We start from the raw sequence: 115,343 nt of genomic DNA, 5'->3' as shown, positions 1-115,343 counted from the left end.
TGTTCCTTCCGGTATAGTGTGGATATATTTGCTCCGGAATTCAGGGTTGCGCATCATACAGTAATCTGCAGAGCAATTATATGCTTCATGCTTGCCCATTCTTTCCCATATAGCAGCAAGTTTTTCCTCACGAATATTCCCGAATGACAGAGGAGTATAAGCACATGGTAAAACATCCCCACCTGCTGTTGTATGCATCCACCTTCTACCTGCAAAACAACCAAACTCATCAGGACCCATGAAATTAGGGAACGAAGTTACTCTTGGACCATCCTTTCTATTGTTCATTGATTTCTGGAATTTTCCAAGCCTGTCAACATCCCTGGAACTTATTACCTCGTCTTCATGTTCCAGCCAGCGTCCCACAGCGATGATCTCATAGATCGACATTTCCTGCATACCCATATCTGCTGCAAAATTGTAGAAGCCATCGAGATCATCAATATTGTGAGGTGAAACAACTACAAAAAGATCTGCAAGAATACCAGCATTGACAATGTGCCTGATACCATTGACAGTGTTCTGGAAAGCCCCTTCACGATTCCTTACACGATTATGTTCTGCCTCATCAGGACTATCCAGACTTAAGTGTGCTGAAAAAAGACCCGCTGCTTTCAGATCCCTTGCTCTTTGCTCAGTCAGACTGAAACCTGATGTGAAACACGAAACTATTGCACGGGACTTGTCCACCTTAGCAATCATTTGCTCAAGGTCTTTCCTGAGCAGAGTTTCTCCACCATCAAAAGCAATATAATATGAACCAAGATCAAGTGACTGGGCAATAGCACTATTAATTTCATCAGCAGTCAGAATTGGGTCTGCCACAGTACCGGCTGCACCACAGTGAATACAATCATAAGGACAATGAGTGGTAATTCCTATTGAAAACTGATCAGGCACTCTCTTCTTTAATATAGAAGCTACCTGGGCACTGATCATCCTTTTAAAGATGTCACCCGGCATCGGAGGAGCCCACGTAGAGAATATTATATTTTCCTCATCGGAGTATATGGGTTTCTCTTCAAGAAAGATCTTGTTGATGCGTTTTATAATAGGTTTTGCAACAGGAGATAGCGGACCCTCTGTGTCAAGGACCACTCGTCCGTTTTCAGTGCTGGCATTTACTTTAATTACTGATTTATCATAAACCCTCATGAAGTCACCTGGTAATTGAATAAAATTGAATAAAATTAAAGGATATCAATAGGAAGCATATCTACTGTAATAAGGTCAGTTATTAACTCCAGTTTATTCCTTGCATCAGAAGGTGGGAATGTGGCAAGGATATCTTTTGCATTTTTAACACAAATACGGACCTGTTCTAAAGTTTTCTCTACAGCCTTATCGTGATCCATGGATCTTCTATAAATAAGAGGCAATGTAACTGATTCATAAGTAGAACTCTTATCTTCAAGTTCATTTAGATACTCAAGCAGGTCATCAACTATTTGATATGCATTACCTACATTTTCACCAAAAGACCTTAATTTTTTGGCAGTCTCAGAATCCGCTTCTGCAACATAAGCACCTATTGCAGCACTGGCAGCAAAAAGGGAACCGGTCTTTTTACCAATACACTCAAAGTAGTTCTTTTCCCTGAATTCATCATCAACGCTTGAAATATCAATGGTTTCACCTTCAGCCATATACATTCCAGCCCGACCGAATTCATTTACTGCATTGTTTCCGTAACCGGAAATAAGAGATATTGCCTTGGATATAAGAAAATCACCACATAGTATCGCTGCAGGGATTCCATATTTTTTGTGTGCTGATTCAACACCACGACGCACAAGACCTCCATCAAGCACATCATCATGAATAAGAGATGCAGAATGAATAAATTCAATCGCAAGTGCAGCCTTGACACCTTCCGCAGAATTACCCCCGCACATTTCAGTACATAATATGAGCATAACAGGACGGATATTCTTTCCACCGGAACTGCATATGTGCATAAGCATCTTTTTCATCTGGGAACTATCATCCATAGAATGAACTATATCATCCTTGGCAATCTTAATCAGCTGATATTCGTCCAGATCTTCTATTTGCACCATAACCACGCCTGTTTATTCTGAATATTTTGAAGGACAACTCATAACTATCTGGCTTGCTTCAACCATGGTTGGAGAAAGCATTTTTCCGCTTATACTAACACTTTGCCCCTCTGCAAGATTGGCCGGGAGAGAACCGGTATATTCCACATAAATCTCATAAGAAGGTTCTTCAAGATCCTGAAGTGCAAAAAAAGTGCCATCAGTAGAAATATCAAGAGTTCCATTCTTGATCATGCCCATTGTGTTGACATCATGCCCTACAAACTCCGCTGAGTTCTGGGATATATCAGATACCATATGATATCCCTGTGAAAGGTCAACATTCCAGAGACCTACAAAACCAACAACGGCAATGAAAGCAACTGCAACTATCGTTTTTTGTGTTTTATCCATAGGAAGCACCCTACAATGATCGATTATCAGGATAAATTTTCTGTCTTACTACATTGAAGCACCAGCTTTCTGCGGGAACTAATAACATATACTGCATACGCCAGCAATGTAATCCACATAATTGCAAATGCAATCTCTAACGCGCCTATAAAGAATCACCTCTATATCAGCCTATTTGTTCGTCATAGGCATTAAGACGAACCCTTCCATCAATAATCAGGCACGAATAGACCAATTTATAGATTGATGGCTCAGCCTGATAATCAAGTATTAATATGGGTGTGCAGTAGTATAGTCCCATCCTATAAATAGGTAATATAAGTCGACATACGAACAAAAAACATTCATGATCAATTATGGTAAAACCTCCAAGACTCATTGCCTGGGAAACAACAGCAGGATGTAACCTTTCGTGCAAACACTGCAGAGGTTCATCCACTGAGAAAAAACCTGAGGGCGAACTTACAACTGAAGAAGCACTCCATTTAATAGATGAAATAAAGGAAATGGGAAACCCAATACTCATACTAAGTGGTGGGGAACCACTGGTAAGGGATGACATATTCGAGATTGCAAAATATGCCACGGAAAAAGGTCTGCGTGTTGCCATGGCAACAAACGGAACTTTGGTCACACCAGAAATGGCAGACAAAATCAAAAGTGTTGGCATACAAAGAGTAAGTATAAGCCTTGACGGTTCAAGTTCCAAAACGCACGATGACTTCCGTTGCATGCCCGGAGCATTTGATGGTGCACTGAATGGCATAGAGAACCTTAAAGACGCAGGCATAGGCTTCCAGATAAACCCAACCATCACAAAACGCACCATTGATGAAATTCCATCCATACTGGAAATGGCAAAGGAACTTGGTGCAGACGCCCTTCATATCTTCCTGCTTGTACCAACCGGCAGAGGTAAAGAGCTTGAGAATGATGAAATCCCGCCAGTAGAATATGAAAGGATACTCAACTGGTTCTACGACAGACAAAAGGATGCAGGCATTCAACTCAAAGCAACCTGTGCGCCCCATTATTTCAGGATAATGCGTCAGCGTGCAGAGAAGGAAGGAATTGAAATAAGTGTCAAGACCCATGGTTACGAAGCAATGACAAAGGGATGTCTTGGAGGAACTGGCTTTTGTTTTATATCAAGCACAGGAGACGTTTACCCTTGCGGATACCTTCCTGCACTTGCCGGAAACATAAAAGAGCAGAGTTTTAAGGATATCTGGGAGAATTCTAAAGTATTCAACGACCTGCGTGATGTCTCAAAACTCAAGGGAAAGTGTGGAATATGCGAATATAATACAGTATGCGGAGGCTGTCGTGCACGTGCTTATGCTGCCACAGGCGACTATCTGGAAGAAGAGCCATACTGTATATATGTACCTAAAAAACAGTGATTTGAATGATATTTCTTGATGATACCGATAAAAAGATACTCAATACTATCCAGTTTGATTTTCCCCTGGAAACAGAGCCTTATAAAAAACTAGGAGAAGAACTGGGTATTAGTGAAGATGAAGTAATTGAAAGGCTTGACAGGCTGCACAATGAAGGTGCTGTCAGGAAGATCGGACCAATAATCAACCGCAAAGGAGTAGGGGGTACAAGCACGCTTGTAGCTGTAAGTGTTCCTGAGGAAAAGGTTGACGAGGTGGCAGAATACATCAACGCATATCATGAAGTGTCACACAACTACCACAGACCAGAGAAATTCAACGTGTGGTTCACCATTTCTGCAGTTAACAGAGAAAGGATAGATACGATATTAGAAGAGCTGCAGGAAAAGACCGGACTGGATTTTGTTGACCTTCCAACAAAAAAACTGTTCAAGATCGGAGTCAAGTTCAACATTAAATGAGAGGTGACAAAATATGGCAAATAATCTGGATGACATTGATGAGAAAATAATCAAAATGACACAGAACGGCATCCCGCTTAAAAGATCACCTTTTACAGATATTGCCAGTGAGCTTGGAATCAGTGAGCAGGAAATAATAGACCGCCTCAAAAAGATGCAGGAAGAAAATGTTATCCGCAGGTTCGGTGCATCAGTCGGACACAGAGACATTGGAATCGTTGCAAATGCAATGTGCGTCTGGAATGTACCTGATGAAAGGACAGAGGAAGTTGGTACGATAATGGCAGGATTCTCCGAAGTGACACACTGCTATGAAAGACCACGAGCCCCTGGATGGGATTATAACCTGTTTGCAATGGTTCACTCTTATACAAAGGAAGACTGCGAAGAAGTTGCAGCAAGGATATCCGAGGCAACTGGAATCAAAGATTATAAACTTCTTTTCAGTGACAGGGAATTCAAGAAAACTGGAGTTAGGTTGTAATCGCAATCTTTAACTAATTTTACCGGGAAAAGCAGAAGGCAATCATTTCCGGAGATGGAGATATGAAAGACAAGAACCACTTCCTGCCACTGCTGATAGATATGAGCGACAAGAAAGTCGTGATATTCGGAAGTGGATCTGTCGGGGAAAGAAAAGCTAACCTGTTCTCAGAGTATGCAAAAGTTACGGTAGTCAGTCGTAGCTTTAATGATGTTTTTTTTAAGCTTGAAGAAAAATACGGCATCAAGCTAATCAAAGCAGATGCAGGAAAGCTCACCGATGAAGAGATAAACGATATCATCAGAGATGCATTCCTTGTAATTCCTGCCACCAACGACAGAAGCATAAATGAAAGAATTGTTATTCTGTCTAAACCCTTCGGGATACTGACAAACGAAGTAGATGCCATTGGTGATGTCACTGTGCCTGCTGTGATAAAACGTGGAGGACTTACTATAAGTATATCCACCACCGGCTCAAGCCCTGCCTTTTCAAGATTTACACGCCAGCAGGTGGAGAAGATCATTACACCTGAATTTGCTGACATGATCAAAATCCAGGACGAAATGCGGACTTACCTAAAAGGCGAAGTTCCCGACCAGAAAGACAGAAAAGAGATTTTGTGGGACATTCTTGAGAGTGAGGACGTGTGGGAAGGGCTTAAAGAATCATATGAAAAAGGGTTTAATACAGCACAGGGTATAGTAAGGAAGAAAATAAGCGAGAAAGTCAGATGAACATGTACCACAGACACCGCTATTTGAATTATTGTAAAACACGAGGTAACCATGACTGAAATAACCAGTATGGTGATAACCCATTCCAAAGCAACTGTCGAGGAGATCGAGGAAGCATGGGAAGGGGACATAGAAAAAATGCTCAAGGACCTTCATTCTCTTGATCTTGTTTGTGAGTGTGTTGTGCTCAAGACCTGCAACCGCGTGGAAATATATGTTGTTTCACCGAAAGGCAGTACTGTCCTGTTCCAGTTTGCCAAGAAAATGGGACTTTCTTCTAATATAATAGACTTTTTTGAGCACGAAGAATCCATCATGCACCTGCTCAGGCTTGCATGTGGTCTTGAATCTATGATAATCGGTGAAGACCAGATCCTCGGTCAGATTAAAGACCTCTACCTTGTTGCCAAGAAACTCGGAACCTCCGGCAAAATGCTTGATACAGCATTCAGTAAAGCCATTCAGGTAGGTAAACGTGTCAGAACCGAGACCGAGATCAACCGTGGTGCACTTTCAATTGCATCAGCATCAGTAGACCTTGCAGAAGACACCGTTGGCGACCTCAAGAACAAGATGGTACTTGTTATTGGTACAGGAGAAATGGGGACACTTGTCACCCGTGCACTTTCCCACAGGGAGATCGAACTGATGTACATTGCCAACCGTACATACGAAGCTGCAAAGAACCTTGCTGATGAGATGGGAGGACATGCAGTACACTTTGACCAGATCGATGAGAATCTCAGAAGAGCTGATGTCGTTATTAGTGCAACCGGTGCACCCCACTATGTCCTGAAATATGAACAGGTCGAAAAGGCAATGAGTTTCAGGGAAAAAGAACTTCTTCTAATTGATATAGCAAACCCCAGGGATATTGACCCTTCAATCGATGATATCCCACATGTGACTCTCTATAATATAGATAACCTGAGAGTCATAAATGAGAAAAATCTGGAACTGAGAATGGAAGAGGCTAAAAAAGCCCAGTCCATTATCGATGAGGAATTCGATCTTCTGATCAAACAATACAAAAGACAGAGAGCAGACACACTCGTATCTGAACTGTATGCCCAGTCATACAAACTCCGTGTGAATGAAAAAGATAAAGCCATCACAAAACTTGGTGCTTACCATACGATTGGTGACACTGAAAAACAGATCATAGAAGACCTGACACATTCAATTATCAATAAAATGCTGGCAGAGCCTACCAAAATTATCAGGTATGCAGCAGAAATTGGTGACGACGAGCTGCTGGAGTCTGTTGCCAGAGTATTTATCGCTAATAGATCTAACATTAAAGAAGAGAATGAGCTGGTAAAATGTTCCCCGAGCACAGAATGAGAAGGCTGAGAAGCGGCAAGATTAGAGACCTGGTACGTGAGACTTCATTGTCCGTAGATGACCTGATATACCCTGTTTTTGCCAATGAGACAATAGATGCTCCGCAGGAAGTCGCATCAATGCCTGGCATTTATAATCTGCCGGTTGAGAGAATTGCCGATGAAGCAAAGGAAGCTGCCGACCTTGGCATACCTGCCATATTACTTTTCGGCATCCCGGAAAAAAAAGATGAACATGGAAGCTCTGCATGGGGAGATGATGATGTTGTGCAGCGCGCCATACGTGAGATCAAAAATGAGCTCGGCAAGGATATGCTTGTAATAACCGATGTCTGCCTGTGCGAATACACCAGCCATGGCCACTGTGGAATGGTCGATTTCGATACTGAAGAAATAATGAATGACCCCACACTTCCACTACTGGGAAAAACGGCAGTCAGTCACGTAAAGGCCGGTGCTGACATGGTGGCCCCATCAGGAATGATGGATGGTATGATATCTGCGATTCGCAGCGCACTTGACGAAAATAATTACTATAATATCCCAATTATGTCCTATGCTGCAAAATATTCATCATCATTCTACGGACCCTTCAGGGATGCAGCAGGTTCAGGATGCTGCTTTGGAGACAGATCCACACACCAGATGGATCCTGCAAATTCTGATGAGGCACTCATGGAAGCAGCACTTGATATAGAGGAAGGAGCTGACATAATCATGGTCAAACCGGCGCTTCCATATCTTGATATATTATACCGTCTCAAGACCGAATTTGAAATTCCAACGGCAGCCTACAATGTTAGTGGCGAATACTCAATGCTTAAGGCAGCAGCACAAAATGGCTGGCTTGATGAGAAAAAGGTGATGTATGAGTCACTGATGTCTATCAAGCGTGCAGGTGCTGATATGATAATTACCTATTTTGCCAAGGAAATGGCAGAGATGTTAAAATGATTAAGAGCTTTCTAATTATCGACATTCATATAAAGTCAAAACTACTAGATACAAAAAAGAAAAAGAAAGCGTGTTTGCTATGGTAAAGAAAGATATTGTCCAGATTAAAAATCCAAAATCTGGAAGGTATGTAAAAATAGACAGGGCTGCCGGGAAAATATTAGACCATAAGAAATCAGAAGGTCCTTACAAAAATATACCAATTGCAAGAAAGAGGAACTGATGATTCTTTATAGGCCAAATGATGGTGATGTACACACCAATCATATAAATTATCGTCCAAGGACCTGTTTCATAATGACTAAACTTGGTGAGCCAGTTTCAGGTGAAATACTGACTATTAGAGATTCACTGAGGAAAGTATTGGAGAAATATCAGATAGAGGATATTGATGCAGAAAGTGTGGTTACGGGCAAAGATTTCCTTATGAAAATATGGAACCTAATAGTAGCAGTTCCCTTGGGTATTGCAATCATAGATAATAACATGCCACCTCTCACTTTGTCCAACATATTCTATGAAATAGGCCTTATGCAGGCTTATGGTAAAGAAACATTAGTAATTAAAACAAAGGAAGCGAAAGTGCCATCAGATTTTGTCAGGACCGAATATATCGAATATGGGCAAAAATTCGAAGATAAAATGGATAAATTCTTTAATACATTTTTTGAATTGCCAAAATATTATGATTCAATGGCAAATGAACTTGAGAAAAATCCACTTCTTGCCATTGATTATTTGAGAAGAGCGTACCTTATAGCAGGAGATTCAAGCTATAGAGATAAAGCAGAAGAGATATTCAATGAATCAATTGAAGGAAGAGCAAAAAATAGTGTTGAAGCTTTACTGGCAAAATTCTGAGCTCATAAGAGTTAAAACAAAGAAATTAAGGCGTATTTAATTTAAAAATCACATCCTTTTACTCAATAACAAATATGGTGTTTTTATGTCATTAGATAAGTCCAGAGATCTATACAACAAAGCAAGGACACTCCTCCCAGGAGGAGTCAGCAGTCCGGTAAGAGCTATCAAACCATACCCATTCTACACAGAATCAGCAAACGGTTCTAAAATAAAAGATATCGATGGAAATGAATACATCGACTACTGTCTTGCATACGGACCAAACATTCTGGGACATGCAAACCCAACAATCAAGCAGGCAATAATCAACCAGCTTGAAAAAGGATGGCTCTACGGCACACCAACAGACCTGGAAGTTAACCTTGCTGAAAAGATCGTTTCACTTTATCCAAGTATCGACATGCTCAGGTTTGTTTCAACAGGAACTGAAGCAACAATGAGCGCACTTCGTGCAGCAAGGGGATTCACAGGCAAGAACAAGTTCGTAAAGATAGAAGGTGGATTCCACGGTGCACACGATGCAGTACTTGTTAAGGCCGGATCAGGTGCAACAACACTTGGTAAACCAGATTCACTTGGAATCCCGGAAGATTTCACAAAGAACACTCTTCAGGTACCATTCAATGATATTGAAGCTCTAACACAGGTAATTGAAAAGAACCAGGATGATATGGCAGCAGTAATACTGGAACCAGTCATGGGCAACATCGGTCCTGTACTTCCGGAAGGAGATTTCCTGAAAGATGTACGCAAGGTCACAGAGGAAAATGATGTTGTACTCATCTTTGATGAAGTTATCACAGGTTTCAGGCTTGCGATGGGTGGAGCACAGGAATATTTCGGCGTTACACCTGATATGACAACACTTGGTAAGATCGTTGGCGGAGGAATGCCAATTGGTGTTTTCGGAGGAAAGAAAGAGATTATAGAAATGATAGCACCTTCCGGAAGCGTATACCAGGCAGGAACCTTCAGCGGAAGCCCGGCTTCAGTTGCAGCAGGACTTACAGTAATTGATGTACTTGAAAAAGAAGAAGTACACAAGAACCTCAATGCAACCGGTGATATGATGAGAAGCAGGTTGTCCGAGATTGTTGCAGACCTTAATCTCGATTATAACGTAGTTGGAATTGCTTCAATGTTCAAGATATTCTTTGGAGACAAACCACTGAACTATCAGGATGTTCTCAAGTGTGACAAGGAAGGATACCTGAAGTTCTTCTTCAAGATGCTTGACAGTGGTGTTTTCCTGCCACCATCACAGTTTGAGACAAATTTCATTTCAACTGCACACAGCGAAGAGGATATTGAAAAGACACTCTCCGCATACGAAGCAAATCTTAAATGAACGGTGAATTCATATGATAATAGGAACCCGTGGAAGTGCCCTGGCTCTTGCACAGACAGAGACCATTGAAGGCATGCTTGCAGAACTGGGTGTCAGCACAACCCGGAAGATAATCAAAACATCCGGTGACACTTTCACAGACAGACCACTACACGAAGTTGCAGGAGTCGGTGCCTTTGTCAGGGAACTGGATGACAGGATGATCGATGGAGAGATAGATATATCAGTTCACTCCATGAAGGACCTTCCGACTATCAGACCTGAAGAGCTTGCTACATCCGCGGTGCTAAAGCGCGATTCACCATATGATGTACTTCTTACGACTGACGGAACAAGGATAAATGAGCTTCCTGAAGGAGCAGTCCTTGGTACTACATCCATGCGCAGAAGAGCACAGATTCTCAGATACAGACCCGATCTCCATGTACAGGATCTCAGAGGAAATATCAACACAAGAATAAGGAAACTTGAAGAGGGACTTTACGACGGAATTCTGCTTGCAGAAGCAGGTCTTCAGAGAATGGGCTGGGAAATGGATGTGGAACGTCTTGATCCACAGTTCTTCTGTCCTTCCGCAAACCAGGGAACAATAGCTGTTGTCACACCTGCCGGAAGCGAGGCGGAAGAAGTAACTTCTAACCTGGACCACCAGCAGACCCGAATTGAGACAGAGATAGAGCGTATAGTTATCACCGATGTAGAAGGTGGATGTACTGCACCAATAGGTTCCTTTGCTCAATTTATCAACGAAGATGAGATCAGTGTGTGCTGTGAAGTGCTTGCACTCGATGGTTCTGAACATGTCCGTATAGAAGAAGTCATCCTGGCTGAAACTTATCAGGAACATGCCAGAATGATAGCAAAAGAACTTGTACAAATGGGTGGCAAGGAACTTGTGCAAAGAGCAGTCTGCCAGTTGAGTGCAGGAACAGCCGCAGAGGTGCAGGGACAATATGATTAAGATTACCGGAATTGAACTTGAAAATCCAACCATACTGGCAGCCGGCATAATGGGAACCACCGGTGCATCCCTTGCCCGCGTGGCAAAGGAAGGAGCTGGTGCCGTGGTTACAAAGTCCATTGGACCAGAACCAAAGGAAGGGCACAAGAACCCCAGTATGATAGACCTTGGTTATGGATTTTTGAATGCTATGGGATTACCAAATCCATCATATCCTGATTTTAAGAACGAGCTTGCGATTGCAAAGAAAGAAACTGACACCCCGGTTATTGCAAGCATATTCGGTGGAACTGAAGAAGAGTTTGTAGATGTTGCTCAGGGCCTTCTTGAGTCAAATCCTGATGCTTTTGAACTGAATGTAAGCTGCCCTCATGCACTTGGATATGGTGCATCTGTTGGAAGCAACCCGGATGCAGTTGAAAGTATCACAGCCGCAGTAAAAGATGCAGTAGACATTCCAGTATGGGTGAAACTAACACCTAACGTCACAGACATAGTGACAATTGGAGACGCAGCTCAAAGAGGAGGAGCTGACGCAGTTGTTGCTATAAATACTGTAAAAGGAATGGCTATTGACATTGAAAGTGGATATCCCATTCTTGGAAATAGATTCGGCGGACTTTCCGGAAAAGCTGTGAAACCAGTTGCAATCAAATGTGTTTATGACCTTTACACAGCCCTCGATATACCAGTCATAGGTGTTGGAGGCATTTACACCTGGCAGGATGCCATTGAAATGATGATGGCAGGAGCAAATGCGGTCCAGATAGGTTCAGCAGTTCATGAAGGAATTGAGATCTTCAGCTCAATTGCAACCGGAATTGAGACGTTCGTCGCTGAAAGAGGATACAAGGATATAACAGATATCATCGGACTTGCACATGAGAGGATATAATGTACCCCATTAACGTCAAAATTACTAAGATCATCAAGGAAACTCCATCCACAAGGACTTTTGTTTTTGACAAATCCTTTGATGAAGCCGTACCTGGACAATTTGTAATGGTATGGATACATGGAGTTGATGAAATTCCCATGGGATTAGCAAGCAAGAACTCCATCACTGTGCAGAAGGTAGGAGATGCAACCGAGAAGCTATTCAAGCTCAGTGAAGGAGATACTCTTGGAATTAGAGGACCTTTCGGAAAAGGTTTCACACTTCCGGATAAAGATGAGAAAATACTGCTCATTGCAGGCGGAGTCGGTACTGTACCTATTGTAGCTCTGGCAAATCATGCAGCTTCTGAAGGCGTGTGCATAACTACTATCCTTGGAGCCAGAAATTCTGAAGAACTGCTTTTTGTGGATAAATTCTCATCTTGTGGCGAACTTCACATAACAACAGATGATGGTTCTGCCCACAGGTGCGGTTTTGTAACTGACGTGCTTGGAGAAGCAGACATTTCTGCCTATGACAGAATCTACACATGTGGTCCTGAAATGATGATGAAATGCATCTTCAGTATGCTTGAAAAAGAAGATGCACTTGAAAAAACAGAGTTCAGCCTTCACAGGTATTTCAAATGCGGAATAGGAGTATGTGGTGCCTGCTGCATGGATAAGAAAGGCTTAAGAGTCTGCAAGGATGGACCTGTGTTCAATGGTTTAGAACTTGTTGATTCCGAACTTGGAAAATATATGCGCGGACCAAGCGGCAATAAGAAGGATTTTTAAAATCCTTAGTTTATTTCTTGCTTTCATCTTTCATTAAAAGAAAGAGTAAACTCTGATACATTCGATTAAACAAAAACCAATGAAGCTTTCTAGCTTCATTTTTCTTCTTTTAAAAAAAACAATATTATGCAGAATATTCCTGCACCATGATCTTTGTGGCCATACCCATGCCCAGCGCATAGTCACAACCGTTTATGGACACAATAAGAGAACCATTGACACCTTTTTTGACTTTGAGCAGAGTATTCTCAATAAAGCCCATTGACCTGAGACGATTAATGAGACATTTACCTGCATTAATAGAAATGATCTTACTATCTTTACCTTCAGGCATCATAGCAAGTGGTATTATTGGAGCCATTTTTTACCTCATTTGTTTTTTAGAAGTTGTCTGAGGAATATGAGTTTAAGTTTCCTCTTGAAATTAGGCAACCCTAATATTACTTGATATTGCAATATAGTGTATTATAGTATATATAAGTTCCCGGCTTCGAACAAAAATTGCCATTTAAACAACCTAACTTGATTTCCAACACAAATGATTTAAAGCTTAATTTGAATCCATACACCAATGTTCAAGGAATCTAAGAAATCTGAAATACCCGAACTTATAATGGGTGTTAGAAATTTTGCAGCTCTCAAAGCATGCCAGCAACACGCAGATGCAGTTTATTTTTCCCTGGACAGACTCAGTCTCAGGTCACGGGCACAGGAGATAACTACTGAAAACCTTGCTTCTTTTATTGATGAAATTCATGCTCAGGGACTTAAAGGTTATATGGCAGTGAACTCCGTAATATATCCGGATAATCTCACCGAACTTGATGAAGTATTAGAATGTGCAGCCTCTGCAGAAGTAGATGCTGTTATCGCATGGGACCCTGCCACTATAACCAAAGCAGCAGAAAAGGACCTTCGTGTACATATATCGACGCAGGCAAATGTCTCAAACCAGATTACAGCAGAGTTCTACAGGTCACTGGGAGCCAGCCGGGTTGTACTTGCAAGAGAACTTAGCCTTGAGCAGATTGCAGAAATCAAAAAAGACACAAAGATGGAACTTGAAGCATTCGTACATGGTGCAATGTGTCAGGCAATATCAGGCAGATGCTATCTTTCAGCATACCTACTTGGAAAATCAGGAAATTGTGGAGAATGCAGCCAGCCGTGCAGATGGGAATGGTCCCTTCATTCAGATAACGGTGCAATAGTCGATATTGAAGGAAAATACCTTATGAGCGCAAAGGACCTTTGCATGATCGAGTACATACCCGAACTTGTAAAAGCCGGAATTGACTCATTCAAGGTTGAGGGAAGATTACGTAATCCGGGATATACTGCAACCGTATCTGAGTCTTATCGAAAAGCCATTGACCTGTTCAAAGAAGGGAACTTTACCAAAGACAAAGTACTTCCACTCAAAGAGAAAATGGCACTTGAGTACAACAGAGGATTTTCAACTGGATTCTATTTCGGATATCCGGGACCTGATAGCCTGGCATTTGATTTCGACATGAATGCATCCCCTGTTAAACGCGAAGCTGTGGGAATAGTAACAAACTATTATCCAAAGCAGTCTGCTGCAGCAGTTAAACTTCTTGAGCAGGGACTTGAGAATGGCGATAGGATCATTATCGAGGGTAGTACTACATATCTGGAACAGGAAGTCACATCCATTGCCCTGGAAGGCAAAGCAGTAAATTCTGTGGAAAGAGGAAATGAAATAGGACTTGCTGTTGAGGATATTGTACGCAAAAATGACCGTGTTTTCAGAATTAAAAAATGAGAATTTAACTCCTACTTTTTTTAAACCTCATTCATATATTGAGACTATATATTTACATGACAGATATATAATTCTGGTAGACAAGATTCTTATGACAAATGAAATATAGAGAAGGCCGAGCAGGAACACCTGTTTAGAAAGCAAACCTTTCAATTTCAAAGAATAATGTCTGAGGAATGATGAAATCATGAATGATAATGATTCTGCAAAGAGAGAGCTTATCAATAAGGCTAAAAATTCTGTAATTAACTTCAACGATGCTGAAGCAACAAATGTAGCAATGGAGACAATAAGGTCAGGCATTGATCCGGTTGATATCATTGAAGAAGGATTTATTGAAGGTATGAAAACAGTTGGTGATGGATTTGAATCCGGAAAACTGTCACTCATGGATATACTTACAGCATCAAAGACAATGAACAAAGGAATATCACTTCTTAAACCGGCAGCAATCAGCGCCCATGAAGACAGCTGTTTCTTTGGAAACTTAATGTTATCTCTTTAAAAACAAAAAGTATGCGAGAGCATACATTCAAATTTCTGTTTTTCTTCCATTACTTTTCTTCTGTCGATCTTGATCCTATTTTCCCTTATTCCTGAATGATAATTAATATATTAGTCCGAATCATATTACATACTCTGTAAGACTTGAAGAGGAATATTATGGACGAATTCATGCAGGTAGCTATTGATGAAGCTAAAAAGGGACTGGAAGAAGGTGGAATACCTATTGGGTCAGTCCTTGTGAAAGAAGGAAAAATAATTGGCAGAGGTCATAACAGAAGAGTTCAGCAGGGTGACCCTCTGGCACATGCGGAAATAGACTGCATACGCAATGCAGGAAGGATTGGAAAATATCAGGGAACTACAATATACTCCACACTAATGCCATGTTATCTCTGTGCCGGAGCAATTGTACAGTTTGGTATAAAAAAAGTCATTGCTGGTGAATCAAAAACATTTGATGGTGCTGCAGAGTTCATGAAAGAACACGGTGTTGAAGTAATTGACCTCGATATTGATGAATGTAAAGAACTCATGGAAAAATTCATTCATGAAAAACCAGACATCTGGTATGAGGATATTGGAAAATAACCCCCTCATGCTTTTTTTACTGTTGCCCAGAAAGAACTACCTTTTCCTGAGTGATTGTCTTCCACACCTATACCCCCACCGTGTAGTTCAACTATCCTTTTTGCAATAGCAAGGCCGAGTCCTGAGCCTTTAACAGCCTTCTTTTTCTCGGCAAGACGCTGGAAACGATTGAAGATAAGATCTTTATCCATATCAGGAATACCTTCACCCTGATCAGATATCATAATTTTCCATTCATCACCAATATCCATGATATCCACAGTTACAACGCTGCCAGAAGGACCATATTTGATAGCATTGGAGATGAAATTAGTAAAAACACCACTAATAAGAGGATTTATTACTGCAGGATAAGTCCCGGAAGCTCTCATATCAAGAGTAATATTCTTTGCTGAGAGTTGTGGTTTGAGTTCCTTGACAACATTGGAGAGAATCGGACCAATATCCATTGACTTGAACTCCAGCTTATCCATATCTTCAAGTTTGGCAAACTTTGCAGCGGATTCTATCATTTCAATGAGGCGGGTTATATTGTTATCAATAAGTTGAATCTTATATCTTTTGTTCTCATCTTTTTCCTCGTTGAGCAACATGTCAGAAAAACCTTTTACAACGCCTGCCGGATTTAATAAGTCATGACGGAGAATATCAGTAAACAAGTCTTTGAGTTCGTTGGAGCTTTTGAGCCTAGCTGCATAGTCATTCAGCTGAGACTCTACTTCCTTTCTTTTGGATATATCCCTTACAACTGAGATCAGACCTTTATCAAAGGCTGTCAGTGATATTTCCTGGAAAAATGTACTATCATCCTTTCTTCTACCAATCAACTCGCCCTGCCACTTACCTTTCTTTTTGAATTCCGGCAAAATAGTGGATTTGAACAAGCTAACCTGAGATGGATTGTAGAGCAGATCCCATTTTTTACCAATCAGTTCTCTGGGATTATCATAACCGAATATACGGGCATGAGCAGCATTGACATAATTGTAAATTCCTTTTTCATCAAGAATTGCCATGCCATCTACAGAAGCTTCCATGGCATGCGTCTGCTCCCTTAGCTTCTCTTCCGCTTTTTTCCTGATAGTGATGTCCTGGCCTGAAAAAAGAACACCAATAACCTTACCGCCTTCATCAGTGAGTGGCTTGGAATACCAGTTGACCATTCTCTCTTCACTATTTTTAGTTATTACCGGACACTCATAATAAGTGCTCCCGGCACCTGAAGCGTTCAATGAATTTAAGAAATGGATTTCCATCTCAGACCTTGAAGAATCCGGAATGAATTGTTCCATAAGATTCTTTCCGATAACCTCTGATTCCCCATAACCCAGAATCTCAAGTCCTCTTTTATTAATGAGAGTTATATTCTGGCTGCAGTCAAGTGCAAGCATCATTACAGCTGCGACATCCAGGTAATTCTGTGCCTGATCACGCTCCATAATCACGTTGTCATGAAGACTTTTAATACGGAAAAGAGACTTTACTCTCATTTTAAGTTCAAGCCTGTCAACAGGTTTTGTAAGAAAATCGTCAGCCTGTGACTCAATACCTCTTAAACGGTCTTCCCTCCCGGAAAGAGCAGTAACAAGAACCACGGGAATGAACTGAGTGATCTCAGAACTCTTAATCTTTTCACAGACCTGATAACCATTGATATCAGGCATCATTACATCAAGAAGAACAATATCCGGCAACTCTTTGAAAACGATATCCAGTGCTTCATGACCATTATAAGCAGGTAAAACTTCATAATCTTCAGAAAGGTAAGCCTGAAGCAACTCAACATTCATTGGTTCATCGTCCACAACTAGAACCCGGGGTTTATCTGAGAGTGTCATAATTAATTATATGGATGGTTAAAACAGTAACATTTCAACATTCTGAATAGGCATTGCGTCGTTTGTCAGAGTTTACAATATGCAGATTAATTAATAGTTTGATAGGCGTATAAATAACTAGACTTAAACAGTTTAGCAACTGGTCTAAATAATTTTGCAGTCTCTTTTTAAGTGTTTATCTAATACTTAAGCATTACTGAGAACAGTAATAATTCAATAATACTAATGTTTGCAATATTGCAGTAACTAAGACACCATGTATCTAAAAAGAATCAATGAGAACAGGCGAGTAGTCGTGATTTATGAAAGAAAAAAGAAAGAACACTTTTAATCAAGTGTCTGGAACTTTCAGAGAGATATATCCCTAATTGGCCTTAGGCCACATTTTCTTATTTGAGGGTTGTTCTACGAAGAAGAAACACAAGTGAGATTGAAATTACTGCAAGTGGTAATTCAAACCCCGGAACTGAATTTTCAACAGCTTTTGTTTCAATAGCAGAAGATCCGTTGTCATTTTCAGATGCACTATTGGTATTACCAGATATATCGGATCCGTCATTTGAATCTGAAGACATATCAACAACCACTTCATCCGAATCAGAGGAGGATTCATTGACAGCTGTATCTTCAGCTTTGCTTACAGTCATTGAAGATGAGTCTTCTACAGTAAGTACCTTTACAGGATAGAAAACATAACCACCGTTACTACCTTTTCCTTCATCAGATGCCTTAAAGTACAGGTCTCCTGTAATTGGAGTTGCTGTACCTGCATTAACGTTGATAGAGATGGAATTGCTATTTGATAATTTTAATCCGCTTGCAAATGCTTCATCAACTTCAAAGTTCCCAAACTCGTCACCAGATGAAACTTCCATATAACTATCCTTATCAGAAAGCCATGTATACTTGAGAACTGCAAAGTTATCTTCCTTTCCTGCAAAAATAGAATCCACATAAGTCAGGAAATATATATGATCGGAACCGTCTGAACATTCATCTTCAACAAAGTATATTTTATCATCATTACTTCCGTCTGTGGAAACCACACCAGTGTCAAGCACCTCGCCATTCTTGTACAATGTCATATAGCACTTAGAACCGTCTACATCAACAGCATTCATCACCAGTGAGTAACCGTTCTTCATTGACCACTCTTCACCACTTTTCATGGTCTTCTTATCGTTATCACTTTGCTGCATCAAAATTTTTGCAAGCTTTGTAGCATCATTATCAACTGCACAATACATGGTTCCGAATAATGAAAGAGTGTAAAATTTGGTAACCCTGGTAATGTTAGATACTTCAGAATAGACTTTGTATTTAGAAGCTACCTGCTTTGTAGTATAAATCAGCTCCCCTTCATCAATTACATTAGCATTCGGATTTGCAGAACCAAGAGAAAGGCTTCCTCCGTCATCATCATTTTCAAAGTAAAGGTGTTCCCCGGCACCTGCAGAAAGTTGAGTGTATTTGTTAGCAGCAAAATATAATCCAGGGAAATTGGAATAGTCCCAGGATATATTGCCTGCATCAATAGCTCCTGTGTCAATAGCTTCGCCTCTTATATCGACGGTTGTGGCTGAACAGGGTACCACAACTGCCAGAAAGAGCAGAAGTGCCATACCAACAAGGATGTTTTTTTGAGATTTGTATGCCATTTTTAGCCTCCAAGTATTCGTCCATTCCCATTAACTATCATGATTTCTAGCGTTATGTTCTAACAAACATAATGGTATTTATAGATTCCTATTTTAGAAATTGCCATGGAAAACAATTTCGACAAAACTGTATACAAAAAACAATATGAATAGCAGGAATAAATGATAAGATTAGAAAATAAGAATGTTATTTCCACGTTATATCCGCAGGATTCCTACCGGGAATACTGTGAACTTCATACTTTGGATAACCAAACATCAAGGCATGCCTGACAACATGATCTGCTGGCAAATCCAGTTCATCTCAGCTCATCCGGCACAAAAGGAGTGTTTGAAGAAGTTCTATCTCCCTCAAATATAATTCCAAACGGACATGTTACTATACATGTTCTACAATTTGTACATAACTAAGAATCAAAAGATATAATAGCCGTATTATCAACCCATTTAATATATTGGATACTGTTATAAAGATTAGTAAATCAGAAGACCGGTCGAAGAATATGCGAAATATCTATCAAAGATAATATATCCTTTCAGGGAATATGAACATCCATTATTTAATCTGAGATTAACTATACGAATTACTTTTCTGATACCGGGAAATACCATGGCAAGCCAGAAATTATTGGTCAAGGACGTCATAAAGAAAGCTGATGTCCTTCTTGAAATTGTAGATGCACGTTTTCCAGATGAAACAAGGAACAGCGAAATCGAAAAGGATATTGCACGTGCAAAGAAGCGTTTTATCATTGTACTGAACAAGTGTGACCTTGTCCCAAAGGAAAAACTTGAAAAAGCAAAATCCAGAATGGCAAAAATAGCCCCAGCTGTATTCGTTTCTTCGAAAGAGAGATTCGGAACAACCATGCTCAGGCATAAAATACTGGAAGTCGCAGATATACAGGGAAGAGACATACAGGTTGGTTGTATTGGTTATCCGAATACCGGAAAGTCTTCTGTAATAAACGGAGTAGCAGGTAGAGGAAAAGCCTCGACTTCATCAATATCAGGTCATACTAAAGGTGTACAGATAGTGAATGCAGGTTCACGTATTGTATTCCTTGACACTCCTGGTGTATTTCCTCTTGATGAGCATGATGAATATATACAGGGACTTCTGGGAATAAAAGATTCAACTCATATTAAAGACCAAATTGGTGTGGCCTTGAAAATCATCGAAAAGCTTGTTGAAGAGGACAGGGAAATACTGGAATCATTCTACAAGATCACATTCACTGATGAAAACTCTTATGACTTGCTTGAGATGATAGGACTTCAATGTAATTTCCTGAAGAAGAAAGGTGAAATAGATGAAACCAGAGCTGCCATCAGAATCATAAACGACTGGCAGAAAGGACTTCTTCACCGGGAAAAAACGGACTTAGAGTGAAAATCCCAAAATTCTAATAATACCAATATCAATTACTGAGAGATGGTGCTAAAATGGTAGAATGGAAAAAAGACCTTGGGCTTGAAGGAAGAATGTTATTGACAATGTTCCTTCTGGCTGCAGTATATCTGGCATTCCTTGTAGTCCTTTCCCAGTATGCATCTGCAAGCTTCATGCTGCTGTTTGTTATGCTGTTTATGGGAGCACAATATTACTATTCTGATAAACTGGTGCTATGGTCGACCGGCGCACATGTTGTTTCCGAAGCAGAAGAACCAAAGCTCCATGAAACAATTACAAGACTCTGCGTTATAGCCGGTCTTCCAAAACCAACTGTTGCAGTTGTAAATACCTCCGTACCAAATGCTTTTGCAACCGGCAGAAGTCCTAAAAAGGCTGTAGTTGCAGTTACAACAGGACTTATGCATAAACTTGACCAGGGCGAACTGGAAGCTGTGCTTGCACATGAGCTAAGCCATGTCAAAAACAGAGACATGGCAGTTTTGACAATAGCCAGTTTCATTTCAACACTTGCATTTTACATTGTAAGATACAGTTTATATTTCGGAGGCTTTGGCGGAGATCGCAGAAATTCAAATGGAGGACTTATAGTTGTATGGATAATTTCAATAATCGTATGGGTAATAAGTTTCCTGCTTATCCGTGCACTTTCAAGATACAGAGAATTTGCAGCAGACAGAGGTTCCGCACTTATAACAGGCCAGCCTACACAGCTTATTTCAGCACTTAGAAAAATTAGCGGAACTATGGCAAATGTCCCTACAGAAGACCTCAGGAAAGTTGAAGGAATGAATGCATTTTTCATAATACCCGCAGCTGTTTCAGGATCTGTCATGAGCCTGTTATCAACTCATCCTTCCCTGGAAAAAAGAATAGCTGCCCTTGAAAAGATACAGAGGGAGATAGAGTACTGATGGGTTTTCGCGATCTAGTGGGTTCTGTCCTTGGAAGCAGCAGAGTACCTAAAGCGAAGACTGATAAACTCTTTGCCATATCAACAGCAGTGATTACACTGGAACTTAACCTGAACCTTAAACCATCTGCTGTTGCAGCTATTTGTTTTAAGTCCATGGACATGTCAAAGTACGAAAATACCAGACATGAGATCGAAGAGTTATTGCAATTCAGTACTAAAGAAACAGGCACTGATTTCAGTATAGAGAAAGATGAATATAATTTCATGTGGGTGATTCTCAGAGACAAAGATTTCGAGGATCTTGTGACCAACATTCACATGATCTCCGAGACACTTGTTGAACAGGGATTTGGTGAACAGATACTCTGTGCAGTATATCGTTTTGAGAGTGACGGACCTGTATACTGGATATATAATTTCAAGCAGGGAAATTACTATCCTTTTGCCCCAAGAGGAAAGAACAACAGGGACAATAATACGGAATTCAGGCTCAAATCTTTGATGGAAAATGAACTTCCAATAGAAAAAGATGTGGGGAAATGGTATCCCCTTTGGAGTATGCCTATTTAAGGACTAAAATAAATTAGTCCTCAAATATACCTTCACCTTTGAAAACTTCCTTAGCTTCCTCGAATGTCAGATCCTCGGGTGGGACAATAATATCTGATTCAACTATTTCGGTATCATCGATCTGGCTTCCACATGACTTAATACTGTCTATGAGTTTTGTAAGCTCGGATTTGTATCCTTCCTCGTTTCCTTCTGAAACAAGATCTACAATCTTATTGTCAATGACATTCAGTTCATCATAGAAGCTCTCTGGAACTTCATACTGACCTGCACCAACTATTCTTATGATCATTTACCTGCCTCCTTCTTTAGTTGTTCAAGTTCAAGATCAACGGTTGTTGCTGAATTGATCTTTGCAAGTTCTCTGTCGATATCATCACCGCTGCTTGTCAGATCATCAAGTGTGCCTGTATCGATAAGTTCATCGAGTGCAGATGCACGGGCTTTCATCTGTTCGGTCTTATTCTCAGCTCTTTCAATTGCAAGACCTACATCAGCCATTTCTTCACTTATACCTGACACAGATTCATTGATCTTGACCTGTGCCTCGGCTGCGGAATACTGCGCCTTTATAGTTTCTTTCTTGGTCCTGAAAACCTCTACCTTGGTTGAAAGACGCTTTTCAGCAGCTACAAGTTTCTCCTGCTCTTTTTCAAGTTCAGCTATCTGCTGATCCAAACCCTGTATCTGGATATTAAGAGTACTTTTTCTTTCAAGAGCAAGACGCGCAAGGTCTTCACGGTCTGCTTTAATGGCTTCTTTTGCCTGCCCGTCAAGTTTCTCGATATTCTGCTGGAGCTTTGATCTCTGCAGTTGAAGTCTCTTTTTAGATGTGGTAACTTCAGCAACACCTCGCTTTACATCCTGGAGCATTTCAAGCTGTTTTTCATAGGAGTAATCCAGTGTTTCACGTGGGTCTTCCATGCGATCCATAAGTTTGTTCATTTTAGATTTCACTACTGTTTCCATTCTGCCGAATAAGCCCATATTATTCCTCCTTATGACTCACAAATAATCATATAAAGTGCACACTTGCATAAATGCCTATCTTTCAGTAAAAATACCATAAATGCAATTAAAGATGAAGAATAAAAGTAAAGCCATGTCAGGAAGGTACAACTTACCGGATCCCCTTACACTTATTCATCCGCGTTCACTGAAGAACCTGAACTATCATCTTCAGGAGCTTGTGAAAGGAAGACTCTGGTTAAAGATCTTAATAGGAATGGTACTGGGCATTATTACAGGACTAGTACTTGGGCCATCCACTGGAATATTGAGTCAGGAAATGTCTTACACTATTGGTGAATGGCTGGCACTTCCAGGATATCTTTTCCTTGCGCTACTTCAGATGATCGTTGTACCACTTGTTTTTGCATCCATTATTCGCGGAATTGCAGCCGGAGAAGATATGGAGCAATTAAAGAAAATTGGCCTTCGAACCGTAGGCTATTTCCTTGTTACCACAGCCCTTGCAATTCTTATAGGACTGATACTTGCACTTACAATTAACCCTGGAAGTTACATCAGCACTGAACTTGTTCAGGGAACCATGGCAACCAACACGACACAGGCCGAAAGTAGTGGACTTGGTTCTTTCGATGTAGCTGAACTTCCAGGAATGATAACTACAATTGTTCCAACAAATCCCCTTGGATCACTTGCAACCGGACAGATGTTACAGGTAGTGATATTCTCCATAATTATTGGAGTAGCTCTTGTTTCCATGCAGCCCGTACAATCAAAGCCACTGCTTGAGCTGCTGGGCTCCCTTCAGGAAGTCAGCATGACAGTTGTTCGCTGGAGCATGCTTTTGGCACCGATTGCTGTGTTTGGGCTTATCAGTAAATTCACTTTAAATCTGGGAATAGATGCACTTATGGGAATGCTGGTATACGTTGGTACAGTGTTGCTTGGTCTTTTACTGATGTTGATCGTGTACATGCTTATCATTCTTTTAGTTACAAGAAAAAATCCATTGACTTTTCTAAGATCTATTCGTGATGTGATGTTACTTGCGTTTTCCACATCAAGTTCTGCTGCGGTTATGCCGCTTTCAATAAAAACTGCAGAGGAGAATATTGGAGTGAGACCTTCTATATCCCAATTTGTGATTCCACTGGGTGCTACTATCAATATGAATGGTACGGCTCTTTACCAGAGTATAGCGGCAGTATTTCTTGCACAGGCATTTGGCATAGAACTCAGTTTTGGACAACTCCTACTAATCATGATAACTGTAGTAGGAGCTTCTATAGGAACTCCGTCAACACCAGGAGTAGGTATTGTTATCCTTGCAATGATACTGAATAGTGTGGGCATACCTACATCAGGTATCGCACTTATAATCGGAGTTGACAGAATACTTGACATGAGCCGTACCGCAGTTAATGTAACAGGTGACCTTGTGACCTGTGTAATTATGGATAAATGGGTTGCAGGTAAGAAAACAGCTAATGAGGAGTTTATTGAAGTTGCTAAACATGAGGCACAGAGAAGAGTTTATGATGAGGATGTAATTGTGGCTTCTTCTGAAGAATAAGATTTATTTTTTAGTATTATTACTGTGTGCCGCGCTTTGCGCGGTGCAGTGAGTCTTTAGGATAGTACTAAAATCAAAAATAGCCAAAAGCTCAGGACAAGTTGTAATCAAAAATATAGTATTTAGAAAAGTAGAATCAATTGTGAGTGAGTTGGCAGCGATCCAGAGTTCCCGAAGACTCTCATACTTCAGTACAATAAGGAACGCTGGCGGGCTTATCTTCTGTGTTCGGGATGGGTACAGGAATTACCCCGCCGCTATGGCCGCCAAACTCACTCACGATGAACGATAAAGTCAAGCCAAGATCCGGATTCGAACCGGAATGGAATCGCTCTGCAGGCGATTGCGTAGCCGCTCCGCCATCTTGGCAATGAGCGATACATGGATGGAACCATTGTATAAATACTTTATCAAAAAACCGTGTATACTCTCACACACATATCAGATTTCGCCTGGACAAAGCAAGACGGACAGGCACGGATTATTAGTAGCCGCGGACTGAACACCTCGTTGCCTTGGTGCGTACATCCCGACCCTATCAAACCGGTCTTTTACCGGGACCCTTAATGTAGTCTCTTTTCAAGTCAGATTTCGAGCTTAGATGCATTCAGCTCTTATTCCTTAGCGCGTAGCTGCTCAGCAGTGCCCTGTCGGACAACTGATACACCAGTGGCGCCGCTACTCTGTTCCTCTCGTACTAAAAGTAGCTTACCCTCAGACTACAGACACCTCTAGTAGATAGTAACCGACCTGTCTCACGACGGTCTAAACCCAGCTCACGATCTCCTTTAATAGGCGAACAACCTCACCCTTGGCCGCTGCTGCACGGCCAGGATGGAAAGAACCGACATCGAAGTAGCAAGCTGCCGGGTCGATATGTGCTCTTGCCGGCAACAACTCAATTATCCCCGGGGTAACTTTTCTGTCATTTTTGGCTCGCACCAAGCGAGCTCAAAAGTTCGCTAGAACCGACTTTCGTCTCGTCATCCACTACTGTGCTGAATAACGTCAGGCTGACTTATGCTCTTGCACTCTTCAGTGGGTTTCCGACCCACTTGAGTCAACCTTTGTGCGCCCTTGATATCTTTTCAAGGGCGTCCCGCCCCAGGCAAACTGCCCACCTATCGGGGTCCTCCTCTCGGAGTGAGGGTCGTAATCCTGGAAGGGTAGTGTCCCAATGGCGACTCCATCGATGCTGGCGCACCGACTTCGACGTCTCCTACCTACACTGTACATCCAAAATCACAACCCAACGACAGGCTGCAGTAAAGCTCCACGGGGTCTTCACTTCCCCCTAGAGGTCTCTAGACTGTGCACTAGAAAGTAAGCTTCACCGGACTCTGGCTAGGGACAGTAGAGCTCTCATTGATCCATTCATGCAAGTCGCCAATTAAGCGACAAGGTACTACGCTACCTTAAGAGGGTCATAGTTACCCCCGCTGTTTACAGGCCCTTCGTCCCGTTGAACCGGGGTTTCAGGTACCTGCACTGAGCAGGATTCAGAGATTGTACTAGCCCTTACGGGTTTGCAATCTCCTATGTTGATATTAGACAGTTAGAGCTCTCTTGTCACTGCGACCTGCTATCTTCATAGCAGGCACTCCTTCTCCCGAAGTTACGGAGCTAATTTGCCGAATTCCCTTAGCCAAATTATTCCGACACGCCTTAGCCTTTTCAGCTAGGGGCACCTGTGTCAGTTCTCGGTACGGACCCATGACTCCCTTTTCACGGGTTCCCGGGTGCAGCCAACTTTCGCCATTACAGATTCGCCCGCTTCTCGCCATTACGGCTCTCCACGGGATTCGCTGCTTAGACGGCGCGACGGCGCCGCTTGGCCTGCCCAAAAACGTTGGTTTCACTGTCATGAGGTACAGGAATATTAACCTGTTTCCCTTTTGGCGTACTCGAATTACGGTACGTCTTAGGACCGACTAACCCTCGGCTGACGATCATTGCCGAGGAAACCTAGCCCCTTCGGCGGATAGGATTCTCACCTATCTATGCTGTTACTATTACCAGGATTTTCGTTTCCGCACGGTCCACAGGACTTCACAGCCCTGCTTCTGCCCGAACGCAACGCCTTCCTACGAGATCACCTTACGGTGCTCCGTGGTATCGGTGGTCGACTTGAGCCCCGTCCATTTTCGGGGCCCCAAACCTCGACTGGTGGGCTGTTACGCACTCTTTAAAGGATAGCTGCTTCTAAGCTAACCTTCCAGCTGTCTAGGGCTTAGGACGCCCTTTAGTATTAACACTTAGTCGACACTTTGGGACCTTAACCACGGGCTGGGTTGTCTCCCTTACGGACTACAAGCTTACCCCAGTAGTCCGGACTCCAACCTTCTACGACGACGGTGAGTTTGGAGTTTGACAAGCGGCTGAGGAATTTCTTCCCCGGGACCACCAATCAGTGCTCTACTTCACCGACTATCTCCAGTTAGGTCATGCTACGACATGTTTCGGAAGGAACCAGCTGATGCCGGGTTAGATTAGCCTTTCACTCCGAGACGCAGGTCACACGAATGATTTGCAGATCAATACCGCTTGCGGTCCTCCACGTAGCTTTCGCCACGCTTCAACCTGCCCACGCCTAGATCACCCGGCTTCGGGTCGTATCCTAATGACTCCACGCACTTGTATACGTCGCTCCTCGTCTTACGACTGCGAGCATGTTGCTTTCGCTTCGGCTTCCTATTTAGAAGTTAGCCATCGCCATTTGAATACACTCCCTGGCCCGTTCTTCAAAACGTAAGATATGACATTGGCAATATTACCCGTACTGCAGCCTCGCGACTGTTTCCTTCGTAATAAAGATCCTTTAACGCCATATCGCTCTATCGCCTCCAGGTTTCAGGCACTTTTAACCTCCCTTCTTGGGGTACTTTTCAGTTTTCGGTCACCCTACTAGTTCGCTATCGGTCTCAAGGAGTATTTAGTTTTGGAAGTTGGTGCCTCCCAAATTCACGCGGGAATTCCGACCCACGCTACTCAGGTTATAATCCAGATCCTTTGGTTGTTGTTTACGTGACTATCACACTCTATGGTCTAACGTTCCAGAAAAGTTAAACTTCAACCAAGTGGGACCTTTAGAAAAAACCTACAACACCACATCTCCCACATGTTACCAGTGGGATTCAGTTTGAACTTTACCGTGTTCATTCGCCATTACTAACGGCATCTCTTCGATTTCTTTTCCTGCCCCTACTAAGATGCTTCAATTCGGGGCGTTCCCGATCATTGATGATCAACACACAAAATGTGTTAGGAAGACCCATTAGGAGATCCCGAGATCATAGGCTCCATGCACCTACCCCGGGCTTATCGCAGCTTGGCACGTCCCTCATCAGCTCTTGAGCCGAGCCATCCACCTGAAGGCATATTTACCAGAGTCCATCTCACTTTGTCCAGTGAGCGTCTGATATATGCATGCATATACACGATTTCATTGCAGCTGTTGTTGCTTCAGCCGCTTCATCCTTCCCCACAGACGTTACTCTGTAGGTGCACTAATAATGGACTTGCAGGGATTCGAACCCTGGGCCTTCGCCTTGCAAAGGCGACGATCTTCCAACTGATCTACAAGCCCATAGAAGATTCACTTATTGAATCTTGCCTTTTTTTCTTGAATCTGACAGTCTTTCGATTTCTGACCGGTAAGTGGTGATAGACGTTGTGCCTATCTTGCTTAGGAGGTGATCCAGCCGCAGATTCCCCTACGGCTACCTTGTTACGACTTAACCCCCCTTGCGAAATTTAGGTTCGAATACGGCACTAGTCCATACCCTCACCCATACCTCACTCGGGTGGTTTGACGGGCGGTGTGTGCAAGGAGCAGGGACGTATTCACCGCGCTATATTGAAACGCGATTACTACGGATTCCAGCTTCATGAGGGCGAGTTACAGCCCTCAATTCGAACTACGGGCGGGTTTATGAGATTACCAACCCTTTTCAGGGTAGGGACCCATTGTCCCGACCATTGTAGCCCGCGTGTAGCCCTGGAGATTCGGGGCATACTGACCTACCGTAGCCCGCACCTTCCTCCGGTTTAGCACCGGCGGTCCCCACAGAGTACCCATCATCCCGAAGGATATGCTGGCAACAGTGGGCACGGGTCTCGCTCGTTGCCTGACTTAACAGGATGCTTCACAGTACGAACTGACGACGGCCATGCACCTCCTCTCAGCGATTCAGGTAAGACCTTCAGCCTGACCTACATATTGCTGTCGCCCCAGGTGAGTTTTCCGGCGTTGAGTCCAATTAAACCGCAGGCTCCACCCGTTGTAGTGCTCCCCCGCCAATTCCTTTAAGTTTCAGCCTTGCGGCCGTACTTCCCAGGTGGCTCGCTTCACGGCTTCCCTGCGGCACCTGAAACGGTCGCACCGTCCCAGACACCTAGCGAGCATCGTTTACGGCTGGGACTACCCGGGTATCTAATCCGGTTCGTGCCCCCAGCTTTCGTCCCTCACCGTCGGACCCGTTCTGGTAAGACGCCTTCGCCACTGGTGGTCCCACAAGGATTACAAGATTTCACTCCTACCCCTGTAGTACCTCTTACCTCTCCCGGTCCCAAGTCTGACAGTATCCCCCAGAAGCCTAACAGTTGAGCTGTCAGATTTCCCGGAAGACTGATCAAACCGGCTACGGACCCTTTAGACCCAATAATAGTGGCCACCACTCGGGCCGCCGGTGTTACCGCGGCGGCTGGCACCGGTCTTGCCCGGCCCTTGCTAACACATGCTATTTATACATATGGACAGCCAACATAATATGCTGGCACTCAGTATCCCCTTATCGCGGTTTCCCGCATTGTAAAGTTTTCGCGCCTGCTGCGCCCCGTAGGGCCTGGATTCATGTCTCAGAATCCATCTCCGGGCTCTTGCTCTCACAACCCGTATCCGTCGTAGGCTAGTAGGTACACTACACCCACTACAACCTGATAGACCGCAGATTCATCCTAAGGCGCCGGAGCTTTGAATCACAGAACATTCCAGTATCTATGATTTATCAGGGATTATCACCAGTTTCCCGGAGTTATACCTGACCTTAGGGCAGATTATCCACGTGTTACTGAGCAGTACGCCATGTTCACGAAGAACATTTGACTCGCATGGCTTAGTCGAATACTGATAGCAGTGACCTCTGGCAGGATCAACCAGAATTGTTGATCACACACAAAGAATTGTTTATTTTTGGAAGTCATTTAGGAATCAGTCGGAAAGAACTCTCTTTGAGAGAAAATTTCCTATTTGCACATAAGTTTGGTTAATTCCTTAATTTGTTTGTAGTTATACACTACCGGTCAGAATTAACCGAACTGCCAAATCCAACGTCAGACTGAAAAAACTTCAGTCTCCACTTGTAAGGCGGTGATTGTAAGTGTTTTCGCGCGATTTGCGCGGACTCCTTCAAAGGTTACCATCATATATAAGGCTTTCGAACACGGGGTTCGAAGCCAAAGGACGGACCTTTGATCACACCTGCCATGATGAAATGAAATTTATTACTTCATCTTCTACTCTGCGATTAGCTTATTTTCGTGATGTATTGACCGCATCACCGGGCTCCTCGCGAGCACCCTAACATATCAGGGTTACTATATAAGCGTTGCGGAGAACTGGCTAGGAATAACCAACACTTACTAGTTAAATTTGATGTTTTACCAAATTAATGATTGAGTATATTGAATCATTTTTAAAATTAATCATAAATTGAAAGATGACAATAATTCCACCTTTTCAAACAATGTATTTACGTAAATTAGCACAATTACACAATTACAGCCAGTTTCAAAAAATGTATTAAAAACAAAATAACATCGCATATCATCATTATCACGATTAGTAGATTTTCGATACCGGTTACGTATATATACCCATACAGGTTAAAAAAAAACATATCAGGTATGCAAAGATAAACTGTGCATTGTAGCGTGATGTTTAAAGACCGTCGCCTAAACGGATCTTAACATACGCCCTAAAAAACAAGATCAGGAGTCTAATGGAGTATGATAGGATCGGGGGATCCACACAACACCAATAGCGGTGGCTATACATATGCAAGCAAAGCACTAGCGACTTTGCTTTCTATTTTGATATTATGCACATGCAATGTTGCTTCTACTGAAGAAACCGGCACATATTACGGAATTGAAAATTCACCTACATCTGACACAATACTGGATGTCCCTTACTATAATCAGGGAAACACGAACTGGTGCCTTTATTATTGCCTTACAATGATGTTCAATTACAATAATCAGGATATTGAAACATGGGAAATAGCAGATTACTTTAACTCAGGATATTACGGCACATTCTCAGAGCAATACGACCCTTCGGACAGATCCCTTGAAAATTATGCTAAACAGGCATGTTCTCTCCAGATTAAAAGAACTATTTGGGGACTGACCATCACAGACTTCGATAATGAAACATTTGACGACCTGATCAAAAGTAATATCAATAATGGTCAACCAGTCCTCATGGCATTCCAGTACATGAATTCAGATGGAGAAAAGGAAGGCCATGCAATACTCGCAGCAGGATATGATGATCAGTTCATTTACCTGACAGATTCCAGCGGTGCAATAACAAAAGGTGTCTTTGGAAGTGACAACGGCTACATTGCAGTACCTGTAAGCTGGGAAAAATTCAATGAAAAACTTGTTAACAATATTTCTCCCTCAAATATGGCATATACCATAGAGATCATAAGCGAAGCACCCGAAAACCCAACTGAAGGCTCCATCTACCTTACAGACCGTAGCGACAAAGGATTCAGCTGCCTGACCTTCACTAACAGATACGAAGATAATGATACAGGACTGCTGAGATTTGACGGCAACTATGAGAACGGATACTGCATCGTTGACAGTAACGACCTGTCCAGCACCAGAAAGCCACAGGAGTCCGACAGCATGTCTGTGTATTTCACAGTGGCAAACCCCACTTCAGAAGAAGGTAAATATACAGTAACATGCCAGCTTGAAGATGCTGAAACTAATGAGTTAATTGATGGTTTCAATTACAAGACAAGTTTTGACCTGGCAGCATACAATACTATTTCTAAGGGAGTGAATTACTCGAACCAGTTATATTCCGTGGATTCTGATAGTTGCAGGGTCGTAATTAGTCTTTTTAATGAAAAGATGGAAGAGATTGATAGCATTGCAATTGATTTGGATTAATCACTTTTCAAGACAACTGAAATAATCATAAATGAAATCCTAAATATTACTAAAACTGGTGCGGGAGGTTCGATTCGAACGCACGAACTCCTACGAGACAGGGCCTAAGCCCTGCATACAGGGTCACATAATATTTGCAAGTATATAAAGCATATTAAAAAGTATGAAATATGTACCAGAGGTCAAAGGAGAGAACAAAGAAACCCTAGAAGACCATGCCAGGAGCCTTGACCTTAATAACTTCAAGGAAACAATAATCAATACCAAGCTATGGAAAGTTATACCTTCCTGAAATACTGCAATAACAAAAATGTCAATCATATCAATAAAAAAGATATTGAGAAATACATCCTCTACCGAAGGAAGAACAACAAACCAAAAACTGTTCACAGTGATAGCATGGACCTGAGACTTTTCTTCAAGTGGCTAAATCCTGAAAGTGACTTCTTTGAGAACATAAAGGTAATAGAGCCATTGTCATGTCCTTGTGAGATAGTGCCGCAAAAGCTAATGAACTCCCGAACCTAAACCTTGGCCACGTGGAGATGGACAATTACGGAGCTTTGATTGTTGTCGACGGCAAGACAGAAAAGGTAGAAAGAATTCAATGTTTTTCCTCTTAGGTATATATATATATCTATACTTATATCTACATCGATTATATAGAACACACCATTGGTTTCTCATCCGTGACAAAGGCATGGGTTCCTATACAATACTGGAATAATCTGAAAAGTAGCTGAGACAAGGAGAAAGCATATCCATAAAGACAGGTATGAAACACAGGCTCTCAAATACATACAACATACCACTTGAAATAATTGAACAAAAACCTAGGGATTATGAGAGAGGATTATATTGTTCTATTCAATGATGCGTATGAGAGAGAATAATAACGGAATATAATTACAAGGAGTACTAACCATGCCTACAATATCCATAGTTATGCCTTCAATGAATGAAGAGAATACAATTGGAACATGCATAGAAAAAGCTCAAAAGCTTTTTGAAGACTATGGAGCAACAGGAGAAGTAGTCGTTGTTGATAATTCTACAGATCGTACTCCACAGATTGCAAGTTCAATGGGTGCAAAGGTCATTCATTCTGTAAATGGGTATGGAAATGCATACATAACAGGTCTATCGCATTCAAAAGGTGACTACATCATCATAGCTGACGCAGATGACACATACGATTTCAAAGAACTGCCTGCTTTTCTTGACTATCTTATGAATGATGAGGCAGATTTTGTTATCGGAACCCGCCTTAAGGGAAATATCAAAAAAGGAGCAATGCCCTGGTTGCATCAATATATAGGAAACCCGTTTTTGACATGGCTCCTGAATATCCTGTTCAAGGTAAATATATCAGATGCCCACTGTGGCATGAGGGCATTCACAAGGGAAGCTTTCAATAAAATAAACCTCAAGACCCACGGCATGGAGCTTGCATCAGAGATGGTCATTGAGGCTGCTTATAAGGGACTGAGGATCAAGGAAGTCCCGATCACATACCACACAAGGAATGCACCATCCAAACTTCGCTCATTCGAGGACGGATGGAGACATATCCGTTTCATGATGTTATACCACCCGGTCCCTTTCCTGTACATCCCCGGAGCTTTTGTATTTCTGCTGGGTTTCCTTACAACACTCTCCCTTCTTTTGCAGGGAAATGCGGATAACAGAGCACATTCATTTATATTAGGCAGCATGCTACTCGTAATCGGTGGCCAAATCCTTGCCACGGGTACCTATATGAAGACTTATGGCATTATTCATGGAGTATATAAACGAAAAAGTCTAAGCGACTATAAATTTTTGAACTACCATTCCCTTGAAATAGAATTGTTAGCGGGTGCAATCATACTCATTGTAGGAAGCCTCCTTGGAGCAAAGGTTGTCTATACATGGATAAGTGCAGGGTATGGATCCATATTAGAGATAGAATATGCGGTGATGGCGATGGTCTTTGGTGCAATCGGTGTTCAGCTTGTATTCAGCGCCATATTCCTGAGTGTGATTCTCCTTGATGCAGATACGGATTGGTGAGTTTTATTTGAAGATTGCCTTTGTCTATGATGCGGTGTACCCTTGGGTCAAGGGTGGTGCAGAGAAACGCATATATGAGATTGGAAAAAGGCTTGCTGAAAAAGGTCATGATGTGCACCTTTTTGGCGTAAAGTGGTGGGAAGGGAACGACGTTATCGATTATGAGGGAATGGTGTTGCACGGTGTCTGCAAATCCAGAGATCTGTATGTCAATGGGAAACGCTCGATTTCCGAGGCAATGATATTTTCAGTGAAACTTTCTCCACACCTTTTGAAGCAAAGATTTGATGTTATAGATGTGAGCGTGTTCCCTTATTTTTCCTGCTTTACTGTGAAAGCAGTGTCTATTCTTAGAAGTACCCCGGCTTTTTTTACATGGCATGAGGTATGGGATGACTATTGGTATGAGTATATGGGTAGGATAGGATTTTTTGGGAGAATTATTGAAAGGATAGTGTCAAGAATATCATCAAATGTCATTGCAGTATCAGAGATGACAAAAAAGAACCTTGAGTCTTTGGGGCTGGATGGTCAGAAGATTGCCATTGTCTCAAATGGTATAGATCTTGATAGGATCTTGGCAAGTCCTCCTGTCAATGAGACATGTGATATCCTCTTTATAGGGAGACTTATCAAAGAGAAGAATGTAGACATGCTCCTAAAATCAATGACAAAAATTAAAAAAAAATGTCCTGCAGTAAAATTACACGTAATTGGGCAAGGGCCTGAAAAAGAAAAACTTTTGACTCTTGTTGAAAATTATGACATCCCGGACAATACTAAGTTTTTTGACTTTATGGAGTATGAAGAACTGCTTGGAAGAATTAAAGCATCTAAAGTATTAGTCCTACCATCGAGCAGAGAGGGATTTGGAATAGTAGTTGTTGAAGCATTTGCATGTGGAACTCCTGTTGTCACTGTCAAAGCAAAGAGAAATGCTGCCCAATACCTAATCAATAGCTCCTGTGGATGTGTTGTAGAACTTGAACCGGATGCTATTGCAGATTCAATCAAAAAAATACTACAAAATAATTCAATTCATCAGGATATGTCCAGAGCAGCAGTTGAAAAATCAAAAAACTATAATTGGAACAACATTGTTCCAAAACTTCTGTACACATACGGTGAATTAAAATGAAAATCGTCATATTCCATGACTATATCGGAGCCATTGGTGGTGGAGAAAAACTTGTTTTGACCCTTGCAAAAGAACTTGGTGCAGATGTTATTACTACTGATGTGGATAGGAGTTCCGTTAAAAAAATGGGATATGAAGATATAAACATAATAAGTATTGGAAACACTGTCAAAATCTCACCTTTAAAACAGATATCTGCTTCATGGAAATTTGCACACTGTAATTATTCATATGAGTATGATTTTTTTATTTTTTCAGGCAACTGGGCAGTTTTCGCAGCAAAAAAACATAAACCAAATATGTATTACTGCCACACACCAACAAGAGCCTTTTACGACCTGTATGACATCTACAGAGAAAAACATAATATATTTGTGACTACAGTTTTTTCAATATGGGTGCAGTTCCATAGGAAATACACTGAGAAATACATAGATCATGTAAACAAAATTGTTACCAATTCAAAGAACACACAGAAAAGAATCAGTAAATATTGGAACAAAGGGTCAGAAGTTATTTATCCACCTGTTGATACTTCAAGATTCAAATTTAATAAATTTGGTGATTTTTGGCTTTCTGTTAACAGACTATATCCAGAAAAGCGAATTGAACTCCAGATAGAAGCTTTCCGTAAAATGCCGGATGAGAAGCTCGCGATAGTAGGAGGATATTCCCCCGGTGACCATGCATCTGAATATGCGAGTAACTTGCTTGAAAATCTTCCTGACAATGTTGAGATACTTGGAAGCGTTTCTGAAGAAAAATTACTTGAACTCTATGCTGACTGCAAGGGACACATAACAACCGCAATGGACGAGGATTTCGGTATGACACCTATTGAAGCAATGGCTGCAGGTAAGCCGGTTGTTGCGGTGAATGAGGGAGGATATAAAGAGAGCGTACTAAATGGCAAAACAGGGCTTCTTGTTGCAGCAAACACTGAAAGTATAGAACAAGCTGTTGAATTGATATCAAGCGATCCCAAAAATTATAAGTTTAATTGCCAGGAAAGAGCGAAAGTATTTGACGTTAATGAGTTCATTAGAAGAATGAAAGAGGAAATGAAGAATGATTAAAAACATCTGGAATTACAGACACCTCGTAAAAAGACTTGCTATAACTGATTTTAAAGTAAGGTATAAGAATTCCATTTTAGGATTTTTTTGGTCCTTATTAGAACCATTACTTCTATTACTCGTACTCTATGTAGTGTTTGCACATGTGTTCCCAAGTGTCCAGGAAAACTATCATCTGTTCCTTCTAATTGGAATAGTTCTGTGGGATTTCTTCACAAAAGGGACAAGTATGGGTTTATCGAGCATAATCAGTAAACCCGGAATGGTCAGACAGATATACATCCCGAGGGAGGTTCTGATATTCAGTTCTTCTCTGACAGCTTTGATGATGGCAATTCTCGAAGTAGCAGTATTTGGTTTTTTTATGGCAGTCTCAGGGGTGATGCCAACATCAACAATCGTTTATTTCCCTCCGGTCTTCATCGTACTGTTCGTATTAGTGTTTGCTGTTTCCCTTATTCTTGGAACACTCAATACCTATTTTAGAGATGTACAATACATCTGGGCAGTAGTCCTTCAGGCAGGTTTTTTTGCAAGCGGCGTCTTTTTTGATTTTGAGACATTACCAGAAGATGTCAGGACCATATTATTCTTGAATCCTCTTGCAAGGATTCTGCACATGTCCCGACAGTCAATACTTTATGATACACCTATTTCCCTTCAGGACTTTATATTTGTTCTTTTGATATCAATATTAATGCTTCTTGCAGGCTATCTTCTTTTCAGAAAATTAGAGCCGGGATTTGCAGAGGAGGTGTAATTTATGAATGTCATTGAAGCAAAAGATGTATGGAAAAAGTATAAAATTCCACACGAAAAGAAAACAACATTGTTTGAAACGTTATATGGAAACTTGAAAGGTAATACAAGCTATGAATCCTTTACAGCATTAAAAGACATCAATTTTACTGTAAAGAAGGGGGAATGGTTAGGAATTATCGGCCATAATGGAAGTGGAAAGAGCACTCTTTTAAAAATAATTGCCAACACAATCCGACCTACCAAGGGAGAAATGAAAGTTAACGGTAAAATAACATCATTTCTTGAACTGGGTGTAGGATTCTCGCCAGATCTAAGCGCAAAAGAGAACATCATAGTATATGGTGCAGTCATGGGTTTGAACAGTAAAGAAATTGAAAGCCGCATAGACCACATACTTGAGTTCGGTGGACTGACCCGATTCAAGGATACAAAACTCAAGAATTTCTCGAGCGGAATGATTGTCAGACTGGCTTTTTCGACTGCAATCCAAATTGAACCCGAAGTACTTCTCCTTGATGAAGTGCTTGCTGTAGGTGACCTCGATTTCCAGAAAAAGTGCTTTGAAGTCTTCGATAGATATAGGAGTATGGATAAAACAGTAGTATATGTCAGTCATGATTTGGGTACCGTACAGAGATTCTGCGATAAAGTCCTTCTATTGAATCATGGTGAACAGGTCGGAATAGGAGATTCTGAAGAGATGATAAATGTGTACCAATCTTTAATCTAACTAACTACATAAAGGAAATATTTGTAGACACTATACAAATTCAAGTTTTCAAATATAAATTTCATTGAGAAGGATCAATTATGTTTGGCAATACTGATAGTGAATGGGAAAATTCGGAAAATGTGACCCGTATTTTGGTGTTATTTCTGATGAAAGGTATAAGAACTCTAAGCTAACGGCTCAGAAAAAAGAAGATTCTTTGCATCAGGATACAATTACGTAAATATTGTTATTTCAAATGTTAAAAAACATCTTTATCCAAATTTTGCTATAAAGAATGCACTGGATTTCGGTTGTGGCGTATAAAGATTAGTTATTCCACTTGCCGAAATTACAGAAAATGTTATAGGTGTTGATGTTTTGGAAGCGATATTAGAAGAAACTCAAAAAATTGAGATGATCGTTCAATTAAAAATACAGAATTTATCAAGATAGATGATTAACTTTCTTCTTTGAATGACAAGTATGATTTTATACATTCTGTAATAGTTTTTCAGCATATCCCTGTAAAAAGAGATTTAAAAATTTTTGATAACCTATTACAACATCTTGAAGAAGGAGGAGTTGCTGTCATCCATTTCACTTACTCAAAAAATCACACAATAATTATGCAAAGCGGGAGTAAAATTTTAAAATATTTGTCATTTGCACATAATCTTTCAAATTTAATCAGAAATAGACCTTTTTTATACCCTCAAATGTAAATGAAGTAATATCACCTAAGTAAAAGTTTACATATACTTCAAGTAAATAATATTATAGAGATTTATGCTGAGTATACAAATCATGGAGGAGAATTGGGCATCATTATATACTTCAAAAAAACGGGCTCTGTAGGGGATTCTCATTTGAATTATAGTATACAACCTTGACAGACATATCAAGGTTATTTGCCTTGCTCAAATTAGAAGTTCTACAGACTACTGTCAAAAAAATCAATTAATTTAAGTGGTTTGTAGTTTTTGATTTATGATTTCAATCAAAATACCAGCCCTTTGTTCCCATGTGTTTTCTTTTGCCTCCTGACTTAATAGATTTAAATATTTCTTGTCATTTTTAAGGTCAAGAGCTATATCAAGGTTGTTGACAAATTCATCATATGTTTTTGAATTCATGACACTATTATATATTTTACACTCATCCATATTGGTTGTTACAATCGGTTTTTTACCAGCCATATATTCAAACAATTTAACGGGGGATGTAGATCGTGTAATACTATTAACTTTAAAAGGTATAGTGGCTACGTCAAAATAATGCAAGTAATCAGGTAGTTCCTCGTACTTTTTAACTCCCAAATGGATTATATTCTTATGTTTACTTAAGATGGAATTGAATTTTTTATCTGATATTGGGCCTATGAAGACAAAAAGATACTGGGATCTTTTCTCTGCCATGTAATCAATCAAGTCATAGTCCATCCATTCTGCTATAGCTCCATAATATCCGATGACAGGTGAATCAATGGATGGGAAATCAGATGGACGACTAAAAGTTTTTTTGTTGAAGTGTTCATAGTCAACTCCATTGGGGATTAACACAATGTCATCTCTCAACTTTTTATATTTGGCATGTAAATTTGTTGCTGTTGTAATAACAATGTCTGCTTCAGATATCATTTTTTTATGATAATGTAGTGCCGTTTCATTTTCAGGAATATCCATTTCAGTATCTGATTTACTGTGTATATCGATATCATCTAAAATATCATAAATGATATAAGCATTCTTAAACTTTTTAACTTTTGCATAATTATATGGATAATAAATATAGAGTATTGGTGCATCCAAGTATAAATCATCATCCTCAGACATTATTTGGAGATGTTCGGAAGAGAAGTCTCTTTCAGCCTTACCATTTTCAGAAACAAAAAAAGTCTGAATATCTCTTTTTGCCAAGACTTCACACAATTGTTGAGGCCTTTGTTTCATGCAATCCCAACTTATGCCTGGTGTTCCAACGTGAACAAATACTTTATCAGCTTCAAACTTATTTACCATTGTTTTGCTTTTAGTTAAATTCTTAGACAATATCTTCTTCCACTTTTCAATCCATATATCCTTACTGAACTGTTTGGAAACTTTAACAGCATTATTTTGGATTTTTTCCCTCAAATTTTGGTCTTCAATGAGGAGCTCCAATTTTTCCTTTAATTCATTACTTTGAGGTTCGATAAGTAGACCGTTATAACCATCGAGGATCAGGTTAGGCAAGCCACCAACGTTTGTAGCTATTATCGCATTTCCACTTGCCATGGCTTCTAAACATGATAAAGAAGTTCCTTCACTATTTATAGTCGGTACAAGAACAATATCTGCAATATCATAAGCTTCGTGCATTTTTTCAGGCGGTAAGTTATACCATTTTATGTTATTTGGATATTTTGTTGTTAATTCAAGGACTTTGATATTTTCTTTTTCATCTGCTTTACCAACAAAGTGGAATTCCATGTCACCATATTTGCTTATGAAATACTCTATATTCTCTTCAACAAGCCAGAAACCTCTTGGCTGATAAAGACGTCGTGGATAAAGAACAACTAAGTTTCTTTTGTTTGTATATTTTTTTGGAGAAAACTGAGTTAAATCTACGAAATTTGGCACATATGCAAACTTTTCACTTTGGACAAAGTCTATTGCTCGTACCCAATTAATAGTATTAGTATCTACTGAAACCATTGTCTCACAATTTTTAATGGCACTTAATGCTTTACTAATCTCGTTGTCATCTTTGTTAAGTATCGCATTTCGTTGGATGCATTCATGATCCCAATAAATTCCATGACTAATGCCTATAGAATTAGAATAACAACATGGATATGCCAAGAAAAATGCCAAATATATAGTAAGTTCAGCTTGAGGTATTTCATGATGAAACAGTTCGTTCAATAAAGTTGAATTTCCACCAGAATTAAGTCCGAAGACTTTTATATCATTATAAAATCTTACCCAATTGAATGTTCCATTTTGATAAACGTTTACCTCATAACCAAGGCTCCTACACAGTCCAACAAGTTCTATAATATAACGTTCTGCACCTCCAAAAAACATATCATTACCTGAAAAATTAAAAAAAGTTGGAGCAACTATGTTGACCACACCTTTTTGAATTTCATTAGATTGAATGACTTTTACATTCTTGCTGCTTACTTCAGGTATCATTGAACTATTTGTCTTTTCAATTTTGGCAACGTTTTCAATCAACTGCCTTTTAACTTTGTTAGGGACAATTTTTCCCGCACGAGGGAGTAAAAATTTTCTTGACTTCCGAGGAATATCTATCAAAATAGAGTAGGGTTTACTAAAGAATACAATTACCTTCCAAGTTTTTAGAGAGTGTATTCTTTCTAGCTCATCTTCCAAAGACTTTATGTATATGTTGATATCTTTCTTTTCCCTATCCACGCAAAGAATCATATTGTGTTTCTCTTCCAGTTCTGAACTTACCTTTTCAAGGTTAGTTTGCAATTCTAAAACCCTGGAATCTTTATCATCCAGTTCTGAAATTACCTTTTCAAGGTTAGTTTGCAATTCTAAAACCCTGGAATCTTTATCATCCAGTTCTGAAATTACCTTTTCAAGGTTAGTTTGCAATTCTAAAACCCTGGAATCTTTATCATCCAGTTCTGAAATTACCTTTTCAAGGTTAGTTTGCAATTCTAAAACCCTGGAATCTTTATCATCCAGTTCTGAAATTACCTTTTCAAGGTTAGTTTGCAATTCTAAAACCTTGAAATCTTTATCATCCAGTTCTGAAATTAAGCTCTGATTTAAGCCTTGAACTTTCTCAATGCAAGATTTAAAAGCTCTACAATCAAAATTGTATGTATTATTTTCAACGAATGATTCCTTTTTAACTACATTTTCAAGATGATGCGTATAATCAATATCGATATTTTGTTTATTGTGCCGGGCAATCAAAGCTATCAAGTAATTTTGACCGGTTGGGATCAATTTCTGCTGATCTATACTTTCATATTCCTGACCAATCTTCGAATTTACATAATTCATGTGATCATATGAAAAATTTTTACCAATATAGAGTTCATCAACTACATCAAGACCTGCGACTTCTGCTAAATGACTAAGAGAATCACGTAATAATTCTCTACCCCACACCCATTCGTTATTTTCCATTGCATGTTGTCTGAATAACAGATAAGGAATACTTTTTGAATTTGGCACTAAAACTATGACGTATTTCTTAGCAACATAACTCATTTTTTTGAGAATATCAATAACCTGCCAGCCATTAAGATGCTCAAGAACTCCCGAATTCCATACTACGTCATGTTTCTCCAAATTTTCTGGAGACAGGTCAAACATGTCAAGTTGAATGAATTCACCAGTCAGATCATTGGATTCATAGTATTTTTTTGCCTTTTCAAGAGCTACACTACTAAAATCTAAAAGAGTTGTTTTGAAGCCCTTATCAGCAAGATAGCCCGACAAATGACCACTGCCACACCCAACTTCAAGCAAAGATGAACCTGAATCAATTTCTAATTCCAATAAAATCTGCTGGATTTCTTCTGCAAGTTTGATTTCTGAAATACCTGGTGTGTCAGAATAATTTTCTGCTACTTTGTCCCAAAGTAGAGGTGACTGAGAATCTACATTTGATTTTTTGGGGTTTATTTCAACATACATAACATAACCTACACATTATAAATATATCAATTATGATTCAATTCTGCAAGCTTCTTAACAATTAAATCAACCATAGTTTTCGTTTTTCGTTCCCAAGTGCATTCCTCCATTGTTTGGAGGGAAGTTTCTATATTGTTTTCCTTGTCCATTATCAAAGGAATCAGTTTGATAAATTCGCTTGAGTTTTTCGCAATATAGGCGTAATTCTCAAATGCTTTTATTTCAGGCAAGTCTACTGAAATCACTTTTTTTCCAGCTGAAAGATATTCATAAAACTTGATTGGATTTGAACTCAGTGTTAAATTATTGACTTTAAAAGGTATTATGCAAATATCAAAATGCCTAAGATAATTTGGCAAAAGTTCATATGGTTTTTTTCCTAAAAAATAAACATTTGGTAGCTTTTTTAGATAATCAATATCACTTTTTACATTTGGAAGCTGCGGACCCACCATTAAAATAGACATATTTGGATGTTCTTTGGAAATTTTAGCTATTATGTCAAAATCAACCCAATCAGCAATAGCTCCAATATAGCCAATTATTGGCTTCCTTATTTTCTTTATGTCTTCTGGAACAGGAAGTTCTTCAAATGTTTTTTGGAAATGGTCGACATCAACCCCGTTTGTAATCAAAAATACGTCACTGTTTTTATATTCAAATACACTTCTGTACAAACGAGTTGAAGATGCAAAAACTACATCAGACTGATCAATTAATCTATTCAAATAAGAGTTCATCCATTTTGGAACGTTTGAAAATGCAAGTTTATCGTCAATATAATCAAAAGCAACCATTTTCTCATTCAATTTTCCTATCAAAGAAGAGAATCTGGGTTCACAATAAAACAGAACTGAGCATATAAATTTTCTTTTTTTCAAAACCACGCGAAGCCAAGTTAAGATAAAAAAATCATTGATTTGCCTTAATCTTCCTATCCTATCAATTATAGGAATCAGAGGAAGAGACACGATAGTAATATTATTTTCTTGCCTTACAAACAATCTCCTAGGTTCTTTTAGAAGAACCGGAATTGATGTCGGTTCAATGAAGAGTATTCGCCAGTCGGAAGGAAATCTGGTCAGCAGATGGTGGTGTCTCTGCCATAAGGCATCCCAAAAAATATCCGAAAAAAATACAATATCGACTAACTGATTTTGGGATTCTACCATCGTTTTACTCCAAAGCGATAATTATCTTTTCAGCAGCCTTCCCGTCTCCAAAAGGATTATCCCATGTGTTTTCCTTGTCAATCATCATTTTAGCATATTCAAAAATTCTATTAGAATCGACTCCAGCCAGAAGATTGGAACCTACTCTCAGTGTTTCCGGCCTTTCAGTGTTATCTCTTAACGTAACACATGGCACCCCCATAATACAAGCCTCCTCCTGCAATCCGCCGCTATCTGTAAGTATCAACTTCGCACCAGCCTCCAGCTGTAGGAAGTCAAGGTAGCCGAGGGGATGCACTATGCTTATGCCTCCAGGCACACTCAGTCCAAACTCTTTGATCATCTTGACCGTTCTTGGATGGGCTGGAAATAGGATTGGTAGTCCAAGGTCCTGGTAGACCTGCTCAAAGCCGGTAAAGATACTTCTAAGGCGCTTGGAGTCGTCGGTGTTTTCGGCGCGATGTACAGTAGCGAGTAAATAATTCTTCTCTGTCAGGCCATACTTTTTGAGCACGTCGCCGTTATTCCGGGCTATCTCCAGATTCTGGTAGACGGCGTCCACGACGGTATTGCCCGTGACGAAGATCTTCTCTTCAGGGATGCCTTCAGCAAGTAAATACTTCTTCGAGTTCCCGGTAGGCGCCAAAAGATAATCAGAAATATGGTCTGTTACTACCCTATTTATTTCTTCAGGCATCGTTCGATCATAACTTCTTAAGCCGGCTTCAACATGCCCAACCTTTACGTTAATCTTGGAAGCTGCAAGAGCACCTGCAAGAACAGTGTTAGTATCACCCTGAACAAGTACCACATCAGGTACTTCCTCCATTAGGATATTTTCTATTCCTTCCATTATTTTACCTGTTTGCACTGCATGGCTCCCAGAACCGACATCTAAGTTATATTTTGGAGAAGGCAGTTCTAAGTCATCAAAAAAAGCTTTATCCATCTCATATGAATAATGCTGTCCGGTATGCAAAATAAAAAAATCGAGTTTTTTCCTTTGACATTCCCGTATAATAGATGACATTTTTACGATCTCAGGCCTAGTACCTAAAATAATTGCTATTTTCATTTGTAACTCTCTCCATTTAACAAGCTCTCCCCAACCAACGTTCTCACAGTCTCCCTCACACTCCTCTCTGAAGAATGTTCTGGACACCAGCCACGCTTCCCGCCCGTGTAGGTGAACTCAACACCCTCAAGCACCTATCTCCTCGACAATTATCTCGCCTATCCTTGTGGGATTAATCGTATCATCCGAACCTACGTTGAAGATGTTCACGGGATCTCTGGAATTTCTGACTGCAAACAATATGGCATTGACGCATTCGGACACATGAAGATAGGATTTTTCCTGCCTGCCATCTCCGAGTATCTCGAGTTGTCCGGGGTTGTTTTTGAGCTTGTTGATGAAATCGAATATGATCCCATGGGTACTGTGGGTACCGATGATGTTCGCGAACCTGAAGATCCATGAGTTCATGTCGAATGTGTGACAGTAGGAAGTGATCAGCGCCTCACATGCAAGTTTTGATGCACCGTACAGTGATATAGGGATAAGGGGGGCCATATTCCTCTGGTGTCGGTATTGTTGTCGCTTCGCCGTATACTGTGGAGGTGAATGCTATATTTGGAACATCGTTCTTTCGCATGGCCTCGAGCAGGTTGTAGGTAGCAGTTATATTCTGGTCAAAATGGATCTTTGTGTCCACCGCGCCAAGGCGTACATCGGGGTTCGCAGCCACATGGTAAACAATATCAATGCCCTGACATACCTTTTCCAGATCATCGGGTTCCAGCAGGTCACCTTTGATAAACTTGAAATCAGGTTTATCCAGATGATTATCTATAAGATCCATCGCCAGAACTCGAATTTTCAAAAACAAGGACATCACAGCCATTTTCCAACAATTGGTCAACAATGCAGCTTCCTATAAAATCTGCACCGCCTGTGACAAGTACCCGATTGGATGAAGATTTGCCTTGTTATTTTGATTAATATTCCTATATCTCATTGAGGATGTAATAAATTTATATGTTTAAAAATATTTCTATTATGTAATTAGTGCGGTTTGCTATCTGCCTGCATAAATTGATTTAGAAGATTTCATCAAATAAGAATTTGAGAGGAACTTATATTATAAATAAAAACTTGGGTTAAACTATGTTCTCTGTTCTGAAAAGAAAATATGGAGAAGAGACAAGGGTAAAAAGTATAGGAGCCAAACAAAAGAGATTAAATTGAGACTATTAAGTGCATATCCTCGACAGGCGTGCTATGGTTGCGCTTGTTATCAAAATGAAAATTCTACAGAGTCCAGAGTCGGTAATATATATATAGGCAGTAATTAATTATCTTCTTAAATTTAGGGGATACATATGAAAAATAGTCAAAAACTGATCAGTAATAAATTAATACTTTTGTTCCCATTATTATTCGCATTCCTGATAAGAATATTAACATTATTCAGTGCATACTCTAATGGAAAGATCACATTCATTGGTTTTGACTCATTTTATCATATAAGGCGTATTGTCTATACAGTTCATCATTTTCCCAACACTATCACTTTCGACCCTTATCTAAACTATCCTTTTGGATTTGAGATCGGATGGCCACCCCTCTATGACCAGCTAATAGCAGGTCTTGCATTAATTGTTGGCAATGGTAACCCCAGTATAAACACAATCGAAATTGTTAGTGCGATATTTCCTGCATTAATTGGAGCTTTGACAATATTACCCCTATATTATCTGGCTTCAACGGTATTTGAAAAAAGAACCGCATTAATAAGCGCACTCATACTTTCTTTAATTCCTGCTCACCTAGCGATATCCGAAGTAGGTTTTACCGACCATCATGTAGCAGAAGTATTTCTCTCTACTACTGCTTACGCATTATTTGCAGTTTCCCTGAAATATGGACATGAAGTAAATCTTTCGGTCTCAAACATCAAAAACCGGGATATAAAACTGATTCTGAAACCCATCGTACTAGCGGTAGCTGCCGGATGTATACTTACCATTGCAGTTTTCACATGGCTGGGATCCCCTATATTCCTGGGTATAATCGGAATATATGCTTTTGTTCAGTTAACAATTGATGTCAAAAACGAAAGGCTTTCTGAATACGTACTGATAAGTGTGATTGCAACTTATATGACAATATTTCTGCTGGTGTTACCTGTCATAGGAAGACTTCTCAGGCCTGATCTAAATATGAGCGGAATGTTCATTTCCTGGTTCCATGTCCTGTTCATCCTTTCCTTACTAATAATGTCATTACTGGGAGGAATAATCGCAAACATCTTCATTAAAAAGGAAATACACTGGAAATACTATGTTGCATCGGTTCTGGCAATCTCTATGACAGGAGCGGTTTTAATTAACATTGCGCTTCCCAACTTTTACCACAATGTAGTTGCAGGCATACATTACTTAATTGGAAGTAGCGGATTTCTGGAAACCATTACTGAAGCACGTCCTATACTATTCGACGAGACATTTACAACCAGCCATGTCTGGAGCAGCTTTACCATATTCAGTTTAACAGCTGTTATGGGACTTTTTGCATTTGTAACAGATATGCACAAAAAGAACTATTCATCAGAGATGCTCTTTTTCTGCACATGGACTGCTATAATTCTGATACTGACACTTTATCAAAGACGATTTGCATATATGCTTGCAATAAACTTCGCAATCCTATCAGGATACTTTACAAACACTCTCTACAATATATGGAAAAACGAGCAAGAACAAAACAAAAAAAGAAAAACAAAAAAAGAAGCTTCAAAAACGCCTTTATGGGAAACTATCACAAATATAACAATCATCTCAATATTTATGATCATAATCTCATTCTTTTTCTTTGCACCGATTGTTGACACCGTGAGCAATCCGGGAATTCCATCAGCTGACTGGCAGGAATCACTGAACTGGCTAGAATCAAACAGTCTGGAAACCTCATTTTATCTTGAAATGAATAATTCTCCAGAGTATGGAGTTTTGAGCTGGTGGGACTATGGGAACTGGATACTCTATATGGCAAAAAGACCTGTAGTTGCAAACAATTTCCAGACAGGAGTTGAAGATTCGGCTCGCTTCTTCATCACATCAAACAGATCAGAGTCTTTGTCCATACTTGAGAAAAGAAATGTGAAATATGTGATTACTGACAATTTAATGACTACAGGAAAATTCAAATCTATATTTGATATCTCAGGAGAAAGCTCCTACAAAGGAAAGGAAATTGAGGAATTTATTCAAGGAGAAGACTTTCTAAAAACAACCTTATTTAAGTTACATCTGTTCGATGGATCTGGTATAGGTTACCTCCGACTGATCCATGAATCAGAATGGGGAGGCTTAAATGAAGGAGTATACAATTTTTACCAAAACTATACCTATAACAAAAATGTAAAAGTTTTTGAATATGTACCGGGCGCCATAGTTGAAGGTTTTGCCAACCCTGAACAGAAAGTATACGCAAGAACAAATGTAACTCTAAGTAACGGACGTGTTTTTGAGTACCAGAATGAAGCTACTGCAAATGAATCAGGGTGGTACGAGTTAAAACTTCCATATTCAACAATAGACACACCATACAACTCTACCGTAGAAAACTATCGTATCACAGTAGATGTAAATTCAAGCCTTGTTAAAGAAGTACATGTTACTGAAAAAGATGTGATGTCAGGCAATAGACTGAGAACTGATTTAAGTTAACAGTCTAAAGTACCTTTTGAATGTCACATTTGAGTACAAGTAAAAAATGTATTAAAATTGGTGCGGGAGGTGCGATTCGAACGCACGAACTCCTACGAGACAGGGTCCTAAGCCCTGCGCCTTTGGCCAGGCTGGGCAACCCCCGCAAAAGAAGCAACTAACAGATAACACACTAACATATTAATGTTGCGTATAATAACATATTTTTCTGGTTCTTAACCAGATTCTACGTTTATTCTATTGATTTAAAATCCACAAGTGCCACATTCCTCTCCTTAGAGTGCTCCACAATTGGTTGTGGATAATCAACTCCGGGAAGTTGCTGTCCCTTATCCATGGAATGAATGGCTTTTGGAGAAAGACCTTCCAGTTCAGGAATCCACTTTTTGATATACAGACACTCAGGATCGAACTTCTTCTGCTGCAGCCAGGGATTGAATATCCTGAAATATGGCTGTGAATCCGCACCTGTTGATGCAGCCCACTGCCAGTTTCCATTGTTCACACAAGGATCATAATCCACAAGCTTGCTGGCAAAATATCGTTCACCCCACCTCCAGTCAATGTGCAGATCCTTTACAAGGAAAGATGCAACAATCATTCTCACACGGTTATGCATGTATCCTGTAGTGTTAAGTTCCCTCATTCCTGCATCTACAATTGGAAAACCGGTTTGTCCTTTACACCATTCATCAAATAACTTTTCATCATTCGACCATGAAAGTGAGTCGAATTTCTTCTTAAAAGCACGGGTGAAAACATATGGATGGGCAACAGCAATATGAGTGAAGAAATCACGCCAGTAAAGTTCATTTATAAGGGTGTGATCCGGACCTAATTCGTTTTCCACATAATGATAGAATTCGCGTATTGATATAGTCCCAAGTTTATTGTGAGCTGAAAGTCCTGTAGTACCTGATATTGACGGATAATCACGTTCGTTGTCATAATTCCTGAAATCAGCGATTTCCTGAAGGATCGAAAGAGCATGATTTCTGCCTCCTTTTGTGAAAAGAGAAGGATTCCTGTCAATTGAAAAATCAGAAAGAAAAACCTGAGGTATATCCGGATTAACAGAATAGAAGCCTCCTTCCTGCATCGACGGCAACGGAATCTTCCTTTGCGTAGCTTTTTTGAAGAACTGGGAGAACACAGAATAGGTTTTTCCTTCGTTTGTAAGCACAGTACCAGGCTCATGTAATAAAGCATCATGGCAGCTTACAACATCGATACCTGAATCCTTACAGGTTTTCAGAATCACATCATCACGTTTCTTGCTGAAAGGAGTGTAATCCTTGTTGAAAAATACAGCTTCAATTCTATGTTTATCGTTAAAATCCCCAATGACATCCTCAGGCAGACCGGAGAATAAGAAAAGTTTGCCATTTCTGGATTCAAGTTGCTTATCCAGGTCTCCAAGAGATTCCAACAGGAACTGGAATGAATTGTAATTGAAATTTTTTCTGTTCTTATCAGCAAGTCTTGGATCAAAAATAAAACAAGGAATTACCCACTCAGACTTTTCCATCGCAATGTTCAAAGTAGTATTATCATCCACCCTGAGGTCACGTCTGAATATGAACAAAGATAATCCGTATTTTTTTGCCAATTAGTCCACCTCAATAGCAATTTCATCGCGCATCAGGGTAGGAGAAAACCACCGATGATTATAACGCATCTGGAAAAAGTCCCCTTTAGTTATATCATCAATATCATTTGATGTTGTGGAAATAAATGTCATTTTCCCGCATCCTCTTACCCATAAAGATAGATTGCTCTGGAACTTTAAAGAGTATTACGGTTACTTTTCGTTAATATATAGATGCTATAATCTATGATCGAAACTTAGAATAACTAGATATAGGGCCATGCTGATTTTCATTTGTGATAAAAGCGCTGATTTTTGATATGGACGGGGTGCTGATCGACTCTATGCACCTGCATGCACTTGCATGGAAAAACGCATTTATGGAGGCCGGGATCTCCATAGATGAAAGAGACATATTCGCCCTTGAAGGTGAAAATGATACAGGGATAGTGAAAAGAGTCCTTGGGATTAATGGAAATGATTCCACAGACATGGAAACAATACTTGCAACAGTACCTGCAAGAAAACATCAGCTTTTTGACAGGAACAGCATCACCATGTTTGATGGTATCGATGATATGCTCCGGCAAGTCAAAGACAAATTCAGGCTCGCAGTTGTTTCGGGTTCCGACAAAAAAATAGTGGAAATTATAATGGAGAAATATTTCCCCGGAATGATTGATGTGATCGTCAGTGGTGATGATACAAAAAACGGAAAACCAGCACCAGACCCATACAATAAAGCTGTTGAGATGCTTGGCATCAGCAAAGAAAAGTGTATAGTCGTGGAAAACGCAATCCTTGGCGTTGAATCTGCCAAAAATGCAGGAATATTCACTGTAGGCATACCCACCTACCTTACCAGAAAAGAACTCGAACATGCTGACATAGTCCTGCATGATCATGAGGAATTATTCCGATTTATAGAGTTACTGATGAGAATGTTACAAGGAAACTGAGGATAAATACCCCTCCAGCTTTTTCCTTATGAAAGTAGACCCTTGGCTCATCAGTGCCTGCTCTTTTAATACAGACACATTTGACCTGTATTTTTCATCGTCTATAAGAGTGCGGATAGCCTGCAATAGTCCTTCCGATGTCACGGAATAGGATAACCTTCTGCCATATCCATTATCTTCGATGAACTTCGCATTATTTTCCTGTTCATTATGTGATTTATCAGGGAATGAGATAACCGGAAGTCCGTAGCTTAGAGACTCCGTAATTGTTCCATGACCACCTGTACAGATAACGACATCTACCGACCTGTAATAGGGGAAAGGATCAGGAATAAGGCGACGAATATCCACATTTTCAGGGACATCTTCAAGGAGATCATAGTCCAGATCAGGCCCACCTATCAAAGTATAATTGATACTATCATCCATTTTTGCAGCTTCTAACAGGGTTTTGAATATCTGGAGACGATAACCGAAGCCACCTATGCTGCAAAGTACATGCGGATGCTTCAGGTCTTTTATTGGAATGACCTTCTCGTATTTTTTTCTGAGCACAGGTCCACAGAATCTTATCTTGCCCTTTACTTCATCAGGAAATGAAAGATTTGAACCACATATAGTAAAAGGTGGAGCAAAATCAGGAACGAATATAACATTTACATTCATGTAGATCCATGTGTAGAATTTCTTTACTGCAAAGCCCACTACTCCTATTGTAAAACCCTTGCCCCTGAAAAAGTCCTGCATACTTGACTGGTTGACTATCATACATACAGGAACTTTTTTTCGCCTGGCAGCTATAATTCCGGAGTAGTATCCATCTGAGATCACAAAATCCGGCTTTGTTCTTTCTATCAACCTGGTAACTGAATTGATGTTACCTAAGGAAATGCCTTTTACTGTTGAAAATATGGAGCTTTTAAGATCAAATGAGCCCTTTTTGCCACTAAGACTGAGCTCCCGGGGAATATCTTCAACAATGAGTCCTGATTCTTCAATTAATTTTTGTGAATACCCATAGGCACCTATGAAGACTGTGTGACCTGAATTCAACATTTCAGCTGCAAGAGAAATACATCGCCCGGTGTGCCCAAGTCCTTCCCCACATACGAAAATCAGAAAGATCATACGTTTATCAGAATTAGCCCGGTACTCATGCATAATAATAGAAGCAATTTGTATACATATACAAGTATACCATATAGAAAATAGAGATAACTATAGAACACATAGATTAACTATTTATCTACAATTAGAAACATAGGTACATATAAGAAGAAAGAAGAAAAAAACGAGATTAACAAAGCGGGATTCTAAATTCAAAGGGAGTGATTAAGTGTTCCGGAAACAGAATAGCACGATGCAAAGAATAATTGCATCTGACAGGGCGGAAGAGCTTCTTGAAAACGGCTGGCACAAAGCAGACCTGCATGTGCATACCTCCTGTTCCTACGATGTACCGGCAAGCAAATTCACAAAACCGGAGAATCTTTTTCAAAAAGGACTTGCTGAGGGCCTTAATTTTGTGACATTTACAGATCATGATACTGTAAAAGCATATGACAGAATGGGATGGAACAGGGACAAGTTGACTACCGGAGTAGAATTATCCATTACCGACATGGAAAATGTCGGACACACAATCCACATAAATGCTTTTGAATTTGATAAAGGACAATATTTTGAGATGGAGACTATTGTACAGAAAAAGCAGGATGTCCATATGCTTCTTGATTATTTCAGAGATAATGATATCCTGCACATGTACAACCACCCATTCTGGTTCAAACCGGGAGAAAAGCCAAATATCATGGCTGTGCCTGAGCTTGCAAAGCATTTCCCGGTGATTGAATATAACATGCAAGATCTGAAACAGAAGAACTTTTTCTCAATGATTCTGGCACAGCGTTTCAAGAAAGGAATGGCTGTGACCACTGATAGTCACACAGGCAGGATCGGAAGAGTTCATACTCTTGCAAAAGGAGATACATTCAGAGAGTATTTCAAAAACATCGAGAAAGGTAAGTCTTACATGATGATCGATGAACCTATCTGGAAACATATCAGCCATGAAATGAATGCATGGGTAGAGCTTGTTTTCAATATGGAAAAACGTATGCCATACGAGGGTGACTACTCTACCGGAGTGGAGGTATTCGATAGAGTTGTCGGCCTCGTGTGCGGTGACAATCGAGATAAACATCCACACATGTACAGTATGACAATGCACTTTGCACAGCAGTTCTTTGGTTCCGGTCTGCCCTTTCTGTTATACAGGATATCAAAACAACCGCAGGTTACAAGAATCGGACGCGTTGTTAATAGTTAAATGTGTCTTTAAGCACATCTTTTTTTGAAAAACAATAGATGCAGATGTAATGCATTTCTGATGAAAGTTTTTTAAAAGATTAGAACATATGGACACCGGTCAGTTTTTGAGCTGGCTGTTTTTTTGGTGTTAAGATGAAAGTAATGATATTTGTCTGCGGCGAAGGTCTTGGACACACCAGCAGATGTATTTCCATTGGCAGAGAACTTGTTTCTGCAGGACATGACGTACATTTCGGAGCTTACGGATATTCTAAGGAACTTATTGAACGCAAGGGTTTTAAGACACACGAAGTCCCCTCGGAGATTACTCTTGTGGGCAAGGCCGGTTCCCTGAATTTGAAAAAGTCCATTCTTGCAACTTTTAAGAGAGGGCAGTTCCTTGGCCTGATAAAGATACGTAAACTTCTCAAGAGAAACAGACCTGATCTTGTAATCTCAGACAGTTATTTCATGGGCATGTTAAGTGCTAAATCCCGCGGTATTCCATGTTATTTGATTGTGAATCAGTCAAATATGGAAGAATTCTTCAGAGGCAAAGGTGTGTCAAGCAAGATCGTGGCCGAGCTTGTGAAAAAATCATACACCGGCATGTTCAAGATAGTCGATAAGGTGATAATTCCTGATTATCCTATGCCATACACCATATGCAGGAAGAACCTTGAGTTTAAGGAAAATACCTGGAAAAAAGTATTTTTTACCGGACCTCTTATTGGAAAGACCTTTGATGAAACAACTGCTATGGAACTTGAACGCCCGCATGTGCTCTGCACAGTAGGCGGATTTGGCTATCGCGAACCGATTTTCAGAAAGGTCATTGAAGCTGCAGCCCTGGATAACTCCATCAATTACACTTTGCTTTCAGGCCCCAGTGTTGACCCTGCAAGCCTTGGAACTCTACCGGAGAATGTTACCATACTCAAATTCATTGATGACCAGTTCCCATACATGAAAGCGTCGGATCTTGTTATTGCTCCCGGAGGTCACAGTACCATGATGGAAGCACTTAGCTTTGGAGTTCCAATGATAACTGTTCCTGACCTGAAACATAATGAACAGCAGAATAATGCTTTTGTTATTGAGGAAGATGGGCTTGGAAAGAAAATTGATTATTCCACATCTCCTGAAGAGATACTTGAAAACATCAGGCTCCTCATTCATGATGATAAGTATAAAAGCAAGCTTACTGAAATGCGAAAGATGGCAGAGGAATTGAACGGACCAAGGGCTATGAGGTTACTGGTTGAAGAAAGAAAGTCCAGATAAAATAGACTAACAGAGAAATCAATTTCGATTGAATTCAGTGTGAAAAGTTCTTCTTGTAATAGATACTCAGAACTATTGCAAATAATCCTACTACAGCAAAGAAGATGACATGACTCAGGATACTGACATCAGTTATCAGGTTCTGAAGATTACTGTGGAAAATGTATCCTGCTGTAATTAGAATAGGGTAAAAGGTTGCTAAGGCTAACATGTCATAGAATACAAATTTACGCCATGATACGTTTGCAGACCCTGCAACAACAGGACCGAAAAAACGTAGTCCTACGATCAGGCGGAATGTAAAGATGGTTTTACCACCATGATCATTCATTAAACGGTCATATCGGGCAATCTTTTTCTTATCTTTATTGTGATCGAAATGTGATAGTACTTTGTTTCCATTCTTACTGAGCCAGTAGAGCACTATATCCCCGAAAGCACCTGCTATCATACTGACAATAATTACTATCCACAGAGTTCCAAATCCAAGACTGACAATATAGCCTACGATGAGAAGAAGAACTTCTTCCGGCAGTGGAATGAAATGTCCCAGAAAAGCAAGAGTTATAAAAATACCGACATATGAAAGATGTTCAAGATAAGGTACTAAGAACTCCCAATTACTCATTTTGATTAATCAGTAATTAAAGATATAAAAGTTCTTTCTGAATTAAAAAAAGAGAAGGAGTTGCAAAGAGTTTCGTTTTTATGCAACTCCTGAGTGGGTTGGTATGGTTGGTTGGTTTGTCGTTTTTATAATCGCTTTTTGAACGGCTAAGACCTACATTCTAATATTATCCAATGTAGTATGTTACCTGTACGGACATTGAGACAGTAGATTCCCCTGGTTCAATTGGCGTGGAAACTCCTCCTGCATCCATTGCTGCTTCTTCCATGACATCCTTTGCATAGTAGATGGCAGTGTCGCCGTTCTCATACATGGATGCTGTCTGCACGCCTGTGATCTTGAGTCCCAGACTGCCTGCGAGTTCGTTAGCCTTTGATCTTGCGTTGTCTACAGCTTCACCTACAAGCTCTTCGCGGAGCTGTTCCTGCATGTCATCAGAGACTGTGAAGGAAATACTTCCTATCTGGTTTGCTCCTGCAGCTGTTGATTTGTCAATGATATCGCCCAGGTAATCGAGCTTTGTGGTTGTAACCTGTACGCTGTTGGATGCGGAATAACCTGTGATGGTCCTTTCCCCGTCATAATTGTAGATCGGATACACGGAAACATAGGATGTCTGTATTTCTTTGTCTTCAAGACCGAGGTCTTTGAGTTCTGATAGGACAGCACTCATGATGGCAGCATTCTCGTCAGATGCTTCCTGTGCTGTTTCGGCCTGGATGACAACGCCTATGCTTAAAGAGGCGGTGTCGGGAACTACCTTCTGTTCGGCGTATCCGCTCATTGTAATTGTGTCTGCTGTATTCTGTACGGCACCATCCTGTGAGATGGCATATATTGTTAGTGACATCACCACCAGCACAACTGATAGTGCAATGATGGCGAAGTATGATTTATCGTTTTTAGTGTCAGGTGACATGTTATATCCTCCTCTAATTGCCTTTAGACCGGTGATCATAACCGTCTATTGCAATTAATAGAAAGACCTGTACATATTAAAGAATTGCCTAAACTTCAAACTGATTTGTAGTTTAAAGTGGCGCTTGTTAGCGATAAACAATTGTGAACACTGATGAACGGATAGTTCAGAAGGCCATTCACAGACAGTTAGAAAAATAAAGAAATGGTGTTAATAGTTAATTATTTGTTTCGTTTTTGACTAAAATGTGAAAAGGAAGGTGAATACTATAATACTATCTGCACCTGGGAATGCATCTGTGACATCGATTACAAAGTCGTTTAGATGATGACTATCACCTACAGTGATTGAACCATTATATAATTCAGTACCGACTATTTTTCGTTGCTATCAGATTCATTTCCGACTTCGTATTCTTTTTCGTCTTCACTTTCTGAATAATCTTCTTCATGCTCATATTCATACTCTTCTTCATCTTCACTTTCAGAATAATCATCTTCATTTTCACTTTCTAGATGGTCATCTTCGACTTCAGATTCATTTTCTAGATAATCATCTCCATCTTCTACGTCATCGTGTGTTTCTGTCTTGTTAGAATCTTCCACCGAGTTTGAATCCAGATCTGAACTCGTGTTTTCAGTGTAAGAATAGAGAACTGTTTGTGTTTCAGCATCAATCCATGTAATTGATACGATATCGCCTGAACTAACAACTGCTTTATACATTGGTTTAGGTGTAACGGTTTTTCCAAATTCCTGACTTAACTCGTCTTGTATTTCAGCTATCTCTTCTTCAGACCAATAAGTAACAGTAATTGTTGCATCGGGGTGTTCTTCCAGGAATTGTTGAACTTGAGGCAATTGCTCAACAGCACTTGTTATATCGTTGTTCTCCGCACATCCGGAAATAAGAACTGCAACAAGTAAAATCATAAAAAAGCTGTTTCTGTATATCATAAGTATCCTCCATAAGTGTCATTTTGGATTAATGGTCAATGCATATTACAATTTTAGGTTGTTTCTTTATAATTATGAATATTCCTTCATTTAAAAGTAGGGTTTGAGCTCATGGAAGGGAGCCGGCTTTAGCCGGCTCCCCTATGCTCCTATTCCGAAGTAAAGAGCGACACGAAAGAAAAGAGAATCAAATACCAATGCAACAGTTTGAACGATTGATAAATGTTATTGATGATTTGTAATAATGCGCAGATACAAGTCGGAATGTTTATTATTTTAGATATTGTTCTAATTGTTGTATGCTGTCTTTTATTATAGATATGCTTTCGTCGGAAGTGAACAGTGAAATATTATTTTCTTGTTCAGTATTCGGATATGTAATATTCTTTATCTTTTTTTATAATAGCAAATACTGGAAGGATTTTTCAGAAATTGATAAAGTTGCTATTTCATTGGTTTCAGGATTTGCGTGTTTTTACTTTATAATATTTCCAATTTCTACTTTTTTAGTTGCATTTGATAGCATTACTAATTTTACGACCGAAGATAAGATACTGAATACTGTTGTTAATGTAGCTGTTTATAGAATAGGTTTTTTTGCTTTTGGTGCTTATTTATTAGCAAGTAGAAAAAAGCTTAATGTTGCATTGATTGAAAGCACAAAATTTCACTTGGATTTTTACAAAGATCTTTTTAAGTTGTTTTCGCTATTTTTATCAGCTACAGTTTTATCTTTTATAATAAGTCATACTTCCGTGTCTTACTCCGTTTATTTTAAGTATTTGCATACTCAGACTTTGGTTAGTGCTCTTGCAGTTTTATGTTTATTGGCCTTTTTTGAAAATTTTTTTCTTGCGAAGGTTGACAACTCTGAATATGAGTTTAAGCTTAATACGGTTAAAAAAATAAAATTATTGAAAGTAGCTACAGTTGGTGTGTTGTTCGTGGTAGTTACTACGTTTTCTTTAATGCCTAGTGTGAATAATGAAAACTGGAAAACAGATATTGTTTTAGAAAACTTTCCTGTTGAACATAATTTATCATTCATAACAGCTGATAAAATAATTTATCAGTACTATACAGTAAATTCTCCTATTGCATTGGATTGGGTAAGGGTAGATACGGATTATGATATTTCTCGTGTCTATAGTTATGTCGATGGGAAAACTATTGACTACTATGCAAAGGATAATTATTTTATTGTCAATGATTCTGATGGTACTGATTTTGTAGTAGTAATGAAAGATAAGATTTCCTTAGATGATGTGTTATTTTTGGATGCTAAAATTCCTGAATATATCAATGAAACATGTGATGCAAAAATAAATATAGTGAACAATTACCCTGGAGAATTAGATATCCACTATATCTCTTTTTATATAGAGGATAATTATGCTCCAACTGAAGTTATCGCTGTTTATAATAGATCTGGATTTAAGGACTCTTATGTATGGTCGGAGGTTAATACAGGTTCAGATTTAGTTAAAGTAAATGGAAATTCTGTGATAATATATTGCTTTGATTTGTATCAAAATGATAGTGTTGCCATAAATGCGAAGTTTGAACAAAGAACAGAACTTATTCAATAAAATCTGCCAATACAATTTACTTTAAATTTTAAAAGGTTTAATTATGTATGTACCTGATTTTCAAATCAATGGTTCTTGTGATGATACAACTAGAATATGGAGATATTTAGATTTCACAAAATTTGTTTCGTTACTTGACACATCTTCTTTGTTCTTTTGTAGATCCGATAAGTTCAGCGATCCTTTTGAAGGTTCTATGCCAATAGTTAATGTGAAACTCAGGCAAGAACTAGTACCTGCCAATCGTATAGCTGCTGCTGCTCAATATGAGACATTTGGCAAGAGATTTCGAAAGTTTGTTCATTTGAATTGTTGGCACATAAATGAATATGAATCAGAAGCTATGTGGAAAATTTTCTTAAAAAGTGCGGAAGGTGTTGCAATACAAACAACGATTGGGAAACTTAAGAAATGTTTCCATGTATCTGATATTGATGTTCTTATTGGTAATGTACAATATATTGATTATTCTACTCATAAAATTCCTCAAAATGAGCTTTTAGCTCCTTTTTTTTATAAAAGAAAATCTTTTGAGCATGAAAAAGAACTTAGAGCGATGTGTTTTCTTGAAAGAGATACAGTTAGTTCTGAAATGTTAGATGAAGATGTACCAGAAATAGGGTCGTATGTTCCTGTTGATTTGGACATACTCATCGATAAATTATTTGTCTCACCTGCTGCACCAGAATGGTTTTTTGAGTTGACAAAATCAGTTGCCACAAAATATGGCATGAATAAGGAAATATTACAATCCAGTTTATCAGATAATCCCATTTTTTGATAGGTAGAGTTTGATGTAATTGATATGATTCTACATATCTCACCTCACCTTTGAGTTGTAATCTAACTACGAATCAATTCCGGAACACAAGACAAATACTCTTTCCTCACAAGTTCCGGATCGAATTCCAGGTAATTATTAGCCCAGGTCTTTTTCTTTAATGAATCTCCCCTGAGCCATTTTATGTAAACTTCCTGCATCCCTGCTCTCTGCATCTGAGTAGTGAAAAAACCACGCAGACAATGAGAAGTTAAACGAGTGTGCAAAGGTCCGTGATGATCATGCAGGCCTAATGGTTTAGCATAGTGTTGAATGACTGCATTAACGTAATCTTTGTGAATCCTGTAACCTGTTGTTGAGATCCACAAATAATCTGATTTTGGCTTCTGTTCTTCTCTCCAGATCAAGTACTGTTCGAGTAGATCATGTAATTCTGGGTCAATAAAACCTAATCTTATCTTGCGTTTCTTTTTTGATGGCCAATAGATCATATCTTTTCTTAGATCTATATCGTCTTTCTTGAGTGCCAGGAACTCGCCTTTTCTACCTGCAGTTTTAGCCAGGAATGTTACAATAGTTCGTTCCAATATGGATTCTGGCTCTATGCTTCTGATTAGTTGTCTTAGTTCTTGCAGTTCTGGTATTTGCCTGGACTCTGGCATTTCAGGCTGATTAAGATATCTTTTTCTAACCTGATCTACTGGATTTACTCTCACCTTTTCACAGAACATCAGATAATCATACAAGCCGGATATAGCCGCAAAATCACGTTTTATAGTACCTACTGTAATGTCTTTTGTTTGTAGGTGACCTAAATAATCAAGAATTTCGTGTTTTGTGCATACTGTTGGATCAGGATATCGTATTAAGAACCTACGAACACTTCCTCTGTAAGTTTGAACTGTGCGCAACTCTAGTCCTCTTAGCTCACAATCCCTGACAAACTCATTAATTAGGTCAATTTGTGCCATCTAAATTAAACTTAAAAAGAATTAACATATAAAAATTGACTTTCTATAGATTCTATATAGGTTTGTAGCTTACAATTAACTACATAAAATTATAAAAAGAGTAAACTGCTAGAGTTTAACATTCTAATAAAAAATGAGAAGATGCGCCGACCGGGATTAAAACCTTAATTTAGGGTTCCAATCCCGTGGCCTTCATTCACCCGATGATAACAAAGTAATCCGTGGGCATGTGAAAAATCACGGATTTGTATAACCTGTTGGAGCAGGCTGCCACATCAGGACAATTAAGTATTGCTCTTTATGGTATTTTAACATTATCTTAGTTAAATTCGTGTATTTACGAACAACTTTTAAGAAATATTTATATATCCGTTACTTCAATGTTATAGTGTTCAAAGAGTTTGGAGACTCTAGAACAAATTAACTTTAAAGAGGCATGTGAAATGAGTAACTTAAAACCAATCAGCGGAGGCTCTATCTTGGAGGATAGTGCAAGCGTAGATTATGAACAAATTAAAAATTTATATGTTGGAATGGCTTCTGGTATTCTTGCATCTGCAATAGTTCTTTTTATTGATGTTCTGTTACATTCAGAAGTTCAGAACTTTACTATTCTGTATATGGGTATTGTTGCTTTTGGTGCTTTCATGCTTGCAATAAGAGCAGACTCAAAGGCAAAAAAGCAGGAGGTCTTATAAATGTCTCCTGTTTCAAAACCAGACATAAGCAACCTTACAAATGAACAACTTGACGATATGCTTGCAGAGGTCAATAAAAAAGTTGATTCCGTACATGAGCAATTCTCAGATTTGAACTCTCGCATATGTACTATTCTTAATGATGATCCGGCAGGCACAACACTCCAGAGTACCACCACCCACTCCACGCCTGCCTCTATTGATGATGAAGTCCAGTTATTCAAGAAGAGGGAACTTGAAAAGCTCCACCTGGGCTACATCATCCCAATACTCAATAAGGAGGTGAATTATTAAATGGCAGGCTTCGGAAGTTGTCCAATAACAGGCAGTCCGATTGCTAGACGCTCCATTCGTGCAATGTGGAGGCGTAGAGGTCACAGCCTGCGATTTTATCGGGGGGTGCAATAATGTCTTTTCTCCGGGACATGCTCCCCGTTTTCCTCTTTTTTATTGTACTTGACACTCTGACAACTATAGCAAGCTTACCTATTGGCTATGAAGGCAATCCTATTATATCGTGGGGTCTGGCTAATTTTGGCTATGGCTTCCTGATAGCTCTTAAGCTTGTATCAATCCTGCTATTCTATATCTGCTATGTATCAGTGAAGCAGTACCGTTTTGCCTGGAACGTTTCCCGTTATGGTGCTTCTGTAATCGGTCTTATTGCTTCTGTTTCTAATATGTGGGTCTTTTTTTATGGTCAAAATCTCTTTCAGGCTGCCGGGGTGCTCTGATGGCTCCTATTTTTCCTATTCTGTTCTCTTCAAGGTGTCCGGTAATAAAAACCTGTGAGCAAAGCTGTTTTTCCTGTCCTGTTTGTAGTGCTCCTTCTGGTCATGTATCACCATCATGTTGGAAGTGCCAGGAATGTACTAGCGAGGTGGGCGCATGAGTGACGTGCCAAATTGTCCGGTGCATCCTATACAGCACCTTTACTATGATGCATCTGTACGAGGAGGGGTTTTCTGTCCTGTCTGTAAAGTATGGAGGCATGTAGACGAATCCGGGAAGGTGGAAAGATGAGCGTTTTTCCGTTAAATATCATCATTCCGGGTTATCCTGTAATGGGCTGGTCCTGTGGAGTCTGTGAGTGGTCTTTGCCTGATGATATCCCTTGTCCATATTGCGGGGCAGGGGGGGAGTCCGAGGGGGGGATTTGATGGTTTGCGGTTTCTGTATTCATAACTCAGTACGATATACTTGTCAAGCCGGAATCCTCCGTAAATACTCACAACGCAGGGGTAAAGGTGTAGGCATAGTCTATCCTATAGAATGTGATAGTTTTGAGGCTGTGGGGTGTTGAGATGGCCTATAATCCTAATCTCTGTATATGTGGATTCTGTGAGCATGGTCATTATTCAGGGTCAAAATATGAGCGTATATGCTCTGATTCCTGTTTGCCTGTCTCCATCCTGCACACTTGCGAAGGCTTCGAGCTTAGCGAGCAGTAACACCAACCTTTATTATTTTTTTATAATGCAAATTTTAGGGGGTTGGTGTACTAATGGCAATCAACGAAATCAAACTGTTAGACATGGTAAGGTTATGCATAGACCAGCCGTACACAGTCCAGCAGTTAGCGAATTTAACGAATCTTTCTTACATGGAAATATACAATTTCCTGCAAACTGGAAAGGGGAAATTCTATTTTAAATCTGAAAAAGTAGACGGCCTTAAGTTTATACGGGCTGACCCAAGCAACCATTACTTGATAAAGGGAAAGGCAAAACTCAAACTATACCAAAAACCACAACAACAGCCTTATAGTAAAGTGAACGAAACCACAAAGGCCAGTGATCTACCGGGAAAGTGTGGCTTTGAAAGAAAACAGGCTCTTTTCAAGGTCATGAAGATAAACGGATTCGGGCAAACAGTAGAAAAGCAAGACGAAAACGGCAACCCTATCTTATCAGAGAAAGGAAAGCCTCTCAGAGAATTTGCTTTCTTTTCAGATTATCACGAACAACAATACGAAGGATGCCTGGAACTCTTCCAGAATTATATAACCAGAATTGACCAAATGGAATTATGCTTCGAGCCTACAGAAGGTCTTTTCGGGGATACAATGGTAAAGCCTTATGCCACTCGTTTTAATTCTGTTCCTAAACAGATTACCTTAAGAGAAAACTATGAGAAAGCATGGAAAAATGGCGAACTCCTGTTCCAGAATGCAAGCTTTGTGACCCTAACAACTGATCCCAAAGGTTTCAGGCATCTCCTTCATGCAAACAAGCATTTTCAAAAGAACTGGAATAAGCTCATAACTTACCTGCGGAAAAAAACAGGAAAAGAGCTTCCTTATGTATGCGTGAGGGAATTCCAGAAAAACGGAAGGGTACACTTCCATATCTGTATTTTTGGGATCCATTTACCACAGACAAAAGAGAACGCACCCTACAATAACCCTATTTCTAAACTCTGGAAAAGATACGGGCAAGGCCAGATTACAGACGTGAAGAATCTTGTAAACAAAGATGGAGTCATGCAATGGGATAGATCGAGGCCAAAGGACTGCAAAAAAGATGAGCCGCCAATGAAATACCTTAAAAAGTATCTCATCAAGGCGCAGTATGACGAAACAGCACAATTCCAATACTGGATTTATAATGCCAGATATTACACTTATTCCCAGGCACTCCTGAGAACTCCGAAACGCCGGAGAGGTCCGAAGCGATACCAGTATGTTGGTACTATTGACCGTGAAGCTGGTAAATTCTACCGCAGGCATGGAACTCCAGGACTAATCAAGCATGAAACCGCTTTAGGTACTCCATATACTCCACCACCGGAACAGCCAAAGGAAGAACTTCCAACGGGCTTTATGACTGCTCTCTATTATGAACTTAGACAAAATCAAGAAGTGAAACTATGAAAGAAAATAGAAAATTGGCATTTGTTGTCAGACTGAAAGTGAAACGAGAAATGAAGAAAGGAAAGGATTCCAAGAACCCATAATAAAGGAAGGTGTAAAGCGTGGAACTTGAACTAAGCGAGGATGATGTAAAAGGCTTGTACATGGTTCTTTTGAAAGCAGATGTATTAATTCGTTGGGGATTAGGAGAGCAGTATGCACAATTAAGCCCAATCATTGATACAGTGACAGAGGAAATAGAAAAGAAATTAGAAATTAGCGAAATCCCATAGATAAGGAAGTGTGAAAGATGCAGCTAAAAGTTTATGGTGACCGTGTAGGCGTTCCTTATGTCATTTGCCAGGAATGCAAAAGAGCCGTGGGAGCTGGTAATGAATTGATGAAATCAACATATATCAAATGCGAATGCGGTGCAGAGTTGCACCCGGATTTCTCGTTTAGAGGTATCCCATAATAAAGGAAGTATGGACGATGAACAATGGCATATACTGGAAGGTCAGGCGCAATGATTGGGATTCTATGAAATCTCTTTTAGACCTGAGATTCCGCAAGTATCCTAAACATATTTTGGGATTGCGCTACAGGACAGCAAAACCAATCATGAGGATATCTCCTGCAAGAAAAACCAGAATGGCAGCAAGTAGGGTTTTTCGTGTGAGTATTCCTAAAATAAGGTAGGTGTGAGAGATGGAAAATAAAGATATACAATTTAATGACAGCTCATCAGATGCAGAAACCCACATAAACACAAACGGGAACGTCAGTTTAAATGTTAATGGTGTTTGGATTGGTTTAATTGATCTGGATGCTGAGAAAGAAAAAGGAAAATTTGCATATTTTAAGTATGTGACTGAATTTAAAAAGGTATGCGGGGGATATGAATTATTTATAGATATTCCGAAAGAGACTCAAAAAGACAAAGCAGAAGAAGACGAAGAAGAAAAATCTAGTCATTGGACAGATAAGTTAGTTGATGCAGATTATGACGTTCGGTTGACATGTTAAAGGATGTGTAGTCAATGGATAATGAATTAATTCCGGTGCTCGGTGTTAAAGCTCCTTGGTCTACTATGATTAATTTAGGGTGGAAACCCTGGGAAGTACGCACACAAAAGACTAACAAGAGGGGTACTATTGCATTATACTCCACTCGTTCTAAACCAGATAGGGAAGCTGTTCAGGTATATGATAATTTAAGGTCATGTCAAAAACTCGAAGATATGACACCTTATCATGCTGTTGAATATGGGAAGATTATAGCTCTTGCTGATTTTGTAGATTGCAAGCAGTTTGAATCTTTCGACCATTTCAGGAAAACTGATCATAAACACTTGAATCCTCATTCTTATTATAAAGAAGGGTTGTGGTATTGGGTTCTTGAAAATATCAGACACGTAGAACCCTTTGACTTTAAATTCAAGGGTTCTGTTGTGTGGAGTTCAATTGAAATAAGTAAATTAAAGGTGCTTCCTGGGACAATTTGTGTACCTGAGGTACCTTTCTGATTATGCCAATAAAAGGAAGTGAGATTCTTGAATGAATTGATTAAACAAATTATTATATTAATTTTGGGTTGGTGGCCTCTTGTAGCGTTGATAGTAGCTATTGTTTATCTTCGGGAGAGCGGAGGCACAGCGGGAAGACCCCGTCCTTCAGGGCGGGGATGAAAGCGGAGCCTCGCACAGTCTGTAATCTAAAAACATAAGAAGCCGTTGGTTGTATAGAAAAAATAACAACCAACAGAAACTTATAAGTACTAATAGGTTGTATAGTATATTGTACAACCAATTAAAGTTGGAGGATAAGAAAATGAAATCAATGTACAATCTGAACAATGTGTTGGCAACCGCTGAATCAGTCGGTGAATGGGATGGACAAGAAGAGCTCGCTGCTGAAAATGTAAACAAAATCTATCAAGCAATATATGACGCTGCTCCTGAAGAAATCGATGATACGACTCTGCATGAAATCATGCATTCCGTATGGGATGATTGGGGAAGCGAGGAAGAATTGTTAACAATCACTGATGAACAAATACAGGAATACGTACAGAGGGTAATCTAACTCTCTGTTTTGGTGAAACAGGAGGGCGGGCTATGAGATACAATGCAATAATATATGTAAATACGATATCACAACGGATAATATCGTGCATCGATGGTAATTTCATAGAGCATATGACATATCTCAACAAAAATGCAATAGACGAATGTGTTGATGCAGTGGCTTTGGAATGTGGACTAGGTACAGATTACCACCTGCGCTATATAGATTAAAATTGGGTGAATACAATGTCAGGCTACAATCTCGATAAATCACGTCATGCAGTATTCACACTGCACTATCACCTAATTTTTGTAATCAAATACAGACGCAAAGCCCTGTATAACGAGAAAATCAGAGAGAGACTAAAACAAATAATCTATGAACTCTCTGAGCAATGGGCTAATGATAAAAATTCCGAAATGGCAATAGAAATCATTGCACAGGAGCCGGGGGACGACCATCACCACATTCTCTTTAAAGCCACACCTCAGACGAATCTTGTAAAGGTAATTAACACTCTCAAAGGCGTTACAGCACGAAAACTCAGACAAGAGTTTCCTGAAACAAAAAAGTGGCTTTGGGGAGATGCATTTTGGACTCCCAGCTATTTCATAGCAACAACAGGACAGGTATCACTCGATGTACTCATTAAATACGTAGAGAGTCAACCTGACAAAATACCAAAGCAAGAATGATAATTTTAAGGAATCCCCGTCATTCATGGCGGGGAGGATTCAATTGTGGCTTTACAAGAAAAAAACCAAGAACGCCAAATAAAGGAAGTGATCTTTTGCTGCAGCTTGAATACAAAATAGGCGATTGTCTGGATCTCATGAGAGAATTTCCAGATAATCACTTTGATTTACTTCTCACAGATCCACCTTACGGAATCGGTGAGAATACATTTAGGGTTAACAACAGGTCTAAATTAGCCAAGACTACGGATTACGGTTCTTTCGATTGGGACATTAAAGTAAGTCGTGAAGTCATAGAAGAAATGGTCCGTGTATCAAAGAATCAGATCATCTTTGGCGGCAATTATTACGCTGACTGGTTGCCGGCTTCTTCATGCTGGATTGTCTGGAATAAAGATAATACTGGTTGTTTTGCTGACTGTGAGCTTGCATGGACTTCTTTCAATACTGCAGTACGGATGTATCGGTATAGATGGAATGGTATGATTCAAGAAAACATGGCTAAGAAAGAAAAGCGTGTGCATCCAGCACAAAAGCCTATTGAGCTTTTTAAATGGATTCTTGAGAATTACAGTAACCCAGGAGATTTAGTTTTGGATCCCTTCTTAGGTTCAGGAACTACCTTGAGAGCTTGCAGGGAAACAAACAGGAATTGTATAGGATTTGAAAAAAATCCTGAATATGAACAGTTGATAAAAGAAAGAGCTATGCTTAGCACTCCTTACCTTGAAAGCTTTGCATAGTTCGCCAAATAAAGGAAGTTTTAACCATAGATTTTCAAACGCCTTCGTGGGTATGTGAGTTAATGGTCAATGAGATGTCGGGATATCCTGAGAAGATATTGGAACCTACGTCCGGAGAGGGCAATCTGGTACAGGCAATCAAAAATAGATATCCTGCATCTAATGTAATAGCTCCTAGTGACTACTATCAGTTGCCATGGGACGAATACGATTACATTGTGTCAAATCCTCCATTTACTCCAATGACAACCGGATATCGTTTACTGGATGGGTTTTTTAATAGATCATCCAATATCATTATTTTGCTTCCTTGGTTGGCTTTGATTAATTCAGAAAAGAGATATCAGAAGTATTTATCAGAGGGCTTAAAGAAAGTGATCCATTTACCAAGAAGAGCATTTCCACGTTCAAGAGTTCAATGCTGTGTATTAGTTTTTGAGCGTGGATATCGTGGAGATGTAAAGCTTGAATTTGCCTACACACCCTAAAGAGGGAAAATATGATTAGAAGCCAGTACAGATGTGGAAATAGACACCCATTTTGCAAACATCGGAGAATGGGATTCAAGGGATATAACGCCAAGAAAAGAAAGTGGGAAAATTGAAGTATAGTGATCTTTCAGAAGAAGAACATATCAAAAGCATTATAAGAATGTCATGGTATGGGATAGCTGCAATATCTTTGTTTGTGGTTGCTGTGGGTGTTTTGGAGTGGATATTTTGAGTGATGAAATAAAATATTACTCATTAACACTTTTGCAACTTCCAACGACATACTGAAAAAACGCCATTTTGTTTATATGCATAATCTGTTTTTGTCGCATCGGGTACAGGTGCGGAAAAAAATTTCCTATTAGTTTGACTAATCGTAAGTAAGTAATAATCAATAACAACCACAATAATTTATATAGACTAAAAACTTATTCATATATACTATAGGAATAGGTGATAACTTGCAAAATTCTTACAACACTGCCGTAGAACATTCTTTTTTAAAGTATAGGCTTCTGATTCAGGAAGCAGGAATTACAGAAGAACAAAGAAAAGAGCTTCTTAATCTGGTAGATCAAGCAGAAAATAAAAAACCTGCTAAACTATCAAACCTGAAAAAGCTCGATAAATACGAAAAAGCCGTAAATCTTCTTGAATCAAAATTTAAAGAGTATGCAGGGAATGAAGCACATGAGGAACTATGCCAGGCAATTGATGAAATATATAATACGTGTTCCTGTGGTCTGAACCTTGAAAACATGAAGCTTAAGCTTGCATCAGTCATTAACAGGGGTGGATCATGTCAGAATTAACCGAAACATGCCCTTATTGTGGTAATGATTTTGTGAAATTAAGTTCACATCTCATGCATTGCAAGAAGAAACAGGAAAATCAGAAGGAAATAGAGCAACCTGTAGAAGTCCAGGAAGAACCGCCAAAAGAAGAACTTCCACAAGTGGCAATTTCAAGCACTACACCTGAAAAAACAGAAAAGAAGTCTTTCTTCGGATTCATTAAAAGGACTAAGAAGGATGAACAAAAACCGCCTTCAGAGTTCCTCACAATGGCTCAAAAGCTGGAAGAAAAGGAAGCCATCAAGAACTTAAGCCCGGAAGAAAAATTTAAGCGGTTCTTTTCAGAATCCCAAACATGGTCAATAGAACCACCTAAACTATCCATAGTAACAAAAATTAAGCGTTTCTTCTTCCCTTCTGACATCACTTACAAGAAATGCGTTTTTGTCTCTGATGAATCCCCGGCAAAGTTCGGATATTATCCATATGATCCAAAAGACAAGTATCTATTTTTGCCAGATGGTAAATTATACGACATTCCACAAGCAGGAGATACATGGTTTTTTGATGTTAAAAAGTTCTTACCTCTCGTTAATTCAAAAGACCCATCAGACATTTACGACCTGCCTCTGCACTATGTAACAGCTATCCATAATGATGGGGTACAGTATGGGCAAAGTATGGCATTCAACGACCTTGTATACAGCATCACATCTATAAAAATATTAAATATTATAGCTGCTGCTGTTGCAGTTATCGCAATAATTGGAGCTGTCGTAATAGTTAAACAGGTTTCCGGGGATGTTGCAGACATTACAACTGAGATTCAGGCTATAAAATCCATTATTTCAGGGGGTGCAGTATGAACGGAACAAAGAACGCAGAAAAACAAATTGAGCCAAAAACAGAACTTATAGATCCTTTTGGCTCTGTTCAATCTTCCGAAAAGGCCCAGGTACTAAAAGAACTGCTGACCATGAACCCCAGTGATATAAGGGCAATCACGGCAGACCTTAAAAAAGTAGTATCAGAGGATTTTACATCTTCCAAAATAGAGGCTTCCGTAGTTGATGAAATACCCGCAGTTATAACGACACTCACAGACCTTGTAGACATTGACGAAAGCGGAAATTTAAGCGTAAGGAAGGATGAAAGGGGTAACTGGATTGACTTCATAGGGCCTAAGGGAAATATACCTCCGTGGTTCATGAAATACAACCAACGGGCGAACTTTTCTAGTATCTTCCTGCGATTGGAAAATGGCTGTTATGAAAATGATTATGAGATTGACAGCGCAGGCAATGTAATACTAAATAATAATGGTGAGCCGACCATCAAAAAAAAGAAATGTACATCTATTGCAGTTGAATTAAGGAATCTGAATCAAGCCTGTATGCTCGGCCTCGCTGCAAATCGTGCCATCTTGCAGGCAAAAATATTCGGGGGTCTTAAAGGTGGTGTTCCTCTTGGATATGAAGGGAATTTCGACAAAATGGTGGCTGACCTCATAGGCAAGCCCCGCAAGTGAACATGACTATAAAATTAAGCCCCTATTATCATGATATAGGGGTTTTTGTATTCGGTTTTATCATCGGATTAATGTTTTCATAGGTGGAACCATGGCATATTTAACGATCATAACAGGCTCATACGATTTTTACGACCCATACGGCTATTTTGCAAGCGCATGGAACGACCCGAACATATACAAATATGAGATTGACGGCATTATCATAAAAAAAAGGCGTATGGATAGGGTCATTATCACAAAAGAAGGACAGGTTTTTAAACTTCCTCCTGTAGTGGCTCCAGTAGCTCGCAATCACTACATAGTGAATCAAACTATGGGGTCAGGAAAAACTATTCTTGGAGTGGAGCATTTAGCCCGTGTACATGCCACAGGAGGGCGCACAGGTGGAAACGTTTCCCTAAAATGGTTTCCCTGCAATGCTCATAAATCTCCTTCTGAATGGGTTCCTAATGTCAATTCACTTAAGGATATGGAAAACGCCAGGGCAGTCACTATACTTTTTGACGACATAAAAGGAACTATTTCAGACTGGGCAACATCAGAGGCAAGAATAACAGGCGCAATAGTTAACGCTTCCAGAAAACAGGAAGTAAATATAATTTTCACTACTCAAAGGGTTGTAAACTTCGTGCCTCCTGACATTCGAGAGGTAGCGACAAACTACGAAATTCCATATATCACAATCAGGGACCAGAGGCAGGAAAGCCCTGATAAGATGGGTTATCCTGTAGAAATGGAAATATTGAACGTATCCGCAAATCAAATATTCTTAGGATTCGGGGCATATAATGGCCTGTTTGCCGATGGCTGCAAAATAAGACCAACTCCGAGGCTGTTAAGTGCCTTCTCTACTCTGGAGATTGCAGGGAACCTGTCAAACCCTAAAGAAGATATACCCGGAATAAATGAGAACATGGGAGGACAGAACGAGCCATATGTAGGTTATAACAATGAGATTCATGTATTCAAGGAACTTGAGAGCTATTCAGGAACACTTTCTCACCTTTCAGCAAAGAACCCCAGGACACATAAAGCAGATATTCAATACATCGAAAAAGGAAAAGTATATCTTATAGACGTAGTTGCAATAAACCGCTATCAGAAAGGCAATAGATATTATTATAAATTGCTGACTGATAATAAAGACTTTCAGGCTGATTATGATGCAGCCGTAAAGGATCAGGTAATACGCCTTTTAGCATTCACCTTTAAAAAGCATGTGAAGTTCATAAACTATAAGGATTTAGTGGGTAAATCTGGCAGGGTAGATTATGGAAAGGAGCTTAAAACAAAATCGAAATCAGCATACGCCTTATTTTCTCCTGCACTTCCTGCATGATCCTATTATTTTTTTATAACATATGCCCTATTTTACCTCCCTCAACATACCTTTTTTTATCTTCCTGGGGGTTTTGGCTCGTTCGGTCAGTAATTATCTCTCTTCCGCCGTGCCGATGCATCGAAGTTTATATACCTATAGACTATAGGAATATATAGGTGTCATAACATGGCAAGCAACGCATCAGGTAAAATAATCAACATGAGTATTGCAGGGTTCATTTTCGCATCAGTGGGAGCCGCTGCACTTGTACAGATTGCAAACATAAACACAAGTGGCTTTGACGCAAGCACTGTTATCCTTGTAGGAGTCATCACTATAGCATTTGTGCTTGGTATCATCATCCTTTTCCTCAAGGAAGCAGGCATTAAGATCAATTAATGCAAAACATCACCATTCCAGAGAAGGAGATTTAATCTCCTTCACAAAACTTTTTTTAGCTGAATATTCCTATAGTATATAGGAATGATGAAAATGCTATTTAAAAAGAAACTAGTAATTTTTATATTTTTATTTGTTATTTTATCAAATCTTGCTTCTGCTGCTGAGATATCTCTTACTGATCCAGTGGGAATTGGAAAATATGAACAACCTAGTGGATATACTGGCAGTGAAACAGATAATTTATTCATTTATTCAGATGGTAGCTCTTTATATTGGGATTCCTATGCTCTATTAGGTGGTTCTGCTACTGTTTCTAATCTTCCATATGGTGTATCTGATGTTTGCGCAGATTACAATTATATATATGTAGTATTTTATAACGGATTGACTTATAGGATTCCGAACTCGCTTGGTTTGCAATCATGGGATACTATTTCTGCTGAGGATGTAGAAAGTTTAGGCGATTTTAGTACATGGAGTTCAACAGGAGATGCAGTACTAAGAATAGATACGGATGCAGCAGGAAATATATATGTAAGTGATGCAAATTCTAGACAAATTTATTATATAGATGGGGACACATTAGCTTCTACAACGTATCAAAGTGGATTTTCTAGTTATGCTTCTTATCCGATGCCTATTTTTTGTGGTAATCATTTTTACATGATGATGCAAAGTTCAAATTATGGGGATAATGCAGATTGGGAAATATTCACTGTAGATTCGATTGAGTCAGAAGACTATCTTTTTACATATGATGGTGGCACAGCGGCTTTTTTAACTCCGGGTGGTGTATCTGAGCTTACTAATGGTAATCTGGTTGTATGTTATTATCTTTCGAGTAGTGGAGCTACTAGGACAATAAAAGAATTTTATCCCAATGGTACTGTTTACGGTACTATATCAGCTGTATCTCAGAGCGATGATTCTTATATGGTTTCTGATATTGTCGTTTTGTCAAATGGTGTTGTTGTTGCTTGTGATTCTGTACCTAATTATTTACGTACTTACATGACTTCTTCGGCATCAGGTGGTTATTTTGTTCCTACTGCCCCAGAAGAAGAAGCTTCAAGCCCTGATACTTCCTCAAGTTACATTCAATTTGAACATGATTCTTATGTATCCGGTGAAAAAGCAAAGATAACCTACAGTATCACAGATTCAGACTGGACCGATTCATATGCCTATATAGGCTATGATTTTGACATTCAGATTTTAGACCCTTCAGGAAATGAAATCTATACTTATGATCTTCCAGCTCAAAACGGTTCTACATATTTCCAATTTTATATTCAGTATGAAGTATTAGAAAATGGACCTTACACGGTCAATCTTGTAAAATCGTGGTTGGGTAATCTTGATTCTTCCATCATTGCCACAGACCGGACAACATTAGGGGATTATTCTGATAGTACTATTGATGTTGTACCACTCACGGTTAATTATGGGGAGAACTTCTCAATAAAATATACTTATGGTTTCAATCCGAACACCACAGTTATTAAATTGATGAGTAAAGACGATTCAAATACAAATATGTGGACCACTCGCTATACTATTCCAGTAGAAGCGGATGCAAACACAGAATTTACTATTACTGCTCCTGAATTATACATTACTGGCGAATGGCTTGCGGGTCTTTATGGAAATGGGAACCTTTTAGACTCAGATACATTCACAGTTTACAAAGAATATTCTAATGTAATAACTACTGTTTATAATTCTTCTGTGATAATATCTCCTGAATCTTTTATCATGGGTGAGTACGTAAACGGAAGGTCCGCAATAAGTGACGATGCTATGGAAGGCGGGAACGATATTTATTTGCAGTTTGTGAACCTTGACGAAGATCTTATTTGTTTTAGTGTTCCGATGCCTTATCAGATACAAACATTTAATTTTAAGTTGGGTGACTTTGATTATTGGGAATATACCACAGGTGACTCATATTATGTTGGAGATCATAGCACAATTGCCGGAAATAATCAGATACGTTTAGCTGCCTATAGTGGAGGGAGTTTAGTAGAAGTTCTAGCAACTGATAATTTCTCTGTCACGTCAACAAATACGGCAGGCTATGGGCTTACATTATCTTCAAGTGAAGTCGGACAAAATGAACAATTTATCATTAATGTAATTGCTCCTGATGATTGCTCCTTATACCTGTCTAAAATAGGCAGTGTCAGCAATACGCATATAGCATCATGGGATTTCAACGGATCTGTGTCCTTCCCTTACAGCCTTGTAGTTACTGGTAATTATCAATTTACTCTGACTGATGGAAACGATAGGATTCAGGCCACACAATACCTAATAGTGACAGACTCAGGATCGTCATATTCAGGGTATTCAGACGATTATACAAGTTCCGGCAATTGGGGAAACGACATAATCACAAATTTGATCACGTTTTTAACTCTCCCGGCTTTCTGGGGTTTTATATTATGGTCAGGTCTGACTATTGGAATGATCCAGAGAAGAGACAGGAACGGAAATGCAATATTTGATCTTAAACAGGTTGGTATAGTCTCAGTTCTTGCCTGCAATCTCCTTGCAATAGCTGGCCTGTGGCGGCCATATACCTGGTATGTTGTAATAGTGTCATGGCTTCTGTTGGCTATTGGGTTCTATGGAGTAGGGCGCAAATTCTCAGGAGATGATTAATTGGCCTCATCCCTCACAAGGCAGGCCGTACTTTTTGTATTCATAATATCCACTATTAGCGGCCTCTCTTATTACTGGAATATGGGAGCCTCAAATGATTTATCCATTCAAGGTCTGGAAGATTCAGACGGCTCTCTTGTGGTAGATATGGAGGGAGACTCAGCAGTTTCAAGTTTAGTTTTAGGTCTTGTAGATATTGTCCTGGAATTTGTTAGCTGGATGAGTTTATTTTCGGTGGTAAAAGCGATTCTTTATACATTGCTTCCTGAAGTGCTCTATAAGCCTCTTAATCTCTTCCTTTTGCGGCCTGTGGGCTGGATTGCTGCATTAATTACTACAGAATGGGTGCTGAATAAGATCAGGGGAACGAGTGAGAACTAATGACAGCAGACTTAATTCACCCTGTACTTTTTCTCATAGCCTGTCTGATAGTCATTGATTATTTTAATTTCAAAATGCCTCTATTAACTATTTCAATTCTGACAATCCCGGTTTCCCTTTTGTTCACTTTTCAAGTAAATGCAGGTCTGTATCTGTTCCTTTTTGAAACTGACATATCAGGATTTGTAGATACTCCGGGAATGAGCTTAATTATAATTGGTTGCATGTGGGTGGTTCCTTTAACTGCTATTCTGAAAACATATTATTTAGGAAAATTCATTACGCCGGAAGAAGATGAGGAAATGATATGAACAATTCTTCTTTAATTTTTACCGGGATACCGGATGTATCAGCTATAACCTATATTGATATTTTAGATAATTTAGGTGCTGATGTGGTCCGTATATTTGCCCTGTGTGGTGTCTGTGTGCTCCTGTACGCTCTCATAAATATTTTTGTTGATAGAGATAAGGTTCTATTCTCAAAAGGCCCTATAACGCTAAAAATAGAGGATTTTGATTATTTCATGCTGATGATGGGACTTTATTTTAGCATCATAGGTATGATATTCTATTTCAAAATACCAATATCTTAAAAATCAATAATCAATCAGCCGGGGAACACATCTAAAATAATCATTCTTGACAATTTCCATATCAACAGACAAATAAAAGCCACTCCAAACTTCATCTTTAAGCGAGTGGCCTAAAAGTGTCTTGATATGCTCTTTTTTCATTCCTGCACGTCTAAGATGTGTCACTAAAAAACCCCTGAAGCAATGGCTTGTAAGCTGTGTCTCAAGTGGTCCGGTGGGATCATGTAGCCCGATGGGTTCAGCATATGCCTGTAAAAATTGATTGATATAATCTTTGTGAACTCTCCCGCCGGTGTCAGATATCCACAAATAGTTAGTTTTGCACTTTCCTATACGTATTCTTGCTTCACGCCATGCTAAATAATTTTCAAGAACTACGTGCAATTCATCATCTATGAACCTGATTAAGTTCTTTGCTCTTTTCTTCCTGACAATTATAATTATGTCTCTGGAAAAGTCTATGTCCTGCGGCTTTAACTCTAAAAGTTCTGATCTCCTTATTCCAGTTTTTGCCAGTACCATGGTTATGGCAATTTCCCGGATAAAATCAAGTGATGCTATTAATTGCCGTGCCTGATGAACTGTTAATACTTGCCTGCGGTCAGAATCGCAAGAAGTATCAAGAAATCTCTTCCTGAATCCAAGAATAGGATTTTTATCTGTGACTTTCTTGTAAATCAGGAAATCATAAAAAGAAGATATTGCAGAGAAATTGGATTTTAAAGTACTGATCTTTAAGTCTCTCTCCAGCAAATGCCCTAAGTACATTTCTAAGTCCTCATAAGTAACATTTTGAGGATCAGGATTTTCCTGTAAAAACTCTTTTACATTGCATGAATAACTACGTATTGTCCTGTGAGTGCGCCGCCTCAATGCTAAATCATTCTCGAAACTCTCTATAATTTTCACTAATATTACCACCGTTTTTATCTGTTTTTAAGTATTCCGGTGGAATATCAGGATACATATATAAGTTTTTCAGAATGAATGTATTATAAAACGCTATGCATAAAGGCATTGTAATAAAAAAGAGAGGATAAAGGGTGAATGCGCCGACCGGGATTCGAACCCGGGTTTAAGGCTTGGAAGGCCTCAGTCATAGCCGCTAAACCACCAGCGCAGTTTGAACACCCAATACAGTGTTTTTTCCAATATAATCTTTTCGCCTGATGATGAATATAATCAGGAATTGTATTTAAAGGCAGAAGTCATTCACTAATACCGGATGGAACAGGAACACTCAGACGAAGCGATCCGCACTGAAGGGATAAGCAAACATTACGAGCAGGTAAAAGCGGTAAAAGGCATCAACATTGAGGTTAAAAAAGGAGAGCTTTTCGGCTTGCTTGGACCCAACGGAGCGGGGAAATCGACACTCATAGGGATGCTCGCCACAATGCTCAGGCCAACTGAAGGAACAGCCCGAGTCTGGGGATATGACATCAGGAGCGAACCGACAGAAGTGCGCATGTCCATAGGAGTCGTGTTCCAGGGCACCACCCTTGACCAGAAACTCACCGGACGCGAGAATCTCGATATTCACGGAAGGCTCTACGGACTCGGGAAGAAAGAACGCCATGAGCGCATAGATGAAGTGCTCAAACTCGTAGAGCTCACCGACTGGGCTGACGAGGTGGTGCAGAAGTATTCCGGCGGAATGATGCGCAGGCTCGAGATTGCAAGAGGACTCATGCACCATCCTAACGTACTCTTCCTTGACGAACCCACCCTTGGACTTGATCCCCAGACAAGGAACCACATCTGGGAATACATCAAGAAGCTCAACCAGGAAAAGAACATCACCATGATCCTCACCACCCACTACATGGAAGAAGCTGACATGCTCTGCAACCGCATTGCCATCATCGACCACGGCGAGATAATCGCTGAAGGCACTCCCGCCGAGCTAAAAGCAGAACTCGGTGGAGACATCATAACCCTCACCTTCATCAGCGAGGACGAAGCCGCAAAAATGGTGGAACACTACAAGAACCACAAGATTCAAACCAATCACAACGCCGACACAACTGAAATAACCACCACCGGCACATCTATTCGCATAACCGCCACTGACGGAGAACGAACCATACCGGAACTCATGAAGATAAGCACCGAACTGAACCTTCACATAGAATCTGTCAGCCTGAGAAAACCAACCCTTGATGACGTATTCCTTCATCACACCGGCAAAAATATAAGATACTCAGGCCCTGATGACCGTAAAAGAAGACGCGGCATAAGGCGCATGAGCCGCAATGCCAGATAACCAATTCAGATCATCGAAATCATCACAGGGAATACTCTTCCCTGAGTTCCTTTATCCTGTCGCGAAGTTCTGCCGCCCTCTCAAATTCAAGATTCTTGGCTGCAAGGTGCATATCAGCCTCAAGGTCGATGATAATATCTTTGATCTCACGTGCCGATGCATCCTCGGCAATTGCCAGAACACCGGATGCAGGTTTGTATTTCTCGCCCTCCACAAGCTCCTTTTGCAGAGCCTTGCGAATTGTAGTCGGAGTAATACCATGCTCCTCATTGAATTCCATCTGGAGCTTGCGACGTCTCTCAGTCTCATTAATGGCGCGTTCCATGGAACCAGTCATATTGTCAGCATACAGAATGACACGCCCTTCCGAATTCCTCGAAGCACGTCCGATAGTCTGGATAAGTGAACGCTCTGAACGCAGGAAACCCTCCTTATCAGCATCCAGTATCGCAACAAAAGCAACCTCCGGAATATCGAGACCCTCACGAAGCAGGTTGATACCGATAAGCACATCGAACTCACCTTTTCTCAAATCCCTGACGATCTCCGCACGCTCAAGTGTTTCAATATCCGAGTGCATGTAACGCACCCTGATACCAAGCTCCAGCAGATATTCCGTCAAATCCTCGGACATCCTTTTGGTCAAAGTCGTCACAAGAGTTCTGAATCCCTTTGCAGTGACCTTGCGGATCTCACCGATAAGGTCATCCACCTGATTCTCAACGGGCCTTACAGAAATTTCCGGATCAACAAGGCCAGTAGGACGAATGATCTGTTCCACCACAGCCTTGCTCTTCTCAATTTCATACTCCGCAGGTGTGGCAGAAACATAAATAACATTGTCAAGCCGTCTCTCAAACTCATCATAGCGCAGCGGCCTGTTATCAAGAGCAGAAGGCAACCTGAAACCATATTCTACCAGAGATTGTTTCCTTGCCCTGTCACCGTTGTGCATTCCACGTATCTGCGGGATGGTCACATGTGATTCATCGATAACCAGAAGATAATCTTCAGGGAAGAAATTAAGCAGGGACGATGGAGGCTCGCCGGGACGGCGGCCGTCAAAGTGCCGGGAGTAATTCTCAATACCACTGCAATAACCAAGCTCACGTATCATTTCCATGTCAAACTTGGTCCTCTGTTCCAGTCTCTGAGCCTCAAGCAAACGATTCTCCGACCTCAGCACAGCCAACCTGTCATGAAGTTCAGCCTCAATTGTGCCCAACGCCTTGTCAATATACTCCTCAGGCATAACGAAGTGTTTGGCAGGATAAATACCAATAGTCTCCCCCGGAAGCACTTCCTCAAGCACTTTGCCTGTTAGCGTATCAAAATAGGCGATCCTGTCAATCTCATCACCAAAGAGTTCGATCCTTATTCCTTCTTTCTCCTGTGCCGGGAATATCTCTATCGTATCCCCGCGCAAGCGGAAAGTACCCTGCGTGAAAGCAACATCGTTCCTTTCATATTGTATGTTAATCAGTGACTCAAGGAAAGATGGCCTGTCAATCTCCATTCCGGGAGTCAGCATCACAGACATAGCCCTCCATTCATCAGGAGAACCAAGGTTGTAGATACATGACACACTGGAAACCACAATCACATCTTTGCGTTCCAGTAAAGACTTGGTTGCCGAAAGTCTCAACCTGTCTATCTCTTCGTTGATTGACGCATCCTTTTCAATGTAGGTATCGGTTGTAGGCAAATATGCCTCTGGCTGATAGTAATCATAATAACTGACAAAATACTCCACGGCGTTGTCGGGAAAAAACTCCCTGAACTCAGAAAAGAGCTGTGCAGCAAGGGTTTTGTTGTGAGCAATAACCAGAGTTGGTTTCTGCACGTTCTGTATGACATTGGCGACTGTGAAGGTTTTTCCTGAACCTGTCACACCGAGCAATGTCTGGTGTTTCTTTCCTGCCAGCATACCTTCAGTGAGCTGGGAAATTGCCTTGGGTTGATCACCCTTCGGACTGTATTCAGAAACTAGTTTGAAAGGACGCATCAATATCTGTATTGAACCGAAAGCCTATAAACGTATTCACAGTTGAAGTGCATGCGCATTTCACTTAAAAAAACAGCATTTCACCAGTTAACAATATCACTACCTCACCACACGATTCACAAGATAGTCAAAGGATACTCTCCCGGGATCATCGGGAAAATAATAGGAAATACAACACCATCAGCACAATTGCCAGGATCATCAATGTCTGAGCACTCTTGTTGTCTGAACCGATTATGATTGGAATAGGACCTAACATGATAAGACCGCCTCCCCTTACCTCTGTTTTATCAGAATCTGACTTGAAACTACCACCATTACTCGAAGAATTAGAATGATATGAATCTGAATTTAAAGAGTATTCATCTCTTTTTTCACGATTCTGAGAGTTAGATACACCTGAAATGAAGATTAGTACAAAACCTGCAATTATTAATATTATTCCCAATAGGACCAAACTGGTGCCAAGCATCATAATCGCCTCCTTGCCAGCAGATAGATCACAGCAATCAGGACACCTGCCCATAGCATGGACGAAGTGATCTCAGGTGATGAGCCAAATGCGATTGGTATTAGACCGATCATAACAAGGCCGCCAAAATTGCCACTGCTACTGAAAGAAGAAACTATTGCACCGGCAAAAACAAGGAAAAATCCAATGAATATGAGTAGTGATCCCAGTTGCGAAAGATCCTGTGGTGAACGCATGAAAAACTCCAAAACTGAAATGTCCTCTAAAAAGAAAAGTTAGTACTGGAACCTGTAATCCTGAGGCATTGATGCCATCTGGTCAATGCGAAGATCAGATTCCGATTCAAGTTCGTCTGCAATATAGCGATACTCGCGCTGAGTCCTGTTTCCCCTGCGGGCAAGAATGTTCTTGCGGAACATGCGGGACAGATATGTGGACACTGTACTCTGTTTTATTTCACCGTAAATGCGCTCGTACTGCTTCTGTATATCCTGTGATGAGAACCAGATCCTTGGATATTCATACTTCAGGAAGAGTTCCAGACGCTCATTGATTGTCAGTGAACTGTCGCTCATCCTGTCATGAAGTGAAGGAACCTTGCGCTGCGGTGCCACCTGACGCTGAACCTGTACCGGAGCTTCAATAGGAGGTACAGCCGACATCATCTGTTGGTTAGGATTCATTGTTTGGCGGACCGTAGATGACATTGATGGTGTCGGCTGCCCGTACCCAAATTGTTGAACCCCCACAGGAGGTAGGGTGTTGGGTTGCATATATTGCGGCGGTAATTGATAATCATTTATTGTGTTTGGAACAGAACTCATTCCTGGCTGTGGCACATAGCCCTGCCTGAAATGTTGTGTCTGTGGCAACACCGGCTGTGCAGGTATCTGTGTTTGCTGCACCGGCAATTGTGAATACTGCTGCTGGTACTGCGACATATTTGCCTGCTGTGCTGGATGCGAAGAAAGTATAGGAGATTGCGGCTGAACAAGTTGAGGTTGGAATGTATTCTGTTCAGCAATACTTACCTGAGAATTAGTATTATTAGAAGGAGCTGATGCATTTTGCATCATATTAGGTGAATTGGACGAAGGTTCGGAAATTGTTCTAGTCTCGTCTGCATATATGTTCAGAAATGCCAACTGACTGTGTCTGTCAGCAATCTCGAACTCGGCGCTTGCTTTTTTAGTGCCATCGTCGTTGATGATCTCAAGCCGAACCTTCATCCTTTTTGCCTCTTTGCGGATCCATTCATCCCCTCAGATATTGATGGATTCACAAAACCATTTATCCCCTCAGACTCATGGCGTTGCTCATTAATCTTGATCCGTTATCGTGTGAATACATCAGGAACACACTGTTTCTCTGTGCTTCACAATACTTACATGGGTTTAATATTATATAAATATTTGCTCTAATAATATGTCTGAATTTGTTTTAAAGTAAATCAAAGCCATATTAGAGCTTTGTTCGAAAATTAAAACACTCAGCACACCGAAGACAAGTAACATAAATTGCCTACACTAGAACAAGTGTAATAATGATAGATAAATATTTCGTTTTTTGTCGAATTTAGCAGTAATTAGGTGTATTGAAAAAGCAAAAACAGATTTTAAGCCATTTATACAATAATAGAAGCAATATTAATGCTTTTGCAGGAGAATAAAAATATATAATAACACAAAAACACACAAAAATGGTTTTTTGTGAAATGCTGAAAAAGAGCATTTTTATGATTAGCCCATCTAATCAAAAATAAAGATGCTGCGAACAAAAGCGCAATGCTCTAGTGCAGTTGCATTTATATCCAATGATACCCATACTTAGCCCCTATGTCAAATAGCAGTGCTGAATCACCAATTGACAATATTAGTTCAAAGATTAAGACTCAGATAGAGTCCAATACTCTTGACGAAAAAGATGTGGAGTCCCTACTCCATGAAATAGAATTACTTAAAGTCAATAACGAAAACATGCGGGCAAAGTTGCTTGAAGCAAGTATGCTGGCAAACAGTTACCTTGAAGAAACAAGCAAGCTCAAAAGACAGATAGAGCAACTCACCACTCCCCCACTTTTCATCGCCACGGTCATGGAAGTTGACAACGGCCTGGCACTTATCAGACAACACGGGAACAACCAGGAAGTTGTAACGAAGGTACCAGCCAACCTTAATGTTGAGGCAGGCATGAGAGTGTGTGTGAACGCCGCGTTCTCTATAATATCTATAATCTCAAGGGCTGCGGATGTGCGCGCCCAGGTTATGGAGCTTATCAACTCCCCGGGAATCGACTATGATATGATAGGTGGACTGGATGATGTTCTGAAAGAGGTTATCGAATCTGTCGAACTTCCGCTTGTAGAACCTGAACTGTTCGAGAAGATAGGTATTGAGCCCCCTACTGGTGTGCTGATGTACGGTGCGCCAGGAACAGGTAAGACACTTATCGCAAAGGCTGTTGCCTCAAGAGCAAATGCTACATTCATCAGGATGTCAGGTTCTGACCTTGTGCAGAAGTTCGTCGGAGAGGGCGCACGCCTTGTGAAGGATGTGTTCCAGATGGCTCGCGACAAGTCCCCATCCATCCTTTTCATTGATGAGATCGATGCGGTGGGTGGCATGCGTACTCATGACGGTACCACAGGTTCTGCGGAAGTAAACCGTACCATGCTTCAGCTCCTTGCCGAGATGGATGGTTTTGACGCAACAAAGAACGTGAAGGTCATTGCCGCAACCAACAGGATAGATCTTCTTGACCCTGCACTGCTTCGTCCGGGAAGATTTGACCGTGTGATTGAGGTTCCACTCCCTGATGAGAAGGGACGTCTTGAGATATTCAAGATCCACAGCCGCAAGATGAATATGGCTGAAGATGTGGACTTTGATAAACTCGCAAAGATGACAGATGGCCTCAGTGGTGCGGATATTAAGATCATCACAAAGGAAGCTGGCATGTTCGTCCTCAGAAGACGCGGAGAAAGCATCACAATGCAGGATCTCCTTGACGCATATGAGAAAGTCGTTTCCGAGGAAGAAGAACAGAGCTCCCCATACAGTATGTTTGTATAAATCGCAAACATACACCCCTTTTTATCAAACGAAAGATTAATATGCTTTGAGTGACTTTCAAGGGTGCTGACAAGCAAAGCAGATTGCTCCGATAGTGTAGCACGGCCAATCATGCAGGACTCTCACTCCTGCGACTGGGGTTCGAATCCCCATCGGAGCACCAATTTTTTTATGACTTTTCTACATTAACTAACTCAAAATGTTAGCTTTCCAGAAAAACATTTTATGTGATTTCTTTCAAATTCTTTGATTTTGCTGATATAAACTTCAGGATATTCGATTTCATCGAGTGGAATGCAATACATTTTTTCAGGTTAATCTGGTTCTCCACCTAAACCAATGATTACAAAAACAGGCATTTCCTCTTCGTCCTGATATTTTCGATATCTTTCGAGATGGCCATAATTTGATCAGGTAACTTTACATTTGCGAGTATTGCTTCTGAATTTACATTCAAGTGCAAAGAGTTCATTTCTATCTTTGTAATTATATCCCAAGTTTGACAGTTTTCACTCCTTGATGAAGAGAATGTCTTCTTTTTCAACCCAAAAAATTCGTTTTTTGTCAGGAAAACCTATTTGACAGTGCAAATAATTTTAATCCAAATTCTACGATTTTACCCTTTTTTGTCTTAAAATCAGTGTATTTATGACATCAAAGTTGGCATAGACATACCTTTTAGCCTGATTTTTCATGAAATCGACGGTTACTGTCAAACCTAGGTTATACGTTTGTAAATTGTTTAGAATGATTTATTAAAAACAAAGCTAGTACTGTCAATAAATTCTCCTAAAAAAGAAATTGGTAACTAATCAGCTACGTTTGTATTCCCTGCATTTTTCAACAAAACTCTTCACAGGAAATGTTGCTGGGTGAGCATGAGTATAACTTGCAAGTGAATTGTACTCGGTAAGTCCGTCCTTACCATCAAGAATTCCTTTTCCTCTCTTCATCTCATAAGCAAGTTTGGCATCATTGTCACAATATGTTGCAGAATAATGGAACTCATGTCCTCTAATAGTTCCTTTGATAAAGTCTCCGTTTGCGACTCCTTCTGTGTAACCAAGTGCCTGGAGCTTCTTGGTCTGGACAGTTTCTGCAGGTAGTACGTCTGCCATCTTGTATACTGTCCCTTCTATTTCATAGGATGAGGACATATATTGTAATCCGCCACATTCTCCATACATCGGCATACCTTCTGCTGCAAGGTCTTTGAGAGCTTTTGTTGTCCTGGATTTCTCAAGCTCAGAAATGTAAAGCTCAGGATAGCCTCCGCCAAAGTAGAAACCATCCACATCCGGCAGTTCTCCTTTCATTGGACTGAAAAACTCAATTTCCGCACCTGTATTTTTGAAAGCCTCGAACATGTCCTGGTAGTAGAAACAGAATGCACTGTCGTATGCAATACCTATTTTCAGATCCGCCTCTATTTCCTCTTCCTTTTCAGGAGGTTCAAAATCCGGCGCTGTTTTTGAAAGTTCTATTATGGCATCAAGGTCAATGTTCTCTTCAATAAATGCAGCCAGGCTTTCAGTATCGAAATCCAGTTCATCTGCCATGTATAATCCAAGGTGTCGGGAAGGTACAGTAACGTCCTTGTTACGTGGCAGTGTTCCGACAACGGGGATATCAGGTATGGAATCTATTATCATCTGTGCATGTCTTGGGCTTCCAACTTTATTCAGGATAACACCTGCAATCTTTACATCCGGGTCAAACTGGGAAAATCCTTTGACAATAGCTGCGGCACTTCTTGACATTCCATGTACATTTACAATCAATATTACAGGAATGCCAAGTGATTTGGCAACATGTGCGGAACTTGCTATCTCAGTAGCTCCCATTCCGTCAAAGAGCCCCATAACTCCTTCAACGATGTTAATGTCAGCGATTTCTGAATACTTTGAAAAAGTGTTCTTTACACCATCAACCTGCATCATGAAAGTATCAAGGTTTCTTGATGGCTTGCCGCAGATAGCTGTATGGTATGTGGGGTCTATGTAGTCTGGCCCGACTTTGAAAGGCTGAACTTCCATCTCTCTTCTTTTAAGGGCAGCCATAATTCCCATGGAAACAGTCGTTTTTCCAACTCCACTGTTAGTACCTGCAAGCAACACCGCATTTGTCATGGAGTTTATTGTGTATAGTTCGGATATATGTATTATTCCCTCGGGAGAGGATTCAAAACGATTAAATAAAGAGCGTATATCTAAGTACTATGTCTCTCCCGGAAGCGACAGAACTTCTTACTGACTCTTACGGACGCACAGTCAGAAGTCTGAGGATGTCTGTAACCGACCGCTGCAATCTTAATTGCATCTACTGTCATAATGAAGGCCATATAGGCCACAGCAAAGAGATGTCAGTGGACACTATTGTTAATATTGTTGAAGTAGGGTCTCGTTTTGGAATAAACAGGCTGAAGATTTCCGGTGGTGAACCCCTTCTTAGAAAAGACCTTGAAGAAGCACTTGTACGTCTCCCTGAACTGAGGGATGTTTCCATGACAACAAATGCCGTTCTGCTGAAGGACAGGGCCTCATCCCTAAAAGATGCAGGTCTTGACAGGGTCAATATCAGTCTTGATACCCTTGACCGTGACAAGTATCACACTATCACTAATTGCGGGAAGGGAATATTTGATAAGGTGCTTGATGGGATACATGAAGCAGTAGACGTTGGTCTTACTCCTGTCAAACTCAATATGGTCCTTCTCAAAGACCTTAACGATGATGAGATAAAGGACATGTTAGAATTCACGCGCGGATATGGTGGGGACGTAATCTTACAATTGATCGAACTTATGGATTTCAGGGATCTTCCACAGTACAGGATAGATGCAAATGAAGTTGAACGTTCACTAATGTCAGTATCTTCTGATGTGAAGGTACGTGAACTGCATAAGAGGAAAAAATATATTATCAATGGGGCGGAAGTCGAATTTGTCAGACCGGTTGATAATACTGAATTCTGTGCTAACTGTAACCGCTTAAGGGTCACAGCAGACGGAAAACTAAAACCTTGCCTTCTGGTAAGTGATAATATGGTTGATGTCTCCGAAGCCAGCCAGGAAGAACTGCCTGATCTTTTCAGATTGGCTGTCAGCAGGCGTGTGCCGTTCTGTATAAGTTAAAGGAGTAGTAAAAATGGAAGTCGTACTTACTGTAGATGGGAAGGATATTGAGATAAATCACTTCGTGCAGTCCATACTTGGCAGCACTGTTATCGGAGCGGTCACAACACTTCATGGCGTTGAAGATGACTGCAAGGAAGTAATAATTAAAGTAAAACAGTAGTTCCTGAAATACTGTCAGGAACCGTTTTTGTTTTCAATTTTCTGTTAATTTTTATTCCGATTTTAATAGTTTTACAGCAGATGCTCTATTTCCGAGAAATCAATAGGTGATGTCGCATCAAGTGATATCGGCGTCACAGAGACATTTCCATTGTTCATGATTGCATGAACATCGGTTCCCTCTTCTTCGTCAACTATCAGCTCACCTGCAATCCAATAATATGGTCTTCCTCTGGGGTCATGTCTTTCTTCGACATCGGTCTTGAAGAATTTTCTGGCTAAACGAGTGACCTCAATGTCAGGATTGTCTTTTGCATGGTGCGGTATGTTCACGTTAAGCAGATCCACATTTTCAGGCAGGCCATGTTCAAGCACTTTCCTTGCAATCCTGTTGACAACTTTAATAGCAACATCATAGTCATGCTGGTAATTCCTGTTATCGTCAAATTTGTCTCCTTCTTCCATAACCTGAATGGAAGCCGCGATTGCAGGTATTCCGTAGCTTGCACCTTCCAGTGCTGCCCCAATAGTTCCTGATGTTGTGATTGTGTCAGTGCTGATGTTTTCTCCGATATTGAATCCTGATAGGAGGAGGTCGGGCATTTCCTTCATGACTGCAAAAATTCCCAGTATCACTGAATCTGTAGGAGTGCCTGCCACGGCATTGACATTTATTCCGTTAATATTTGTTTGTGTAATCCTTAATGGCTCAAAGATGGATATCGATCTTCCAACACCACTTTGTTGTGTCATGGGTGCGGATACAGTCACATCGCCAAGGTCTGAAACACTTTTCCAGGCCGCATGTATGCCTGTTGAATAAACACCATCATCATTGGTAACAAGTATCTTTTTTGACATGTCTGTATCAATTGCCTGACAATGCCTTAAAACTACTGCCCTGATGCAAACCTGATTACAATTTGAATCCTGATTTTATCTTAAAAATCTTCAATCCTGAATGTCTCCTCAGGATAAATGGTTAAAATATCTAAAAAAGGTGAAATTGGAGGTGATATGAAATTATGTGAATTCACACGTTTGCGTAAATTCTGTCTTTCCGTTGTGATGTAGGGACAAATCCTTCCTGTTCAGTCATATCCGCAAGTGCCTTGACTTCTTCCAGGACTTCTATTTTATTGCTCATTTCATCAAGGGTGTAGATCATTTCTTCAATGGCCTTGTTCTCATCAGTACTCAGGCAGGGGCTGTCTTTTACTATTTCCAGTAATATTGAAGCATCATCGATTACCTGGGCAAGGATCGTCCGGTCCATGTAAGATTTTGCTTTTTCAGAATCACTGCCTGATAGGGTTGAGTTGAATTCATTGAGTTGTTCTTCAAACAATCCAACATCGTAGTGAGCACTTCTGAATATTTTTTTAACATAGTCTTCCCTATAGACCTGTTTTGAGTTTTTCAATACTTTCAGAAGTTTTTTATGATCCATTTATTTCACCCTAAGGCTAAATGCAGGTACCTTTCCCTCATCCCGTGCAAATTTCGCCACGTAAGGTCCTGCTATTTATAATTGCAATTGTTTTACTGGATGGTTGCTTCATTCCCAAGATTGTGTTTGATTGTCTCAACAGGCATTACTCTGTTAAAACTTACATCTGAGAACTGTCCGCCATTCACATCATATTCCCGTTCGAGATCAATTCCATAATCTTCGTCCATTTCTTCGATTATAGGGTCGCACAGGTATACTTGCAGGCTGCCACTTGCATCCATAAATACGGATGGTCTGACGCCTGTATTACTATATTCTTCTACAAGCCCTCTGAATACTAACGACATATAGCGCATTGATTCCATCGGTCATCACCAATATCTCATTTTTATGGTCATGCATTTAAACATAATGTCTTCTTTTTTGTCAACATGTACAGACGATTTTGTATTTATGTTCATAAATCATAGAAATTTGTGTTCGTGATTTGTCGATAAAAAGGGACAATCGAAATTATCCACCATGTATATTTATATAATCATTTGTATATGGTGGTGCGTAGCATACAGATTAGTAATTTTGGATAAGAAACGTTTTTAATCATTGATGCGATAGTTGGAAGAATAAATCTGACTATATTACTTAACTAAAACAATCATCCAGTTGGAATATTTATGCTTGAAGACGAATATCAGCTTGATTATTTTTCAGAGAATGGATTCGTTCGCAAACAGTGCTCTAAATGTGGAAAACATTTCTGGACTCGTGATCTTGACAGGGTCACATGTGGAGATGCACCATGCGATCCATACTCATTTATCGGTAATCCCGTATTTAAGAAAAAGTTCGACCTTGCGGAAATGCGTGAGTATTACCTGAACTTCTTTGAAGAGAGAGGCCACACAAGGCTTGAAAGATATCCTGTAATTGCAAGGTGGAGAGATGACATCTATCTAACCATCGCCTCCATTGCGGATTTCCAGCCATTTGTGACTTCTGGCCAGGTGCCACCACCCGCAAATCCTTTGACTATTTCCCAGCCATGCATCCGTCTTTCTGACCTTGATGCAGTAGGCAGGAGTGGCCGCCATCTGACCACATTTGAAATGATGGCTCATCATGCTTTCAACAAAAAGGGTGAGGAAATATACTGGAAGGACCACACAGTAGAATTATGTGATGAACTTTTCAATTCCCTTGGCGTAGACCCAATGGCCGTTACCTATAAAGAAGAACCATGGGCAGGCGGCGGAAATGCCGGTCCTTGCGTAGAAGCTCTTATCGGCGGTCTTGAAGTTGCAACCCTTGTGTTCATGGACCTCAAGCAGTCTAAAGACGGTGATATTTCCATCAAGGGCGAGAATTATAAGAAGATGGACAATTACATCGTGGACACAGGTTACGGCCTTGAGAGGTTTGTGTGGGCATCCAAAGGTTCTCCTACAATATATGATGCAGTCTTCCCGAACATTGTCAATGAACTCATGGACCTTGCAGGTGTTAACCATGAACTTGACAACTCAGAGTACGCTAACATCCTTTCCCAGAACGCCCGCCTTGCAGGCCTTATGGACGTAAGCGAAAAGGCCAATCTCTTTGAGTTGAGAAAACAGGTTGCTTCCAGCATTGGTACAACGGTGGAGAAACTTTCCAGCATCATGGAGCCAGTAGAAACAGTATATGCCATCACTGATCACACACGCTGTCTTACTTTCATGCTTGCAGATGGTGTTATTCCTTCCAACGTAAAGGCAGGATACCTTGCAAGACTTGTACTTCGCAGGACACTCAGGATGATGAAGGATATGGGCATTACAGTGCCACTGTCTGATATCGTAAGGATGCACATCAACAACCTGCCGGAATATCCCGAGTTTGAGGAGAAGTTCGACGTTATACAGGACATCCTTGAACACGAGGAGCGCAAGTTTGCTGACACTCTTGAACGTGGAAAGCGCATGATCCAGAAGTCAGCCAAGCACTACAAGGAATCCGGGGAGAACATGCCTCTTGAAAGTATCATAGAGATGTATGACAGTCACGGAATTCCACCTGAGATCTCAAAAGAAGCAGCTTCCGAGGTTGGTGTGGCTGTTGATCTGCCTGATAATTTCTATTCACTTGTTGCAGAAGGACATAGCAAGGCCGAGGCAAAAGAGGAAAAAGTTTTCCCATACGCAGAAAGAGTGGCCAAGCTTCCAAAAACCAAAAAGTTGTTCTATGACGAACCTACCCGGATGAACTTTGAGGCAGTTGTCCTTGATGTATTTGACAATCATGTAGTACTTGACAGTACACTTTTCTACCCGGAGGGTGGTGGACAGCCTGCTGACCATGGTACTATGGTCATAGAAGATGTATTGCACAATGTCATTGATGTCCAGGGTATCGATGGTGTTGTTGTACACATAATCGAAGACTCGGAAGATGAGTTCCACATTAAGAAGGGTGACATGGTTCAGGGACGTGTAGACGAAGAACGCCGTATGGCTCATGCATGTCATCACACTGCAACCCACATTGTTAATGATGCCGCACGTAAGGTGCTTGGAGATCATGTATGGCAGGCCGGTGCCCAGAAATTCGTGGACCGTGCACGTCTTGATATTTCACACTACAAACGTATATCCCAGGAAGAGCTCAACCAGATCGAGCTGATAGCCAACCGTACTGTTATGGAGAACCAGCGTGTTTCTGCAGAATGGATGGACAGGATCGAAGCTGAGAAGAAATATGGTTTCGGGCTGTATCAGGGAGGAGTCCCACCTGGAAAGATCATTCGTGTACTCAAGGTTGCCGATGACATAGAGGCATGTGCAGGTACTCACTGTACAAGCACCGGACTTGTTGGTTCCATTAAGATACTTAAGACCGAACGTGTTCAGGACGGTGTTGAACGTATAGAATATGCCGCAGGTCTTGCAGCTGTCAGGGCAACACAGGAGATGGAGTCTTATCTCAATCAGGCAGCAGATGCACTTCGTGTCAGGCCCGAACATCTTCCATCTACCATTGATCGTTTCTTCAATGAATGGAAGGAATTCAAGAAAGAAAACCAGAGACTCAAGGAAGACCTTGCGCATGTCCATGTGCTCCAGATGGCCAACGAGGCTGTTAATATCGCAAGTATGCGCCTTGTTGCAAAATGCATACCTAACGCAGACATCGATGAGCTTGTCAAGATTGCCGGTGAACTGACAACCAGCAAAGACATGATTGTGCTTCTGGCAAGCGATGAGGGAGGCGTCAAGATAGTCGGTGCCGCAGGTGAAGATGCACTTAAAGCCGGAGCAGACGCTGGAAAGATCGTCAGGGTTATGTCCCAGGTAGTTGGCGGTGGCGGTGGCGGAAAGCCTGCCATGGCCCGTGGTGGTGGTGTTGATGTCAGTAAAATTGACGATGCACTTGCCGCAGGACAGAGTCTCCTTGAGGAACAATTAAATAATTAGATATGTATATATATCTGTAAATTGTAACACACCAGTATGATACCTGGTGAGGTCAAAGAGTTCTTTTCATCCCAGTATGGAAAGTCCCTTCTCGTAAAGGGGCAGCCCGGTACTGGGAAAACCACTTTTGTCTTTGGAATACTGGATGAAATATGCCCCCAAGGCAATTGTGTTTATATTTCACCACGCATTGATAAATCCTCAGATTATGGAAATTATCCCTGGATCGAAGGTGATTTCAACAATAATGAAGATTTCTTGCGTATGCTGGCATCCCGCATAAAATTGATATGGGATTCCTGTGACACTAAACCAATTATTGTTGTTGATTCAATAGATTCCCTGAGCATTGCAACGACGCGTTCTTCGGATTGGGAAAGTAACAAGTTTGAGCTGGAGCGTTTGCTCTTTGATTTTTCACGTAAGGTCAATGCTGATCTGATAATGATCACTGAGCAGGCTGATGTCACATCCCTGGACTATCTTGTGGACGGGGTAGTATTCCTTGAGATAGCAGAAATATCCGGGCGCGACATAAGAAAAATAAACCTGCTCAAGATACGCGGTGTTGAATTATCACAGTCAAGATATCCATTTACGCTTGATAGCGGGCATTTCAGGAGTTTTGAGCCTTTCACGGTTTCATATCCTGAACAAACACAGGTCCCACGTCCCCTTTCTGATCCGGAGGAAAACAAGATATCTACCGGAATACCTGATTTTGACGAGATACTGACCGGAGGGTATCAGAAAGGAAGCTTCAATCTTTTTGAGATCACAAGCGGTGTAGGTGACTCATTTTACAGTTTGCTGCTTCCAACATTCATAAACCATCTAAAGCTTGGTCGCGGTCTTCTCAGTATGCCCACGGAAGGTACAAGTGTTGAAACTGAAAAGCGTATGATATCCCCATTTACCGGGGATGATCACTTCCAGGGTCAATTTGTAGGATTTGAAATTCGTGACCTTAAAGGCAGGATTCCTGCATACATAGAACCATTCTCAGGTAATATCTACAAAGACATGGATATTTTCCACAAGGCTAAGAATGAGATTCTGCGCCAATGCGGCTCACCTGTTCTGGATTACATTGGCCTTGACAGTATGGAGTATAATTACGGATGGGAGAACATTGGTTCTATAATAGGTCAGATGGCATCTATTACTAAGACAACTGATAATGTTGTACTTGCCGTTACAAAATATGGCCAGAGAATTAGCGAGTCTGTGGCGCATATGGCCACAACTCACTGGAAGTTTGAAAACGTTGACAGGACCCTTGTTATGTATGGGGTAGTACCAAAAACCGGTATTTTCGTGGTTCAGATGGAATTTGTTTCAGGTTATCCGCAGGTTAGCCTCATTCCTATGAAATAAGTAATTTGGATGCCGTAAGTACATTATCTTCCCAAACATTAATAAGAAAATAAATCTAATAATATTTACTAAACAAAATTAAAAGGTACTTGGCAATGAATGCTCAAACACAGGAAATCCTTTCATCCCTCAGAACAGAGCTGTCCCGGAAAAATACATTGTTCCTTGCTCCTGTGGATAGTTTCATTGAGAGGCTTGTCTATTTTTTTGTATCGGACATACTGAAAGAAGAGTCTGAAAGGACTGTAGTGTGGCTATGCCTCAATTCTTCCAGGGATAAAATATTGTCAAGATTCGAGGATTTTGGATTTGACATCAATTATGAAGGAAAAATGTTTTTCATAGACATTGATGTACCGGGTAAGGAGCACCATGATGACACATTCTATTGCAGTTCTGTTGCGGATTATACAAAGATGGCATCCCACGTCTCGAATATCTTTCAGAATCATCAGAACTCAGTGTTAATTCTAGACAATATGAACGTGCTTGCAAGTGACACAATGCAAGTAGTTGAGAATTTTGTCCAGTTCATAGAAAAGAAAGTAGCAGAGAATGATGGCAGCATCGTTTCCATGCTTTCAAGGAATATTCTGCCTTCTGAGACGGAGGTCCTTATAACTTCATTCTTTGATGTAGTGATCGATATCACCAATGTAGGCGAGATTCATGCTGAGATTGGTATGAAGGACTTTGATTTCAGGTATTCGGTGGAAGAGGGTTCTATTGAATTTGAGCCCATGCAAAAGAAAATCAAGCGTGACAGGCTTAAGATTCTCATTGTTGATGATGAGCCTGACATACCTGAGCTTCTCAAACTGTCTCTCATTAGTGAACCCTACGACTTCATTGTAGCTCACAACGGGGAAGATGCCATAGATATGACACTTAAAGAGCTTCCCGATCTTATACTTCTGGATATCATGATGCCTGATATGGATGGCTACGAAGTGGTGGAGAATCTTAAAAAGAGTAAAGCTGCAAGTGATATTCCTGTAATTATGATCTCAGCTAAGACCGCTATTGAAGATAAGGTCAAAGGTATGGAGCTTGGGATTGATGATTATATTTCCAAACCATTTGACAAGAGAGAGGTCAAAGCAAGGATAAAGATGGTAATGCGTCGTCTAGGATGGGTTGAAGAGGAATGATTATATATCCAATTAAATATTTAGTTAATGTATAATTATGCTTAAAACGTCTTAGGAGATGTCTCATTAATGTGTCCCAAAATCATGGTCGTGGATGATGAACCAGATACCATTGACCTTGTAAAATTGATACTGGAATCCGAGGATATAGAAGTCGTCGGAGCAAAGAGTGGATTTGAATGTCTCGAATCAATTGAAGAGGAACGACCTGATGCTATTCTACTTGATATCATGATGCCTGATATGAATGGCTGGGAAACTTTCCATAAGATCAAAGAAAAAGAACCAGCTCTTCCGGTTGCCATGCTCACAGTAAAGAGCCAAGAATTTGACAAGATGCTTGGTCTGCATGTTCTTAAGGCAGACGACTATATCACAAAGCCTTTCAGCAGAAAAGAGCTAATCCAGAGAACAAAAGAATTACTGGAAATGAAACTTCAGTGATCCAGCACTTCAAACAATATTGTTTTTCCTTCTTTTAGAAATAGATGTGCCTTTCTTTCGCCATTAAGGCCGTTCTCCAGTTCATTACGTACATCCCAGTATCTTTCAGGCTCAATGGCTGCCCGGACAATTACTTTTCCAAATGAGTTCTTCTTAAGGTATGAATTGATCTGTGAAAAGTCAGTATCAGTAACAAGCAGTTTTCTGTATCTATTCTTAAAAAGACTGTTCTCTATTTCAGAGTTTGAACTGAGAAGTGTTCTTTTATCGTCAATATCAAAGATAGCAATATCCTTTGATTCTTTTTTAAGCTCTGCCACAAGCTGTTCAAGCAGACCTGCCTTGGTGACACATTCCTCTGGCTCATATGCGTAAAGAGCTGTTTCCTTTACTTTAATTGCAGGTTCGATAGCTCCTGTTTTCCTGATAATATTGCTTCCCGGAAGCGCGACAGCAGAAACATCTGCTTTTTTCAGTTCTCCAAAATAGAGGTTAAGGCGGTTAAGCTTTCCTTCAAGGGACATGTATTCTCTTTCACAGTCAAACGGTATTTTCTCTGGAGATAATTGTGGAGGTGCTTCAAAAGCAAAGTTTGGGGAAATGTCCGCATAAGCTTTCATCACTTCAGGGATAGAAGGACTGAGGTTGTCAATGCTTCTCTCCTTTTCGGTAGGCGGTCTTGCAGGATCTGAAAAGACAACATCCAACTGCGGTAACTTTGCAATGACTTCTGAAGAGAGTGCATCACCTACAATGAATTCTATGTTATCAACACCCATTATCTTAGCATTCTTTTTTGCAAATGCTATTTTCTTAGGGTCAATTTCAATAGCATAGACAAAATCACAGTATTTAGCAAAAAATAGGGCCTGACCACCAATGCCGCAACTGATGTCAGCAATTGTTTTGCATTGCAGCCTCTTTGCCCTGTACTCAGCAACAGGCTCAGGAGTTGCAAATCTTATACCATCCTTGTCGGATATCATTTCTGTTTTGAATTGCTTTTTACGTGCCATGGACTACTCCTACAAGTCAGGTAAATGATTTAAAATCATCTGATTTTACAGTAAGCTCAACGCATGTTTTATTCATAATTTATATATATTATTGAGCCTATATTGTTAGGTGTATAGATATATCCCTCATTAATTAAATAAAACCAGTGGAAATATGGCCGGATTTAGTGATAAAATCAAAAAAGTTACCTCTGTTCTTTCCAAAAAGAACAAGAGCAATGGAGGGGGCTCTCCGTTTGGTGGTGATGTCCCTCCTTTCATGCAGGGTGGACCTGACCTGGGTTCCGTTCCTGATCTGGCTGCTGGTATGCCACCTGTACTAGGTGGTCTTCCTGGCATGGCTCCAGGTTCGCCCGGAGATTCTGTATTTCCTCCGGGTATGTCTCCTCCCGGCGGTCCGCCGGGTATGCCGGGACAAGCCGCTCCTCAGGCTGCACCTATAGATAATGAGATGCTGGAGGAGAATCGCAAAAAGATCAAGGAAGTTGAGTCTAAAGTATCAAAAGCAGATGTTACTCTCAATATGGTGCAGAGGGACAATGAGGAAATTAGAAAAACGGTTGATAAGATCGACCAGAGTGTCCTTGAATTATTATCCCTGTATGAAATCGTATCCAACCAGGTCAATCCTTTTGTAGGGGATAGTGCAGGTTCCAGGGATACTATTGAGAGATTTGAAAAGACAGAGACCCGTCTCACCGAAATGGGTGATATGCTCGTTCTCATGAAAAATGAGTTTGATTCCACTGCTCAGAAATTAAGTATGTCAAAAGGTATCTCTGAAGAAGCTGCTTCAAGGTTGCAGGATTTTGAATCCAAGATGGATGCATTCGCTGATGCCATGATAATGATGCATGAAAGTATCGAGCAATTAAACTCAAAAACAGACGAATTATTCACACGTACCGATTCCATTAATCAGAATTTGCTTGACCTTGCAGAAACTACATCCGCTATTACTATCAGGCTTGAAGATCTTGAAAATCGCCCAGTTCCAGTTGCAGGTTCAAATGTTGCTTCTTCTAAGGACGATGAAAATGCCCAGGATACAAGTACTCAGGAAAGTGAAGATGCAGAGGAACATGCTGCAAAGAAATCTGCCCTGCCTCTTGTAAGACTTGAGTTCATAAAAGCAGACCCTACCAGTGTAGTTGTCCTGCTTAACTGGATAGAGTTCCTCATGGAAAGAGTTGGAAGAAACAATCTGATGGATGCTCTTGATTATTATGTTGACATTGGCTGGATAAGCGAGGATGTTATGTCAGAGATAATGGCATATGCTCGTGGAATTGACTATTATGTGGAAAAGCCCACATGGCGTCTTTTGCCAGAAGACCATACAAAATCCCTGCTCTTCATTGAAAGGCTCTCAGGCCGCAAGATCGACAGAAACATGCTCAGTTCTATTGACAGGGAAATGGCAAAGGTAAAGCACGGTCTGGAGGAATTGTATGGGATTTGAACTTTCTGTTGTGGCAGTGATATTCTTCATCTCTGCTCTTGTAGTTGGTTCATATTCATATTCCATGCTTAACACTTCAAATGAGATTGTAAGCGATGCTTCTGAAGAACATTACCAGATGCAGAATTCAAAACTTAAAACGAATCTTGAGGTGGAAAGTGCTGTTGCAGGGAACTACTCAGGCACCTACAACTTGACTGTGACACTTTCAAACACTGGTAGCGAGACTATCCGCTTTGATGAGCTCAACGTTCTTGTTGACGGCGATCTGGAATCCTATGTGTACAGTGATGTTGCAGCAATCTGGACACCTGCAGAGACCCGTAATATGACAATAACTGATCTTTCCGGTACCGGTGTCCATCGTGTAAAAATTGTAACTCGAAACGGAGTTTCTGCTTATAGTTCATATATTGTCTGAACAGAATAGCAATCTTATATACTATTAATTATATATTATAATTCTAATTCTATTTGCATCGGGCTGGCAGAAAAACATGAAAAGCATGCTAAAAACAGAGAGAAACAGCTTACTGAAAAATACAGGTGCAGAAACCGCAGTAACTCATATGATCTTCTTTATAGCCGCAATGATCCTGGCTGTCAGTGTAGTTGTTCTTATCTCCGGTAATGTTCAGTCCATGATTGCTTCATCCAGTGCAAGCAGCAAATTAGTGTCCGAACAGATGCGGACTGACATAACCATAGTGAACGATCCTGAGATAATCCCCTATGACGGTGGTTCCGGTAAATACACATTTTACGCAAAGAATACCGGCAAGACTGAACTTGTTCCTGAATATGTGACCGTACTTGTGGATGGTATATTAATAGAACCTACTAGTGTCGATGCTGCGTTGACAGATGGGGATGTTGTATGGAGGCCGGGAGATATTCTCACACTGAATGTAACCACTGAGCCTTCACCACTTGAAACAGGTGATCACAGAGTGCTTGTTGCAGCTGAGAATGGAAAATCCGGTGCAATGAGTTTCAAAACGTAATAAGAGGCAAATAATGGCAAAGATCAATGCATTTGCAATCCCGAGGGATGATTTGAATGATAAATTGGGAGGAGGCTTTCCTGCCGGTTCACTAGTCGTACTTGAAGGTGGCAGTGGCGGAGGAAAAAGTACAATTTCCCAGCGTCTTTCATTCGGATTAAACGAAAACGATGTCAGTGTTACGTTTGTCTCGACACAAATGACAACAAAGGGTTTTATTAACCAGATGTATTCAATGGATTATCCCATAGCTCCGTTTCTTTTGAATGGTCTGCTTTTATACATACCTGTTATTCCGCTGGTCCAGGCAGCAAAATCCCGTTGTGATTTTATTGAAAGACTAATGGCTGCAGAGGAGCTGTTTGAAAAAGATGTGATCATAATTGATACTCTATCCTCACTTATCAAATACAGTGCCAATACTGAGAAAACTCTTGATCTGATTTCGTTTTTCAAGAAACTGAATGGTATGGGTAAGGTTATAATTCTTACAATAGAGCCAAACCAGTTAACAGAAGACCTTGCTTCAATGTTCCGCTCTTCCTGTGACGTTTACATTACTCTCAAATCAAAGCCTCTGGGAAGTGAAGTCAAGAGGACTATTGTTGTAAACAAGTTCACCGGTGCCAAGGGTCCGGTCGGACAGATGATCGGGTTTAGAATAGAACCTAAGGTCGGTCTTGTAGTAGAGATAGCTTCAGTATCATAATCTTAAAGGTAGTTGTAATATGGATGCAGAATTTCAGAAAGCAGTACAAAGGAACCCGCATCTGGGTGAATATGTAAAGAAATTCATGCGCGAGACTGGTGAAGATGAACCAACTTTCATGGTAAGTCTTTCAAAAGACATCGATCATTCAAGAGTTAATATCATCCTTCCGGTTGGTGATCCTGTATTCATACACCTTTATGGTGGTGACGAACAGGGAGAGATAAACTACTATGGAGTAGAACCTGAACTTAATAATCTGGAAAAAAAGAAGTATAAAGCAGCTCTGGACATCATTCTGGAAAAATCTGCTCGCGAACCTGTCCCAAACACCGAAGCGGAACTTAAGGATCTTATCACAAAACTGTTCAATGAATCTATAGACATAGGTTCAGGCGGGAATATGGCTGATGAAAAGGGCGGAGGGAAGTTCGATATTCTCCAGAAACTCATGCCGGTCCAGAAAAAAGTGCCTATGACCCAGGGAGAGTATAATAAAATTCTCTATCATCTTGAAAGGGACATCATCGGCTCCGGCCCCATTGAACCAATTATCAGAGACCCTTATCTTGAAGATATCAGCAGTATAGGTGTGGACAACGTATTTATTGTTCACAAAATATTTGACACCATTAAAACCGATCTGACATTTGGGGATGAGGAAGGTCTGGATAACTGGCTGCGCAGTATGAGTGAGCGTATCGGCCGTCCTGTAAGTGATGCAAGGCCAATTGCCGATGGTGCTCTTCCTGATGGTTCGCGTATCAATATCATTTATAGTATAGATGTCAGTAGGCGTGGTAGCAGTTTCACCATGCGTAAATTCAGTGAAGTGCCGGTAAGTATTATCCAGCTCATAAGCTGGGGCGCATTAAGTGCTGAAATGGCGGCTTACATGTGGATGTGCCTTGAGAACGGTATGAGTATTTTCTTTAGTGGTGAAACCGCAAGTGGGAAAACAACAATGCTCAATGCATGTCTTGCTTTTGTTAACCCAAAAGCCAAGGTATTTTCTGCAGAAGACACTGCTGAAGTTCAGCCACCACAGCCTGTTTGGCAGCAGTTGATCACTCGTGAGGAAGGTCCGCCTGAATCAAGAGTAGATACTTTTGCCTTGCTAAAGGCCGCTCTTCGTTCAAGACCAAACTACATCATCGTAGGTGAGATTCGAGGAGCCGAAGGTAACGTAGCTTTTCAGGGTATGCAGACAGGTCACCCTGTACTCGCAACTTTCCACGCATCTGCTGTATCAAAGATGATCCAGCGTCTTACGGCAGACCCTATCAATGTACCTGTAACTTTCATTGATAACCTTAACATTGCAATGATCCTTTCGGCAGTTTATCGTAAAGGAAAGTTTCTCAGGCGAGCTCTTGCCATTGAGGAAATAGAAGGTTACTATGAGGAAATAGGTGGTGTTGCAACAAGGGCTGTTTTCCAATGGGAACCTGATACTGATAGGCACAAGTTCCGTGGTCTGAACAACAGTTACATCCTCGAGGATAAAATAGCTACAAAGCTTGGTTATGAAGATAAAAGAATGATTTACCAGGATCTTTTCCTCAGAGCAAAGATACTGGAAGAAATGAAGTCAAGGGGCATTGAGGATTATTATGACGTGCTTGAGATCATAGTCAATTTCTACAAGCATGGAATAGACGGTCTTCCATTTTCAATATGAGGTGTTTTTGTGAGCTATGATAAAGCATTCAAGAATATTGGTATGGAGCCCAAGGCCTATTTCAGAAAATTTGCTTTACCTATCATAGCTTTTGGATTTTTTTTCGCAATCCTTCTTCTTTTATTGCTCCCAACGATATTTGTGGGAACTGCCAGATATATCCCTTATTTGATACCCATTATCTGTATTGTATTTGCATTTTCTTACCCTCTTTCGATTCTGGCTGGCAAAGCTTCGCGAATAGACAATAATATGCACTATTACATCACTCAGATGGGTTCCATTGCAACGGCAGAAACTCCGAGGATAGATATTGTACGTATTGTTTCGGAAAATGAGGATTATCAGGAGCTTGCAACGGAAACAAAGAAAATATACGACCTTGTGACGGTATGGCACATGAGTCTGGCAGATGCATGTCGTTTCATTTCCAAAAGGACTCCTTCTGTAATATTCGAGGATTTCCTGGATAGATTTGCACATGCTCTCCAGTCAGGAGAAGATGTAAAGACTTTCCTTTTCGCAGAACAGAACGTTGTGATGAACGAGTATGAGGCCATGTACAACGGTGCACTCTATGTTGTTGAGATCATCAAGGAACTTTTTGTATCTCTGGTTATGTCACTGATTTTCATGGCTTCATTTGCTGTAATCATGCCTGTTATTACCGGTATGAATGCAGAACTACTCATGGGTATTGTGGTAGTCATTTTCCTTGTAACTGATCTTGTAATGGTGATGTTCACAAAGAGCAAGATCCCAAAAGATCCGGCATGGAGCCAGTCAACGAATATGACTGAGAACAAACTGAAACTATATCGTTCAATACCAGTATCAATTGCAGGATGTATTGTTGTTTTAATTGCTGTAGTCCTTTATGGTAAAATAGAAACAAGTATTGCAGTTGCCATGGTGCTAACGCCTCTTGTCTACACCGGTCATGTTTCAAGAAAGATCGAAAAGAGTATCAGGAGAAAAGATGAGAATTTTCCTGCTTTCATTCGTTCTCTTGGAAGTTCTGCCGGTGCCAGGGGTGGTGTCATTGATGATGCTCTTAGAGCTTTGAGGGCGCATGACTTCGGACCGCTGACAACTGATGTGAACAATCTCTATAAGATGCTTGTTACCAGGATTAACAAGTTCGATTCCTGGGATTATTTTGCCTCAAATACCGGAAGCAATCTTATCCAGCGTTTTTCCGGAATGTTCGTTCAATCTACAAATCTCGGTGGTCAGCCAGAGGTCATAGGTGACATTATTGCTACGAATTTCCACAGGATAGTAACTCTCAGAAAGAAAAGGTCGCAGTCTGCCGGAAGTCTTGTGGGTGTTTTGTATGGTCTGACGGGGGGTATTGGTTTTACCATGTATATTTCCCTTGGTGTAGTGGGACTTATGCAGAATATGTTCTCCGCAGTGGAAATGCCTGCCGGGATGTCCATGGGAATGGTTCTCTACACTAATATAGGGAGCTTAACCACACTTTCAAACATGGTTCTGGCGATCATGATCGGTCATTCACTGATGTCAGCTATCCTGATCCGTATTGTGGATGGTGGACATATGCTCAGTGCTACAATTGATTTTGTGATCATGGTATGGATATCCGGTGCAAGTGCTGTGGTGACCATGGCAGCAGTGTCATCACTACTGGGCATTGCCTGACATGGGATATAAAAAAGTATGGAATATAAGACAAATGACAAATAATGCCAGAGTCTTATTTTACCCTTGTTTTGATGTGATTTGCTAAGAACTCGCCAACTTCGGATGTACTGCTCTTCCCTCCAAGGTCAGGGGTGCAGATGCCAAGATTAAGGGATGAATCTATAGCTTCTTCAAGGATTGCAGCTTCAGCTATATCTCCATGCCATTCAAGAAGCATTTTGAGACTGAGTACTGTAGCAAGTGGGTTTGCAATGTTTCTGCCCGCAATATCCGGTGCGCTACCATGGACCGGTTCAAAGAATGCATATTTTTCCCCTATATTGGCACTTGGCAAAAGACCAAGTCCTCCTACAAGTGCTCCTGACATATCGCTGAGAATATCTCCGAACAGATTTGTTGTAACTATTACATCATAGTTCCACGGATTTCTTATCAGATTGTAAGCAAAAGAATCCACCAGTTCGTCACTGTGTGTAACTCCTGCATCCGTCGCAGACTGGCGGCAAACGTCAAGGAATAATTTGTCGGATTTCATTACATTGGATTTGTGGACAATTGTCAGTTTGTTAGTCCTGCTCCCGGCTAGTTTGCTCGCATAATCTGCAATTCTCTTTGATCCTTTTCTTGTGATCACTCTTTTTGTGGTAGAAACATCTTCACCGATCTCTTCTATTCCGGAATACAGTCCTTCTGTATTTTCTCTCACTATTATGTAATTGAAATCTGTTCTGTCATGAATTCCCTTCACTGAAGGAAGAGGACGTATTGGACGGACATTTGCATACATATCGAGCTCCTTGCGGATTGTCAGGAGAACACTTTTGTAATTCGGATCAGGAGGTGTTGTCACTGCACCAAAAATTACGCAATCACACTCTTTCAATATATCTATATCATCATCCGTAATAGCAGTACCAGTGCGTTCCCATCTGTCATATCCAAGTTCCAGAGGAACTTTTTCCACGTCAAGTTCAAATGCGTCAAGAACTTCGAGTGCTGCAGGAATTACTTCTTTCCCAACTCCGTCGCCTTCTATTACTGCAAGTTTCATGTCAAATCCCCGATCATCTGTAATTATAAATTATCTTTCTTACCTGAAAGCCTTAGCTCCTGGACAAGATTCCTGATTGCCATGGTCACATCAAATTCTGATGCTCCCCAGTGTACAACTGCTCCTCTTATGCCACCAATGGTGACAATTCCGGATTTCTCAGCACGGCAGCATCTTGTAATGAAGACCTTGGTGGGCTTGAATATGTCTGATTTGAAGGGACAGATGTTAACAAATGAATACTCAATTCCCGGGAATCTGGACTCAAAAAGACTCTTTGATATCTCGCAACCAACAAGCAGTGCTCCATCCTCTTCAATAACATCACAATCCAGACATTTACCCTTAAGTCCTGAAGAAGAACATGGGAAAACTGTATTTTTTCCTTCGAATTGTCTCAGGTCAGTAAGGTTCTCTGAGAACCTTATGGATAAGTCTCCCCATACTCCGCTTTGCTCAATCCTGCGGACAACACTTGCAAGCCATGAAGGCTCAGGTGGAAATACGTCCACAATCTCAATTTCAATGATTTCTGAGGTGTCAGGTTTATGCACGAATGTCAGGTGTTTGTCTATGCCTGTGAATATTACAGTGTTGACTTTACCTTTGCATATTTCAGCCGCTATGTCTATGAGAAGTGCCCTGTCTTTGATATTCAGCTCCTTTTCATAGTTAATAATCTCTTCACCTGAAGCAAGTTCCTTAAGACTGGTAGCATCCCTGAGAAGTCCATCTCCCTGATGTTCCACCTCAAAAAGAGAATAGTTGCCGGTTTCACAGTTTTCTACTATCAGGTATTTAGTGAGAAAGTAGATCCGCCTGTCTTCACCGGCAGGTATCTCTTTGCTGTGCCCGACGTATTTGTATTCATCTGGAAATATCATTTCAACCTGTATTACTGTTTGTTCTTCTGCGCTTTTCTGTGTGCTACAAGGCCACCATCAGTAAGCATTTCCAGCAGGAAATCAGGAAGCTTGTTGCCCTGGAAAACTTTCCCATTGACGTTCACCGTTCCCTGAAGCAGGTCAATCTCAACTTCGTCTCCTTCATTACACTCAACGTCCGCTTCCATTAATGGCAGCCCTACATTGATGGCATTTCTGAAAAATATCCTGCCGAACGATTTAGCGACCACACATCCAACACCTGCATATTTAAGTGCAAGTGCAGCTTGCTCTCTGGATGATCCGCAACCAAAATTATCATTGGCAACAATGATGTCGCCTTTCTGCACTTTCTTTGAAAAATCGGGATCAATTCCTTCCATAGCATGATCTGCAAAGACCTGCATATCTTTTGTGCGCAGGTATTTTCCGGGAATTATTACATCTGTATCGATATCGTTACCGAATATCCATGCTTTTCCCTTGATTATATTGTCCAATATATCACCTTATGGCTAGCTTCTGCGTGATATTATTTGTAAGTGTCGGGAATGAAACTAAAAAGTAAAAAAAAGATGAGAATGGGAATAGATTAAATTTCTAGTGTATTCCCATTCATAACGTCTGTTTCACTGACACTAACCTGCTGTGTAGTGTTTCCAAAACTTACCACATAAGATCCGGTTGGCATGGTGTCGAACTGTGTTCCTCCTTCAACAGGTCCTGTTGTTGAATATGGGACTGTGAATGAGTAAGTTCCGTCAGATCCTGCCGTTGTAGTTTGTGTGTATGCGAATGTCCTCATCTGGCTTGTCAGTATAGTGTTTGTAATGGTCACAGTTTCACCAGCAGAGGCTGTTCCTGTGATCGTAGCACCTTCTACATATTCAAAGATTTTTACATATCCGCTGTAATCTTCTGCCAGATTTCCTCCAAATAGCACATTATAGACATTCTTATATCCTGCTTCCTGTGTGCTACTTGATATTGGGGATTCATGAACCATACGGTATTGTTTTAATCCGTTCCCGTCAAAGATGTGAAGTCTTGCTTCCATTGAATTATAGTATCTCTGTCCGGGAACTGTCATGTATCCGGAGTCTGTCTGAACCTGTATGTAATAGCCGTCAGTGTCCAATGTCCAAGCAGTCATGGCGTAGAATTTTCCGGTTGCCATTTCAACGTCTGATACTATGTAGCGTGCTCCTGCTTTATCAAGGTTAGGGTTAATAGCTTCCAGAACTTTTGTAGCTTCTTCTTCAGATGATGCAGTGAAGAATGTGGAAGCACCGGGTTGATTTTCTTCTTCAATGCTGTTCGTACGTCCACCAATACCTTGCTGGAATGGGTTTGCATTTGGAATTCGATGGCCTATGACTTCTATCCAATGCCCATAGTCCCACCAGGACATTACGCCGTATGCACTATCTGGATATTGATAACTTTCTCCATCTGCAGGTATTTCATAGTTCTCATAGTAATCAAGTCCTGGGTCTGGGGTGTTGTATCTTAGCCATGTGGTTGCTTCAATCCAGTAACCATTTGGACCTCCTGTCCCCTGATTTTGCTGCATTGCAAGACTATAGCTTGGATATATCATAATCAAAACTATGAATATAGCTGAGAGTATATGCATGGCTTTAATATTTTTAGCATTGAATGTTTTTGATTTGATACTATCTATCAGACTTTGCCATCCTGCAAGATTCAGAATTTCAATACCTACCCATGCGCTGAGAATTGCTGCATTTACTGAGTAATAGTATGCAAAACGGTTTTGTTGAAGCATAGCCCAGATTATCATGAGTGTCCAAACTAAAAGGAATGTTTTGTCTGGAGTATTCTCTTTGGTAAATGCTTTATAGATTAATATTGCAAGTGCGATGAATGAGATGTAGCCAAGTGTGCCGAAGTTGTACCAGAGTGGCTGAAGGGTAAACACTCCGCCCGATGAGAGGAGAGGAGAAGCTTCAGCAATGGTCAGGCCACCGCCGGTTCTCATGAAGTAACTGGCCAAACTGGAAACAAGTGCGTAGGTAGATGGTGAAAATATTTTTGAGAGCACAATTGCAATTAGTGCTATTACTGCTATCAAAAGCGGGTAATAATATCCGTTAAGTTTCCTTTTATTTAGTTCAATAGAGATAATGGTGAGTAAAGGGAATACTATAATCCCTGCAAAGAGACCTTTTATAAGGAGGTCTTTTGAAGATAAGTTAGGTACCATTAGTACCATTATTAACGCAATACTGAAGATTATCACTCCAATGATTGCCAAATAGTCAGTAGGTCTTTTGTGTATATGGTTTATCACATGTTGGACTGTTATATATATACCAATTATAAAACTGAAAAATATGGCTCCATACCATGCAAGTGAATAGGCTCCCAATGTAAATCCTGCTAGCACGATATATGGAACGGATAATTTAAAAGCATCATAGTTCTTTTTCTTGAAGTCTTCAAAGCTAATTGGATTTTCAAAAGCAATCTTCAGTGCCATTATCATAAACATGGCTACAATAGTAGTCAACAGGGTTTCAGCAATGTGGTGGTCATTGAATCCTATCAATGATCTTGAGAGAAACTGCCCCGGCGCAATTGCTATCATTAATGCTGCAAGCAGACCAATTCTGCGATTAAACAACCATTTAGCAGCAAAGTATGTTGGTATTACAACAATTGCCCCCAGAAATGCCGGATAATATGCACATACTGTGTTGATAAGGTTCTGATCAGGGTTGCCCAAACCCATTAACCAGATAATGGCTGACAGGAATAAGTCATAAAGTGGTGCAAATATCTGAACCGTTCCTTTTGGATATACTGTGTAAGCGTCAAACCACAGAATATTTGGAAAATTGTTAATGATCGATTCCACGTTTCGTAGATGATACCATGGATCATTTCCACCAAACCGTACAAACCCATTTGAAAGGAATACGCTTGCTTTGGGGATTGTTCTTATATATAGTGCAATTAGGAATGATATTAGCAATCCCATACCATAAGGTATGATGTCGCTGAGCTTTATTTTTTGATCTTCGGTGGGCATATGCTTCACTCACATTTAATGCGTATCAAACAAATTCTCGTATATGCAGTTATGGAACTTAATTTATCATGTATCATATTTCTGCATAATAGAATCTAAGTGACCAGCCATTGGCTTTTTAACAACTTTGTAGAATATACCTATATGATAATAAATGATTTCTGAACTGTGAGTTATTAATTCATTATTCAATATATATCTATCAGTCACTAATTAATTCTGAAAGAACTCTTTTAATTACTGTCGAATGGAAATATGTATTATGCTATCAAAATGTGTGCCCTATTAAATAGTTATTTTTTTAAAGTTGAATCCTTCCAGTGAGATATATGTGTCACAAATAATTTTCCAGAATTTAGCAAATATCTGGTTTTTTTATCTCCTACTATATAGGTTAAAGGTGTATGGCATATTGACCATGCATAGGATATCAGCCAAGGGATAGTGATTACCTTTAGATGATGGCTTTTCCTTGCTTTGCCAATTTCCTGTACAAGCTTAGTACAGTTGGAGGTAACTCCTCCTGTTTGCATACCAGCTACAATCAATCCATTAACAAAAAGAGCATTTCCTCCATTTTTAAATGCACGAAGGAGTAATTCGTAGTCACCGATGATTTTATACGATTCATCAAATATTCCATATGTTTCAAAGAGACTTCGATGGTGAAACATTCCCTGATGTGTAAATGTACAGATTCCATCTAAAACAATACCATTCCATGTATGTTCCCATGGTTCCCCATCAACACAACATACATCATTTGTTTCTGTTACTCTTGCAACTTGCCCATAGACTAGTTTAGTTTCTTCAGATTCTGCTTTTATCAGATAAGGAACAATCTGGCTTAATACATCATTTTTCCAAAGGTAGTCATCAGACCCAAGAAAATAGATCCAATTTCCTGTAATGTGTTTAAGTGCCTTGTTCCATGCATTATATATGCCATTATCCGGTTCAGATTTCCAGTAGGTGATTTTGTCATTATTCTTTTTCAAGATACCTACAGTGTCATCAGTGGACCCACCGTCTATAATAATAAGTTCTTTATTAAGGTATGTTTGACCAGATACACTATCTATGCAACGTTGTAGCGTTTTTGATCCATTATACACGGCAACAATGATTGAAATAAAGGGTTTTGACATGGTCCTTTTGTTATGGGATTTTGATTGATATCTCGTCAATATATAGTATTTATCAATTCATTTACTATCTGTATACCACTCATATGTTTGCTTTATTCCGTCTTTGAGCGAGATTTTAGCTTTCCATCCCAGTACATTCAATCTACTTACATCAAGCAATTTACGGGGAGTTCCATCTGGTTTGGATGCATCATATATGATCTTTCCATCATAATCTACAATATCTCCGACAAGTTCAGCAAGTTCTTTTATTGTAATATCTTTTCCTGTTCCTACATTAACAAACTCACCTATGTCAGATGCATTATAATTCATCATTAGATGAACACACGCATCTGCCATATCGTCTACATGCAAAAACTCACGTTTTGGTGAGCCCGTTCCCCATATTACAATTTCTGATATATTATTGATCTTTGCTTCATGGAACTTACGAATGAGGGCAGGCATAACATGAGACGACTCTAAATTAAAGTTATCATTTTGTCCATAAAGGTTTGTGGGCATTACAGACATGAAATTGGTATTATACTGCTGGTTGTAGTGTTTACAAAGTCGTATCCCTGCAATTTTAGCGATTGCATATGCTTCATTTGTAACTTCTAAATCTCCAGTAAGCAGGTATTCTTCTTTCATTGGCTGAGGTGCAAATTTAGGATATATACATGATGATCCCAAGAAGAGAAGTTTCTTAATATTATGTATGTAAGCAGCATGAATGATATTAGCTTCAATTAGAAGATTCTGGTATATGAATTCTGCAGGATATGTACTGTTTGCAAGGATACCTCCTACTTTAGCTGCTGCAAGAAAGACATATTCAGGTTTTTCTGTTTTGAAAAATTCATTGACAGCCTGTTGATTTGTCAGGTCAAGTTCACTATGTGTTCTACATACAAGGTTTTGATAGCCTCTAGACTCCAGATTTCTTTTTATAGCTGAGCCAACCATTCCACGGTGGCCAGCAATGTAGATTTTTGATTGAATATCCATTATTTACCCTCATAACATTTTATATCATATTATTTTAGGAACCAAACTTTAACTCATATGCGGCTTTATATACTTTCAGCGTCTCACTAGCAGTTTTCTCCCAACTGAATTCTTTTTCCCGTTCAAAACCATTATCTATCAATTTTTGACGAGTTACAACATTTTTCTCAAGAAGTTCTATGGAACTGATAAGGCTGTCTTTTGAAGTTGGATCAAAAAGAAAAGCAGCATTTCCAGCTACTTCAGGTATAGAGCTTGTATTACTTGCTATTATGGGGCATCCCTGTCCCATGGATTCAAGCAGTGGTATGCCGAATCCTTCATACAGAGAGGGGTATATGAAACAAAATGCATTTTTATATAGTGATGCAAGCAAAAGATCAGGACCACTTAGCTGGATTACCTTTCCTGAGTGCTTTATGTTCTTTATCTTTTTCAATTCATTCGGAGTTAATTTTCCACCGCCAAAACAGACTAGGTCAAAGCGTTCAGAAAACATTTCAGAGTATGCCTCTAGCAAAAAGTGAAAATTTTTATAAGGTGTTTTTCTGTCACCAACATAAAGTAAAAACGGTTTTTCTATAGAGTAGTTTCTCTTTAAATCAGCAAGTTTCAGATATTCATTTGATTTGGGCAGTGCGTTGCCATGGTATATGACCTTTATTCTCTCTTCTGGAACCTCATACATTTTCATCAGGTCGCGTTTTGTATTTTCGGAAACACATATTATCAAGTCAGCTGCACTTATTGATTTCTTTTTAGCCCTAATAACAAAGCGGCTATCTATGAACTGGTCTGGATATAATTCATGGATCATATCGTGAACTGTCAACACAATAGCTGGTTTAGTGTATTTACCTAGGTTTGCTCTGTAATATGTTGGATGATATACATCTGCACATGAAGTCCTCATGTAGTTGTCAAATAATATTCTGTTTGGTAACTTGAACAGAATTGCCATGTATCTGGATGCAGGTTTTTTATATTTCCACTTATGCCCATAATATGAATCAAACGATTCTTTTTTTTCAGAAAGGGCATATTCATTAACATTTAATCCTTGGAACAAGCTTAAATTTACTTTCTCTTCTGTTGAGAGTCTGGTTATAAGTTCATAGAAGTATCTAGATATCCCTCCATATCGCTGGAATTCAAATACTGAGTAATCGTAAAGTATTTTCATGTTATCTCTATTGAAAGTGCAGTTAGTGCGTTTTAAAGAACTGTATTTCAGATTGTCTGATGTTATTGTACAAATCTTCATCTTCAGAATGAAATACACATATGTCATAGTAGTATTTTCCTCCACGGTCGGAGATGTAGTTGTGCAAATCTTCGAGAAGATGCAGATTTGTCAAGTATGTCGATAACATATAAAATCCATAATTATCATATATCAGTGCTACTTTGTATCCAAGTGATCTCAACATTGCAAAGATGGATATTCCATCGTCATTTTGCTTAGAAAGAAAAAAAGGGTCATATTCAAAAAAAATGATTGGTTTTGTTGCTGAAATATAATCTATTGCTCCTCTTAAAATAATTCCATCAAAACCATCTGTATCTATCTTTATTAATTTGGATTTCAAATACAAAGGATGTTCTTTCAAGACATCAGTCAATGTTTTCATGTTAATTTCACTAACTGTATTCATTGTGTTATCTTTATATATGTGAGATGTACCTCCAACATTCTTTGTTTTTAATGAAGTAGTTTCTGTTTTATTGCCAATATAAACATTTTCTAAACTCACATTGGAGATAGATGATGTATTTTTCTGACATAATTCGAAAAAACGTTTATTTCCTTCAATACACAATATGGGAAGATCAATTTCCGTTTTAATTATTGCGACTGAATCTCCTATATTTGCTCCAATATCTATTACAGAAAGATAGTTGTATTTTTTAGATATTAATTTAGCGATACGTCCAAGATTTGATGAATAACTAGGATAGGATCTGATGTAGTGCGGTAAGTTGTGAGAAAATGGCATTAAAAGATTGAAGTTACCTACTTTATTAACTATAATGGGATCGACGAATTTCAACATAATACGGCGTATCACATACAGTATACCATACAGAGTTATGTAAAACAATCCTTTGTTTGGTATGCTTAACATTCTGTGAGAAATTATACGTGCAAACATGGTTAAATCCTTTAATTATAATCTATTTTTAGTTAGAATATTTGCCTTTAATATTTTCGCTAATTTATGTATTATTGTTTGGCCTGAAAAATCATTTTTTTCAGTATAATTATCTGCAATTCTGTCACGTATCACATATGGAGGATGCAAAATAGGGAATCTGGTAGGCTCTATGTCCATTTCACTAATGCGTGTTTTATATTTTGTATGCATTGCATTCGGACCAAATCCTATATTTGATATTAAATTTACGTTTGGAAGAATCGCCAATTCATTATTTATCCAGCGAGAAAATAACCACTGTGTATCCCACGTGTCTATTTTTCCATCATACACATAGTCAAATTTCTTAGTCCAGTGCTTCACGACCTTCTTATTTTCAAGTATATCTTGTAACCAATTATTCTTCTTTATTTCTGGCCATATTTTCATATCTACATCATATTTTTTCCATGATCTACGCCAAGATGCCCAGCCCCATATGTGGGGATATCGGGAGAAATAGTAGCTATATTCTGTTCTTTTTCTACCGAACTGGAAATTATCACCGCTAATCATGGCTATACGTTCATCATTGCGATATTTCTCTAACAACTCATCGCAGAATCTGAAGAATGTAGGATGTGGTAAGCAGTCGTCCTCTAGAATTATAGCTTCTTCAACTATATCAAATACCCAATTCAGACCACTTGATACTCGCCGTTTGCACCCCATATTTACATCTGAATAGTTTGTCAAAATCTCACATTCCCAGTCTACATTATTAATTATAGAACGGGCAGCATTACATTTTTCTTCCTCTCCGGGATGATTGGCACGAGGTCCGTCTGCAATTACCAGAAGTTTTGGAGGCTTGGCTTTCGCTATTTCTGCAAACACTTTTTTGGTGGTTTCAGGGCGGTTGAAGATTATGAATGCAACTGGCGTTCTTAGATGAAAATCGGACATTTTTATACCTATTTGTTTAACAATGAACTGTATAAGTCTATCATTTTTCTTTCTTGGACTTCTTCTGAAAAAAGTGTTTCTGCTCTTAATTTTCCACACTGCCCCACTTTGCATATAAGTTTATCATCGTCTAGTAATTTAATAATTTGTGATACAAAACATTCAACATCATGTGGCGGGCACGTAAATCCTGTTTCACCATCTACAACAGATTCAGGCAGGCCTCCAATATTAGATGTTACACAAGGTAATCCGTAGGCCATTGCTTCCACAACAGAGATGCTATGATTTTCAAGTAAACTTGGTTGGAAATATATTACACTTTTTTGATATAGTAAATCTACATTTTCTTGATATCCAATAAACTTAATTGTATCTAAGCCAATTTGGTTTACTAAATCTTGACATTGATTTAGAAGATCTCCTTCGCCAGCCCAGATGAATTCAATGTCCATCTTTGGTCTTTGTCTGATTACTTTTTGCGAGACTTCTATCCATAACTTTGGATTCTTATACCAGGTAACATGCCCTAACGTCAAAATACGATACACATTCGTATTTACAGAATTGAGATTCTTTACATGAGTTTTTGTAGAATTGTAAATAACATGAATATGCTTGCTTTTTTTCGCTGGTACCCAATTGGATAATATCTGTTTTTTTGAGTATTCTGATACCGTAACCAGTATTTTATTAGTGTTTAAGAAAAAACTTAAAAACAACTTTTGTATACTGCTAAGGCCAACAATTTTGCTCTTTAAGGGATATGTATGAAATATATAAATAAACTTTACAGGAAATAAAATAAGTCCTATAAACATCCCAGGCGTACCATTTGATACAACTATAACGCTAGGTTTTTCTTTAAAATATATTGGGAATATCATTGGAATGTCATAGAAAAGGTTGAGTGGGAAATAACATAAACATTTTTTGAATCTTCCATTTCTATCAGGAATATTGTAATATTTATAGTTGTAGTGTTTTAATAGCAGCTTTATTTCCGTATCTAATTGGTGTTTTGTAAGAATGACTGTAACATTATAATCTTGAGATGAATAGAACTCTAATAAAGATATAAAATAACTTCGGGTTCCTCCGAATGAGTTAAATTCTGGAATCAACAATATTTTTTTTTTATTTGACATATTAAACTCGATTATTTAATAATACATTTAATAAATATATATGCATGTTTATAATGTTCGTTATGTTTTCTTAGTGGAGAATTCCAATAAATTGACCAGGTTATCAGTCCTAACTTACTTGCTGCTCTACAGACAAAGAACCATCTTTCAGCAAGTATGCTAGTAAATTCAGGTTCTGGGTATATTTTCTTAACAGAATTACAATGTTTCAACTTAAGCAACCATTTTTCTGATTTTTCAATAAAAGCTTGATTAGATTTAAACTGCCACATTCCCAACTCTGTATGAAGATCTATATCTTCATCTGTAAACTCACTGCAAAGATTCTGAATATTTCTTTTATGAATAGTTTTTATTACACTTAATTGCTTATCTGCGTTAAATCTACTTGTGCTATGTTCAGTAATGCGATATTTTAGTAAAACTTTAGGGATATTGGTTATTGGAAAGATAAAGCTGCTTTTTTGCCAAAAACTCCAATCTTCTGCATATAAATCGTTTTCATCATATTTCAGTCCAAACTTATCTATAAATATTTTTCTGAACATGACCGAAGGGTGTGCTAATGCAGAATCGAACAACAAGCGGGATTGAAGTCTGCTTGGTTCTGTTGGATATCTAAATGTGCTACTGGAGTTAACTTCAATAGTCTCAACCCAAGTTCCACATATTCCTATTTTTTTGTTTCTGTCTAGTAATTTTACTTGCAAATCAAGCCTTTTTGGATAGCTAAAATCATCAGCATCCATCCTTGCAATATAATCGCCCTTTGCTTCTTTCAAACCAAAATTTAGTGACCCTACCAATCCAAGAGGAGTTTTATTGTGTAAATGTCGTATTCGCTCGTCCTTATAATTATTAATTATGTGTAGACTCTCCTCACTTGTGCCATGTTCGCTAATGATAAGGAATTCAAAATCATTTAATGTCTGGTTCAGAATACTGTCGATAGCTTCGCCCAAGAACTCTTCGCCATTGTAAACAGGCATCAACACAGTAACTTTGGGATTCATACTTTTCATGTCCGTATCCAATTATCTGGAACCAGGTCATCCGTGTTTATCGATGAATCATTAAACCATTTCTCAGGAGAAAGGACTATTTTCTCTGGATTTTTGTTTAACCAAGCACCCCACCAGCTAAATGAACTGTTTGCTATTATATTATGTTTGCATAAACTCATTAATCGTAGATCTTCATAACCTTTTTCGGAGTCGTTGTGAGTTACAAATTTGATGGGACAGTCATATATAAGATTGTCTTCAGCCCAATCAGGATCATCAGAGAATATAAAAAAATGAGGATTCTCTACATAACAACAAATTTTTTTAATCGCCTTTTCATAATACTCCAATGAGCAGTATCCATGTAACTTCTTTGTTTCAGGATTTGAAACATAGTCTCCTCTTCTGATATGAATAGACACTGATTCACAAAAGCCAATTTCATTTGCTAATTTTTGGTTAATATTAGTTGGTTTTACTTTGAATGTAAAATCTGTATGTATAATATCTCTAATTTCTTTGAAATATTTCTCACTTTGCCAGTATCCATCTAAATAAGAGTTGTCTGGGGATGACAAAATTCCTTTGTCAAAATGAAAATGAGGTTCTGTTATTATTTTAGATATTTTGAGTTTCTGTTTGATATAGTTGAATATGTTATTGTTAGCTGGAGCAAATTTATTGATTTCAGAAGGACTGGCAATCTCGCCTTGAATATTAAAAACATCAAGTTCGTATGGCCGATAGGTAAAATTTTCACGAGGAGTTCTGTCTAACAAGAAGCTCAAATCAAGTTTAAGGATGGTGTTATGTTCTAATGCTAATCGTCGTCCAGCTGCATATTGAAACATTTGGTTACCCAATCCGCCCATTAATTTAACGATAATCATAGTTCATTCCAACCATCATTTAAAACGTTGAAATATAAATTTTCATAATCTCTTGTGATTTTTTCCCAAGTAAACGAGAGAATCCATTTTTTGTATCCATTAATTGCTAAATTTTGTCTTTTTTGAGGATTATAGAACAAATTTTGAAGAACATCAATTGATGCATTTATGTCTGCTTTAACGTATCCATTTAGATATTGTAATGTTGGTAACAGTTCACCACCATTTGACCAATCAATAATCTCTTTTGCATTTCCTACATCTGTTGTTAAAAAAGGAGTTTTTGAAGCCATTGCTTCAAACAAGACAAGAGGAGAACATTCTATATT

113 protein-coding genes, 5 tRNA genes, 3 rRNA genes and 1 pseudogene (2 of these 122 running past the window's edge) are annotated in these 115,343 nt (G+C 39.8%); 73 read left to right on the top strand and 49 right to left on the bottom strand.

Going from position 1 to position 115,343, the window contains the following annotated elements; all coding sequences use genetic code 11:
- The 3 genes in view from RE474_RS10000 to RE474_RS09990 are tightly spaced (at most 35 nt apart) and all read right to left on the bottom strand, a layout consistent with a single transcriptional unit that may run on beyond the window.
- Nucleotides 1-1,155: the 5' portion of a radical SAM/SPASM domain-containing protein gene (locus tag RE474_RS10000; protein ID WP_309310228.1), read on the bottom strand. 36 nt of this gene lie to the left of the window's left edge; the window shows 1,155 of its 1,191 coding nt (coding positions 1-1,155); its start codon is at nt 1,153-1,155; its stop codon lies off the left edge, out of view.
- A 35-nt stretch (nt 1,156-1,190) separates the two neighbouring features.
- Entirely contained in the window at nt 1,191-2,060 is an 870-nt protein-coding gene (locus RE474_RS09995; RefSeq protein ID WP_309310227.1) for a polyprenyl synthetase family protein, read from the bottom strand.
- A 12-nt stretch (nt 2,061-2,072) separates the two neighbouring features.
- A complete protein-coding gene (locus tag RE474_RS09990; RefSeq protein WP_309310226.1) occupies nt 2,073-2,453 on the bottom strand; it encodes a cytochrome c maturation protein CcmE domain-containing protein in 381 nt (126 codons plus the stop codon).
- A gap of 356 nt (nt 2,454-2,809) precedes the next feature.
- Here RE474_RS09990 and ahbD point away from each other — a divergent pair, with 356 nt between their 5' ends.
- The 12 genes from ahbD to RE474_RS09930 all read left to right on the top strand — a co-directional run bounded on the left by ahbD (nt 2,810) and on the right by RE474_RS09930 (nt 12,682).
- Entirely contained in the window at nt 2,810-3,856 is a 1,047-nt protein-coding gene (ahbD, locus tag RE474_RS09985) for a heme b synthase (RefSeq protein ID WP_309310225.1), read from the top strand.
- 5 nt (nt 3,857-3,861) lie between these two features.
- Entirely contained in the window at nt 3,862-4,317 is a 456-nt protein-coding gene (ahbA, locus tag RE474_RS09980) for a siroheme decarboxylase subunit alpha (RefSeq protein WP_309310224.1), read from the top strand.
- 13 nt (nt 4,318-4,330) lie between these two features.
- Nucleotides 4,331-4,801: a siroheme decarboxylase subunit beta gene (gene ahbB / locus RE474_RS09975; RefSeq protein ID WP_309310223.1), complete on the top strand. Its 471-nt coding sequence runs from the start codon at nt 4,331-4,333 to the stop codon at nt 4,799-4,801.
- 62 nt (nt 4,802-4,863) lie between these two features.
- The gene (locus tag RE474_RS09970; protein WP_309310222.1) at nt 4,864-5,538 is read left to right on the top strand and encodes a precorrin-2 dehydrogenase/sirohydrochlorin ferrochelatase family protein; all 675 of its coding nucleotides are present in this window, start codon (nt 4,864-4,866) and stop codon (nt 5,536-5,538) included.
- Nucleotides 5,539-5,589: 51 nt separating this feature from the next.
- Nucleotides 5,590-6,882, top strand: a complete 1,293-nt coding sequence (gene hemA, locus RE474_RS09965; RefSeq protein ID WP_309310221.1) for a glutamyl-tRNA reductase — start codon at nt 5,590-5,592, stop codon at nt 6,880-6,882.
- The gene (gene hemB, locus RE474_RS09960; protein WP_309310220.1) at nt 6,861-7,835 is read left to right on the top strand and encodes a porphobilinogen synthase; all 975 of its coding nucleotides are present in this window, start codon (nt 6,861-6,863) and stop codon (nt 7,833-7,835) included. The genes hemA and hemB overlap by 22 nt, the downstream gene beginning before the upstream one ends.
- A gap of 79 nt (nt 7,836-7,914) precedes the next feature.
- Nucleotides 7,915-8,058, top strand: a complete 144-nt coding sequence (locus tag RE474_RS09955; RefSeq protein WP_309310219.1) for a hypothetical protein — start codon at nt 7,915-7,917, stop codon at nt 8,056-8,058.
- Between the two features lie 74 nt (nt 8,059-8,132).
- On the top strand, nt 8,133-8,696 hold the full coding sequence (locus RE474_RS09950; RefSeq protein WP_309310218.1) for a hypothetical protein: 564 nt from the start codon (nt 8,133-8,135) through the stop codon (nt 8,694-8,696).
- Nucleotides 8,697-8,781: 85 nt separating this feature from the next.
- Entirely contained in the window at nt 8,782-10,047 is a 1,266-nt protein-coding gene (hemL, locus tag RE474_RS09945) for a glutamate-1-semialdehyde 2,1-aminomutase (protein ID WP_309310217.1), read from the top strand.
- Nucleotides 10,048-10,060: 13 nt separating this feature from the next.
- Nucleotides 10,061-11,008: a hydroxymethylbilane synthase gene (gene hemC / locus RE474_RS09940; protein WP_309310216.1), complete on the top strand. Its 948-nt coding sequence runs from the start codon at nt 10,061-10,063 to the stop codon at nt 11,006-11,008.
- On the top strand, nt 11,001-11,903 hold the full coding sequence (locus RE474_RS09935; RefSeq protein WP_309310215.1) for a dihydroorotate dehydrogenase: 903 nt from the start codon (nt 11,001-11,003) through the stop codon (nt 11,901-11,903). Before hemC ends, RE474_RS09935 begins: the two co-directional genes overlap by 8 nt.
- Nucleotides 11,903-12,682, top strand: a complete 780-nt coding sequence (locus RE474_RS09930) for a dihydroorotate dehydrogenase electron transfer subunit (RefSeq protein WP_309310214.1) — start codon at nt 11,903-11,905, stop codon at nt 12,680-12,682. The genes RE474_RS09935 and RE474_RS09930 overlap by 1 nt, the downstream gene beginning before the upstream one ends.
- Nucleotides 12,683-12,806: 124 nt before the next feature.
- Here RE474_RS09930 and RE474_RS09925 read toward each other — a convergent pair whose 3' ends face one another.
- On the bottom strand, nt 12,807-13,043 hold the full coding sequence (locus tag RE474_RS09925; RefSeq protein ID WP_309310213.1) for a FeoA family protein: 237 nt from the start codon (nt 13,041-13,043) through the stop codon (nt 12,807-12,809).
- 210 nt (nt 13,044-13,253) lie between these two features.
- On the opposite strand from RE474_RS09925, the gene RE474_RS09920 reads away from it, so the two are divergent.
- From RE474_RS09920 to RE474_RS09910, 3 genes are all read left to right on the top strand, one after another.
- A complete protein-coding gene (locus RE474_RS09920) occupies nt 13,254-14,468 on the top strand; it encodes a peptidase U32 family protein (protein WP_309310212.1) in 1,215 nt (404 codons plus the stop codon).
- A gap of 187 nt (nt 14,469-14,655) precedes the next feature.
- Complete coding sequence (locus tag RE474_RS09915) at nt 14,656-14,973, top strand: cobalamin B12-binding domain-containing protein (RefSeq protein WP_154809460.1); 318 nt, start codon at nt 14,656-14,658, stop codon at nt 14,971-14,973.
- A gap of 158 nt (nt 14,974-15,131) precedes the next feature.
- Nucleotides 15,132-15,563: a nucleoside deaminase gene (locus RE474_RS09910; protein ID WP_309310211.1), complete on the top strand. Its 432-nt coding sequence runs from the start codon at nt 15,132-15,134 to the stop codon at nt 15,561-15,563.
- 5 nt (nt 15,564-15,568) lie between these two features.
- On the opposite strand, the gene RE474_RS09905 is transcribed toward RE474_RS09910, so the two are convergent.
- Together RE474_RS09905 and RE474_RS09900 are read right to left on the bottom strand one after the other, a co-directional pair.
- Nucleotides 15,569-17,401, bottom strand: coding sequence for a PAS domain S-box protein (locus RE474_RS09905; protein ID WP_309310210.1), 1,833 nt, complete (start codon nt 17,399-17,401; stop codon nt 15,569-15,571).
- A 389-nt stretch (nt 17,402-17,790) separates the two neighbouring features.
- The gene (locus tag RE474_RS09900) at nt 17,791-19,059 is read right to left on the bottom strand and encodes an MA0829/MM1976 family S-layer protein (protein WP_309310209.1); all 1,269 of its coding nucleotides are present in this window, start codon (nt 19,057-19,059) and stop codon (nt 17,791-17,793) included.
- A gap of 610 nt (nt 19,060-19,669) precedes the next feature.
- Here RE474_RS09900 and RE474_RS09895 point away from each other — a divergent pair.
- The 3 genes from RE474_RS09895 to pspAB are packed head-to-tail and all read left to right on the top strand — an operon-like array spanning nt 19,670 to nt 21,959.
- The gene (locus RE474_RS09895; RefSeq protein WP_309310208.1) at nt 19,670-20,452 is read left to right on the top strand and encodes a GTPase; all 783 of its coding nucleotides are present in this window, start codon (nt 19,670-19,672) and stop codon (nt 20,450-20,452) included.
- A gap of 53 nt (nt 20,453-20,505) precedes the next feature.
- The gene (gene htpX, locus RE474_RS09890) at nt 20,506-21,387 is read left to right on the top strand and encodes a zinc metalloprotease HtpX (protein WP_309310207.1); all 882 of its coding nucleotides are present in this window, start codon (nt 20,506-20,508) and stop codon (nt 21,385-21,387) included.
- Nucleotides 21,387-21,959 (top strand): PspA-associated protein PspAB, encoded by a 573-nt coding sequence (gene pspAB, locus RE474_RS09885; RefSeq protein WP_309310206.1) that lies wholly within the window; start codon nt 21,387-21,389, stop codon nt 21,957-21,959. The genes htpX and pspAB overlap by 1 nt, the downstream gene beginning before the upstream one ends.
- A 13-nt stretch (nt 21,960-21,972) precedes the next feature.
- Here pspAB and pspAA read toward each other — a convergent pair whose 3' ends face one another.
- A complete protein-coding gene (gene pspAA / locus RE474_RS09880; protein ID WP_309310205.1) occupies nt 21,973-22,251 on the bottom strand; it encodes a PspA-associated protein PspAA in 279 nt (92 codons plus the stop codon).
- Entirely contained in the window at nt 22,248-22,946 is a 699-nt protein-coding gene (locus tag RE474_RS09875) for a PspA/IM30 family protein (RefSeq protein ID WP_309310204.1), read from the bottom strand. The genes pspAA and RE474_RS09875 overlap by 4 nt, the downstream gene beginning before the upstream one ends.
- A 94-nt stretch (nt 22,947-23,040) precedes the next feature.
- Between RE474_RS09875 and RE474_RS09870 the strand changes: the two genes are divergently transcribed.
- A complete protein-coding gene (locus tag RE474_RS09870; protein ID WP_309310203.1) occupies nt 23,041-24,501 on the top strand; it encodes a dicarboxylate/amino acid:cation symporter in 1,461 nt (486 codons plus the stop codon).
- A gap of 149 nt (nt 24,502-24,650) precedes the next feature.
- Here the strand turns inward: RE474_RS09870 and rrf are convergent.
- The 5 genes from rrf to RE474_RS09845 all read right to left on the bottom strand — a co-directional run bounded on the left by rrf (nt 24,651) and on the right by RE474_RS09845 (nt 29,662).
- A 5S ribosomal RNA gene (gene rrf, locus RE474_RS09865) occupies nt 24,651-24,772 on the bottom strand.
- 26 nt (nt 24,773-24,798) lie between these two features.
- A tRNA-Cys gene (locus RE474_RS09860) sits at nt 24,799-24,870 on the bottom strand.
- Nucleotides 24,871-24,967: 97 nt separating this feature from the next.
- Nucleotides 24,968-27,893: ribosomal RNA gene (locus RE474_RS09855) — 23S ribosomal RNA — on the bottom strand.
- A gap of 121 nt (nt 27,894-28,014) precedes the next feature.
- Nucleotides 28,015-28,087 (bottom strand) — tRNA-Ala (locus tag RE474_RS09850).
- Nucleotides 28,088-28,188: 101 nt separating this feature from the next.
- Nucleotides 28,189-29,662: ribosomal RNA gene (locus tag RE474_RS09845) — 16S ribosomal RNA — on the bottom strand.
- Together the 16S, 23S and 5S rRNA genes with 2 tRNA genes alongside form the textbook arrangement of a ribosomal RNA operon.
- An 845-nt stretch (nt 29,663-30,507) precedes the next feature.
- Between RE474_RS09845 and RE474_RS09840 the strand changes: the two genes are divergently transcribed.
- The 8 genes from RE474_RS09840 to RE474_RS09805 all read left to right on the top strand — a co-directional run bounded on the left by RE474_RS09840 (nt 30,508) and on the right by RE474_RS09805 (nt 37,447).
- A complete protein-coding gene (locus RE474_RS09840) occupies nt 30,508-31,689 on the top strand; it encodes a C39 family peptidase (RefSeq protein ID WP_309310202.1) in 1,182 nt (393 codons plus the stop codon).
- A gap of 163 nt (nt 31,690-31,852) precedes the next feature.
- Nucleotides 31,853-31,981, top strand: coding sequence for a hypothetical protein (locus RE474_RS09835; RefSeq protein ID WP_309310201.1), 129 nt, complete (start codon nt 31,853-31,855; stop codon nt 31,979-31,981).
- Nucleotides 31,960-32,217, top strand: a complete 258-nt coding sequence (locus RE474_RS09830) for a phage integrase N-terminal SAM-like domain-containing protein (RefSeq protein ID WP_309310200.1) — start codon at nt 31,960-31,962, stop codon at nt 32,215-32,217. The genes RE474_RS09835 and RE474_RS09830 overlap by 22 nt, the downstream gene beginning before the upstream one ends.
- 396 nt (nt 32,218-32,613) lie before the next feature.
- The gene (locus RE474_RS09825; protein WP_309310199.1) at nt 32,614-33,741 is read left to right on the top strand and encodes a glycosyltransferase family 2 protein; all 1,128 of its coding nucleotides are present in this window, start codon (nt 32,614-32,616) and stop codon (nt 33,739-33,741) included.
- 7 nt (nt 33,742-33,748) lie between these two features.
- Complete coding sequence (locus RE474_RS09820) at nt 33,749-34,879, top strand: glycosyltransferase family 4 protein (protein ID WP_309310198.1); 1,131 nt, start codon at nt 33,749-33,751, stop codon at nt 34,877-34,879.
- Nucleotides 34,876-35,955, top strand: a complete 1,080-nt coding sequence (locus RE474_RS09815) for a glycosyltransferase (RefSeq protein WP_309310197.1) — start codon at nt 34,876-34,878, stop codon at nt 35,953-35,955. Before RE474_RS09820 ends, RE474_RS09815 begins: the two co-directional genes overlap by 4 nt.
- Nucleotides 35,948-36,715, top strand: a complete 768-nt coding sequence (locus tag RE474_RS09810) for an ABC transporter permease (RefSeq protein WP_309310196.1) — start codon at nt 35,948-35,950, stop codon at nt 36,713-36,715. Before RE474_RS09815 ends, RE474_RS09810 begins: the two co-directional genes overlap by 8 nt.
- 3 nt (nt 36,716-36,718) lie before the next feature.
- On the top strand, nt 36,719-37,447 hold the full coding sequence (locus RE474_RS09805; RefSeq protein WP_309310195.1) for an ABC transporter ATP-binding protein: 729 nt from the start codon (nt 36,719-36,721) through the stop codon (nt 37,445-37,447).
- A 944-nt stretch (nt 37,448-38,391) separates the two neighbouring features.
- Here RE474_RS09805 and RE474_RS09800 read toward each other — a convergent pair.
- From RE474_RS09800 to RE474_RS09785, 4 genes and pseudogenes are all read right to left on the bottom strand, one after another.
- Nucleotides 38,392-42,096, bottom strand: coding sequence for a glycosyltransferase (locus tag RE474_RS09800; RefSeq protein ID WP_309310194.1), 3,705 nt, complete (start codon nt 42,094-42,096; stop codon nt 38,392-38,394).
- A gap of 26 nt (nt 42,097-42,122) precedes the next feature.
- Nucleotides 42,123-43,268, bottom strand: coding sequence for a glycosyltransferase (locus RE474_RS09795; RefSeq protein WP_309310193.1), 1,146 nt, complete (start codon nt 43,266-43,268; stop codon nt 42,123-42,125).
- A 4-nt stretch (nt 43,269-43,272) separates the two neighbouring features.
- The gene (wecB, locus tag RE474_RS09790; RefSeq protein ID WP_309310192.1) at nt 43,273-44,430 is read right to left on the bottom strand and encodes a non-hydrolyzing UDP-N-acetylglucosamine 2-epimerase; all 1,158 of its coding nucleotides are present in this window, start codon (nt 44,428-44,430) and stop codon (nt 43,273-43,275) included.
- A pseudogene (locus RE474_RS09785) lies at nt 44,340-45,206 on the bottom strand (NAD-dependent epimerase/dehydratase family protein). The gene wecB and the pseudogene RE474_RS09785 overlap by 91 nt, the downstream one beginning before the upstream one ends.
- Nucleotides 45,207-45,650: 444 nt before the next feature.
- Between RE474_RS09785 and RE474_RS09780 the strand changes: the two are divergent.
- Nucleotides 45,651-47,999 (top strand): oligosaccharyl transferase, archaeosortase A system-associated, encoded by a 2,349-nt coding sequence (locus RE474_RS09780; protein WP_309310191.1) that lies wholly within the window; start codon nt 45,651-45,653, stop codon nt 47,997-47,999.
- 58 nt (nt 48,000-48,057) lie between these two features.
- Here the strand turns inward: RE474_RS09780 and RE474_RS09775 are convergent.
- The 3 genes from RE474_RS09775 to RE474_RS09765 form a co-directional block, all read right to left on the bottom strand.
- Nucleotides 48,058-48,145 (bottom strand) — tRNA-Leu (locus RE474_RS09775).
- Nucleotides 48,146-48,231: 86 nt separating this feature from the next.
- Nucleotides 48,232-49,608 carry a cryptochrome/photolyase family protein gene (locus RE474_RS09770; RefSeq protein WP_309310190.1) on the bottom strand — a complete coding sequence of 459 codons (1,377 nt, stop codon included), beginning with the start codon at nt 49,606-49,608 and terminating at the stop codon, nt 48,232-48,234.
- Nucleotides 49,609-49,740 (bottom strand): hypothetical protein, encoded by a 132-nt coding sequence (locus tag RE474_RS09765; RefSeq protein ID WP_309310189.1) that lies wholly within the window; start codon nt 49,738-49,740, stop codon nt 49,609-49,611.
- Between the two features lie 143 nt (nt 49,741-49,883).
- Here RE474_RS09765 and RE474_RS09760 point away from each other — a divergent pair, with 143 nt between their 5' ends.
- Nucleotides 49,884-50,546 carry an HAD family hydrolase gene (locus tag RE474_RS09760; protein WP_309310188.1) on the top strand — a complete coding sequence of 221 codons (663 nt, stop codon included), beginning with the start codon at nt 49,884-49,886 and terminating at the stop codon, nt 50,544-50,546.
- On the opposite strand, the gene RE474_RS09755 is transcribed toward RE474_RS09760, so the two are convergent.
- Complete coding sequence (locus tag RE474_RS09755; protein ID WP_309310187.1) at nt 50,532-51,707, bottom strand: UDP-N-acetylglucosamine--N-acetylmuramyl-(pentapeptide) pyrophosphoryl-undecaprenol N-acetylglucosamine transferase; 1,176 nt, start codon at nt 51,705-51,707, stop codon at nt 50,532-50,534. The two genes, RE474_RS09760 and RE474_RS09755, sit on opposite strands and share 15 nt — an antisense overlap.
- Nucleotides 51,708-51,882: 175 nt before the next feature.
- Between RE474_RS09755 and RE474_RS09750 the strand changes: the two genes are divergently transcribed.
- Complete coding sequence (locus RE474_RS09750) at nt 51,883-52,875, top strand: PHP domain-containing protein (RefSeq protein WP_309310186.1); 993 nt, start codon at nt 51,883-51,885, stop codon at nt 52,873-52,875.
- Between the two features lie 134 nt (nt 52,876-53,009).
- The gene (locus RE474_RS09745; RefSeq protein ID WP_309310185.1) at nt 53,010-54,140 is read left to right on the top strand and encodes a UDP-N-acetylglucosamine--N-acetylmuramyl-(pentapeptide) pyrophosphoryl-undecaprenol N-acetylglucosamine transferase; all 1,131 of its coding nucleotides are present in this window, start codon (nt 53,010-53,012) and stop codon (nt 54,138-54,140) included.
- 34 nt (nt 54,141-54,174) lie between these two features.
- Here RE474_RS09745 and RE474_RS09740 read toward each other — a convergent pair whose 3' ends face one another.
- The 3 genes from RE474_RS09740 to RE474_RS09730 form a co-directional block, all read right to left on the bottom strand.
- A complete protein-coding gene (locus RE474_RS09740; RefSeq protein ID WP_309310184.1) occupies nt 54,175-54,768 on the bottom strand; it encodes a DedA family protein in 594 nt (197 codons plus the stop codon).
- 166 nt (nt 54,769-54,934) lie between these two features.
- Nucleotides 54,935-55,687, bottom strand: coding sequence for an SIMPL domain-containing protein (locus RE474_RS09735; RefSeq protein ID WP_309310183.1), 753 nt, complete (start codon nt 55,685-55,687; stop codon nt 54,935-54,937).
- A 374-nt stretch (nt 55,688-56,061) separates the two neighbouring features.
- On the bottom strand, nt 56,062-56,643 hold the full coding sequence (locus tag RE474_RS09730) for a hypothetical protein (RefSeq protein WP_309310182.1): 582 nt from the start codon (nt 56,641-56,643) through the stop codon (nt 56,062-56,064).
- Nucleotides 56,644-56,978: 335 nt separating this feature from the next.
- On the opposite strand from RE474_RS09730, the gene RE474_RS09725 reads away from it, so the two are divergent.
- Both RE474_RS09725 and RE474_RS09720 read left to right on the top strand, forming a co-directional pair.
- Nucleotides 56,979-58,232, top strand: a complete 1,254-nt coding sequence (locus RE474_RS09725; RefSeq protein WP_309310181.1) for a hypothetical protein — start codon at nt 56,979-56,981, stop codon at nt 58,230-58,232.
- Nucleotides 58,233-58,275: 43 nt separating this feature from the next.
- On the top strand, nt 58,276-59,013 hold the full coding sequence (locus tag RE474_RS09720; RefSeq protein ID WP_309310180.1) for a hypothetical protein: 738 nt from the start codon (nt 58,276-58,278) through the stop codon (nt 59,011-59,013).
- Between the two features lie 62 nt (nt 59,014-59,075).
- Here RE474_RS09720 and RE474_RS09715 read toward each other — a convergent pair whose 3' ends face one another.
- On the bottom strand, nt 59,076-59,984 hold the full coding sequence (locus tag RE474_RS09715) for a tyrosine-type recombinase/integrase (protein ID WP_309310179.1): 909 nt from the start codon (nt 59,982-59,984) through the stop codon (nt 59,076-59,078).
- 479 nt (nt 59,985-60,463) lie between these two features.
- Here RE474_RS09715 and RE474_RS09710 point away from each other — a divergent pair, with 479 nt between their 5' ends.
- From RE474_RS09710 to RE474_RS09590, 25 genes are all read left to right on the top strand, one after another.
- Complete coding sequence (locus tag RE474_RS09710) at nt 60,464-60,682, top strand: hypothetical protein (RefSeq protein WP_309310178.1); 219 nt, start codon at nt 60,464-60,466, stop codon at nt 60,680-60,682.
- A complete protein-coding gene (locus RE474_RS09705; RefSeq protein ID WP_309310177.1) occupies nt 60,683-60,976 on the top strand; it encodes a hypothetical protein in 294 nt (97 codons plus the stop codon). It abuts the gene before it with no gap.
- 113 nt (nt 60,977-61,089) lie between these two features.
- Nucleotides 61,090-61,416 carry a DUF5658 family protein gene (locus RE474_RS09700; RefSeq protein ID WP_309310176.1) on the top strand — a complete coding sequence of 109 codons (327 nt, stop codon included), beginning with the start codon at nt 61,090-61,092 and terminating at the stop codon, nt 61,414-61,416.
- 154 nt (nt 61,417-61,570) lie between these two features.
- Nucleotides 61,571-61,705, top strand: coding sequence for a hypothetical protein (locus RE474_RS09695; RefSeq protein ID WP_309310175.1), 135 nt, complete (start codon nt 61,571-61,573; stop codon nt 61,703-61,705).
- Nucleotides 61,706-62,186: 481 nt separating this feature from the next.
- Entirely contained in the window at nt 62,187-63,554 is a 1,368-nt protein-coding gene (locus RE474_RS09690) for a rolling circle replication-associated protein (protein ID WP_309310174.1), read from the top strand.
- A 101-nt stretch (nt 63,555-63,655) separates the two neighbouring features.
- Complete coding sequence (locus RE474_RS09685; protein ID WP_309310173.1) at nt 63,656-63,826, top strand: hypothetical protein; 171 nt, start codon at nt 63,656-63,658, stop codon at nt 63,824-63,826.
- Between the two features lie 17 nt (nt 63,827-63,843).
- Nucleotides 63,844-64,008, top strand: coding sequence for a hypothetical protein (locus RE474_RS09680; protein WP_309310172.1), 165 nt, complete (start codon nt 63,844-63,846; stop codon nt 64,006-64,008).
- A 17-nt stretch (nt 64,009-64,025) separates the two neighbouring features.
- Nucleotides 64,026-64,232: a hypothetical protein gene (locus tag RE474_RS09675; RefSeq protein ID WP_309310171.1), complete on the top strand. Its 207-nt coding sequence runs from the start codon at nt 64,026-64,028 to the stop codon at nt 64,230-64,232.
- A gap of 9 nt (nt 64,233-64,241) precedes the next feature.
- Nucleotides 64,242-64,559, top strand: a complete 318-nt coding sequence (locus RE474_RS09670) for a hypothetical protein (protein WP_309310170.1) — start codon at nt 64,242-64,244, stop codon at nt 64,557-64,559.
- 14 nt (nt 64,560-64,573) lie between these two features.
- The gene (locus tag RE474_RS09665; RefSeq protein WP_309310169.1) at nt 64,574-65,059 is read left to right on the top strand and encodes an ASCH domain-containing protein; all 486 of its coding nucleotides are present in this window, start codon (nt 64,574-64,576) and stop codon (nt 65,057-65,059) included.
- A gap of 304 nt (nt 65,060-65,363) precedes the next feature.
- Nucleotides 65,364-65,618, top strand: coding sequence for a hypothetical protein (locus RE474_RS09660; protein ID WP_309310168.1), 255 nt, complete (start codon nt 65,364-65,366; stop codon nt 65,616-65,618).
- A 32-nt stretch (nt 65,619-65,650) separates the two neighbouring features.
- Entirely contained in the window at nt 65,651-65,830 is a 180-nt protein-coding gene (locus RE474_RS09655; protein ID WP_309310167.1) for a hypothetical protein, read from the top strand.
- A 15-nt stretch (nt 65,831-65,845) separates the two neighbouring features.
- Complete coding sequence (tnpA, locus tag RE474_RS09650; protein WP_309310166.1) at nt 65,846-66,295, top strand: IS200/IS605 family transposase; 450 nt, start codon at nt 65,846-65,848, stop codon at nt 66,293-66,295.
- 95 nt (nt 66,296-66,390) lie between these two features.
- Entirely contained in the window at nt 66,391-67,038 is a 648-nt protein-coding gene (locus tag RE474_RS09645; RefSeq protein WP_309310165.1) for a DNA-methyltransferase, read from the top strand.
- A 62-nt stretch (nt 67,039-67,100) separates the two neighbouring features.
- Nucleotides 67,101-67,526 (top strand): DNA methyltransferase family protein, encoded by a 426-nt coding sequence (locus RE474_RS09640; protein ID WP_309310164.1) that lies wholly within the window; start codon nt 67,101-67,103, stop codon nt 67,524-67,526.
- Between the two features lie 112 nt (nt 67,527-67,638).
- A complete protein-coding gene (locus RE474_RS09635) occupies nt 67,639-67,761 on the top strand; it encodes a hypothetical protein (RefSeq protein ID WP_309310163.1) in 123 nt (40 codons plus the stop codon).
- A 229-nt stretch (nt 67,762-67,990) separates the two neighbouring features.
- Entirely contained in the window at nt 67,991-68,341 is a 351-nt protein-coding gene (locus tag RE474_RS09630; protein ID WP_309310162.1) for a hypothetical protein, read from the top strand.
- Nucleotides 68,329-69,189 (top strand): hypothetical protein, encoded by an 861-nt coding sequence (locus RE474_RS09625; protein WP_309310161.1) that lies wholly within the window; start codon nt 68,329-68,331, stop codon nt 69,187-69,189. The genes RE474_RS09630 and RE474_RS09625 overlap by 13 nt, the downstream gene beginning before the upstream one ends.
- Nucleotides 69,186-69,851, top strand: a complete 666-nt coding sequence (locus tag RE474_RS09620) for a hypothetical protein (protein ID WP_309310160.1) — start codon at nt 69,186-69,188, stop codon at nt 69,849-69,851. The genes RE474_RS09625 and RE474_RS09620 overlap by 4 nt, the downstream gene beginning before the upstream one ends.
- Nucleotides 69,852-69,942: 91 nt before the next feature.
- On the top strand, nt 69,943-71,193 hold the full coding sequence (locus RE474_RS09615) for a hypothetical protein (protein WP_309310159.1): 1,251 nt from the start codon (nt 69,943-69,945) through the stop codon (nt 71,191-71,193).
- 168 nt (nt 71,194-71,361) lie between these two features.
- A complete protein-coding gene (locus RE474_RS09610; protein ID WP_309310158.1) occupies nt 71,362-71,574 on the top strand; it encodes a hypothetical protein in 213 nt (70 codons plus the stop codon).
- Nucleotides 71,575-71,658: 84 nt separating this feature from the next.
- Nucleotides 71,659-74,241, top strand: a complete 2,583-nt coding sequence (locus RE474_RS09605) for a hypothetical protein (protein ID WP_309310156.1) — start codon at nt 71,659-71,661, stop codon at nt 74,239-74,241.
- Complete coding sequence (locus RE474_RS09600; protein WP_309310155.1) at nt 74,242-74,622, top strand: hypothetical protein; 381 nt, start codon at nt 74,242-74,244, stop codon at nt 74,620-74,622.
- Nucleotides 74,622-74,933: a hypothetical protein gene (locus RE474_RS09595; RefSeq protein ID WP_309310154.1), complete on the top strand. Its 312-nt coding sequence runs from the start codon at nt 74,622-74,624 to the stop codon at nt 74,931-74,933. The genes RE474_RS09600 and RE474_RS09595 overlap by 1 nt, the downstream gene beginning before the upstream one ends.
- Nucleotides 74,930-75,217 (top strand): hypothetical protein, encoded by a 288-nt coding sequence (locus tag RE474_RS09590; RefSeq protein ID WP_309310153.1) that lies wholly within the window; start codon nt 74,930-74,932, stop codon nt 75,215-75,217. Before RE474_RS09595 ends, RE474_RS09590 begins: the two co-directional genes overlap by 4 nt.
- 3 nt (nt 75,218-75,220) lie before the next feature.
- Here RE474_RS09590 and RE474_RS09585 read toward each other — a convergent pair whose 3' ends face one another.
- Nucleotides 75,221-76,126 (bottom strand): tyrosine-type recombinase/integrase, encoded by a 906-nt coding sequence (locus tag RE474_RS09585; RefSeq protein ID WP_309310152.1) that lies wholly within the window; start codon nt 76,124-76,126, stop codon nt 75,221-75,223.
- A gap of 139 nt (nt 76,127-76,265) precedes the next feature.
- A tRNA-Gly gene (locus RE474_RS09580) sits at nt 76,266-76,337 on the bottom strand.
- A gap of 105 nt (nt 76,338-76,442) precedes the next feature.
- Here RE474_RS09580 and RE474_RS09575 point away from each other — a divergent pair.
- Nucleotides 76,443-77,483 carry an ATP-binding cassette domain-containing protein gene (locus RE474_RS09575; RefSeq protein WP_309310151.1) on the top strand — a complete coding sequence of 347 codons (1,041 nt, stop codon included), beginning with the start codon at nt 76,443-76,445 and terminating at the stop codon, nt 77,481-77,483.
- Between the two features lie 22 nt (nt 77,484-77,505).
- On the opposite strand, the gene uvrB is transcribed toward RE474_RS09575, so the two are convergent.
- From uvrB to RE474_RS09555, 4 genes are all read right to left on the bottom strand, one after another.
- Nucleotides 77,506-79,488 carry an excinuclease ABC subunit UvrB gene (uvrB, locus tag RE474_RS09570; protein WP_309310150.1) on the bottom strand — a complete coding sequence of 661 codons (1,983 nt, stop codon included), beginning with the start codon at nt 79,486-79,488 and terminating at the stop codon, nt 77,506-77,508.
- Between the two features lie 148 nt (nt 79,489-79,636).
- Nucleotides 79,637-79,963, bottom strand: coding sequence for a TIGR00304 family membrane protein (locus tag RE474_RS09565; RefSeq protein ID WP_309310149.1), 327 nt, complete (start codon nt 79,961-79,963; stop codon nt 79,637-79,639).
- Complete coding sequence (locus RE474_RS09560; RefSeq protein WP_309310147.1) at nt 79,960-80,196, bottom strand: TIGR00304 family membrane protein; 237 nt, start codon at nt 80,194-80,196, stop codon at nt 79,960-79,962. Before RE474_RS09560 ends, RE474_RS09565 begins: the two co-directional genes overlap by 4 nt.
- A gap of 39 nt (nt 80,197-80,235) precedes the next feature.
- Nucleotides 80,236-81,189, bottom strand: a complete 954-nt coding sequence (locus tag RE474_RS09555) for a hypothetical protein (protein ID WP_309310146.1) — start codon at nt 81,187-81,189, stop codon at nt 80,236-80,238.
- Between the two features lie 606 nt (nt 81,190-81,795).
- On the opposite strand from RE474_RS09555, the gene RE474_RS09550 reads away from it, so the two are divergent.
- Both RE474_RS09550 and RE474_RS09545 read left to right on the top strand, forming a co-directional pair.
- Nucleotides 81,796-83,031 (top strand): proteasome-activating nucleotidase, encoded by a 1,236-nt coding sequence (locus RE474_RS09550; RefSeq protein ID WP_309310145.1) that lies wholly within the window; start codon nt 81,796-81,798, stop codon nt 83,029-83,031.
- An 85-nt stretch (nt 83,032-83,116) separates the two neighbouring features.
- A tRNA-Glu gene (locus tag RE474_RS09545) sits at nt 83,117-83,194 on the top strand.
- A gap of 649 nt (nt 83,195-83,843) precedes the next feature.
- Here the strand turns inward: RE474_RS09545 and RE474_RS09540 are convergent.
- Entirely contained in the window at nt 83,844-85,160 is a 1,317-nt protein-coding gene (locus RE474_RS09540) for a cobyrinic acid a,c-diamide synthase CobB (RefSeq protein WP_309310144.1), read from the bottom strand.
- Between the two features lie 89 nt (nt 85,161-85,249).
- On the opposite strand from RE474_RS09540, the gene moaA reads away from it, so the two are divergent.
- Complete coding sequence (gene moaA / locus RE474_RS09535; RefSeq protein ID WP_309310143.1) at nt 85,250-86,164, top strand: GTP 3',8-cyclase MoaA; 915 nt, start codon at nt 85,250-85,252, stop codon at nt 86,162-86,164.
- 13 nt (nt 86,165-86,177) lie between these two features.
- On the top strand, nt 86,178-86,327 hold the full coding sequence (locus RE474_RS09530; protein ID WP_023844621.1) for a hypothetical protein: 150 nt from the start codon (nt 86,178-86,180) through the stop codon (nt 86,325-86,327).
- A gap of 71 nt (nt 86,328-86,398) precedes the next feature.
- Here the strand turns inward: RE474_RS09530 and surE are convergent, their stop codons facing one another.
- The 3 genes from surE to RE474_RS09515 form a co-directional block, all read right to left on the bottom strand.
- On the bottom strand, nt 86,399-87,187 hold the full coding sequence (surE, locus tag RE474_RS09525) for a 5'/3'-nucleotidase SurE (protein ID WP_438861574.1): 789 nt from the start codon (nt 87,185-87,187) through the stop codon (nt 86,399-86,401).
- 172 nt (nt 87,188-87,359) lie between these two features.
- Nucleotides 87,360-87,776 carry a hypothetical protein gene (locus RE474_RS09520; protein WP_309310142.1) on the bottom strand — a complete coding sequence of 139 codons (417 nt, stop codon included), beginning with the start codon at nt 87,774-87,776 and terminating at the stop codon, nt 87,360-87,362.
- A 92-nt stretch (nt 87,777-87,868) separates the two neighbouring features.
- On the bottom strand, nt 87,869-88,144 hold the full coding sequence (locus tag RE474_RS09515; RefSeq protein ID WP_309310141.1) for a hypothetical protein: 276 nt from the start codon (nt 88,142-88,144) through the stop codon (nt 87,869-87,871).
- A gap of 309 nt (nt 88,145-88,453) precedes the next feature.
- Between RE474_RS09515 and alaS the strand changes: the two genes are divergently transcribed.
- The 4 genes from alaS (at nt 88,454) to RE474_RS09495 (ending at nt 94,200) form a co-directional block, all read left to right on the top strand.
- Complete coding sequence (gene alaS, locus RE474_RS09510; RefSeq protein ID WP_309310140.1) at nt 88,454-91,228, top strand: alanine--tRNA ligase; 2,775 nt, start codon at nt 88,454-88,456, stop codon at nt 91,226-91,228.
- A 36-nt stretch (nt 91,229-91,264) separates the two neighbouring features.
- The gene (locus RE474_RS09505) at nt 91,265-92,605 is read left to right on the top strand and encodes an RAD55 family ATPase (protein WP_309310139.1); all 1,341 of its coding nucleotides are present in this window, start codon (nt 91,265-91,267) and stop codon (nt 92,603-92,605) included.
- Nucleotides 92,606-92,700: 95 nt separating this feature from the next.
- A complete protein-coding gene (locus RE474_RS09500; protein ID WP_309312239.1) occupies nt 92,701-93,756 on the top strand; it encodes a response regulator in 1,056 nt (351 codons plus the stop codon).
- A gap of 69 nt (nt 93,757-93,825) precedes the next feature.
- Complete coding sequence (locus RE474_RS09495; RefSeq protein ID WP_309310138.1) at nt 93,826-94,200, top strand: response regulator transcription factor; 375 nt, start codon at nt 93,826-93,828, stop codon at nt 94,198-94,200.
- Here the strand turns inward: RE474_RS09495 and RE474_RS09490 are convergent.
- A complete protein-coding gene (locus RE474_RS09490; protein WP_309310137.1) occupies nt 94,194-95,216 on the bottom strand; it encodes a methyltransferase domain-containing protein in 1,023 nt (340 codons plus the stop codon). The two genes, RE474_RS09495 and RE474_RS09490, sit on opposite strands and share 7 nt — an antisense overlap.
- Before the next feature lie 154 nt (nt 95,217-95,370).
- On the opposite strand from RE474_RS09490, the gene RE474_RS09485 reads away from it, so the two are divergent.
- From RE474_RS09485 to arlJ, 6 genes are all read left to right on the top strand, one after another.
- The gene (locus RE474_RS09485; protein ID WP_309310136.1) at nt 95,371-96,678 is read left to right on the top strand and encodes a FlaD/FlaE family flagellar protein; all 1,308 of its coding nucleotides are present in this window, start codon (nt 95,371-95,373) and stop codon (nt 96,676-96,678) included.
- Nucleotides 96,668-97,099, top strand: coding sequence for an archaellum stator protein ArlF (gene arlF / locus RE474_RS09480; RefSeq protein ID WP_309310135.1), 432 nt, complete (start codon nt 96,668-96,670; stop codon nt 97,097-97,099). The genes RE474_RS09485 and arlF overlap by 11 nt, the downstream gene beginning before the upstream one ends.
- 76 nt (nt 97,100-97,175) lie before the next feature.
- Nucleotides 97,176-97,682, top strand: a complete 507-nt coding sequence (gene arlG, locus RE474_RS09475) for an archaellum stator protein ArlG (protein ID WP_309310134.1) — start codon at nt 97,176-97,178, stop codon at nt 97,680-97,682.
- A gap of 13 nt (nt 97,683-97,695) precedes the next feature.
- Nucleotides 97,696-98,391 carry an archaellum protein ArlH gene (gene arlH / locus RE474_RS09470; RefSeq protein ID WP_309310133.1) on the top strand — a complete coding sequence of 232 codons (696 nt, stop codon included), beginning with the start codon at nt 97,696-97,698 and terminating at the stop codon, nt 98,389-98,391.
- A gap of 19 nt (nt 98,392-98,410) precedes the next feature.
- Nucleotides 98,411-100,072 carry an archaellum flagellar ATPase motor FlaI gene (flaI, locus tag RE474_RS09465; protein WP_309310132.1) on the top strand — a complete coding sequence of 554 codons (1,662 nt, stop codon included), beginning with the start codon at nt 98,411-98,413 and terminating at the stop codon, nt 100,070-100,072.
- 9 nt (nt 100,073-100,081) lie between these two features.
- The gene (gene arlJ / locus RE474_RS09460; protein WP_309310131.1) at nt 100,082-101,737 is read left to right on the top strand and encodes an archaellar assembly protein ArlJ/FlaJ; all 1,656 of its coding nucleotides are present in this window, start codon (nt 100,082-100,084) and stop codon (nt 101,735-101,737) included.
- Between the two features lie 55 nt (nt 101,738-101,792).
- Here the strand turns inward: arlJ and RE474_RS09455 are convergent, their stop codons facing one another.
- The 13 genes from RE474_RS09455 to RE474_RS09395 form a co-directional block, all read right to left on the bottom strand.
- Nucleotides 101,793-102,791, bottom strand: a complete 999-nt coding sequence (locus tag RE474_RS09455; protein WP_309310130.1) for an isocitrate/isopropylmalate dehydrogenase family protein — start codon at nt 102,789-102,791, stop codon at nt 101,793-101,795.
- Between the two features lie 23 nt (nt 102,792-102,814).
- The gene (locus tag RE474_RS09450; RefSeq protein WP_309310129.1) at nt 102,815-103,675 is read right to left on the bottom strand and encodes a DUF7714 family protein; all 861 of its coding nucleotides are present in this window, start codon (nt 103,673-103,675) and stop codon (nt 102,815-102,817) included.
- Between the two features lie 11 nt (nt 103,676-103,686).
- Nucleotides 103,687-104,178 (bottom strand): 3-isopropylmalate dehydratase small subunit, encoded by a 492-nt coding sequence (locus RE474_RS09445; RefSeq protein WP_309312238.1) that lies wholly within the window; start codon nt 104,176-104,178, stop codon nt 103,687-103,689.
- Nucleotides 104,179-104,267: 89 nt separating this feature from the next.
- Entirely contained in the window at nt 104,268-106,730 is a 2,463-nt protein-coding gene (locus RE474_RS09440; protein ID WP_309310128.1) for an oligosaccharyl transferase, archaeosortase A system-associated, read from the bottom strand.
- 293 nt (nt 106,731-107,023) lie between these two features.
- A complete protein-coding gene (locus RE474_RS09435) occupies nt 107,024-107,878 on the bottom strand; it encodes a glycosyltransferase family 2 protein (RefSeq protein ID WP_309310127.1) in 855 nt (284 codons plus the stop codon).
- A gap of 57 nt (nt 107,879-107,935) precedes the next feature.
- Nucleotides 107,936-108,871, bottom strand: a complete 936-nt coding sequence (gene fcl, locus RE474_RS09430; RefSeq protein ID WP_309310126.1) for a GDP-L-fucose synthase — start codon at nt 108,869-108,871, stop codon at nt 107,936-107,938.
- Nucleotides 108,872-108,905: 34 nt separating this feature from the next.
- Nucleotides 108,906-110,054, bottom strand: coding sequence for a glycosyltransferase family 4 protein (locus RE474_RS09425; RefSeq protein WP_309310125.1), 1,149 nt, complete (start codon nt 110,052-110,054; stop codon nt 108,906-108,908).
- A gap of 22 nt (nt 110,055-110,076) precedes the next feature.
- Nucleotides 110,077-110,868, bottom strand: a complete 792-nt coding sequence (locus RE474_RS09420) for an FkbM family methyltransferase (protein WP_309310124.1) — start codon at nt 110,866-110,868, stop codon at nt 110,077-110,079.
- Nucleotides 110,869-111,039: 171 nt separating this feature from the next.
- Nucleotides 111,040-111,972 carry a hypothetical protein gene (locus RE474_RS09415; protein WP_309310123.1) on the bottom strand — a complete coding sequence of 311 codons (933 nt, stop codon included), beginning with the start codon at nt 111,970-111,972 and terminating at the stop codon, nt 111,040-111,042.
- Nucleotides 111,973-111,980: 8 nt separating this feature from the next.
- The gene (locus RE474_RS09410; protein WP_309310122.1) at nt 111,981-113,120 is read right to left on the bottom strand and encodes a glycosyltransferase family 4 protein; all 1,140 of its coding nucleotides are present in this window, start codon (nt 113,118-113,120) and stop codon (nt 111,981-111,983) included.
- Between the two features lie 11 nt (nt 113,121-113,131).
- Complete coding sequence (locus tag RE474_RS09405) at nt 113,132-114,142, bottom strand: glycosyltransferase family 2 protein (RefSeq protein WP_309310121.1); 1,011 nt, start codon at nt 114,140-114,142, stop codon at nt 113,132-113,134.
- On the bottom strand, nt 114,139-115,014 hold the full coding sequence (locus RE474_RS09400; protein ID WP_309310120.1) for an alpha-1,2-fucosyltransferase: 876 nt from the start codon (nt 115,012-115,014) through the stop codon (nt 114,139-114,141). Before RE474_RS09400 ends, RE474_RS09405 begins: the two co-directional genes overlap by 4 nt.
- Nucleotides 115,011-115,343, bottom strand: partial view of a glycosyltransferase family 4 protein gene (locus RE474_RS09395; RefSeq protein WP_309310119.1) — the 3' end only. It continues 858 nt past the right edge of the window; 333 of the gene's 1,191 nt are visible here — the last part of the coding sequence; its start codon lies beyond the right edge, outside the window; its stop codon occupies nt 115,011-115,013. Before RE474_RS09395 ends, RE474_RS09400 begins: the two co-directional genes overlap by 4 nt.

It is taken from the genome of Methanolobus sediminis, assembly GCF_031312595.1.
Taxonomy (GTDB): Archaea; Halobacteriota; Methanosarcinia; order Methanosarcinales; family Methanosarcinaceae; genus Methanolobus; species Methanolobus sediminis.
This window is presented reverse-complemented; position numbering and strand designations above follow the sequence as displayed.

What these genes read in the sequence shown, in the direction of transcription:
- RE474_RS09405 (WP_309310121.1), bottom strand. Translation starts at nt 114,142, where the DNA reads ATGAAAAGTATGAATCCCAAAGTTACTGTGTTGATGCCTGTTTACAAT.
- RE474_RS09720 (WP_309310180.1), top strand. Translation starts at nt 58,276, where the DNA reads ATGTATGTACCTGATTTTCAAATCAATGGTTCTTGTGATGATACAACT.
- RE474_RS09695 (WP_309310175.1), top strand. Translation starts at nt 61,571, where the DNA reads ATGAGTGACGTGCCAAATTGTCCGGTGCATCCTATACAGCACCTTTAC.
- RE474_RS09660 (WP_309310168.1), top strand. Translation starts at nt 65,364, where the DNA reads ATGAAATCAATGTACAATCTGAACAATGTGTTGGCAACCGCTGAATCA.
- RE474_RS09540 (WP_309310144.1), bottom strand. Translation starts at nt 85,160, where the DNA reads ATGACAAATGCGGTGTTGCTTGCAGGTACTAACAGTGGAGTTGGAAAA.
- RE474_RS09730 (WP_309310182.1), bottom strand. Translation starts at nt 56,643, where the DNA reads ATGATATACAGAAACAGCTTTTTTATGATTTTACTTGTTGCAGTTCTT.
- RE474_RS09895 (WP_309310208.1), top strand. Translation starts at nt 19,670, where the DNA reads ATGGCAAGCCAGAAATTATTGGTCAAGGACGTCATAAAGAAAGCTGAT.
- RE474_RS09425 (WP_309310125.1), bottom strand. Translation starts at nt 110,054, where the DNA reads ATGAAAATACTTTACGATTACTCAGTATTTGAATTCCAGCGATATGGA.
- RE474_RS09615 (WP_309310159.1), top strand. Translation starts at nt 69,943, where the DNA reads ATGGCATATTTAACGATCATAACAGGCTCATACGATTTTTACGACCCA.
- RE474_RS09420 (WP_309310124.1), bottom strand. Translation starts at nt 110,868, where the DNA reads ATGCCATTTTCTCACAACTTACCGCACTACATCAGATCCTATCCTAGT.
- RE474_RS09400 (WP_309310120.1), bottom strand. Translation starts at nt 115,014, where the DNA reads ATGATTATCGTTAAATTAATGGGCGGATTGGGTAACCAAATGTTTCAA.
- RE474_RS09520 (WP_309310142.1), bottom strand. Translation starts at nt 87,776, where the DNA reads ATGGATCATAAAAAACTTCTGAAAGTATTGAAAAACTCAAAACAGGTC.
- RE474_RS09910 (WP_309310211.1), top strand. Translation starts at nt 15,132, where the DNA reads ATGGACGAATTCATGCAGGTAGCTATTGATGAAGCTAAAAAGGGACTG.
- RE474_RS09675 (WP_309310171.1), top strand. Translation starts at nt 64,026, where the DNA reads ATGAACAATGGCATATACTGGAAGGTCAGGCGCAATGATTGGGATTCT.
- uvrB (WP_309310150.1), bottom strand. Translation starts at nt 79,488, where the DNA reads ATGCGTCCTTTCAAACTAGTTTCTGAATACAGTCCGAAGGGTGATCAA.
- RE474_RS09415 (WP_309310123.1), bottom strand. Translation starts at nt 111,972, where the DNA reads ATGTCCGATTTTCATCTAAGAACGCCAGTTGCATTCATAATCTTCAAC.
- RE474_RS09755 (WP_309310187.1), bottom strand. Translation starts at nt 51,707, where the DNA reads ATGCATGAGTACCGGGCTAATTCTGATAAACGTATGATCTTTCTGATT.
- ahbD (WP_309310225.1), top strand. Translation starts at nt 2,810, where the DNA reads ATGGTAAAACCTCCAAGACTCATTGCCTGGGAAACAACAGCAGGATGT.
- RE474_RS09555 (WP_309310146.1), bottom strand. Translation starts at nt 81,189, where the DNA reads ATGAAGGTTCGGCTTGAGATCATCAACGACGATGGCACTAAAAAAGCA.
- RE474_RS09900 (WP_309310209.1), bottom strand. Translation starts at nt 19,059, where the DNA reads ATGGCATACAAATCTCAAAAAAACATCCTTGTTGGTATGGCACTTCTG.
- hemB (WP_309310220.1), top strand. Translation starts at nt 6,861, where the DNA reads ATGTTCCCCGAGCACAGAATGAGAAGGCTGAGAAGCGGCAAGATTAGA.
- RE474_RS09435 (WP_309310127.1), bottom strand. Translation starts at nt 107,878, where the DNA reads ATGTCAAAACCCTTTATTTCAATCATTGTTGCCGTGTATAATGGATCA.
- RE474_RS09830 (WP_309310200.1), top strand. Translation starts at nt 31,960, where the DNA reads ATGGAAAGTTATACCTTCCTGAAATACTGCAATAACAAAAATGTCAAT.
- RE474_RS09815 (WP_309310197.1), top strand. Translation starts at nt 34,876, where the DNA reads ATGAAAATCGTCATATTCCATGACTATATCGGAGCCATTGGTGGTGGA.
- RE474_RS09625 (WP_309310161.1), top strand. Translation starts at nt 68,329, where the DNA reads ATGTCAGAATTAACCGAAACATGCCCTTATTGTGGTAATGATTTTGTG.
- arlF (WP_309310135.1), top strand. Translation starts at nt 96,668, where the DNA reads ATGGGATTTGAACTTTCTGTTGTGGCAGTGATATTCTTCATCTCTGCT.
- RE474_RS09735 (WP_309310183.1), bottom strand. Translation starts at nt 55,687, where the DNA reads ATGTCACCTGACACTAAAAACGATAAATCATACTTCGCCATCATTGCA.
- RE474_RS09490 (WP_309310137.1), bottom strand. Translation starts at nt 95,216, where the DNA reads ATGGCACGTAAAAAGCAATTCAAAACAGAAATGATATCCGACAAGGAT.
- RE474_RS09705 (WP_309310177.1), top strand. Translation starts at nt 60,683, where the DNA reads ATGTCTCCTGTTTCAAAACCAGACATAAGCAACCTTACAAATGAACAA.
- fcl (WP_309310126.1), bottom strand. Translation starts at nt 108,871, where the DNA reads ATGGATATTCAATCAAAAATCTACATTGCTGGCCACCGTGGAATGGTT.
- RE474_RS09505 (WP_309310139.1), top strand. Translation starts at nt 91,265, where the DNA reads ATGATACCTGGTGAGGTCAAAGAGTTCTTTTCATCCCAGTATGGAAAG.
- RE474_RS09450 (WP_309310129.1), bottom strand. Translation starts at nt 103,675, where the DNA reads ATGATATTTCCAGATGAATACAAATACGTCGGGCACAGCAAAGAGATA.
- surE (WP_438861574.1), bottom strand. Translation starts at nt 87,187, where the DNA reads ATGTCAAAAAAGATACTTGTTACCAATGATGATGGTGTTTATTCAACA.
- hemL (WP_309310217.1), top strand. Translation starts at nt 8,782, where the DNA reads ATGTCATTAGATAAGTCCAGAGATCTATACAACAAAGCAAGGACACTC.
- RE474_RS09840 (WP_309310202.1), top strand. Translation starts at nt 30,508, where the DNA reads ATGATAGGATCGGGGGATCCACACAACACCAATAGCGGTGGCTATACA.
- RE474_RS09970 (WP_309310222.1), top strand. Translation starts at nt 4,864, where the DNA reads ATGAAAGACAAGAACCACTTCCTGCCACTGCTGATAGATATGAGCGAC.
- RE474_RS09810 (WP_309310196.1), top strand. Translation starts at nt 35,948, where the DNA reads ATGATTAAAAACATCTGGAATTACAGACACCTCGTAAAAAGACTTGCT.
- RE474_RS09935 (WP_309310215.1), top strand. Translation starts at nt 11,001, where the DNA reads ATGATTAAGATTACCGGAATTGAACTTGAAAATCCAACCATACTGGCA.
- RE474_RS09500 (WP_309312239.1), top strand. Translation starts at nt 92,701, where the DNA reads ATGAATGCTCAAACACAGGAAATCCTTTCATCCCTCAGAACAGAGCTG.
- RE474_RS09920 (WP_309310212.1), top strand. Translation starts at nt 13,254, where the DNA reads ATGTTCAAGGAATCTAAGAAATCTGAAATACCCGAACTTATAATGGGT.
- RE474_RS09800 (WP_309310194.1), bottom strand. Translation starts at nt 42,096, where the DNA reads ATGTATGTTGAAATAAACCCCAAAAAATCAAATGTAGATTCTCAGTCA.
- RE474_RS09915 (WP_154809460.1), top strand. Translation starts at nt 14,656, where the DNA reads ATGAATGATAATGATTCTGCAAAGAGAGAGCTTATCAATAAGGCTAAA.
- RE474_RS09740 (WP_309310184.1), bottom strand. Translation starts at nt 54,768, where the DNA reads ATGAGTAATTGGGAGTTCTTAGTACCTTATCTTGAACATCTTTCATAT.
- RE474_RS09950 (WP_309310218.1), top strand. Translation starts at nt 8,133, where the DNA reads ATGACTAAACTTGGTGAGCCAGTTTCAGGTGAAATACTGACTATTAGA.
- RE474_RS09780 (WP_309310191.1), top strand. Translation starts at nt 45,651, where the DNA reads ATGAAAAATAGTCAAAAACTGATCAGTAATAAATTAATACTTTTGTTC.
- RE474_RS09665 (WP_309310169.1), top strand. Translation starts at nt 64,574, where the DNA reads ATGGATAATGAATTAATTCCGGTGCTCGGTGTTAAAGCTCCTTGGTCT.
- arlH (WP_309310133.1), top strand. Translation starts at nt 97,696, where the DNA reads ATGGCAAAGATCAATGCATTTGCAATCCCGAGGGATGATTTGAATGAT.
- RE474_RS09955 (WP_309310219.1), top strand. Translation starts at nt 7,915, where the DNA reads ATGGTAAAGAAAGATATTGTCCAGATTAAAAATCCAAAATCTGGAAGG.
- RE474_RS09565 (WP_309310149.1), bottom strand. Translation starts at nt 79,963, where the DNA reads ATGATGCTTGGCACCAGTTTGGTCCTATTGGGAATAATATTAATAATT.
- RE474_RS09560 (WP_309310147.1), bottom strand. Translation starts at nt 80,196, where the DNA reads ATGCGTTCACCACAGGATCTTTCGCAACTGGGATCACTACTCATATTC.
- RE474_RS09550 (WP_309310145.1), top strand. Translation starts at nt 81,796, where the DNA reads ATGTCAAATAGCAGTGCTGAATCACCAATTGACAATATTAGTTCAAAG.
- RE474_RS09795 (WP_309310193.1), bottom strand. Translation starts at nt 43,268, where the DNA reads ATGGTAGAATCCCAAAATCAGTTAGTCGATATTGTATTTTTTTCGGAT.
- RE474_RS09640 (WP_309310164.1), top strand. Translation starts at nt 67,101, where the DNA reads ATGGTCAATGAGATGTCGGGATATCCTGAGAAGATATTGGAACCTACG.
- RE474_RS09670 (WP_309310170.1), top strand. Translation starts at nt 64,242, where the DNA reads ATGGAAAATAAAGATATACAATTTAATGACAGCTCATCAGATGCAGAA.
- ahbB (WP_309310223.1), top strand. Translation starts at nt 4,331, where the DNA reads ATGGCAAATAATCTGGATGACATTGATGAGAAAATAATCAAAATGACA.
- RE474_RS09620 (WP_309310160.1), top strand. Translation starts at nt 69,186, where the DNA reads ATGAACGGAACAAAGAACGCAGAAAAACAAATTGAGCCAAAAACAGAA.
- htpX (WP_309310207.1), top strand. Translation starts at nt 20,506, where the DNA reads ATGGTAGAATGGAAAAAAGACCTTGGGCTTGAAGGAAGAATGTTATTG.
- RE474_RS09825 (WP_309310199.1), top strand. Translation starts at nt 32,614, where the DNA reads ATGCCTACAATATCCATAGTTATGCCTTCAATGAATGAAGAGAATACA.
- RE474_RS09605 (WP_309310156.1), top strand. Translation starts at nt 71,659, where the DNA reads ATGATGAAAATGCTATTTAAAAAGAAACTAGTAATTTTTATATTTTTA.
- RE474_RS09765 (WP_309310189.1), bottom strand. Translation starts at nt 49,740, where the DNA reads ATGACATTTATTTCCACAACATCAAATGATATTGATGATATAACTAAA.
- RE474_RS09690 (WP_309310174.1), top strand. Translation starts at nt 62,187, where the DNA reads ATGGCAATCAACGAAATCAAACTGTTAGACATGGTAAGGTTATGCATA.
- RE474_RS09680 (WP_309310172.1), top strand. Translation starts at nt 63,844, where the DNA reads ATGCAGCTAAAAGTTTATGGTGACCGTGTAGGCGTTCCTTATGTCATT.
- RE474_RS09995 (WP_309310227.1), bottom strand. Translation starts at nt 2,060, where the DNA reads ATGGTGCAAATAGAAGATCTGGACGAATATCAGCTGATTAAGATTGCC.
- RE474_RS09485 (WP_309310136.1), top strand. Translation starts at nt 95,371, where the DNA reads ATGGCCGGATTTAGTGATAAAATCAAAAAAGTTACCTCTGTTCTTTCC.
- RE474_RS09745 (WP_309310185.1), top strand. Translation starts at nt 53,010, where the DNA reads ATGAAAGTAATGATATTTGTCTGCGGCGAAGGTCTTGGACACACCAGC.
- RE474_RS09455 (WP_309310130.1), bottom strand. Translation starts at nt 102,791, where the DNA reads ATGAAACTTGCAGTAATAGAAGGCGACGGAGTTGGGAAAGAAGTAATT.
- alaS (WP_309310140.1), top strand. Translation starts at nt 88,454, where the DNA reads ATGCTTGAAGACGAATATCAGCTTGATTATTTTTCAGAGAATGGATTC.
- RE474_RS09805 (WP_309310195.1), top strand. Translation starts at nt 36,719, where the DNA reads ATGAATGTCATTGAAGCAAAAGATGTATGGAAAAAGTATAAAATTCCA.
- RE474_RS09905 (WP_309310210.1), bottom strand. Translation starts at nt 17,401, where the DNA reads ATGACACTCTCAGATAAACCCCGGGTTCTAGTTGTGGACGATGAACCA.
- RE474_RS09700 (WP_309310176.1), top strand. Translation starts at nt 61,090, where the DNA reads ATGTCTTTTCTCCGGGACATGCTCCCCGTTTTCCTCTTTTTTATTGTA.
- RE474_RS09495 (WP_309310138.1), top strand. Translation starts at nt 93,826, where the DNA reads ATGTGTCCCAAAATCATGGTCGTGGATGATGAACCAGATACCATTGAC.
- flaI (WP_309310132.1), top strand. Translation starts at nt 98,411, where the DNA reads ATGGATGCAGAATTTCAGAAAGCAGTACAAAGGAACCCGCATCTGGGT.
- arlG (WP_309310134.1), top strand. Translation starts at nt 97,176, where the DNA reads ATGAAAAGCATGCTAAAAACAGAGAGAAACAGCTTACTGAAAAATACA.
- tnpA (WP_309310166.1), top strand. Translation starts at nt 65,846, where the DNA reads ATGTCAGGCTACAATCTCGATAAATCACGTCATGCAGTATTCACACTG.
- RE474_RS09440 (WP_309310128.1), bottom strand. Translation starts at nt 106,730, where the DNA reads ATGCCCACCGAAGATCAAAAAATAAAGCTCAGCGACATCATACCTTAT.
- RE474_RS09990 (WP_309310226.1), bottom strand. Translation starts at nt 2,453, where the DNA reads ATGGATAAAACACAAAAAACGATAGTTGCAGTTGCTTTCATTGCCGTT.
- hemC (WP_309310216.1), top strand. Translation starts at nt 10,061, where the DNA reads ATGATAATAGGAACCCGTGGAAGTGCCCTGGCTCTTGCACAGACAGAG.
- hemA (WP_309310221.1), top strand. Translation starts at nt 5,590, where the DNA reads ATGACTGAAATAACCAGTATGGTGATAACCCATTCCAAAGCAACTGTC.
- RE474_RS09515 (WP_309310141.1), bottom strand. Translation starts at nt 88,144, where the DNA reads ATGGAATCAATGCGCTATATGTCGTTAGTATTCAGAGGGCTTGTAGAA.
- RE474_RS09925 (WP_309310213.1), bottom strand. Translation starts at nt 13,043, where the DNA reads ATGGCTCCAATAATACCACTTGCTATGATGCCTGAAGGTAAAGATAGT.
- RE474_RS09590 (WP_309310153.1), top strand. Translation starts at nt 74,930, where the DNA reads ATGAACAATTCTTCTTTAATTTTTACCGGGATACCGGATGTATCAGCT.
- RE474_RS09835 (WP_309310201.1), top strand. Translation starts at nt 31,853, where the DNA reads ATGAAATATGTACCAGAGGTCAAAGGAGAGAACAAAGAAACCCTAGAA.
- RE474_RS09715 (WP_309310179.1), bottom strand. Translation starts at nt 59,984, where the DNA reads ATGGCACAAATTGACCTAATTAATGAGTTTGTCAGGGATTGTGAGCTA.
- RE474_RS09875 (WP_309310204.1), bottom strand. Translation starts at nt 22,946, where the DNA reads ATGGGCTTATTCGGCAGAATGGAAACAGTAGTGAAATCTAAAATGAAC.
- RE474_RS09610 (WP_309310158.1), top strand. Translation starts at nt 71,362, where the DNA reads ATGGCAAGCAACGCATCAGGTAAAATAATCAACATGAGTATTGCAGGG.
- RE474_RS09930 (WP_309310214.1), top strand. Translation starts at nt 11,903, where the DNA reads ATGTACCCCATTAACGTCAAAATTACTAAGATCATCAAGGAAACTCCA.
- RE474_RS09870 (WP_309310203.1), top strand. Translation starts at nt 23,041, where the DNA reads ATGAAGAATAAAAGTAAAGCCATGTCAGGAAGGTACAACTTACCGGAT.
- pspAA (WP_309310205.1), bottom strand. Translation starts at nt 22,251, where the DNA reads ATGATCATAAGAATAGTTGGTGCAGGTCAGTATGAAGTTCCAGAGAGC.
- RE474_RS09655 (WP_309310167.1), top strand. Translation starts at nt 65,651, where the DNA reads ATGAGATACAATGCAATAATATATGTAAATACGATATCACAACGGATA.
- RE474_RS09595 (WP_309310154.1), top strand. Translation starts at nt 74,622, where the DNA reads ATGACAGCAGACTTAATTCACCCTGTACTTTTTCTCATAGCCTGTCTG.
- moaA (WP_309310143.1), top strand. Translation starts at nt 85,250, where the DNA reads ATGTCTCTCCCGGAAGCGACAGAACTTCTTACTGACTCTTACGGACGC.
- RE474_RS09530 (WP_023844621.1), top strand. Translation starts at nt 86,178, where the DNA reads ATGGAAGTCGTACTTACTGTAGATGGGAAGGATATTGAGATAAATCAC.
- RE474_RS09410 (WP_309310122.1), bottom strand. Translation starts at nt 113,120, where the DNA reads ATGTCAAATAAAAAAAAAATATTGTTGATTCCAGAATTTAACTCATTC.
- pspAB (WP_309310206.1), top strand. Translation starts at nt 21,387, where the DNA reads ATGGGTTTTCGCGATCTAGTGGGTTCTGTCCTTGGAAGCAGCAGAGTA.
- ahbA (WP_309310224.1), top strand. Translation starts at nt 3,862, where the DNA reads ATGATATTTCTTGATGATACCGATAAAAAGATACTCAATACTATCCAG.
- RE474_RS09575 (WP_309310151.1), top strand. Translation starts at nt 76,443, where the DNA reads ATGGAACAGGAACACTCAGACGAAGCGATCCGCACTGAAGGGATAAGC.